The sequence below is a fragment of the Pseudomonas sp. 5P_5.1_Bac1 genome, from assembly GCF_025466015.1.
In the GTDB taxonomy this organism is placed as follows: Bacteria; Pseudomonadota; Gammaproteobacteria; order Pseudomonadales; family Pseudomonadaceae; genus Aquipseudomonas.
On the sequence record NZ_JANLNX010000091.1, the window covers coordinates 224772 to 340114 of the forward strand.

Below are 115343 nucleotides of genomic sequence, written 5' to 3' on the forward strand. Positions count from 1 at the left end.
GCGGTTGCACGTGGTACAGGCTGGAGAAGTCCACCAGCGCTTCGTCGGTGAGGATCAACTGGTACAGGGCGACATCGGCGGTCACCGGCAGACCGCGGGCCTGGGCCTGGGCGATCAGTTGGGCGCCGCGGGCGCTGGTCAGTTGGCTGAAGTGCGCGCGCACGCCGGTCTGTTCCACCAGCAGCAGGTCGCGGGCGAGGGCCACGGTCTCGGCGGTTTCCGGGATGCCCGGCAGGCCGAGGAAGCTGGCCATCGCGCCTTCGTGCGCCAGGCCGCCGTGGGCCAGGTCGCGGTCCTGGGAGTGGAAGATCACGGTCAGGTCGAAGGTGGCCGCGTATTCCAGCGCCCGGCACAGGGTGCGGGTGTTGCGGAAACTTTCCAGGCCATTGCCGAAGGCGACGCAACCGGTGTCGCGCAGGGCCACCAGTTCGGCCAGTTGCTCGCCTTCCAGACCCTTGCTCAGGGCGCCGATCGGGAACACCTTGGCATGGCCGGCTTCGCGGGCGCGGTCGAGGATCAGCTCGGCGACCGCCGAGGTGTCCAGCACCGGTTTGGTGCGCGGCGGGCAGCACAGGCTGGTGACGCCACCGGCAGCGGCGGCGCGGGTTTCGCTGGCGATGGTGCCCTTGCGGCTGTAGCCGGGCTCGCGCAGCGAGACGCTGAGGTCGACCAGGCCAGGCGCGGCGACCAGGCCCTTGGCGTCGAGGCAGCGGGCAGCGCTGAAGCCGGCGGGGGCGGCACCGATGGCAACGACCTTGCCGCCATCGATGTGCAGGTCGGTGACCTGGTCCAGGCCGCTGTTGGGGTCGATGACCCGGGCGCCGAGGATTCTGAGGGTCACTGGGCGTTCTCCTGCTCGAATTGACGTTGGGCGTTCTGCCCGCTCATGGCCATGGACAGCACCGCCATGCGGACGGCGATGCCGTAGGTAACCTGGTTGAGGATCACCGAATGGGCGCCGTCGGCCACCGCCGACTCGATTTCCACGCCGCGGTTGATCGGGCCGGGGTGCATGACGATGGCGTCCGGCTTGGCGCCGGCCAGGCGCGCGGTGGTCAGGCCGAACAGGCGGTAGAACTCGCCTTCGCTGGGCAGCAGGCCGCCGGCCATGCGCTCACGCTGCAGGCGCAGCATGATCACCACGTCGACGTCCTTCAGGCCTTCTTCGAGGTTGGTGTAGACCTTCACGCCGTACTGCTCGATACCGATCGGCAGCAGGGTTTTCGGGCCGATCACGCGGATGTCCGGGCAACCGAGGGTCTTCAGCGCGAGCATGTTCGAGCGCGCCACCCGCGAGTGCAGGATGTCGCCGACGATGGCCACCGACAGGTTTTCGAAGCCACCCTTGTGCCGACGAATGGTCAGCATGTCGAGCATGCCCTGGGTCGGGTGGGCGTGGCGGCCGTCACCGCCGTTGATGATCGCCACTTCCGGGCAGACGTGCTCGGCGATGAAGTGCGCCGCGCCGGAGTCGCCGTGGCGGACCACGAACATGTCGGCGGCCATCGCTTCGAGGTTGCGCAGGGTGTCAAAGAGGGTTTCGCCCTTGCTGGTCGAGGAGGTCGACACGTTCAGGGTGATCACGTCCGCCGACAACCGCTGAGCGGCCAGTTCGAAGGTGGTACGGGTGCGGGTGGAGTTCTCGAAGAACACGTTGCAGACGGTCTTGCCGCGCAGCAACGGGACTTTTTTCACCGCCCGGGCGCCGACTTCGAGGAACGAGTCGGCGGTGTCGAGGATTTCGGTGAGCAGCTCGCGGGGCAGGCCGTCGAGCGAGAGGAAGTGGCGTAGCTGGCCCTGGTCATTGAGCTGCAGCGGGCGCTTGGCGTCGAGTGGCGTCATCGCGGGGGACTCTTAAAGGGCGGAAGCGGAGGCGAGGTCCTGGCGCTCGAGGACGAGCGGCGCGGGGCCGAGCAATTTTACCCGTTCATGGGCGGCCAGCGACAGGGTGGCGCCGACCACGTTCGGCCGGATCGGCAGTTCGCCGGCGTCCAGGTCGAGCAGGCAGACCAGGGTCACGCTGGCCGGGCGGCCATAGTCGAACAGTTCATTGAGGGCGGCGCGGATGGTCCGGCCGCTCATCAGCACGTCGTCCACCAGCACCAGGTGCTGGCCTTCGATCTCGAACGGCAGCTCGGACGGGCGCACCTGCGGGTGCAGGCCGTTCTGGCTGAAGTCGTCGCGGTAGAACGAAACATCGAGGGTGCCGAGGGCGGCGTCGCTGCCCAGTTCGTCCAGTAGCGCCTTGGCGACCCAGACACCGCCGGTACGGATACCGATGTAGCGGGGTTCGGCGATGTTGCGGCGGCTCAGATGGGCGCGAAGGTCAACGGCCATCTGCCGGATCAGTTCGGCGGGATTGGGTAGGCTCATGCGTGCTCCTCAAATGGCCGGGGCAGAGGGCTGGCCCGGCTTGATACGTTACGACTGCGCGGGATTGGCCTCCAGCCAGCCCTGCAGCAGCAGGGCGGCGGCGATGGCATCGACCGGGTTGTCGCGATAACTGCCGCGCTGGCCACCACGGGCCATGCGCTCGCCCTTGGCCTCGAAGGTGGTCAGGCGTTCGTCGTGGGTGTGTACCGGCAGGTTGAAGCGGCCGTTCAGGCGGCGGGCGAACTTTTCGGCGCGCGCGCTCATTTCGCTGGGCGTGCCGTCCATGTTCAGCGGCAGGCCGACCACCAGGGCGTCGGGTTGCCATTCCTTGATCAGTTTTTCGATCTGGCTCCAGTCCGGCACGCCGTTCTGCGCCTTCAGCGTGCACAGCTCGCGGGCCTGGCCGGTGATCATCTGGCCGACGGCGACGCCGATCTGCTTGCTGCCGTAGTCGAAACCCAGCAGCAGACGAAGTTCGGCCATCAGGCGTGCCCCGCCTGGCTGGTGAGCAGGTGCAGGTTGATGCCGAGCTGCGCGGCGGCGGCGTCGAGGCGCAGCTCGCAGGCGATGCCAAAGAGGATTTCGGGGTCGAACGGGCAATTCAGCCAGGCGTTGTCGGCCAGTTCCGCTTCCAGTTGCCCGGCTTCCCAGCCGGCGTAGCCGAGGGTGATCAGGCTCTGGCGCGGGCCGCTGCCGTCGGCTATGGCAAACAGCACGTCTTGCGAGGTGGACAGCGACAGGCCATCGAGTTCGATGGTGGCCTGGTAGGACTTCTCACTGGTGTGCAGCACGAAACCGCGGTCGGTCTGGACCGGGCCGCCGATGTAGATCGGCACGTTCGCGCTGGCGGGCGATGGCTCGACCTCCGGCTGCAACTGCTCGAGGATATCGGCCAGGGTCAGCTCCTGCGGACGGTTGATCACCAGGCCCATGGCACCGTTGGCGTTGTGCTCGACGATGTAGGTCAGGGTCTGCGCGAAATTCGGGTCCGCCATGTGCGGCATGGCGATCAGGAACTGGTGCTTGAGGTAAGTCGGGCTGAGGTTTTTCATAGCTATGTAGTGTGGCGGCGAGGCGCCGGACTGACAAGCCGCGCCACGGCCTTAATTGCTCGACAGGCGGTCGCCACGGGCGAAGCGCCAGGTGCGGATGATTTCCAGCCGGTCGATGTCGTTCAGGTCGCCGGTGAACGGCGCAAAAGGCGCGGCCAGGCGGACGATGCGCTGTGCCGCCTGGTCCAGCAGCGGCTGGCCGGACGACTCCAGCACCAGCACCTCGTAGAGCGAGCCGTCGCGGTTGATCGACACCATCAGCCGCAGGCTGCCGTAGATCTGCTGGCGGCGGGCTTCGTCGGGGTAATTCAGGTTGCCGATGCGCTCGACCTTCTTGCGCCACTCGTCCTTGTACCAGGCGCCCTTGTCGCGCATGGTCGAGGCGGCGCTGATGCGGTGGATACGCGGGCGCTTGGCATAGAGCTGTTGTTCATTGGCCAGTTCAGCTTCGAGGCTGGCGATCTGGTCGGATAGCTGCGAGCTGTCGAAGTCCGGGGTGGTGGCCTTGGGCGCCTGCTGGGGCTTGGCTTCCTTGGGGGTGTTCTGGACTTTCTGCGGCTTCGGCGCGACGGTGGTGACCACGGCCTTGGCCGGCGGCGGCGGGACATCTTCCTGGCGCGATACCGGCGGCGGGGTGACCTTGTTCACCTTGCTGTCCTGGAACGGCGCCACCTCGGTGGTCTTCGGCACCTCGGCCTTGTCCAGCGTGCCGGCGCCCTGCTGGTTTTCCTGGGCGAGGAAATCAGCTTTTTTCGGCGCCACTTCGCTCTTGAAGGTCGCCAGGGTGATTTCCATGGTCCGGCGGATTTCTTCGGGCTTGGCGAAGGTGAAACTCACCCCGAGGATCAGCGCCAGGTGCAGCAGGGCGGCCACGAACAGGGTAAAACCCAGGCGGTCCGCCGCGCGAACGCGGGGCGGGGCAAAGTCGGCGGGGAGTTCGGCGGGAAGCGTCATCGATAGTCCAGCAGCCGGGATGAACCGGCGGAGCAGGGTGCCCAGGTCGTGAAAGACCGGCATGATAACCCACTCCGTACGGTTTCCCCTTGTCGTCGGTCAGCGTGCCTTGAGCTTGCGATCGATGGCGTCCATCAGTTGCGCGCCGATCTTGGTGCCATAGGCGTTGTCGATTTCGCGAATGCAGGTCGGGCTGGTGACGTTGATTTCAGTGAGGTGCTCGCCGATCACATCGAGGCCAACGAACAGCAGGCCTTTTTCGCGCAGGGTCGGGCCGACCTGGGCGGCGATCCAGCGGTCGCGCTCGGTCAGTTCGCGGGCTTCGCCGCGGCCGCCGGCGGCCAGGTTGCCGCGGGTTTCGCCGCTGGCCGGGATGCGCGCCAGGCAGTACGGCACCGGCTCGCCGTCGATCATCAGGATGCGTTTGTCGCCGTCCTTGATCGCCGGCAGGTAGGCCTGGCCCATGATCTGCTGGGTGCCGTGCAGGGTCAGGGTTTCAAGAATGACCGAGAGGTTCGGGTCGCCGGCGCGGTGGCGGAAGATCGAGGCGCCGCCCATGCCGTCCAGCGGCTTGAGGATGACGTCGCCATGCAGGGCCGCGAATTCGCGCAGGATGTCCGGGCGGCGGCTGACCACGGTTGGCGGCGTGCAGTGCGGGAACAGCGTAGCGAACAGCTTTTCGTTGCAGTCGCGCAGGCTTTGCGGACGGTTGACCACCAGGACGCCGGCGGCTTCGGCCTGCTCCAGCAGGTAGGTGCTGTAGACGAACTCCATGTCAAACGGCGGATCCTTGCGCATCAGGATCACGTCGAGGTCGCTCAGCGGTGCGTCTTGCTCGGCGTCCAGTTCGAACCAGCGGGCCGGGTCGGCGAAGACCTTCAGCGGGCGCATCCGGCCGCGGGCCACGCCCTGGTTCTGGTAGAGATCCTGCTGTTCCATATAGAACAGGCTCCAGCCGCGTTCCTGGGCAGCGAGCAGCATGGCCAGCGAGCTGTCCTTCTTGTAGGAGATGGACGCGATGGGGTCCATGACAATGCCGAGGCGAACGCTCATCGGGGAATTTCCTCTCGGCGGCGCGGGGCCGCGGTAGCTCGAATGAAAAGTGGCGTCAGGGTGGCGCTCGCAAGGCTGGCGGTCAAGGGAAAAACGCGGCCAGGCCGGGCCCTGCCCCGGCTCGATGGAATGCACCCCATGAGTGTGCTAAAAATGCGTGGCAGGTGGCCGGCATGGCGCTACTTATCAGGTAACGGTAGAGCGAATATGGTTCAGCCCGACACGGCATTGAAGGTGATGGTGATCGACGACTCCAAGACGATTCGTCGCACCGCGGAAATGCTGCTCAGTGAAGCAGGGTGTGAGGTCATCACGGCAATCGACGGTTTCGATGCCCTGGCCAAGATCGTCGACCACCGTCCCGGCATCATCTTCGTCGATGTGCTGATGCCGCGCCTGGACGGCTACCAGACCTGCGCGCTGGTCAAGCACAACAGCGCGTTCAAGGATATTCCGGTGATCATGCTGTCGTCCCGCGACGGCCTGTTCGACAAGGCCCGGGGCCGGATCGTCGGCTCGGATCAGTTCCTCACCAAACCGTTCAGCAAGGAAGAACTGCTGGAAGCGATCCGCGCCCACGTGCCCGGTTTCGCCGCAGAAGAACAACACGCACCCTGACGCCACGGCCAAGGTCGCTGGCGTCTTTTCCTTTCATGGGGAACAGCATGGCCCGAATTCTGATCGTCGATGACTCGCCGACTGAAATGTACAAACTCACCGAAATGCTCGAAAAAAACGGGCACACGGTGCTCAAGGCGGAAAATGGCGCCAATGGCGTTGCCCTGGCGGTCCAGGAAAAGCCCGACGCGGTGCTGATGGACATCGTCATGCCCGGCGTGAACGGTTTTCAGGCCACCCGGCAACTGAGCAAGAACCCGGAAACCTCACACATTCCCATCATCATCGTCACCACCAAGGACCAGGAAACCGACAAGGTCTGGGGCAAGCGCCAGGGCGCCAGTGATTATCTGGTCAAGCCGGTGGATGAAGATGCCCTGATCAAGGTGCTCGACGGCGTTCTCAAGGGTTGAGCCGCGGGGCCATGGGCGAATCGCTGACGGCGTTCGAGCTGCTGCTGGACATCGACCGGCGCTGCCGCCTGCTGGCTGCCGACCTGCCGTTGCAGGAAACCCGCCTGCAATCCTGGAGCGGGATTGGTTTTCGTCTTGGCGGGCATTGTTTCGTTGCGCCGATGGGCGAGGTCGCCGAAGTGCTGCAGGCGCCTCGCCTGAGCCGCATTCCCGGGGTCAAGCCATGGGTCGCCGGGGTGACCAACCTGCGCGGACGCTTGCTGCCGGTGACTGACCTCTGCGGTTTTCTTGGCCTGGAGCCCGCGGTGACGCGCAAGCAGCGCCGGGTGCTGGTGCTGGATCATGAAGAGCTGTTCACTGGCCTGCTGGTCGACGAAGTGCTCGGCCTGCAGCATTTCGCCCTCAACAGCCTGGAGTTGTCGCCACCTTCGCCGCTGCTGACCGGCGCCGCGCCGTTCGTCCAGGGGCATTTCCAGCGTGAGCACTGCTGGGGAATTTTCAGCCCGTTCGCCCTGGCCCAGGCGCCCGGTTTTCTCGATGTCGCGCTGTAAAGGAATGCCAGACCCGTGACCCAATTCAGACCCGCCAGCGCAGTCAAAGGCTCTCGCAGCAGCGCACAGATCGCCGCACTGTTCGTCGTGCTGATCCTGTCGATCATCCTGCTGTTCGCCAACTTCGCCTACCTCAACACCCAGGCCAACCACGACAAGCAGTACATCGGTCACGCCGGCGAACTGCGGGTGCTGTCCCAGCGCATCGCCAAGAACGCCACCGAGGCTGCGGCCGGCAAGACCGTGGCCTTCCGCCTGCTGAGCGAGGCGCGCAATGACTTCGAACAGCGCTGGGGCTACCTGAAGAAGGGCGATTCGAGCACCGGCCTGCCGTCGGCGCCGCCGGCGGTGCGCGCCGAGATGGACGCGGTGCAGCGCGACTGGGAAAACCTGCGCAAATACACCGATACCATTCTTGCCAGCGAACAGACGGTGTTGTCGCTGCATCAGGTCGCCGCGACCCTGGCCGAAACCGTGCCGCAGTTGCAGGTCGAGTACGAGAAGGTCGTGGAAATCCTCTTGCAGAGTGGCGCGCCGGCCAATCAGGTGGCGGTGGCCCAGCGTCAGGCGCTGCTGGCCGAGCGCATCCTGGGTTCGGTCAACACCGTACTGGCCGGCGACGAAACCTCGGTGCAGGCCGCCGATGCCTTTGGCCGCGACGCCAACCGCTTCGGCCAGGTGCTTGAAGGCATGCTCGGCGGCAACTCGACCATCCAGATCACCCGTGTCGAAGACCCCGACGCCCGCGCCCGCCTTGGTGAAATCGCCGAGCTGTTCCAGTTTGTCGCGGGCTCGGTGGACGAAATCCTCGAAACCTCGCCAGAACTGTTCCGCGTGCGGGAAGCCGCCGGCAATATCTTCAGTCTCTCGCAGACCCTGCTGGACGAAGCTTCGCGCCTGGCCAGCGGTTTCGAAAACCTCGCTGGCGGGCGCACCCTGGATACCGTTGGCGGCTACGTGCTGGGCTTGCTGGCGCTGGCCTCGATCATCCTGATCGGCTCGGTGATGGTCCGCGAGACCAACCGCCAGTTGACCGAAACCGCCGAGAAGAACGAACGCAACCAGCAGGCGATCATGCGCCTGCTGGACGAAATCGAAGACCTCGCCGATGGCGACCTGACCGTCACCGCCTCTGTCACCGAGGACTTCACCGGCGCCATTGCCGACTCGATCAACTATTCCATCGACCAGCTTCGCGACCTGGTGGCGACCATCAACCTCAGCGCCGAAGAAGTCGCCAGCGCCGTGGAGGACACCCAGACCACCGCGCACCAGCTCGCCAAGGCCTCCGAACACCAGGCGCAGCAGATCGCCGATGCGTCGATGGCGGTGGGCGACATGGCCGAGTCCATCGACCGGGTGTCCGGGCATGCGTACGAGTCGGCCAAGGTGGCCGAGCGCTCGGTCGCCATCGCCAACAAGGGCAACGAGGTGGTGCACAACACCATCCACGGCATGGACAACATTCGCGAGCAGATCCAGGACACGGCCAAGCGGATCAAGCGCCTTGGCGAGTCTTCCCAGGAAATCGGCGACATCGTCAACCTGATCGACGACATTGCCGACCAGACCAACATCCTCGCCCTCAACGCGGCGATCCAGGCGTCCATGGCCGGTGAGGCCGGGCGCGGGTTTGCCGTGGTGGCCGACGAAGTGCAGCGGCTGGCCGAGCGGTCATCGTCGGCGACCCGGCAGATCGAGGCGCTGGTGCGGGCGATCCAGGTCGATACCAACGAAGCGGTCATCTCCATGGAGCAGACTACCGCCGAGGTGGTGCGCGGCGCGCGCCTGGCACAGGATGCCGGCGTGGCCCTGGCCGAGATCGAAGGCGTGTCGCAGACCCTCGCCGAGCTGATCCACAGCATTTCCGACGCGGCGCAGTTGCAGACCTCCTCGGCCGGACAGATCTCCCACACCATGGCGATCATCCAGCAGATCACCTCGCAGACCTCGTCCGGCTCGACCGCCACCGCCGAAAGCATCGGCAACCTGGCGCGGATGGCCAGTGAAATGCGTCGCTCGGTTTCGGGCTTCACCCTGCCACCGGCACCGGAGTCGCGCTGATCCCGGCGCGTGGGCATTAATGGCTACTGGAGTGGGTATGGCTGACCGGCAAGATTTCGTCGCCCTGGCGTGGACCAAGGGGGCGATTGACGAGAGCCTCGGGCAGGCGCGGCAGGCGCTGGACCATTTCGCCGGCAATTCGGGTGAAGCGCAGGAACTGAGCGGCTTCATCGACAGCCTGCATCAGGTGCACGGCTGCCTGGTGATGCTCGAGCTCAAGGGCGCGGCGCTGCTCGCCGAAGAAATGGAACTGCTGGCCCGGGCCTTGGCCGAAGGCCGTGTGCCCGCCCGTGGCGAAGCGCAGGGCATGCTGTTTCGTGCGCTGAGCCAGTTGCCGTTGTACCTGGACCGCCTGCGCGGCGCCCGCCGCGATTTGCCGTTGCTGGCGCTACCGCTGCTCAATCAGTTGCGCGCGGCTCGGGGTGCCGAGGCCGTTGGCGAGGGCGCCCTGGGCGTGATCCCCGCGCCGGCGGCCGGCGACAGCCTGGAACTGTCGCTCGATGCCCTGCAAGGCCAGTTGCCGACGATGCCCGACCGCGATGCGCTGCGTTCGGTGGTGGCGGCGGTGCGCGAAGACCTGATCCGCATCAAGGAGCGCCTTGACCAGTTCGTTCGCGGCGACCGCGAGCAGCTTTCGGAACTCGACGCCCTGCTCGCGCCGCTGCGGCAGATGGCCGACACCTTGGCGGTGCTGGGCTTCGGCCAGCCGCGCCGGGTGATTCTCGATCAGGTTGCCGTTTTGCAAGGCGTGGTTCAGGGCCAACGGGCGCTGGAAGACGCGCTGCTGATGGACGTGGCCGGCGCGCTGCAGTACGCCGAAGCGACGTTGGGCGGCATGGTCGGCTCCCTCGAATCCTTGAATCAGACGCCGCCGCCCGGCACCGACCTCACGGAAATCCGCCAACTGGTGCTGGATGAAGCACACGGCGTGCTGTTGCAGGCCCGCGATCTGATTGCCGATTGCCTTGAAGCCGGTTGGGAGCGCCAGCGCCTGCAGCCGCTTCCCGACCTGCTGGTGCAGATTCGTGGCGCCCTGGCGATGCTGATGCTGCCGCGACCCGCTGCGCTGGTGCAGCGCTGCACCGATTACCTCCAGGCCCACGTGCTGCAGGCCGAATCGTTGCCCGGCAGTGTGGAACTGGACCATCTGGCCGATGTGATCGCCAGCCTCGAATGCTACCTGCAAGCCATGAGCATCGACCTGCAAGCCGAGGTCGATCCGCTGCTGGAGCGCGCCGGCAACGCCCTGGCTGCGCTGGGCTTCGCGGCGCCGACGGCGCCGGTGGCGGAACCCCTCGCGGTGGTTGCCGCACCGTTGCCGGTGGATGACGAACTGCGCGAAGTCTTCCTCGAAGAAGCCGAGGAAGTGCTGCAACAACTGGACGAGCATTGGCAGCAATGGCGCGGCGAGGGCCATCCCCGCGAAGCGCTGGTGGAACTGCGCCGCGGCTTCCACACGCTCAAGGGCAGCGGGCGCATGGTGCGCGCGCAGGTCCTGGCGGAGCTGGCCTGGGGCACCGAGCACCTGCTCAACCGCATGCTCGAAGGCCGCGTCGGCAGCAGTGACGAGGTGCTCAAGGCGATCGAACAGGTGCTCACCTTGATGCCGCCGCTGGTGGCCGAGTTCGGCAGCGGCGAGGAACACGCTCACGCGCGGGTCGAGCACCTGGCCGGCCATCTTCATGCGTTGGCGATGAATGACCCGGTGACGGGCGGCGAGAAGTCGGACGCCCTCGACCCGCAACTGCTGGAGATTTTCCGCAACGAGGCGCAGGCCCACCTGGCCAGCCTCGACGCGTTTCTTGAAGGCGCCGAATTGCACCTGCCGGCGCCGGTCAGCGACGATCTGCAGCGCGCTTTGCACACCCTGAAGGGCAGCGCAGCGATGGCCGGGGTGACCCCGATCGCCGAACTGGCCACCGCGCTGGACTTGCTGGCGCGGGAGTTCAAGGCCCATCAACTGGGCTTCGACCTCGATGAAATCTACTTGCTGCAAATGGCCGAGCCGCTGATGCGCCGCGGTCTGGAGCAACTGGGCAGCACGCCGCTGGCGCCGATCAAGGGCGCTGACATTCTGATCGAACAGGTCGATCAGGTGGTCAGCGCACGACTGCAGGCGCTGCTTGATTCGCCGAGCGATCAGTTGCGGATCAAGCGCGATCCGCAACTGATCGCCAGCTTCCTCAACCAGGGCATGGATATCCTGCTGGACGCGGAGTCGTTGTTGCAGCGCTGGCAAGAGCACCCCGGCGAGCGCCACGAACTCAGCTCGCTGCTCGATGAACTGACCACCCTCGGCCAGAGCGCTCATCTGGCCAACCTGTGGCAGGTCGATGAGCTTTGCGAAGCGCTGCTGGATCTTTACGGTGCGGTGGAAGAGAGCAGCCTGGCGGCCGATGCGCGCTTCTTCGAGGAGGCGCAGCACGCTCATGAAGCGCTGATCGACATGCTCGACCAGATCGCCGCAGGCCAGGAGGTGGAGCCTTGCCCGGAGCGACTGCATGCGCTGCGCGCGCTGTTGGAAGAAGGGCTCGATCCCGGCGCCATGGGCCTGGTGCGCAGCCACGGCGATGGACCGGCGAGCATCGCCGAACTGGGCAGCGTCACCCGCGAACTGACCAGTCAGGCGGATGACAGCGAGCTGGTGGAGCTTTTCCTCGAAGAAGCCATCGACGTCCTCGACAGCGCCGACCAGGCGCTGGCGCGCTGGCTGCAAGACCCGGAAAACGCCTCGGCGCTCTCCTCGTTGCAGCGCGACCTGCAAACCCTCAAGGGCGGCGCGCAGATGGCCGGCATCGGCGCGCTGGATGTGCTCGCCCATGAACTGGAATTGCTTTACGAAGGGCTGGTCGACCGACGCTACAGCCCTTCACCGTCGTTGAGCGGTTTATTGCGCGGCAGCCACGCGCTGTTGGCGCGGATGCTGGCGCAAATCAGCCAGGGCCAGCCGCTGGAGTCGGTGGTGGAAACCCTCGCCGGGCTGCGCGAGTTCCGCCACAACGCGGTGCCCCAGGCCGGCGTCGCCAAACCCGGCGCTCAGGTGGCGCAGGAAGGCGACAAGGAACTGCTGGAAGTCTTCCTCGAAGAAGGTGTGGATATCGTTGAAAGCGCTGCCGCAGCGCTGACCCGCTGGCAGGCCGACCCGCGCAACAGCGTCGAAGTGGAAAACCTCCTGCGCGACCTGCACACCCTCAAGGGCGGCGCGCGGATGGTGGAAATCGCGCCCATCGGCGACCTCGCCCACGAACTCGAATTCCTCTACGAACACCTTGCCGCCGGCCAGCTCCAGCCCAGTCCGGCGCTGTTCAGCCTGTTGCAGAACTGCCACGACCGGCTGGCGCACATGCTCGACGCGGTGCGCCTGCAACAGCCGCTGCACGCGGCCACCGCGCTGATCGACTACATCCGCAACTTCAGCAGCGCGGCCCTGAGCGACAGCGCCGCTGCCGCGCCGGGCAACGATGCGACGCCGGCCGAAGCACCGGCCCCGGCGCCAGAGCGCGCGGCGCTGGATGTGGTCAAGGTCAACGCCGAGCTGCTCGACGACCTTGGCAACCTGGCCGCCGAAACCTCCATCGCCCGTGGCCGCCTGGAACAGCAGGTCAACGATGCGCAGGTGGCCCTGAATGAAATGGAAACCACCCTGGAGCGCATGCGCGATCAGTTGCGCCGGCTCGACACCGAAACCCAGGGCGGCATCCTCAGCCGTCTGCAGGCCGAAGGCGATGCGCTGGGCTACGACGACTTCGACCCGCTGGAAATGGACCGCCATTCGCAGTTGCAGCAGTTGTCCCGGGCGCTGTCGGAGTCGGCCTCCGACCTACTCGATCTGAAAGAAACCCTGACCGTGCGCAACCAGACGGCGCAGGGCCTGTTGCAGCAGCAGGCGCGGGTCAACAGCGAGTTGCAGGAAGGTTTGATGCGCACGCGCATGGTGCCGTTCGAGCGGCTGGTGCCGCGTTTGCAACGGGTGGTGCGCCAGGTTGCCAGCGAGCTGGGCAAGCAGGTCGAACTGGTGGTGGGCAACGCCGAGGGCGAAATGGACCGCAGCGTGCTGGAGCGCATGGTCGCGCCGTTGGAGCACATGCTGCGCAACGCCGTCGACCACGGCCTGGAAGGCCGCGAAGCGCGGCTGGCGGCGGGCAAGCCGGAGTTGGGGATGATCGCCCTGAACCTGCTGCACGAAGGCGCCGACATCGTTATCGAAATGTTTGACGACGGCGCCGGGGTGCCGCTGGAAGCGGTGCGCACCAAGGCCATCAAGCGTGGCCTGCTGGCGCCGGACAGCGAACTCAGCGATCACGAAGTGATGCAGTTCATCCTGCAGCCTGGTTTTTCCACCGCTGAGAAAATCACCCAGATTTCCGGGCGCGGGCTGGGCATGGACGTGGTCCATGAAGAGGTCAAGCAGCTTGGCGGCTCGATGGTTATCAGCTCGGTGCCCGGCAAGGGCGCGCGTTTCCTGATTCGCCTGCCGTTCACCGTCTCGGTCAACCGCGCGCTGATGGTGCATTGCGGCGAGGAACAGTACGCGCTGCCGCTCAATGCCATCGATGGCGTGGTGCGGGTGCCGCCGGCGGAGCTGGAGGCCTGCTACCAACTCGACCCGCCGCGCTACGAATACGCCGGGCATCGCTACGAATTGCGCTACCTCGGTGAATTGCTGCAAGGCGAGCGACAGCCGCGTCTGTTGGGCCAGAGCCTGCCGTTGCCGGTGCTGCTGGTGCAGGCCCATGACCAGCAGTTCGCGGTGCAGGTGGACAGCCTCTCGGCCAGCCGCGAAATCGTGGTCAAGAGCCTCGGCCCGCAGTTCGCCGCGGTGCAGGGCCTGGCCGGAGCGACGCTGCTGGGCGATGGTCGGGTGGTGTTGATCCTCGATCTGCTGGAACAGTTGCGCGCCTTGCACCTGCGCTTGTCGCGGCAGGCCGACACCACCACGCGCCACGCCAATGTGGCGCTGCTCGGTGGTCCGGCGCGGCCGCTGTTAGTGCTGGTGGTGGACGATTCGGTGACGGTGCGCAAGGTCACCGGACGCCTGCTTGAGCGGCACGGCATGAACGTGCTGACCGCCAAGGACGGTGTCGACGCCATGGCCGTGCTGCAGGAGCACCGGCCCGACGTGCTGCTGCTGGATATCGAAATGCCGCGGATGGACGGCTTCGAAGTGGCGACCCAGGTCCGCCAGGACCCGAAACTGAAGAACCTGCCGATCATCATGATCACCTCGCGGACCGGCCAGAAGCACCGCGACCGGGCCATGGCGATTGGCGTCAACGACTACCTGGGCAAGCCGTACCAGGAATCGGTGCTATTGCAGAGCATCGCCCGCTGGAGCCATTCCCATGCTTGAACAAGGAGCCCGCAACGGCCGTCGCAGCAGCCTGACCGGGCTGTTGTTGCCGTTGAGCGACCGTTGCCTGGTGCTGCCCAACGTGGCGGTGGCTGAACTGATCGGCTACCAGGCCTGTACCCCGGCGCCCGATGAGCCGGCCTGGCTGCTGGGCTGGATCGACTGGCGCAGCCAGCGCTTGCCGTTGCTGAGTTTCGAGGCCGCCTGCGGTGGCCAGACCCAGGTCGGCGAGCGCGCGCGGATTGTCGTGCTCAATGCCTTGGGCGGTGCCCAGCGCAGCTTCTTCGCCTTGCTGGTGCAGGGCATTCCACGGTCCTGCAAGCTCGACAGCCAGCTCAACTACGTCGACGTGCCGCTCAGCGAACTGGAGCTGGCGGCGGTGCAGGTGGGCGAGCAGGTCGCCCGGGTACCGGACCTGGTCGGGCTGGAACGGCTACTGCCGCCTCTTTAGAAATCACCCCAGAGTTGCTGCGCCACCGCCAGCGCCACCACCGGCGCGGTTTCGGTGCGCAGCACCCGTGGGCCGAGGCGTGCGGCGTGGAAGCCGGCGGCCTTGGCCTGATCGACTTCCGCCTCGGACAAACCGCCTTCCGGGCCGATCAGAAACGCCAGGCTGTCCGGCCGGGCATGGCTGACCAGCGGCTCGGCCACCGGGTGCAGGACCAGCTTGAGTTGCTCGTCGCTACTGGCCAGCCATTCGGCCAGGGTGAGCGGCGGGTTGATCTGCGGCACGCTGGAGCGCCCGCACTGTTCACAGGCGCTGATCGCCACCTGGCGCCAGTGGGCCAGGCGCTTGTCGGCGCGCTCGTCTTTCAGGCGCACTTCGCAGCGTTCGCTGACGATCGGCGTGATCACATTGACGCCCAGTTCGGTGGCTTTCTGTATCGCCCAGTCCATCCGCTCGCCACGGGACAGGCCCTGGCCGAGGTGGATGTGCAGCGAGGATTCGGCCTGGCCGGGGAGGGCTTCGGTGAGGCTGACGCGCACGGTTTTCTTGCCGACTTCGAGCAGTTGGCCGAGGTATTCCTGGCCGCTGCCGTCGAACAGTTGCACGGCATCGCCGACGGCCATGCGCAGCACGCGGCCGATGTAGTGGGCCTGGGTTTCAGGTAGATCGTGTTCGCCGAGGCTGAGCGGGGCGTCGATGAAAAAGCGGGAGAGTCTCATGGTCGGGCTCGGTTACAGAATTGAGGTGTCAGGGCCTTCGCGAGCAAGCTCGCTCCTACAAACGATCGGCAAACTGTAGGAGCGAGCTTGCTCGCGATGAGGCCCTCACGGGCGAAAAACGATCAGGATCAACCCGGATCGCGGAAATCAGGATGGAAATTGGCCGGCACCGCCACGCTCACACTGTCCCGCGTCGCCAGGTCGATCCCTTCACTGGCCACTTGCGCCAGGAAGTCGATCTGCTCCGGGGTGATCACATACGGCGGCAGGAAATACACCACGCTACCCAGCGGACGCAGCAGCGCGCCGCGGGTCAGGGCGTGTTCGAAGACTTTCAGGCCGCGGCGCTCCTGCCACGGATAGGCGGTCTTGCTGGCCTTGTCCTGGACCATCTCGATCGCCAGGGCCATGCCGGTCTGGCGTACTTCGGCCACATGCGGGTGGTCCACCAGATGGGCGGTGGCACTGGCCATGCGCTGGGAAAGGGCCTTGTTGGCTTCGATCACGTTGTCCTGTTCGAAGATGTCCAGGGTCGCCAACGCCGCGGCGCAGGCCAGCGGGTTGCCGGTGTAGCTGTGGGAATGCAGGAAAGCGCGCAGGGTCGAGTAGTCGTCGTAGAACGCGCCGTAGACCTCATCGGTGGTCAGGCACGCGGCCAGCGGCAGGTAACCGCCGGTCAGGGCCTTGGACAGGCAGAGGAAGTCCGGGCGGATGCCGGCCTGCTCGCAGGCGAACATGGTACCGGTGCGGCCGAAGCCGACGGCGATTTCGTCGTGGATCAGGTGCACTTCATAGCGATCGCAGGCCTCGCGCAGCAGCTTGAGGTACACCGGGTGGTACATGCGCATGCCGCCGGCGCCCTGGATCAGCGGTTCGACGATCACTGCGGCGATGCTGTCGTGGTGCTCGGCCAGGGTCTGCTCCATGGCGGCGAACATCGTGCGCGAGTGGTCTTCCCAGCTCACGCCCTCGGGGCGCAGGTAGCAGTCGGGGCTTGGCACCTTGAAGGTGTCGAGCAGCAGCGCCTTGTAGGTTTCGGTGAACAGCGGCACGTCGCCCACGGACATCGCGGCGATGGTTTCGCCGTGGTAGCTGTTGCTCAGGGTGACGAAGCGTTTCTTCTCCGAGCGACCCTTGTTCAGCCAGTAGTGGAAGCTCATTTTCAGCGCCACTTCGATGCAGGACGAACCGTTATCGGCGTAGAAGCACCGGGTCAGCCCTTCCGGGGTGAGCTTGACCAGGCGCTCGGACAGCTCGATCACCGGCTGGTGGCTGAAGCCTGCGAGGATCACGTGCTCCAGTTGGTCGACCTGATCCTTGATGCGCTGGTTGATGCGCGGGTTGGCGTGGCCGAACACGTTGACCCACCAGGAGCTGACCGCGTCCAGGTAGCGCTTGCCTTCGAAGTCTTCGAGCCACACCCCTTCGCCGCGCTTGATGGGGATCAGCGGCAGTTGCTCGTGGTCTTTCATCTGGGTGCAGGGGTGCCAGAGGACCTTGAGGTCACGCTGCATCCACTGTTGATTAAGGCCCATTGGCATTCTCCTGGCGGCACGGGTTGCGGACATCCGCGCAAGCCTATGCAAAGCGCCCGGCCACCACAACCCGTGGCGACCAATCGGCCGGACCCTTGCTGGCGGGCATGGTCGGGGTGACGTATCCTGCACGGCATCTGCCCGGGGCGTTCTTCCCCACCTTTTTCTGCCTTTGATCCGGAGTTCGACACATGTCTGCTGGTTGGCTGCGCGGCTGCGCGCTGGTGTTTATTGGGCTGTTCAGCGCGGGGGCGATGGCGGCGGCGAAGACCCCTACGGCCATCGTGGTCGGCGGCGGACTGGCGGGCCTGACCGCGGCGTACGAACTGCAGAACAAGGGCTGGCAGGTCACCTTGCTGGAAGCCAAGTCCAGCATTGGCGGGCGTTCGGGCCTGGCCACCAGCGAATGGATCGCCAACAGCAAGGTCCAGCCGGTGCTCAATGAGTACCTGGACAGCTTCAAGCTCACCACCTTGCCCGCCCCGGAATTCGTGCGGACTCCGGGCTACCTGATCGACGGCGAGTATTTCAGCGCCGCCGACCTGACCACCAAGCAACCGGCCACCGCCGAGGCGCTCAAGCGCTACGAGAAGACCGTCGATGACCTCGCCGCGTCCATCAGCGACCCGGAAAACCCGGCGGCCAACAGCACCCTGTTCGCCCTCGACCAGATCAACGTTTCCACCTGGCTGGACAAGCTGCAACTGCCGGCCACCGCGCGGCAACTGGTCAACCAGCAGATTCGTACCCGTTATGACGAGCCGTCGCGCCTGTCGCTGCTCTACTTCGCCCAGCAGAACCGCGTCTATCGCGGCGTCAGCGACCGCGACCTGCGCGCCGCCCGCCTCCCAGGCGGCAGCCCGGTGCTGGCCCAAGCTTTCGTCAAACAGTTGAAAACCATCAAGACCAGCTCGCCGGTGACCGCCATCAGCCAGGACAAGGACGGCGTGACCGTCAAGGTCGGCGGTGTCGGCTACCAGGCCGATTACCTGGTGCTGGCCGTGCCGCTGCGTGCCCTGTCGAAGATCCAGATGACCCCGGGCCTGGACAGCCTGCACCTGGCCGCGCTCAAAGGTACCAACTACGGCTGGCGTGACCAGTTGCTGCTGAAGTTCAAGACCCCGGTCTGGGAAAGCCGCGCACGCATGTCCGGCGAGATTTTCAGCAACACCGGCCTCGGTATGCTGTGGATCGAACCGGCGCTGAAAGGCGGCGCCAACGTGGTGATCAACCTTTCCGGTGACAACGCCCGCCTGCTGCAGGCGTTCGGCGACAAGCAGATGGTCGATCAGGTGCTGATCCGCCTGCATGCGTTCTATCCACAGGCGCGTGGCGCCTTCACCGGTTATGAAGTGCGCCGCTACAGCACCGACGTCGGTACTGGCGGTTCGTACCTGGCCTATGGTCCGGGGCAGATCAGCAAATACTGGCGCCTGTGGGAGCGTCCGGTGCAACGCGTCGCCTTTGCCGGCGAACACACCGATTCGCTGTATCCGGGCACCCTGGAAGGCGCACTACGTAGCGGCCAGCGTGCCGCTACCCAGGTGCGTGATCTGGCGGCGGGCAAGTCGTTCGATCCGGTCAAATCGGTTGCCGCCACTGCCGCGGCGGGAACGGCTGCCGCAGCGGTCGCCGCGAAGAAAGAGAAAGATGGCGGCGGCGGCTTCTTCTCGCGCCTGTTCGGTGGCGGTGATGACAAGCCTGCTGCGGCCCCTGAAACCGCCAAGGCGGTCGAACCGGCAGCCGCACCGGCTCCGGCAGCAGCGCCTGCGCCTGCCGCGCCGGCAGCCGTTGCACCCGTTGCACCCGTTGCCAAGGAAGAGCCGGCCAAGGCCGCACCGGTGAAAGCCGCGCCAGCCAAGGCCGCTCCGGCCGCCCATGCGCCGGCGAAGAAGGCCGAGGTCAAGGCGGCGCCAGTGAAGAAACCCGCGCCAACTCCTGCGAAAAAGACCGAAGCCAAAAAGGAGCCGGCGAAGAAGCCGGCCTCCAATACCCAGGCCAAGGCGGGCTGACAAGCCTTTATCCGTGGGAGCGCCCGCTCCCACGGCTCACATCAGCTACAGTCCTTCCCCTGGCGTTAATGTTTCCTTAACGCCCCTGTTGCAGACTAAGTATCGATTTTTCCGATAGTTCAAAGCGAAATTTTCCGCTTTCATTCGATAGATATCCGGTTAGTCTTGGTAGCAATTCTTACGGGGAACCAGGCAAATGCAGCTTCGCAATTCATCTTCTCGTTACGGTCTGATCAGCATTGTCCTGCACTGGGGTGTTGCCCTGGCGGTGTTCGGTCTGTTCGGGCTGGGCCTTTGGATGGTCGGGCTGGATTACTACAGCTCCTGGCGCCATACCGCGCCTGAACTGCATAAAGGCATCGGCCTGACTGTGCTGGCGCTGATGCTGCTGCGGGTGCTGTGGCGCTTTGTCAGCCCGCCGCCTCCTGCCCCGGCCACCCACGACGCTTTCACCCGTTTCGCCGCCAAAGCTGGCCACATGCTGCTCTACGTTGGCCTGTTCGGCGTGTTGATTGCCGGTTACCTGATCTCCACCGCTGAAGGCGCGGGGATCCCGGTATTCGGCTTGTTCGAAGTTCCGGCGCTCGTTTCCGGCCTGCCTGATCAGGCCGATATCGCCGGTGCGATCCACTTCTATCTGGCCTGGGGTCTGGTGATTTTCGCCGGCCTGCACGGGCTGGCTGCTCTAAAACACCACTTTATCGACCGTGACGCGACCCTGGTGCGCATGCTGGGCCGCAAGGCTTGATGTTCAACCTCCACTCCAAAGGAATAGAAAGTATGTTGAAGAAGACTTTTGCCGCTCTGGCGCTCGGTACCGCTCTGCTCTCGGCTGGTCAGGCCATGGCCGCCGATTACAAGATCGACAAGGAAGGCCAGCACGCATTCGTCAACTGGAAGATCAGCCACCTGGGCTACAGCTTCATCCTCGGCACCTTCAAGGACTTCGACGGTTCCTTCTCCTGGGATGCCGCCAAGCCTGAAGCGAGCAAGATCGCTGTCGACCTGAAAACCGCCAGCGTCTGGTCCAACCACGCTGAACGTGACAAGCACATCGCCAGCAAGGACTTCCTGGACGTCAGCAAATTCCCGGAAGCCAAGTTCGTCTCTACCGCAGTCAAATCGACCGGCGAGAAAACCGCTGACGTGACCGGCGACCTGACCCTGCACGGCGTGACCAAGCCAGTCGTGTTCAAGGCAGTGTTCAACGGCGAAGGCAAGGATCCATGGGGCGGCGAGCGTGCAGGTTTCAACGCTACCACCACCCTGAACCTGAACGACTTCGGCATCAAAGGCCCAGGCCCGTCTTCTCAGACCCTGGACCTGGACATCTCCGTTGAAGGCGTGAAGCAGAAGTAATTTCCGCTGCGCCAACAAAAACGCCGCCCCTTGGGGCGGCGTTTTCATTTACGGCGTTGACTCAGCGATTGCGGGTCAGCAGCGCCGGTTTCTCACCACGAGGACGGCTCGGCAGTTGCTCGAGCTGTTCGATCGACGGGAAACGGTCGACCTTCGATTCCTTGTGCATGATCTTCGGCTGCTGTTGCGGCTGCTCTTCACGTGGGCTGCGTACGGCCGGTTCCTGGCGATCTTCGCGGGCCGGGCGACGGTTGCGGTTGTTGCTGCCTTCGCGACGTGGCTGGCCATCACGGGCACCACCACCGGTGCGCGGACCACCACCACGTTTCTCGCCGCCAGCCGCTTTGTCGCCGCGTGGAGCGGCGCCATTGCTGCGGGGTGCATTGGCGCGTGGCTGGCCGCTACCTGCGGTGCCGGCGCTGGCGGGTGCGCCCGGACGACGGTTACGGCCCTGGCCGCCTTTGCCTTGGTAAGGGCTGACGTAGTCGGCGCGGTTACCGAAGTTGTCGACGTCGTCATCCAGGAAGACTTCCGGATCACGGTTTCCCGAGTTGGCTGTCGACGGTGCAGCAGCCTTGGCAGTCTGGGGCTGGCGTGGCTTCTGATCGCGTGGCTTGCGCTCTTGACGACCGCCAGCGGCTTTCTCGGCAGGCTTGTCACCGGCCGGTTTGTCCTTTTCCTTGCCTTTATCCTTGCCCTTGTCCTTGCGGCCCCCGGCATTGCTGCCGTCGGCGCGCTGACCACGGCGCTGGTTGTTCTGCGGGCGTGGCTCGCGGGTTTCCGGCTTCTCGGCCTCGACGGCGGAGAAATCGAAGCCCAGCAGGTCGCCATCCGGGATGCGCTGACGCGTGACGCGTTCGATGCTCTTGAGCAGCTTCTCTTCATCAGGCGCGACCAGCGAGATCGCTTCGCCGGAGCGTCCGGCACGGCCGGTACGGCCGATACGGTGAACGTAGTCTTCCTCGACGTTGGGCAGCTCGAAGTTGACCACGTGAGGCAACTGGTCGATGTCCAGGCCGCGGGCGGCGATGTCGGTTGCGACCAGGATCCGCACGGTGCCGGCCTTGAAGTCGGCCAGGGCTTTGGTGCGGGCGTTCTGGCTCTTGTTGCCGTGGATCGCGGCGGCGGTCAGGCCGTGCTTTTCCAGGTACTCGGCCAGGCGGTTGGCGCCGTGCTTGGTACGGGTGAACACCAGGACCTGTTCCCAGGCGCCAGCGGTGATCAGGTGAGCGAGCAGGGCGCGCTTGTGGCTGGACGGCAGGCGGTAGACGCGTTGTTCGATACGCTCGACGGTGGTGTTCGGCGGCGTGACCTCGATGCGCTCGGGGTTGTGCAGCAGCTTGTCGGCGAGGTCGGTGATGTCTTTGGAGAAGGTCGCCGAGAACAGCAGGTTCTGGCGCTTGGCCGGCAGGCGGGCAAGGACTTTCTTCACATCGTGGATGAAGCCCATGTCGAGCATGCGGTCGGCTTCGTCCAGCACCAGCGTTTCAACGTGGCTGAGGTCGACGCTGCCTTGGCCGGCGAGGTCGAGCAGGCGACCCGGGCAGGCCACCAGCACGTCAACACCGCGGGACATGGCCTGGACCTGCGGGTTCATGCCAACGCCGCCGAAGATGCAGGCGCTGACGAATTTCAGGTCACGGGCGTAGGTCTTGAAGCTGTCGTGGACCTGGGCGGCCAGTTCGCGGGTCGGGGTCAGGACCAGTACGCGCGGCTGGCGCGGGCCATGACGCTGGGACTTGTCCGGGTGACCACCGGGAAACAGACGCTCGAGGATCGGCAAGGCGAAACCGCCGGTTTTACCAGTACCTGTCTGCGCCGCAACCATCAGGTCGCGACCTTGCAACGCGGCGGGAATGGCCCGCTGTTGCACCGGAGTAGGCTGGGTGTAGCCCGCAGCCTCAATAGCGCGGACTAGAGCCTCGGAGAGACCGAGGGAAGCAAAGGACATGAGAAATCCTGTTCTATTGGGGGCTGGGCCCTATGGGATGATCTTGCCTGGCGCGAGGGGCATCGAGGGATGCTGTCGCGTCCGGTCCTGCAGGGTCTTCAATGCGCATCCGGGAGCGGTGAGCGGGCTTTGGGCCTCGCTGTTTTACCGGTCGGGATGCCTTTTGTAAGGCCGAGCGTCCGGGCGTAAGCCTGGCGGGAAGGCCGGAGTATAACAGAGCAATCAGGGAGTGCTGCGTTCCTGCTGCTCAACGGTTTTTGTAATGCCCGCCGTGACATGGCCGTAGCGCGCATGCAGCTCGGCGTAGGCGGGCTCCTGCTTGAAGCGCCGAAGCTCCGCGGCGAAGCGCTGGGCCAGCAGGTCCATGCCGGCGTTGCGGCGTACCGCGAGGTACTGGCGCTGGCGGTCGATGACCAGCGGCAACTCGCTGACGTGCTGTTCCAGGCCCAGTTGGGCAAGCACATGGCGCCCGACGCGGCGGTCGGTGATCACCAGGTCGATGCGTCCGCGTTGCAGCTTGCCGAAGTTGGCTTCCTGGGTCGGTGCGGCTTCGCGGCGAAACAGCGGCGATTCCAGAAACGCCTTGCCGTAGTCATAGCCGGCGGAGGTGCCGACGGTGAGGTCGCGCAGGTCGTCGAGGCTGTTGACCGCATGCGGCCGGTCGTTGGCCTGGAACAGCACGAATTCGACTTCCGACAGCGGTTCGTTGGGGTAGAACAGCTGGCTACTGCGTTGCGCGTTCTGAAAAATATCCAGCACGCCGTCGGCCAGACCCTGGTCGACCATCAGCATGCAGCGCCGCCACGGCATGAATTGCCAGTCCACCTCGACACCCAGGCGCTTGAACACTTCGGCGGTGACTTCGTAGTCGATGCCCTTGGGCTGGCCGTTTTCCTCGTAGGCATAGGGCGCCCACGGATCCGTGACGATACGCAGCCGCTCGGCATGGGCCAGCAGGCTCATGCAGCTCAGTAGCAGGACGGTCAGCAGGCGGGCGAGATAGGGCATGGTGGCTGTATACGGGATGCATCGCGCGAAAGCGAGTGCAGAAAGCCTGGAGTGGCGATGGCGCCGGAATTTACGGACACCATCGCCGGATCGATCAACGCGGCAGCTTGAGATTGTTCCAGATCGCCAGGCTCGGTTCGGCCTGGTTCAGCGTGTAGAAGTGCAGACCCGGTGCGCCGCCTTGCAGCAGTTGTTCGCACATGCGGCTGATGACTTCTTCACCGAACGACTGGATGCTCTTGGCGTCGTCGCCGTAGGCTTCCAGTTGCTTGCGGATCCAGCGTGGCAGCTCGGCGCCGCAGGCGTCGGAGAACCGGGCCAGCTTGCTGTAATTGGTGATCGGCATGATCCCTGGTACGACCGGGATCTTCACGCCCAGTTTTTCCACGCGCTCGACGAAGTAGAAGTAGCTGTCGGCGTTGAAGAAATACTGGGTGATGGCGCTGTCGGCGCCGGCGTTGGCTTTGCGCACGAAGTTGATCAGATCGTCTTCGAAGCTGCGTGCCTGCGGATGCATCTCCGGGTAGGCGGCCACTTCGATGTGGAAATGATCACCGCTTTCCTGGCGGATGAACTCGACCAGGTCGTTGGCGTAGCGCAGTTCACCGCTGGCCATGCCCATGCCCGAAGGCAGGTCGCCGCGCAGGGCGACGATGCGCTTGATGCCGGCGTCCTTGTACTGGACGAGCAGGTTGCGCAGCTCTTCCTTGCTGTCACCGACACAGGACAGGTGCGGTGCGGCCGGGACCTTCACTTCGTTTTCCAGTTGCAGCACGGTATTCAGGGTGCGGTCGCGTGTCGATCCGCCGGCCCCGTAGGTGCAGGAAAAGAAATCCGGGTTGTAGCTGGCCAGCGTGCGAGCGGTGGCGAGCAGTTTTTCATGTCCAGCGTCGGTCTTGGTCGGGAAGAACTCGAAGCTGTAACGGCGTTCCTGAGTCATTTGAATTTCCTTCAGCCGCAAGCCTCAAGCTGCGAGCTGCAGTGTCAGGCAAGAGCGGCGCAAGGCCGTCGTTGCCTGAAACGTGCAGCTCGTAGCTTGTAGCTGCTGTTAGTAGCGGTAGGCGTGTGGCTTGAATGGACCTTCAACGGACACGCCGATGTACTCGGCCTGTTTCGGGGTCAGTTGGGTGATCACGCCGCCGAAGCCGCGAACCATTTCCAGGGCCACTTCTTCGTCGAGTTTCTTCGGCAGGACTTCAACCGTCAGGCGCTCGGCTTTCTGAGCAGCGTTCAGGTCGGCGAACTTCTGGTCGAACAGGAAGATCTGTGCCAGGACCTGGTTGGCGAACGAGCCGTCCATGATCCGGCTTGGGTGACCAGTGGCGTTGCCCAGGTTCACCAGACGGCCTTCGGCCAGCAGGATCAGGTAGTCATCGTTCTGCGGATCGAAGTCGCCATTGCCGGTACGGTGGATCTTGTGGACCTGCGGCTTGACCTCTTCCCATGCCCAGTTCTTGCGCATGAAAGCGGTGTCGATTTCGTTGTCGAAGTGACCGATGTTGCAGACCACGGCGCGCTTCTTCAGGGCTTTGAGCATGTTGGCGTCGCAGACGTTGACGTTACCGGTGGTGGTGACGATCAGGTCGATCTTGCCCAGCAGGGCCGCGTCGATGCTGGCTTCGGTGCCGTCGTTGATGCCGTCGATGAACGGCGAAACCAGTTCGAAACCGTCCATGCAGGCTTGCATGGCGCAGATCGGGTCGACTTCGGTGACCTTGACGATCATGCCTTCCTGACGCAGCGACTGGGCCGAGCCCTTGCCCACGTCACCGTAGCCGATCACCAGGGCTTGCTTGCCCGACAGCAGGTGGTCGGTGCCGCGCTTGATGGCATCGTTCAGGCTGTGACGGCAGCCGTACTTGTTGTCGTTCTTGCTCTTGGTGACCGAGTCGTTGACGTTGATTGCCGGGATTTTCAGCTCGCCCTTGGCCAGCATGTCCAGCAGGCGGTGTACGCCGGTGGTAGTTTCTTCGGTGACGCCGTGGATCTTGTCCAGCATCGCCGGGTATTTCTTGTGCAGGATTTCGGTCAGGTCGCCGCCGTCGTCGAGGATCATGTTGGCGTCCCATGGCTGACCGTCCTTGAGGATGGTCTGCTCGATGCACCACTCGTATTCCTGCTCGGTTTCACCTTTCCAGGCGAACACCGGGATACCGGCGGCGGCGATGGCGGCAGCGGCCTGGTCCTGGGTCGAGAAGATGTTGCAGGACGACCAGCGCACTTCGGCACCCAGGGCAACCAGGGTTTCGATCAGCACGGCGGTCTGGATGGTCATGTGGATGCAGCCGAGGATTTTCGCGCCCTTGAGTGGCTGCTCTTCCTGGTACTTGCGGCGCAGGCCCATCAGCGCAGGCATTTCCGACTCGGCGATGATGGTTTCGCGACGGCCCCAGGCGGCCAGGGAGATGTCGGCGACTTTGAAATCGTTAAAACCTGCAGGCGTGTTTACAGCGCTCATGAAGAGCCTCCATTCGTAGTGTGCGAATGGGCGCCGTTGTGCGTTAAGGGTCCGCGATACAGCGTGCGGACAACGCCCCGACCGAGCCTGACAGGGTCAACCTGCTGCAGCGCCCCTCGGTCGGGTGGCGGGAGCGACGGTCGCGGGGGACCATCGCCGAAAAACGCGGGGATTATAGCCGGGCTTTCGCGCGCGCCCAAGGGCCAAAGCGTCGCGTGCGACCGACGACTGGCGGATGGTCGTATGCCGGCGATGGTTTGCGTTCAAAGAATGGGGCTACCATGTAGTGGCAGGGCCTCGGTGGCCCTGCTTCACATGCCAGGCCGGTAGGAGCACGCATGAATTTTCACACCCGCAAATGGGTAAAACCCGAAGACCTCAACCCCAATGGCACCTTGTTCGGCGGCAGCTTGCTGCGCTGGATCGACGAAGAGGCGGCGATCTACGCGATCGTCCAGCTGGGCAACCAGCGCGTGGTGACCAAGTACATCTCCGAAATCAACTTCGTCAGCGCCTCGCGCCAGGGTGACATCATCGAACTGGGCATCACCGCCACCGAGTTCGGGCGCACCTCGATCACCCTCAAGTGCGAAGTCCGCAACAAGATCACCCGCAAGGCGGTGCTTACCGTCGAGCGCATGGTGTTCGTCAACCTGGGCGATGACGGCTTGCCGGCAGCGCATGGACGGACCGAGATCAAGTACATCGAGGACCAGTTCCCGGACAGCGCCGTTGAGTGATTGACTCTTGGGCATCGCGACGGTTCGGCGCCCCGACGAGCTCGCTTCTACAGAATGCGCAATCAACTGTAGGAGCGAGCTTGCTCGCGATGGCCTGCCAAGCAGGCCTGGACGTCAGGTCGCCGGGTGTTCGCTGACGCCCCGCACCACCCGCCCGACCGTCAACCCCTGCACCAGGATCGACGACAGCACCACGATGTAGGTGATCGACAGCAGCAGGTCACGCTCATCGCCCATTGGCAGCGACAGTGCCAGGGCCACCGACACCCCGCCACGCAAACCACCCCAGGTCAGTACCCGCACGGTGCCTTTCGGCACGCTGCGCCAGCGCCGCAGCAGGACAATGGCCGGGGCCACGGTCAGCAGGCGTGACAGCAGCACCGCCACCGCCAGCACGCTGCCGGCCGCCAGGTGCATCCAGTTGAAGGGCAGCAGCAACAGTTCCAGGCCGATCAGGGCGAACAGCAGGGCGTTGAGCATGTCGTCGATCAGTTCCCAGAAACCGTCCATGTAGCGCCGGGTCATGTCGTTCATGGCCAGGTTGCGGCCCATGTTGCCGATGATCAGACCGGCCACCACCATGGCGATCGGCGCCGAGACGTGTAGCTCGTAGCACATCGCCGAGCCGCCGATGACCAGCGCCAGGGTCAGCATCACCTCGACCTGGTACTGCTCGATGCTCTTGATCATGCGGTAGGTGAAGTAGCCGATGATGCCGCCGAAGACCACGCCGCCAATCGCTTCACGAACGAACAGCATCGCGGTTTCCGAGACGCTCGGGGTTTCGCCGAGCTGGACGATGCCCAACAGCACGGTAAACACCACGACCGCGGTGCCGTCGTTGAACAGCGATTCACCAACGATGGTGGTTTTCAGCGGTTTCGAGGCATTGGCGGTACGCAGCGCGCCGAGCACGGCAATCGGGTCGGTGGGCGAGATCAGGGCGCCGAACAGCAGGCAGTAGATCAGGCTGACGTTCCAGCCGAACAAGGCGAACACCCAGTGCGCGAGAAAGCCGATCACGGTTGTGGCGATCAGTACGCCGAGGGTTGCCAGCAGGCCGATCGGCCAGCGGTAGCTTCGCAGGTCGGCCAGGTTGACGTGCAAGGCGCCGGCGAACAGCAGGAACGACAGCATCCAGTGCATCAACAGGTCGTTGAAGTCGATCTGGTTCATCAGGCCTTCGACGCGTTCTTCCAGACCCGGGTAACCGACCAGGCTCAGGGCCTGGAGCATCAGGGAGAACAGCAGGGCGGTGACCATGACGCCGATGGCGGGCGGCAGGCCGATAAAGCGGTAATTCACATAAGTGAGGAGGGTGGTAAGGCAGATAAACGCGGCAACTAACTCAAGCATCCTAGGTCCTGTATTGGCTTCCAAGTCGGTGCCCGAACGAGGCGGGCAAAGACTTTGATAGCCTTTTGACCGTTTCGGGACACAGTTTTTTTCAATGTCGCCATTGACAGCGCGCTGGCTGTTTTGTTGCCGCTGGTTGAAACTTCGCCGTCCGGTTACGGACCCTGTCCGCAGATGGCGAAGGAATCGAGACGTGGTAGCAACTTCACTGGTGCTGGTCGCGGCACTGCTGCATGCAACCTGGAATACCCTGATCAAATTCAGCGGCGAGCGCCTTCTGGTGATCGCCAGCATGGATACCGTAGCCCTAGTGTTTGCGCTGGTGATGGTCGGTTTCGTCCAGTTGCCACCGGCGGACATCTGGCCGTGGTTGCTGGCGTCGGCGGGGTTCGAGCTGGTTTACCGGATCCTGCTGATCAAGGCGTATCGAGTGGGTGACCTCGGCCTGGTCTATCCGTTGATGCGCGGCTTGTCGCCGTTGGTGGTGCTGGCGCTGACGCTGGTGTTCGCCGGCGAAGACCTGAGCAGCCAGCAGATCATCGGCATCCTGCTGATCCCGTGTGGCATGGCCTGCCTGCTCTGGCGCGGGGGCGGCGGCGATCGCCTGCCGTGGTCGATGCTGCCGGTGGTGGCGTTGATCGGCCTGTGCATCGGCTGCTACACCTGGCTCGACGGCCAGGCGATCCGGCGCTGGTCGCAACCGCTGGATTATCTGGTGTGGCTGACGCTGGCCTGCTCCCTGCCATTTCCGCTGCTGGCGAGCGTGTCGCGGCGCGCGCCGTTCGTGCTGTTCTGGCGCACCCAGTGGAAGCTCGGCCTGGCGGTGGGTGTCTGCGTATTGCTCAGCTACGCTCTGGTGCTCTGGGCGATGCACCTCGGGTCGGTGGCCGAAGCGGCGGCGCTGCGCGAGGTCAGTGTGATCCTGGTGGTGCTGCTGGGCATGCGCTACCTCAAAGAACCTTTCGGTGGGCCCAGGCTCTTAGCGTGTGCGCTGGTGCTGATCGGCATGCTGGTGATGAAGCTCTGAGCCGGCGCGAACTTCGATTTTGACAAGGACTGAACCATGACTGTCGCCTTCTGGTGTGTATTGATCGCCCTGTGCCTGCCGTACCTGTGTACGAGCGTCGCCAAGTTCGGCAGCGGGCGTTTCAACCTGCGCCACAACCATGATCCACGGGCCTTCCTCGACAACCTCGAAGGCTGGCCGCGCCGTGCGCACGCGGCGCAGATGAACAGCTTCGAGATCCTGCCGGCGTTCATCGCGGCGGTGCTGATCGCCGACGTTGTCGGCAATGCCGAGCAGGTGACCCAGGATGTGCTGGCGGTGCTGTTCATCACCAGCCGCCTGCTTTACATCATCTGCTACCTGGCGGACTGGGCGGCGCTGCGGTCGGTGGTGTGGTTTGTCGGGGTGGGGCTGATCATCAGTTTCTTTGTGGTTTCAGCCTGATTGGCGGTGTTCTTTTGGGCGCGAGCTTGTCGGGGCGCAGAACCGTCGCGAAGGAGCGCATAGCGCTCCCATTTCTGCGGCCGCTGCGCGCCCGTTCGCGAGCAAGCTCGATTCCACAGAACCTGTGAGCCTGCTTACTTGGCCTCGGTCTGCGGCACCGCCGGCAAGGCCATCCCCTTCGGCCACAGCAACCAGATCTGCCCCTGCTGCTTCATGTCCCCCGCCAGCTTGCCGGCCGCTTCGCCCGTTCCCCAGAACAGGTCCGCGCGCACTTCACCGGCGATTGCGCCGCCCGTGTCCTGCGCCGCCACCGGACGTACCACCGGGCTGCCGTCGGGACGGGTGGTGGACAGCCAGAGCAGGCTGCCCAGCGGGATCACCTTGCGGTCAATCGCCACGCTATAGCCTGCGGTCAGCGGTACGTTAAGCGAACCGCGCGGGCCTTCATTGCTGTCCGGACGGGTGCTGAAGAACACGTAGCTGGGGTTGCTCGCCAGCAATTCCGGCACCCGCGTCGGGTTGGCCTGGGCCCAGGCGTGGATGGCGCCCATGGTCACGTCTTCTTTGTTCAATTGACCCTGCTCAACCAGCCAGCGGCCCACCGGACGATAAGGATGGCCGTTCTGGTCGGCGTAGCCCAGACGCAGTTGCCGGCCGTTATCGAGCTGGACGCGGCCCGAGCCCTGGATCTGCAGGAACTGCAGGTCCATCGGGTCGGTCAGCCAGGCCACCACCGGCGCGTTGACGCCCTGGCGCTGGATCACTTCGGCAGTGTCGTAGGGCTTGAGGGTGCGGCCTTCGAGGCGGCCCCGCAGGCGCTTGCCCTTGAGTTCGGGATAGACGCTGTCCAGCGCCACCACGATCAGGTCGTCGGGGATGCCGTATACCGGCACGTTGGCGCGCTCGGTGCGGGTTTCGCTGCCGGGATAGACCGGCTCGTAGTAGCCGGTGATCAGGCCGCTGGCGTTGTTTTCCGCCGAGCGCAGGCTGTAGACCTCCAACTGATTACCGAGGAAGTCGCGGATCTGCCGGGCATCCGCCGGGACGTTGGCCGCTGCGGCGCAGGTCGGGCCCCAGGCCGGGTCGTTCTTGAGGCGCTGGCAGGCGCTGCGCCAGGCTTCGAAGCCGGCCACCAGATCGGCTTCGGCGACGCTCGGCAGGTCTTGCCAGGTGGCGTGGGTGTAGGTGGCGACCGGGTGCGGTTTGGATTTTTCCGGGGCGCCGCCGTTGCAGCCGGCGAGCAGGGCGAACAGGGAGAGGGTCCAGCCGAGGCGGCGCAGGGGAATATTCATGCGGGTATTTCCTTTGCGGGTCGTGCGGGGCGCGAGGGCCTCTGCACAACCCGTAGTTTTCTTGGGGGTATTGGTCTTTGCCGGTGAGGCGAGGATACTGGCCGCCTTTTTTACCGTGAGCCGTTGATGACCATGATGCTCAAGCGTTGTTCCGTTGTACTCCTGGCCTGCCTGACCCTGACCGCCTGTGGCGGGGTCGATCCGAATTCGCCGCTGGGCCAGCGCAAGGCCATCTTCAAGCAGATGCTCAAGACCAGCGAAGACATGGGCGGCATGCTGCGCGGGCGGGTGAACTTCGACGGACAGAAATTCGCCGATGGCGCGGTCAAGCTCGACGGGCTGTCCCGTGAGCCGTGGAAACATTTTCCGCAGGTCAAGGAAACGGATGATACCAGCGCCCGGGCGGATGTCTGGGAGAAGCAGGCGCGGTTCGAGGAACTGGCGCGGCAACTCGAGGCGACGACGGCCGAGCTTGTGACCGTCACCCGGGTTCAGCCGTTGCAGGCCGCGCAGTTGCAGGCGCCGATGGACAAGGTCGAGGCGGCTTGCAAGGCGTGTCATACCGAGTTCAGGAATCACTGAGAAACAGTGATCGCGACGGTTCGGCGGGTGCCGAACCGTCGCGATGTCTGAAAACCCGCCTTACTTCTCCAGTTCCTGCAGCGCGTTCTGCAGTTCCTTATTGGCTTCGGCCAGTTTGTCCTTGCGCTTGTTGATTTTCTCCGAGTCGCCTTTCTTCATGGCCTTGTCCAGGTCTTTCGTGCGCTGGGAGACTTCGTGGCGGGCGTCGAGAACTTTCTTTTCGCGCTCTTTGCGCAGGCCGGCGTCGGTGCAGTTGGCCTTCACTTCGCTCAGGGCCTTTTCCAGCCCGGCTTGCTGCTCGGCGTTGCCGTGGCTGCGGGCCTGTTCGATCTGGACGCTGATGGCCTGCTGCTTGGCGGCGCATCCGGTCAGGCCCGGCTGTTCTTCGGCGGCCAGCACAGGGGCCGCGAGTACAGCGCAGAGGGTGAACAGGGCAAGCGGGGAAATCGATTTCATAAAAGCTCCGTCGTCGGGCAAGCAGAACCCGTGATGCTGCCCTGATCCACGGGATTTAGAAACCCTCGATTGCATGTTCGGCCAGACGAACGGCGAGCTTCCTGACCTGCGGATCGTTGAAGAACGCCACTAGTTGCCCCGCGCGCAGCGGCCCGATACCCGGCTCCTGTTGCCATTGCGCGGCGCTGCGTGAGGCCAGTACCGCCCAGGAATCGCCCAGGTTAGTTTGTTTCGGCGCCGGCACCCCCAGCGCCCTGGCCCAGCGGTTGAATGGCTGGGCGCGTGCCTGGCCAAAGGCGGTATGCAACTGCTGGCTGCTGCGTTCGGCGATGCCGTTGATGCTCAGCAGGTCGTCCGGCTGCAGGTCGAGCCAGTCGGCAAGGCTGTTCAGCCGACCGGCGTCGAGCAGTTTGTTCCAGGTGCCGGGGCCGACGCCTGGCATGTTCAGCCCCCGTTTGCCCGCCAGCCAGGTCAGGCGTTCGAGAAACTGCTCGCGGCAGCCGATGTCTGGCTGCCAGCAACTGAGCGGGTGGTAGGTATCCAGCGCAGGCGGTGTCACGTTGTTGTGCCGGGGGCCGCGCTCGGTGACCGCTTCGATCCGCGGGATGGTCAGCCCGGCGAGGCTGAGGGTGATCTGGTCGCCGGGCTGGATATCCAGTTGCTGCCAGCGTTGCAGCGAACCGGCGCTGACCTGGCGCACCAGGCGGTCGTCGAGGCGCACCGGTTCGAGCTGGATGACCGGGGTGATGCGGCCGGTTCGGCCAACCCGGAAGTGCACGTCCCGCACATCGGCGACGGCCTGGGCGAACGGGTATTTCCACGCCGCGCTCCAGTGCGACGCCCGCGGCTGCCAGCGTTCCGCCGGCGGTTGCCGAGCCTGATGCAGCACCACTCCGTCGCTGGCGAATGGCAGGGGCGAGCGATACCAGTGCTGGCGCCAGCGCACGGCGTCTTCGAGGCGGTTGACCGGCTGGCTGTAGGTTTCGCTGTTGCGCAGGCCAAGGGCGGTGAGCCGGGCGAGGCGTTCACGGGGATCTTGCGGGCCATCGGGCCAGGCCCAGATGAACAGGCCCAGGTTGCGCCCGTCTTCGGCGCTGACCTGATGCCGAGCCAGCAGGCCGGCGACCCGGCTGCGGGCGTTGAGGCTGCCGGCGCTGGCCTGGACATGGCCGTCCAGGCGCCAGAACAGCTCGCCTTGCAGGGTCAGGTCGCTGGCTTCGTCGAGGTTGCGCAGGGCAGGGTCGAGGACGGGGATATGCCGGCTCCAGTCATGACCGGTGCTGCCATCGCCGCGGCTGATCAGTTGCACCAGTGTGCCGCCCTGATAGATCAGCGTCGCCGCCACGCCATCGACCTTGGGCTGGACCCACACGTCTTGCCGGCCTTTGAGCCAGGCCGCGACGGCGTTCTCGTCCGCCAGCTTGTCGAGGCCGGTGTGCGCCACCGGATGGCGGATCGGGCCGGCCGCGCTGGCCAGCGGGTTGGCGGTGTTGATATCGGTGCCGGGGAAACAGCCTTGCAGACGGTGCAGGCGTGCGCGGTGCTGGTCGTACAGTTCGTCGCTGACCAGCGAGACACCGAGGCGGTGGTAGTGGTCGTCCCAGATGGCCAGGCGGTCCCGTAGTTCAGTGAGCTGGCGGGTCGCAACGCTGCCGGTCCAGTCGGGACAGGCCTGGGCGAAGGCCGGGACGGAAAGGAAAAACAACAGCAGGGCGGTGATCAACGGCATGACGAGCGTCCTTGCTCGGCGGAATGGAAATCACAGCCTAGGAATAGAGTGCCCAAGGTGTTTGGCCCGGTGTGTCAGGCCATGTTTCTACGCCGCGAAACTGCTTGAAAGCGGCGCGGCGATGCAACGCTCGGACACAAAAAAGCCCCGGCCAGTAACCCGACCGGGGCTCTTTCAACGCTGGGGGATTACAGGCCGGCGGCGGCGCGCAGGGCGTCAACGCGGTCAGTCAGTTCCCAGGTGAAGGTGGTGAAGGTGTCGTCGCCGACAGTCTTCTGCTGCGGGGTACGGCCGAAGTGACCGTAGGCAGCGGTTTCCTGATACATCGGGTGCAGCAGGTCGAGCATGGTGGTGATTGCGTACGGACGCAGGTCGAAGCACTCGCGCACCAGGTTGATGATCTTGTCGTCGGAGATCTTGCCGGTGCCGAAGGTGTTCAGCGAGATCGAGGTCGGCTGGGCCACGCCGATGGCGTAGGAGACCTGGATTTCGCAACGCTCGGCCAGGCCGGCGGCCACGATGTTCTTGGCGACGTAACGACCGGCGTACGCGGCGGAACGGTCAACCTTGGATGGATCCTTGCCGGAGAACGCGCCGCCGCCGTGACGGGCCATGCCGCCGTAGCTGTCGACGATGATCTTGCGGCCGGTCAGACCGCAGTCGCCTACCGGGCCACCGATGATGAACTGGCCGGTCGGGTTGATGTGGAACTGGGTGTCCTTGTGCAGCAGTTCGGCAGGCAGGGTTTGCTTGACGATCAGCTCCATCACGGCTTCTTTCAGGTCTTTCTGCGAAACCTCGGGGTTGTGCTGGGTGGACAGCACGACCGCGTCGATACCGACAACCTTGCCGCCTTCATAGCGGCAGGTGACCTGGGATTTGGCATCCGGACGCAGCCACGGCAGCAGGCCGGACTTGCGCGCTTCGGCCTGGCGCTCGACCAGACGGTGCGAGAAGCAGATCGGTGCTGGCATCAGCACGTCGGTTTCGTTGCTGGCGTAGCCGAACATCAGGCCCTGGTCGCCGGCGCCCTGGTCTTCCGGCCTGCTGCGGTCAACGCCCTGGGCGATGTCCACGGACTGCTTGCCGATGATGTTCATGACGGCGCAGGTCGCGCCATCGAAGCCGACGTCGGAGCTGTTGTAGCCGATGTCGACGATGACTTTACGCACGATGTCTTCGAGGTCGACCCAGGCCGAAGTGGTCACTTCGCCAGCGATGATCGCCACGCCGGTTTTCACCAGGGTTTCGCACGCCACGCGGGCGAATTTGTCTTGCGCGATGATGGCGTCCAGCACCGCGTCCGAAATCTGGTCGGCGATTTTGTCCGGATGCCCTTCAGATACGGACTCGGAGGTGAAAAGGGAGTATTCGCTCATCTCGACGGGTTCCTAAATTTACCGGTGGTGAGTGTTGCCAGTCGGCCGCTGAAAATGGCGGACCTGGATCTGGAAACCATTACGTAAGCCCACATAGAGGCTGTCTCCGGGAGCCAGTCCCGCAGCGCACGCCCAACGAAGCAGGTCGTCCTGTTCAAAGCCCAGCCAGAGATCGCCGCAGGCTTCGCGGGCCCAACTCTGGTCGTGGCTGCATAACTCTGTAACCAACAGGCTGCCGCCTGGTTTGACGCGTTCGGCCAGTTGTTCCAGGGCCGCGGCCGGATCGCTGAAGTGGTGCAGGACCATGTTCAGCACGACGCAATCGGCCTGGACCTCGGTGGTATTGAGGGCATCGGCCAGTTGCAGGTTTACGTTAGCCAGCCGTTCGCGCTGGCAGACCTGGCGGGCCAGGTCGAGCATGGTCGGGCTGTTGTCCAGTGCGGTGACCTGGGCGAAGCGCCGGGCCAGCTCGGGAAGAAACTCGCCGTCGCCGGGGCCGACTTCCAGGGCGCTCGCGCCGGGCTCGAAGCTGAGCTTGTCGAGCAGCGTCAGCAGGCTTTCGCGGTACTGCGCCAGGCCTGCGATCAGGTCTTGCTGGGCACGGAATTTCTCTTCCACGCGCAGGAAGAAGTCCTGGCTGGTGGCCGCGCGCCGTTGCTGGACCTGGCCGATACGCGCCTGCATGTCTTCCGCCAGCGGCAGCCCGTCGACTTCTTCGAGCAGGGCGGCGTGCAGCTTGCCGCCCAGGCTCAGGCCGTCGGGCAGGGCGCGGCGATAGAAGATCGCGTTGCCTTCGCGGCGGGTCGCCACCAGTTCGGCCTGGGCCAGCACCTTGAGGTGGTGGCTCATGCCGGACTGGCCAATGGCGAAGATCTGCGCCAGTTCCAGCACGCCGAACGAATCGCTGGCCAGCACGCGCAACACGTTCAGGCGCAGCGGGTCGCCGCCCGACTTGCACAGGGCAGCCAGGCGGTCGCTTTGCCGAGAATCCGGAACGGGTACGCGAATATTCATGGGGCGGCAGTCTAGTCAGGCCAAACCCGCGTCGCAAGACCAATATCAAAAAGTTTTGATATTGGTCGATGGGCGGAGCTAAAACTGTCGGCGGGGCAGGCTTTTTCGGCTGTTTCGTTGGTCTGGCCACGGAATCACCGCGCAAACGCAGGAAAATCGTTCCAGTTCGACCATCCGTCATTGCCCCCGGGCATGCGCCTGGGCGAAAATGGCCGCCTTTTTTCCGTTCGTTCTTTATTCAAGCCCCAGGAGACAAGCGATGCCCAGCCGTCGTGAGCGTGCCAACGCCATTCGTGCCCTCAGCATGGATGCCGTGCAAAAAGCCAACAGCGGCCATCCCGGTGCCCCCATGGGCATGGCGGATATCGCCGAGGTTCTTTGGCGTGACTTTTTGAAGCACAACCCGAGCAACCCGAATTTCGCTGACCGTGACCGCTTCGTGCTGTCCAACGGTCACGGCTCGATGCTGATCTATTCGCTGCTGCACCTGACCGGCTACGACCTGTCCATCGATGACTTGAAGAGCTTCCGCCAACTGCACAGCCGCACCCCGGGCCACCCGGAGTTCGGCTACACCCCTGGCGTCGAGACCACCACCGGTCCGTTGGGCCAGGGCCTGGCCAACGCCGTGGGCTTCGCCCTCGCCGAGAAAGTGCTGGGCGCCCAGTTCAACCGTGCTGGCCATAACGTCGTCGATCACAACACCTATGTGTTCCTCGGCGATGGCTGCATGATGGAAGGCATTTCCCACGAAGTCGCTTCCCTGGCCGGTACCTTGGGCCTGGGCAAGCTGGTCGCCTTCTACGACGACAACGGCATCTCCATCGACGGTGAAGTCGAAGGCTGGTTCACCGACGACACGCCGAAGCGTTTCGAGTCCTACAACTGGCAGGTAATCCGCAACGTCAACGGCCACGATGCCGACGAAATCAAGACCGCCATCGAGACCGCCCGCAAGAGCGAGCAGCCGACCCTGATCTGCTGCAAGACCATCATCGGTTTCGGTTCGCCGAACAAGCAGGGCAAGGAAGATTGCCACGGTGCCCCACTGGGCAACGACGAAATCGCCCTGGCCCGCAAGGAACTGAACTGGAACTACGGTCCGTTCGAAGTGCCTGCCGAGATTTATGCCGAGTGGAACGCCAAGGAAGCCGGTGCCGCCGCCGAAGCCGAGTGGAACAAGCGCTTCGACGCTTACGCCGCCGCCTTCCCTGAGTTGGCCAGCGAACTGAAGCGTCGTCTGAACGGCGACCTACCGGCCGACTTCGCAGAGAAATCCGCCGCCTACATCGCCGAAGTTGCCGCCAAAGGCGAAACCATCGCCAGCCGCAAGGCCAGCCAGAACACCCTGAACGCTTTCGGCCCGCTGCTGCCGGAACTGCTCGGCGGCTCGGCCGACCTGGCCGGTTCCAACCTGACCCTGTGGAAAGGTTGCAAGGGCGTCAGCCATGAAGATGCCAACGGCAACTACATGTACTACGGCGTGCGCGAATTCGGCATGACCGCAATCATGAACGGCGTCGCCCTGCACGGCGGCCTGGTGCCTTACGGCGCGACCTTCCTGATGTTCATGGAATACGCCCGTAACGCGGTGCGCATGTCCGCCCTGATGAAGCAGCGCGTGATCCACGTCTACACCCACGACTCCATCGGTCTGGGCGAAGACGGCCCGACTCACCAGCCGATCGAGCAACTGAGCAGCCTGCGCAGCACGCCGAACCTGGACACCTGGCGCCCGGCTGACGCCGTCGAATCGGCGGTGTCCTGGAAGCACGCCCTGGAGCGCAAGGACGGTCCTTCGGCGCTGATCTTCTCGCGCCAGAACCTGCAGCATCAGGACCGCGACGCCCAGCAGATCGCCGATATCGCCCGTGGCGGTTACGTGCTCAAGGACTGCGCCGGCGAGCCTGAGCTGATCCTGATCGCCACCGGTTCCGAAGTGGGCCTGGCCGTTCAGGCGTACGACAAGCTGACCGAACAGGGCCGCAAGGTCCGCGTCGTGTCGATGCCGAGCACCAGCGTGTTCGACGCCCAGGACGCTGGCTACAAGCAGTCGGTACTGCCGCTGGAAGTCGGTGCGCGCATCGCCATCGAAGCTGCCCACGCGGACTTCTGGTACAAGTACGTCGGCCTGGAAGGTCGCATCATCGGCATGACCACTTACGGTGAATCGGCTCCGGCCAGCGCACTGTTCGAAGAGTTCGGCTTCACCCTGGAAAACATCCTGGGTACTGCCGAAGAGCTGCTGGAAGACTGATGTAAGGATCTGCGGATCGATGACAAGCCCGCCCCCGCATTTGCAGGGGCGGGCTTGTCACCGAATGCGACAACGCAAAAAACCGCCGATTGCCGATAACGATCTGTTCCGTGAGCCCCCAATGTCTCAACCGCGTCCCTATAAAGTTGCACTCAACGGTTACGGCCGTATCGGTCGTTGCGTCCTGCGCGCACTCGTCGAACGGGGCGCGAAGGCGGGCTTCGAGATCGTTGCGCTGAATGACCTGGCCGACCAGGCCAGCCTGGAATACCTGACACGCTTCGACTCCACCCACGGGCGTTTCCCCGGCGAGGTGAAGGTCGACGGCGACTGTCTGCATATCAATGGCGACTGCGTGAAAGTACTGCGCAGTGCCACACCCGAGGGCATCGACTGGGCGGCGCTGGACGTCGACCTGGTACTGGAATGCTCCGGGGCCTACAACACCCGCGCCGATGGCCAGCGCTTCCTTGATGCGGGCGCACCGCGGGTGCTGTTTTCCCAGCCGATGGCCAGCGAGCAGGACGTCGATGCCACCGTGGTCTACGGCATCAACCAGGACTGCCTGACCGGCGACGAGTTGCTGGTGTCCAACGCCTCCTGCACCACCAACTGCGGCGTGCCGCTGCTGCGGGTGCTGGATCAGGCGTTCGGCATCGACTACGTGTCGATCACCACCATCCACTCGGCGATGAACGACCAGCCCGTCATCGACGCCTATCACCACGAAGACCTGCGCCGCACCCGTTCGGCGTTCCAGTCGGTGATTCCGGTGTCCACCGGCCTGGCCCGGGGTATCGAGCGACTGCTCCCGGAACTTGTCGGGAGAATTCAGGCCAAAGCCGTGCGTGTACCGACGGTGAACGTGTCGTGCCTGGACATCACCCTGCAGACCACCCGCGACACCACGGCCGCCGAGGTCAACCAGGTGCTGCGGGACGCGGCCCTGAGCGGACCGCTGCAGGGGCTGCTGGCGTATACCGAGCTGCCCCACGCCAGTTGTGATTTCAACCATGACCCGCATTCGGCCATCGTCGATGCCAGCCAGACCCGTGTTTCCGGCCCTCGCCTGGTGAACCTGCTGGCCTGGTTCGACAACGAATGGGGGTTCGCCAACCGTATGCTCGACGTCGCCGATCATTTTCTGCGCGTCGTGGACCACACCACCCGCACCACTCGCAAACAGCCCTGAAGGACTGCATTCATGACCGTTTTGAAGATGACCGACCTCGATCTGCAAGGTAAGCGCGTACTGATCCGCGAAGACCTCAACGTCCCTGTGAAGGACGGTGTGGTTGCCAGCGATGCGCGCATCCTTGCTTCGCTGCCGACCATCAAGCTGGCCCTGGAGAAGGGCGCGGCGGTGATGGTCTGCTCGCACCTGGGTCGTCCGACCGAAGGCGAGTTCTCGGCCGAGAACAGCCTCAAGCCGGTTGCCGACTACCTGAGCAAGGCCCTGGGCCGCGACGTTCCGCTCGTCGCCGACTACCTGGACGGTGTCGAGGTGAAGGCCGGTGACATCGTGCTGTTCGAGAACGTGCGCTTCAACAAGGGCGAGAAAAAGAACGCCGACGAGCTGGCGCAGAAGTACGCCGCGCTGTGCGACGTGTTCGTCATGGATGCTTTCGGCACCGCTCACCGTGCTGAAGGTTCGACGCATGGTGTCGCCAAGTTCGCCAAGGTCGCCGCTGCCGGCCCGCTGCTGGCCGCCGAGCTGGACGCTTTGGGCAAGGCCCTGAAAGCGCCGGCCAAGCCGATGGCCGCCATCGTTGCCGGCTCCAAGGTGTCCACCAAGCTGGACGTGCTGAACAGCCTGAGCCAGATCTGCGACCTGCTGATCGTCGGTGGCGGCATCGCCAACACCTTCCTCGCCGCGGCCGGTCACAAGGTCGGCAAATCGCTGTACGAGCCTGATCTGGTCGAGACCGCCAAGGCCATCGCCGCCAAGGTCAACGTGCCGCTGCCAGTCGACGTGGTGGTTGCCAAGGCCTTCGCCGAAGACGCCGAAGCCACCGTCAAATCGGTTGCCGACGTTGCTGACGACGACATGATCCTGGACATCGGTCCGAAAACCGCCGAGCAATTCGCCGAGCTGCTGAAGTCGTCGAAAACCGTGCTGTGGAACGGCCCGGTCGGCGTGTTCGAGTTCGACCAGTTCGGTAACGGCACCAAGACCCTGGCCAAAGCGATCGCGCAAAGCAGCGCCTTCTCCATCGCCGGTGGTGGCGACACCCTGGCGGCCATCGACAAATATGGCGTCGCGGCTGATATCTCCTACATTTCTACCGGTGGCGGTGCGTTCCTCGAATTCGTCGAGGGCAAGGTCCTGCCGGCGGTCGAGGTTCTGGAACAGCGGGCCAAGGCCTGAGTCGCCCGGTGCCTGGCAAAGGGAGCGAACGGATGATCAAGCGCTTGTCCTTGATGGTCATGAGCGTCGTGCTGAGCGCCTGCTCCAGCACGCCTGACTCCGCTCCCGATCGGCCCGCCGCGGAAAAGGGTGGCTGCTACCAGTCCGAATGGCAGGCGGAGACCGCGCCGGTCATCAATAAACGGCTCGGTCCCGATGGCCTGGAAAAATACGACGACGAACATCAGCGCCGGGCCAAGGGATGCCCTTGATCGGCTCGCGACAACCTGTCGCCAGGTTTGTGGTCTGCTGGAGGAAGTGGATGAAAGGTGTTCTGGCCTTGACGGCCCTGGCAACACTCGCAGGATGCGCCAGCTTCACGCCCGCACCAGCGGCGGCCCCGGCCGACAACTGGACCCGCTGGGTCTGCGACAGCAAGGCCGAAGTGCTCTGGCGTGCGGCAGGCGCCGGCAATCAGGAGATGGACGTACGCCTTGGCGGCGGCGATCAGGTCTACCGGCTCAAACCCGAGCCGTCCGGATCCGGAGCGCTGTACAGCGATGGCGTGCTGGCCTTGCACACCAAGGGCGATGAGGGCCTGGTGTACTGGGTTGCGACCAACGATTTGATAGGGCGGGGCTGCAAGGCACCGTGACTGGCCGGGCCGGCTGATACTGGCCCACACAACTTGAACAGCAACCGCCGCTGCGGCAGGTTTGCACGAAAAACGACGCTTGTCGGGAGAGAGATACACAATGGCACTCATTAGCATGCGCCAGATGCTGGACCACGCCGCCGAGTTCGGTTACGGCGTTCCAGCTTTCAACGTCAACAACCTGGAACAGATGCGCGCCATCATGGAAGCCGCTGACAAGACCGACTCTCCGGTGATTGTCCAGGCCTCGGCCGGTGCCCGCAAATACGCCGGCGCGCCGTTCCTGCGCCACCTGATCCTGGCGGCGATCGAAGAATTCCCGCACATCCCGGTGTGCATGCACCAGGACCACGGCACCAGTCCTGACGTCTGCCAGCGCTCGATCCAGCTGGGCTTCAGCTCGGTGATGATGGACGGCTCGCTGAAAGCCGACGGCAAGACCCCGTCCGACTACGAATACAACGTCCGCGTCACCCAGCAGACCGTGGCATTCGCCCACGCCTGCGGCGTTTCCGTGGAAGGTGAGCTGGGTTGCCTGGGCAGCCTGGAAACCGGTCAGGCCGGTGAAGAAGATGGCGTCGGCGCCGAAGGCATCCTGGATCACAGCCAGATGCTGACCGATCCGGAAGAAGCCGCTGACTTCGTCAAGAAAACCCAGGTCGATGCCCTGGCCATCGCCATCGGCACCAGCCACGGCGCCTACAAGTTCACCAAGCCGCCTACCGGCGACATCCTGGCGATCGACCGCATCAAGGAAATCCACAAGCGCATCCCTAACACTCACCTGGTGATGCACGGTTCGTCCTCGGTTCCACAGGACTGGCTGGCGATCATCAACGAGTTCGGTGGTGACATCAAAGAAACCTACGGCGTGCCGGTCGAAGAAATCGTCGAAGGCATCAAGTACGGCGTGCGCAAGGTAAACATCGACACCGACCTGCGTCTGGCCTCCACCGGCGCGATCCGTCGCTTCCTGGCGCAGAACCCGGCCGAGTTCGACCCGCGCAAATACTTCGCCAAGACTGTCGAAGCCATGCGCGACATCTGCATCGATCGCTACGAAGCCTTCGGCACCGCGGGCAACGCCTCGAAGATCAAGCCGATCTCCCTGGACGATATGTTCCTGCGTTACGCCAAAGGCGAGCTGGCCGCGAAGGTCAACTGATACGCGCGCAAAGCAAAAAAACCCGCAGCGATGCGGGTTTTTTTATGCCTGTTGATCACCCAGGAAGACCGTTAGTCGGCGAACTATCGTTAAAACACCTGTTGGCCAGTTGCCAGCTTTAGATTTGGAAAACTCGGGTCTAGAGTCAAACGCGCAGATTTCATCCGAAAGATGACGTAGTTGCCAAAGAGAAGCAGCATGGAATGCGCTCAAATTCCGACACACGAGGGTGGCTCGGTTTTACTGGTCGTTGATGACTATCCGGAAAACCTGATCAGCATGCGTGCCTTGCTGGCCCGTCAGGACTGGCAAGTCTTGACGGCCAGTTCGGGTATCGAAGCCCTGAGTACATTGCTTGAACATGAAGTCGACCTGGTTCTGCTGGATGTGCAGATGCCGGGCATGGACGGTTTTGAAGTGGCCCGGCTGATGCGCGGCAGCCAGCGAACTCGGCTGACACCGATCATTTTCCTGACCGCCAACGAACAAACCCAGGCCGCGGTGCTCAAGGGCTACGCCAGCGGTGCCGTGGATTACCTGTTCAAACCCTTCGATCCGCAAATCCTCAAACCCAAGGTGCAGGCCCTGCTCGACCAGCAGCGCAACCGTCGCGCCTTGCAACGGCTGACCCGCGACCTGGAAGCGGCCCGCGCCTTCAATGCTTCGGTGCTGGAGAACGCTGCCGAAGGCATCCTGGTGGTGGCCGAAGACGGCACCATTCGTTTCGCCAATCCGGCCATTTCACGATTGCTGCTCGCGTCGGTCGACCAGTTGCAGGGCGCCGACCTGCTGGACTTCGTGCTGTCGCCAACCGCGGCGCAATGGCGCGAGTCGGCCTTTTATCAGGCGTATCTGGAGCGGGACATCTTTCGTTTGCACGATGCTGTGCTACGCACCCGCAATGGCCAGGCGCTGCCGGTGGCGTTGTCCTGTGCCGCCTTGCCCGGCGAGCAGCGCGCGATGGTGGTGACGGTGCTGGACATGTCGGTGGTGCGCAGCCTGCACCAGCAACTGGAGCATCAGGCGGTCACCGATCCGCTCACCGGCTTGCTCAACCGCCGCGGTTTCTATCAGGCCGCGGAAAGTGCGCTGGTGCGCAGCGAACATTCGGACAAGCACCATGCCTTGATGTACCTGGACCTCGACGGCTTCAAGCGGGTCAACGATTCCCTCGGGCACGAAATCGGCGACCAGGTGTTGCACTGGGTCGCTGAGCAACTGAAGGATTGCCTGGGTGGCCACGGCATCCTGGCGCGGATGGGCGGCGATGAGTTCACGGCCTTGCTCGACGACCTCGACTACCCCGAACAGGCGGCGCGTTTAGCCGAGAAGTGCATCGAGCGCATGTCGATCCGCCAGCAGATCGACGGCCTGGAAGTGGTGCTCGGGGTCAGTATCGGTATTGCTATCTACCCCGACTGCGGTGCCAACCTCGACGGGTTGTTGCGCGCTGCCGATACGGCGATGTACGCGGCCAAGCAGGCCGGGCGCCAGCAGTATCGTTATTACGACGAGGACCTCAACGGCCGCGCCCGTTCGCGGCTGATGCTCGAAGACAGCGTTCGCGCGGCGGTGGATAACCAGGATTTCACCCTGGTGTTCCAGCCGCAGGTGGCGTTCTCCGACGGTCGCCTGCGCGGCTTCGAGGCGCTGTTGCGCTGGCGGCATCCGAGCGTCGGCGATGTGCCGCCGGGGCTGTTCCTGCCGTTGCTGGAAGAAGCGCGGTTGATCAACCGCCTGGCCAGTTGGATCTACTGCCAGGGCGCCGAGCAGCGGCGGGCCTGGTGCGGGCATTTTGCCGACGACCTGACCCTCGGCATCAGCCTCAGCCGGGTGCAGTTCGGCATGCCCAACCTGATCGAAGAGCTGTCGCAGGTGATCGCCGATGCCGGCCTGGCACCGAGCCAACTGGAAGTGGAAATCGCCGAAACATCGCTGACCGACAACCTGGACACGGCGTTGCGCCAGTTGCGCAAGTTGCGCGAGTTGGGCGTGCGCGTGGCGCTGGACGACTTTGGCGCCGGCGACTGCTCGCTGCGCCTGTTGCGCGATCTGCCGATCGATACCCTCAAGCTCGACCGCCACCTGGTGGCGCGCCTGCCCGATTCCGCCGCCGACGCGGCGCTGGTGCGTTGCGTCATCGAACTCTGCGAGCAGTACTGCATCAGCGTGATCGCCGAAGGCGTGGAGACCCCGGCGCAGGCGCAATGGTTGCGCGAGCACGGCTGCGAGTACGTTCAGGGCTTCCTTGTGGCGCGGCCGATTACCGCGGCGGAAGCCGGTCGCTTCCCGGCCTTTTTTGACTGGCAAGGGCAGTAGTTGGGTACACTGCGGCCTTTCCCCTTTCACCCGCAGCAGCCATGAACACCCTCAAGTACCTGCAAGCCTACCCGCCCGCCCTGCAAGATCAGGTGCGTCAGTTGATTGCCCGTGGCCAGTTGGGCGACTACCTGCAAAGGCGCTATCCGGCCCGGCATGACGTGCAGAGTGACAAGGCGCTGTACAGCTACGCGCAGAACCTCAAGCAGGAACACCTGCGCAACGCGCCAAACCTCGACAAAGTGCTGTTCGACAACCGCCTCGACCTGACCCACCGTGCGCTCGGCCTGCACACGGCGGTTTCGCGGGTGCAGGGTGGCAAGCTCAAGGCGAAGAAAGAGATCCGCATCGCTTCGCTGTTCAAGGAGGCGGCGCCGGAGTTCCTGCGCATGATCGTGGTGCACGAACTGGCGCACTTCAAGGAGGCCGAGCACAACAAGGCTTTCTACAAACTCTGTGAATACATGCAGCCGGGCTACCATCAACTGGAGTTCGACCTGCGCGTTTACCTGACCTGGCGCGAGTTGCCGGGCGATCAGTGAGTCAAAGGACCCTTTGCATGGACGTAAGCAAGACCAAGAGCAGTTTCTACCGTCGCCTGTACGTTGCCTGGCTGATCGACAGCCAGACCGCCAGCAGCGTCCCGGCGCTGATGGCCGCCACCGGCATGCCCCGCCGCACCGCGCAGGACACCATCGCTGCGCTGGCTGATCTGGATATCGTTTGTGAGTTCGAGCAGGAAGCGGGGGCGCGCAACCATGCCGGGCATTACCGGATTCATGATTGGGGTGCGATCGACAAAGGGTGGATCATTCAGAATCTGCGGGGGATTCGGGACGTGTTGGGGTATCCCTGACCTATCGCCCCCAATCCCCGTAGAGAACCAAAAATTTCAGGCCCGCCGCATCCCGATATGCGGAATGCCGTCCTCCAGGTATTCCTCGCCCGCCACCTCGAAGCCATGCTTGCGGTAATAGTCCTGCAGATGCGCCTGGGCCGAGAGGTATACCGGCACGTCCGGCCAGTTCTCTTCGGCATGCTTGAGGCCCTGCACCATCAGTTCGTGGCCCAGCCCCTGGCCGCGGCCCACCTCGGCGATGAGCACCCGGCCGATCACCACGTCGCCACCCTGGGATGTCGGATCGAGCAAGCGCAGATAAGCCACCAGCTGATTGTCCTGCCAGGCCATCAAGTGGCAGGTGTCGCCGCTCAGGTCCTGGCCATCGAGGTCCTGGTAGGCGCATTTCTGCTCGACCACGAACACTTCGTTGCGCAACTGCATCACGGCGTAGAGCTGTTCTTTGCCAAGGTCGGCGTGATGTTTGCAAATCCACTCGATGGGCATGACGGTTCTCTCTGGTTGGATGCGCCGATGATAACCAGCCTCGACGGCGCTGACATTTTTTGTCGTAAGCCAAAGTGTCCGCAAAACCGGCAGGAATAGAGGCACATAGCTATCATTTGCTGCTGCCACCCGGACGGTCGTTTGTGTAATCTGGCCGTCGCAACCTGGATTTGTTGGCACTGAAACGCTCAAGCGGTCAAACCACAACGCGGAAGCTCCGCTATAGGATTTGAGCATGCGACCCTTGCTCCGAGTCTTGTGTTTGCTTGGAATGTTGTCAGTTACCCCGGCGCATGCCGAAAAACTCCGTCTGGTTGCCGATGCCTGGCCACCTTTCACCGATGCCAGCATGGCGCAGGGCGGTCTAGCCACCGCTTTGGTCAAGACGGCGCTCGAACGCGCGGGTTTTGCCAGTGACTTCGAGCAGGTGCCCTGGGCGCGGGCGTTGATGGGCATTGGCGATGGTCGCTACGACGTGCTGGTCAATGCCTGGTACAACGAATCCCGCACCCGCATCGGGCAATTCTCCGACGGCTACCTGAACAACCGGATCCGCCTGCTCAAGCGCAAGGCCGACGCCATCCAGTTCGAACGCCTGTCCGACATTTATCCCCATTCGATCGCGGTGGTCCGCGATTACGCCTATTCCGCCGAGTTCGATGCCGACCGGCGCTTGCAGAAAGTCCCGGTGCGCAGCTTTCCGGTGGCGATCGGCATGCTCGCCGCAGGCAGGGTCAGCCTGGCCGTGGAGGACGAGTACGTCGCCAACTGGTTTCTAATGCGCGCGCGCGACACGGTGCGCGATCAGTTGGAGTTTTTCGGCGAGCCGGTCAGCGAGAACAGCCTGCACATCCTGGTCAGCCTGAAAAACCCTCAGCACCAGCAGATCGTCAGCGGCTTCGACCGGGCGATCAGCGCGATGAAAGCCGACGGCAGTTACGCACGGATCCTCAAGGAGCACGCCTTCACTCAGGCGTCCCCTTGATCAGGTGCGCGGCGAGGGTGCGCAGCGGGCCGAGGTGACGGGCGATCAGCGCCAGTTGGGTCTGCACGGTCCGCAGGTTCTCGTCCATTTCCTCGGGCATCTGCTCCAGCTCGGTGGCCAGGGCTTCCTCGCTGTCGCTGTGGATTGCCACCGGGGTCTTGCTGGTCAGGCCGCTGGCGATTTCGTCGAGGCTCTCGGCCAGTTTCGCTCCGGCGCTATCGAGCAACTGTTCGCGGGCTTCGGCGGGCAGCGTGCTGTCGCGGTGCGCGCCGAGGGCCGAGAGGTAGCTCAGCAAGGTGTGGGACAGCACCAGGAAGCGGAAGCCGACGTCCGCTTCCTTACGGAAATGCCCGGGCTCCATGAGCATGTTGGCCAGGGTGGTAGACAGTGCCGCGTCGGCGTTGTGGGCGTTGCGTCGGGCCAGGCGGTAGGCGAGGTCGTCGCGCTTGCCTTCGGCGTACTGGCGCATGATCTGGCGCAGGTAAGTGCTGTTACAGGTCAGGGTGTTGGCCAGCACTTTGTTCAACCGTCGTCCCTGCCAGTCCGGCAGGAACAGGAACACCGCGAGAATGGCAATCAGGCTGCCCACCAGGGTATCGAACAGGCGTGGCAGGAACAGGCCATAACCGTCGCCGATCTGGTTGAAGCAGAACAGCACCATCAGGGTGATCGCCGCCGTGGCGAGGGTGTAGCGGGTGGTGCGGTTGACGAAGAACACCACCCCGGCGGCCACCGCGAACAGCGATTGGATGACGGCGTTGGGGAACAGGTCGAACAGTGCCCAGCCGACCGTCAGGCCGATGGCGGTGCCGATGATCCGCTGCACCAGTTTGCGCCGTGTGGCGCCATAGTTGGGCTGGCAGACGAACAGCGTGGTGAGGATGATCCAGTAACCCTGGGTCGGGTGGATCAGGTGCACCATGCCGTAGCCGATCGACAGCGCCAGCGGCAGGCGCAGTGCGTGGCGGAAGATCAGCGAGGTTGGCGTCAGTTGCTGGCGCAGGCGGTTCCACACGTCCGCCAGGTTGCGCGGCGAGCGGTCGAGCAGGCTCGGGTCGCTGTTGTCGGCCAGGCTGTCCGGGTTGCTGGCGTCGCTGAGCAGGCGGTCGAGGGTTGCCAGGTTCGCCGCCAGCGCCCGCAACGAACGCAGCAGGCCGCGCCAGGCCGGGTTGCTCTGGATGCGCAGGTGTTCCAGCGAGGCGTGCAGGTCTTCAAGCGCCTCGGCGAAACCGATGTCGTAGACGAACGGCTGGCGCAACTGGATCGACGCCGACAGCCGCTCGCAGGCCTTGCCTTGCTGGCGCAGCAGGCGCTGGCAGCGGAACAGCACGTCACTGTGGAAGAACGCCTCGGTCAGCGCGTTGTACGGGTAGTGCGAGGAACTGGCGCGTTCGTGGATGTCCTGGGCGAGAAAATACAGCTTCAGGTAGCGGCTGACCTTCGAACTGGGCCGGCCATTGCCGACGCGGTGTAGGATGATTTCCTTGGCGCTGTTCAGCGCCGCCACCACCTTGCCGTTCTGTTGCGCCAGTTCCAGGCGCCGGGCTTCGACGTCGAGGCCGCGGATTGGCTCGAACAGGGTGGCCTTGAGCTTGAGGTAGATGCCCAATTCGCGGAACAGCCGCGCCAGGCTCTGTTGCACCGGTTGGTTGGAGAACAGCGCTTGCCAGAGCACCGAGAGCAGTCCGTACCAGCCCGCGCCGGCCACCAGCAGCAGCGGCTCATGCCAGAAATCGGCGACCTCGCCACCGCGCTGGTCGACGCCGATCATCGTGTAGACCGAGAGAATCAGCGTGGCCTGGGCGATCGCCCCGTAGCGTTCGCCGAGGGCGCCGAGCATGGTCAGGCCGAACGCCGCCAAGGCCATGGCGCAGACGAATAGCCACGGATAGGGGAACAGCAATTCCACCGCCAGCGCGGCGATGGTGAAGCACACCAGGGTGACGGCCAGGGCGTTGAGACGGCCCTGCCAACTGTCGTCGGTCTCGGCCAGGGCGCTGGCGATGATGCCGAGGAACAGCGGGATCAGCAGGTTCATCTGATCCTGATACCAGCACAGCGCCATGCTGCCGGTGAGGGCGATCAATACCCGGATGCTGTAGCTGAATTTGTCCAGGGCCCACAGACGACGCAACGAATGGCTGAACGAAGACGATGACATGATGAACGGCGGGCCTGCTGGGCGAGATCGGAAGTGAGCGGGTCACCGCGACGCAAAGCCGTCGCGGTGGTCACGTACCAGCAAAATGTGTTCCGTGATGGGGCTGATTCTAGCCGGAACTTCAGACGAACTGCGCGGCGGCGTAAGCGCAGGCCCAAGCCCACTGGAAATTGAAGCCGCCAAGGTGGCCGCTGACGTCCAGTACTTCGCCAATGAAGTACAGCCCCGGGCTCTTCAACGACTCCATGGTCTTGGACGACACCTCGCGGGTATCGACGCCGCCGAGGGTCACTTCGGCGGTGCGGTAGCCCTCGGTCCCGGCCGGCACCAACTGCCAGTTCCCGAGTTTTTCCGCGACCTGCGCCAGCTCGGCCGGGGTGTACTGCTTCATCGGTTTGGAGGCGAACCAGTGGTCGGCCAGCAGGTTGGCCATCTTCTTGGTGAAGATCTCACCGAGCAGGGTTTTCAGCTCGCTGTTGGGCCGCTCGGCCTGTTGCTGTTGCAGCCAGGACAGGGCGTCGTGGTCCGGCAGCAGGTTGATTTCGACGGTGTCGCCGGCTTCCCAGAACGAGGAAATCTGCAGGATCGCCGGGCCACTGAGGCCGCGGTGAGTGAACAGCAGGTTTTCCCTGAAGCTTGTGCCGTTGCAACTGGCGATGCAGTCCACCGACGTGCCGGACAGCTCGGTGCACAGCGCCTTGAGCTGGTCGGTGATGGTGAACGGCACCAGCCCGGCGCGGGTTGGCAGCACGTTGTGACCGAACTGGCGGGCCACCTGATAGCCGAAACCGGTGGCGCCGAGGGTCGGGATCGACAGGCCGCCGGTGGCGATCACCAGCGACTGGCACTGGAACGGGCCGGCGCTGGTTTGCAGCAGGTAGCCGGCTTCCAGTTTCTCGATGTGTTCGATGCGGGTGTCCATGCGCAGGGTGGCGCCGGCGTTGTCGCACTCGTCGAGGAGCATCTGCAGGATGTCGCTGGACTTGTTGTCGCAGAAAAGCTGGCCGAGTTTTTTCTCGTGATAGGGCACGCCGTGCTTGGCGACCATCTCGATGAAGTCCCACTGGGTGTAGCGGGCCAGGGCCGACTTGCAGAAGTGCGGGTTCTGCGAGAGGAAGTTGGCCGGCTCGGTGTACATATTGGTGAAGTTGCAGCGGCCGCCGCCGGACATGAGGATCTTCTTGCCCGGTTTGTTGGCGTGGTCCAGCAGCACGACCCGGCGGCCGCGCAAGGCGGCGGTGCGGGCGCACATCAGGCCGGCGGCGCCGGCGCCGATGATGATGACATCGGTGGAGTGCATGGGTGTTCTCTGGAAATCGCGAGCAAGCTCGCTCCTACAGGGATCGTGCAAGCCACGCCGTGGTAGGCGCGAGCTTGCTCGCGATCAGGTCCTGGGTGGTTTAGATGATCCGGACCTTGAGCGACCGACCCTTGATCTTGCCGCTGTTCAGCCGCTGCAGCGCCTGCTTGGCCACGCCGCGCTCCACCGCCACATAGGCCTGGAAGTCGAAGATGGCGATCTTGCCGACCTGCTTGCCCGGAACCCCGGCATCGCCGGTCAGTGCACCGAGGATGTCGCCCGGACGCAGTTTGTCCTTGCGCCCGGCGGAGATGCACAGGGTGCTCATCACCGGCACCAGCGGTTCGCCGGCCTTGGCCTTGAGGCTGTCGAGCTGTTCCCAGCGCAGCGGGGCTTTTTGCAGCACTTCGATGGCCTTGGCGCGATGGCCTTCGGCAGGCGCGACCAGGCTGACCGCCAGGCCCTTCTCGCCAGCACGGCCGGTACGGCCGACGCGGTGCACGTGGATCTCGGCATCACGGGCCAGTTCGACGTTGATCACCATGTCCAGCGCATCGATGTCCAGGCCGCGGGCCGCCACATCAGTGGCTACCAGCACCGAGAGGCTGCGGTTGGCGAACACGGTCAGGACCTGATCGCGGTCGCGCTGTTCCAGGTCGCCGTGCAGGGCTTCGGCGGAGATGCCTTTGGATTGCAGGTGATCGACCACTTCCTGGCACTGCTGCTTGGTGAAGCAGAACGCCACGCACGATTCCGGCCGGAAGTGCCCCAGCACACGGGTGACCGCGTTCATGCGGTCTTCGGGATCGACTTCATAGAAATGCTGCTCGATCTGGCTGTCGGCGTGCAGCGTGTCGACCTTGACCTGCTGCGGGTTGCGCATGAAGGCGGCGGACAGTTGCTTGATGCCACTCGGGTAGGTGGCGGAGAACAGCAGGGTCTGCCGGCGCTCGGGGGTCTGCCCGATGATCTGGGCGATGGCGTCGTAGAAGCCCATGTCGAGCATGCGGTCGGCTTCGTCCAGCACCAGGGTGTTGAGCCCGTCCAGCACCAGGGTGCCTTTGCTCAGGTGCTGCTGCACCCGGCCCGGCGTGCCGACGATGATGTGCGCGCCATGTTCCAGCGAAGCAATCTGCGGGCCGAGGGAGACGCCACCGCACAGGGTGAGGATCTTGATGTTGTCTTCGGAGCGGGCCAGGCGGCGCAGCTCCTTGGCAACCTGGTCGGCCAGCTCGCGGGTCGGGCACAGCACCAGCGCCTGACAGCCGAAATAGCGCGGGTTGATCGGGTTCAGCAGGCCGATGCCGAAGGCGGCGGTCTTGCCACTGCCGGTCTTGGCCTGGGCAATCAGGTCCATGCCTTTGAGGATGACCGGCAGGCTCTGGGCCTGGATCGGAGTCATCTCGGCATAGCCGAGGGCGTCCAGGTTGGCCAGCATGGCGTTGGACAGCGGCAAGGTGGCGAAGGCGGTGGCAATGGTGGTCACGAGGCGGGCCTGCAAAACAAAATGTCGCGCAGTGTACCAGCCTCGTGGCCATTCGCCCTAAGGCTCGATCCCGGCTTCCTGACGAGGCGCACGCCGTCCATCCGTCTTCGCCAGTTGCAGGAAGATCGCCGCGGCGAGCATCGCCATCAGGCCGATGGTGACGAAGGTGAGCTGGAATGCGCCCAGCGTGGTTTCCACGCCTTCGGCGCTGCCGGCGGCGGTGAAGCCGCCGAGCAGGGCGCCGGCGCAGGCCACACCCAGGCTCAGCGACAGTTGCGCGACCACCGACAGCAGGCTGTTGCCGCTGCTGGCGCTGGCGTCGTCGAGGTCGATCAGGGTCACGGTGTTCATCGCGGTGAACTGCATGGAGTTGATCGCCCCGAGCACGCCGAGCTGCACCAGCAGCAGGGCATGGGGCGTCTGTTCGTTCACCAGGCCCAGGCTCGCCAGCATCAGCCCGAGCAACAGGGTGTTGGCGGTGAGAATGGTGCGGTAGCCGAAGCGCTCGATCAGTGGCCGGGCGATGGACTTGGCCAGCATCGCTGCCGCCGCCAGCGGGATCATGCTCATCCCCGCTTCGGCCGGCGAGTAGCCCAGCGCCACTTGCAGCAGCAGCGGCACGAGGAACGGCAGCGCGCCGCTGCCCAGGCGGGCGAACAGGTTGCCGAGAATGCCCACCGAGAACGTCCGGGTGCGGAACAGGCTGGGCGAGAACAGCGGATTGTCAACGCTGCCGGCGCGCAGCCAGTAGGCGGCGAGGCAGGCCATGCCGGCGAACAGCAGCAACATCACCCGCAGGTGCGGCAGGTGCAGCTCGCCCAGGCCTTCCATGGCGATGGTGATCAGCACCATTGCCGCGCCGAACAGGATGAAACCGACGCCGTCGAAGCGGGTGCGTTCCGAGCCGCGCAGGTCCGGGATGTACTTCCACACCGCGTAGCAGCCGATCACACCCACCGGCAGGTTGAGCAGGAAGATCCAGTGCCAGCTGAAAATCTCCACCAGCCAGCCGCCCACGGTCGGGCCGAGCAACGGGCCGAGCATGCCGGGGATGGTGATGAAACTCATGATCCGCACCAGTTCCGAACGCGGGTAGGCGCGCAACACCACCAGCCGCCCGACCGGCAGCATCAAGGCGCCGCCGAGGCCCTGGATGACCCGGGCGCCCACCAGCATGCCGAGGCTGCTGGAAAGGGCGCAGAGCAGCGAGCCGATGCTGAACAGCAGGATCGCGCCGAAGAAAATGTGCTTGGTGCCGAAGCGGTCGGCGAGCCAGCCGGAGGCGGGAATCAGCAGGGCCACGGTGAGCATGTAGGCGATGATCACCGACTGCATGCGCAGCGGGTTTTCCGCCAGGTCACGGGCCATTGCCGGCAGGGCGGTGTTGAGGATGGTGCCGTCGAGTGACTGCATGAAGAAAGCGATCGCCACCACCCAGGGAATCCAGCGGGCGGTGACGGGGTCGAGCGGGGTGCGTTCGGGCATGGGTAATCCTTAGCCGGCCTTGGGGGCCGCTAAAGCGGCCCCAACAATCACAACGTCAACGTCAGCCGTTTGACCAGCGCCCCCGGCAGATGATTCGACCCGGTCTGCCGCTGGCCATAGGTGCTGGTGGACAGCATCAGCTCACGCTCCTGGGTCAGGGCTTCCAGTTGCGTACCCAGCAAACTGTAGACGCTGTCGTCAAAGCGCATGGTGCTGACCGGCGCGTGGATCTGCCCGTCTTCGACCCAGAAACAGGCGAAGCGGGTCAGGCCGGTCATTCGCGCCGCCGGCAGGTCGGAGTAGTTCAAGTACCACAGGTTGCTGATGTACAGCCCGGTGCCCAGTTGCGCGAGCACATCGGCCTCGGCCAGCTCGCCGCCGGCCATGCTCAGGGCGCTCGGGGATTCCCACGGCTCGGCACCATTGGCCTGGCGCTGGAACTCGGCGGCGCTGCGCGCGTTGGTCAGTTGTTCAAGGGCCCGGCCCTGGTCGATCAGGCGCAGGTCGCTGCGCGGGTAGCCTTCCTCGGAAAACGCCGGGCTGAGCGAGCCGCTGACCTGTTCCGCCAGGTTCACCAGTGGGCTGAGGCTGGCCTCGCCGCTGTACAGCCGTTGCAGCGGGCTGTGCTTGTTGGCGATCGACTGTGCGGAAAAACCGCCCCAGCCGAGCATGCCGACGATTTCTTCGAGGGCGGCGGGGGCGAGGTAGGCGCGGTACTGGCCGGGCGCCAGGGTTTTCAACGGGCGGCCGAGGTAGTCGAGTTGCTCGCGGGCCTGGGCCAGGCGCCGGGCGAACAGTTCGTCGTCCCACACTTGCCCGGCGTAGTTGGCTTTGACCGCCTGGCCGTTGGCGTGGAACAGGCTCCAGTCGAAGTTGAAACTGTTGGCCTGGTGCCAGCCGAACGCGCCGGACGAACTGGCGAAACCGCGACAGATCGGCCCGGCGGCATAGATGCCGACGAGGTCGAGGTCACCGGCACCGGCTTCAATCTGCTTCAGCACGCTGGCGCTGTCGGGCAGCGGCTGTTCCTGTTGGTCGTGACTTTCCCAGGCGCTGTCGTTGAGCAGCAGGTACGGGTCGGGCGGGATCAGCGGCAGTGTCTGGCGTAACTGGGCCAGGGCCTCGCCGAGGCGTTGGCGGTCGATGTCGGCGTCGCCGCTGAGGGTCAGGTTCAGTTCGGCCTGGCGGCCGTCGGCGATCAATTTCAGGCTGGCGCTGGACTGGTGCACGTCACCGGCCTGACGCACCCGCGCGTGGTTGAAGCGGATGAACTGCGAATGCTCGCCGGCATAGCTCAGGGTGAACTGCTCCGGCGCATTGACGTTGTCGTGTAGCCAAGCGACCAGCGCCTGGAAATTCTGCAGGAAGCTGGCGGCCATCAGGCGTCTCCTCCGAATACATCGATCTGGCTGAACACGCAGGCCGGCGAGGCGTGACCGACGCGCACCACCTGGTTCGGCTCGCCTTTGCCGCAGTTCGGCGTGCCTAGAACCTGGAAGGTGCTGGCGTCGCCGACGGCACTCAGGTTGCGCCAGAAGCCCGAGGAAATACCGCGGTAATTGGGGTTCTTCACCACGCCCTTCAGCTCGCCGTTTTCGATCAGTTGGCCCCACTCGCAGCCGAACTGGAACTTGTTGCGTGCGTCGTCGATGGACCAGGAGCGGTTGGTGCGCATCAGGATGCCGCGCTCGATGCCGCCGATCAGTTGCGCCAGGGATTGGTCCCCCGGCTCGATATTGAGGTTGGCCATGCGGTCGATGGGCGCGCGGTTCCAGCCGCAGGCGCGGCTGTTGGCGACGCCTTCGAGGCCCGAGCGGAACTGCGACAGCGCACCGCCGAGCGGGCGCAGCAGCAGGCCATCGCGGATCAGGAATTGCTTGAGCGCCGGGGTGCCGTCGTCGTCATGACCGTAGCTGGCCAGTTCTTCGCGGATGTCCGGGTCGAAGGTCACGTTGAGCAGTTTCGAGCCGTATTGCAGGTGGCCGAAGTCGCTGGCTTTGACGAAGCTGGTGCCGGCGTAGTTGCGCTCATCGCCGAGGATGCGGTCCATCTCCAGCGGGTGGCCGATGGATTCGTGGATCTGCAGCATCATCTGGTCGGGCATCAGCAGCAGGTCGCGCACGCCGCTGGGGGTGTTGGGCGCCAGCAGCAGTTGCAGCGCCTCGTCGGCGACCCGAGCGCCGGCGCCCACCAGGCCGCAACGCTGGATCACGTCCAGGCCGCCTTGCTGGCCGAAGTTCTCGCGGCCGAGGGTGCGGGTCTGGCTGTCGCCGTCGCCGAACGCGGTGACGCTGAGGCCGGGAAAGATGAAGCGCTGGGCCTGGCGCAGCTCGGCGCCGGCACTGTTGAGGTAAATCTGCTCGACGGTGGTCAGGCCGAGGCTGACCTGCCAGTTGGCGAGTCGCTCATCCGCCGGCACCGCCGCCGATTCCTGGTTGAGCAGGTCATAGCAATCGCCGAGCGATGGGAAGGCCTGGTCAAGGTTGGGCGAGCAATAGTCGGCGCGGGCGGTGGCGATGGATTGATCGCGCAGGTCCAGCAGCGCGTGGGCGGCGGTCTGCCGGGCCAAGGCTTCGGCCCGGTCGAGGGCCTGTTGCAGGCCGGCCTGGGACAGGTCGGCGGTGGCGGCGTAGGCTTCGACGCCGCTGACGCGGACGGTGAGCATGGCGCCTTCATCGCGGCCCAGGCTTGGCGGCTCGGCGATGTTTTTGCGCACTGACAGGTGTTGTTGGGACTGCTGCACGTAGCGCAGGGAGAAAAACTCGCCGCCGCAGCGCAGGCTTGCGAAGCGCTGGCGCAGCGGCGCGGTGAAATCGAACATGCGCGGAACTCCGGGTGCCGGTGGTTCCCCCTCAGAACCACTCGTCTTGCATGCTCAGGCAGGTGTCATCGCGGGCCTCGAGCAATGCGAGGTCATTATGGCAGGGCGGTACTTCCCAGGTGAGGAAAAACCTCGCCGCCTGCAATTTGCCTTGATAGAAGTCGCGGTCCGCCGGGTTGCCCACGGCCAGCCCCTGTTCGGCGCGAATGGCCTGTTCCAGCCAGCGCCAGCCGACCACGCAGTGACCGAACGCCTTGAGGTACAGCGCCGAGTTGGCCAGGGCGCTGTTGACCTTGCCGCTCGCCAGGTCGCCGAGCAGGCCGAGGGTGACGCCCTGCAGGCGGGTCAGCAGTTGTTCCAGCGGTTGGCGCAGATTGTCCAGGCCTGGGTGTTGATGAGCGCGTTCACAGGTTCCGGCAATCAGCCGCACCAGTTGCTTGAGCCCGGCGCCGCCGTTCTGCGCCAGCTTGCGCCCGAGCAGGTCGAGGGACTGGATGCCATGGGTGCCTTCGTGAATCGGGTTCAGGCGGTTGTCGCGGTAGTACTGCTCCACCGGGTATTCGCGGGTGTAGCCGTGGCCGCCGAGAATCTGGATCGCCAGCTCGTTGGCCTTGAGGCAGAACTCCGATGGCCAGGATTTGACGATGGGCGTGAGCAGGTCCAGCAGTTCCTGTGCCTGCTGGCGCGCTTCGGGGCTGTCGGCGGTGTGGCTGTCGTCGAACAGCCGCGCGGCGTACAGGCCCAGGTCGAAGGCACCCTCCACGTAGGCTTTCTGCGCCAGCAACATGCGCTTCACATCGCTGTGGGCAATGATCGGCACGGCGGCGGTGGACGGATCCTTGTTGTCCGGCAGTCGGCCTTGCGGACGCTGGCGGGCATAGTCGAGGGAGTACAGGTAGCCGGCGTAGCCCAGCATCACCGCGCCCATGCCGACGCCGATCCGCGCCTCGTTCATCATCTGGAACATGCACGCCAGGCCCTGATGCGGCTTGCCCACCAGATAACCGACACAGTTGCCGTTATCGCCGAAGTTCAATGCGGTGGACGTGGTGCCGCGCCAGCCCATCTTGTGGAACAGCCCGGCGAGGGTCACATCGTTGCGCCCCCCGAGGCTGCCATCCGGATTGACCAGGAACTTGGGAACGATAAACAGCGAAATGCCCTTCACCCCGGCGGGCGCGTCCGGCAGCTTGGCCAGGACCATATGCACGATGTTTTCCGACAGCGGGTGATCGCCGCCGGAGATAAAGATCTTGTTGCCGCGCAGCCGGTAGCTGCCATCGCCGGCGGGCTCCGCGCGGGTGCGGATATCGGCCAGGGACGAGCCAGCGTGCGGCTCGGTCAGCGCCATGGTGCCGAAGAAGCGACCGTCGATCATCGGCTGCAGGAACAGGCGCTTTTGCTCCTCGGTGCCGAAACTCTCGATCAGGTTCGCCGCACCCATGGTCAGGAACGGGTATGCCGTGGTCCCGGCGTTGGCCGCCTGAAAGTGGGCGAAACAGGCTTGCGAGAGCAGGGTCGGCAGTTGCATGCCGCCCGCTTCGAAATCGCGATTGGCGTTAAGGAAGCCGGCCTCGAGGAAGGCATCCACCGCCGGTTTCACCTCGGGAATCAGCACCGCCTCGCCGTTCTCGTAGCGCGGCTCGTTCTCGTCGCCCTTGCGGTTGTGCGGCGCGAAATACTTCTCAGCGATGCTGCGCGCAGTGGAAAGCGCCGCATCGAACGTCTCGCGACTGTGCTCGGCGAAGCGCTCGCGGCGGGTCAGGGATTCGGCATCGAGCACTTCATAGAGTTCGAAGGCGAGGTTGCGGGCGCTGAGCAGGGTTTCGGTCATGGCGGCCATTCCTTGTTCGGGGATGGGGCGAGTCTAGGCAGGTGGGGGGAGGGTGCACAGGGAAATAGGTGTGGGTGATGGTGGAGTAGAAGAGAGGCTACAGACGCTTGGGCTGAAAGCTTCTTTGGGTAGGAAATGTCTGCATCCGAAGAGGGGCCCGGACTGCATACTTTTTGGGGGCCTCAGTATCTGAGGCGCTGAACATTATTTTCTCGGCGTCTTTGGCTTTCCTCGTTGCACACCTGTAGGGCCCGTTCAGCTTTGTAGTCCCGCTCCTATCCGTTGTCGGAATCATCGCGCTTCTAGTCGAGAGCGAGCCGGCATCCTGGAATCGTGCATACGCGGTTTCATGGGCCGTCTCCAGTACGGCGGTCCTGCGCATGTCCACAAGCAACTTTTCCCCTTCTCAACCGGCACAGCCTGCGTTTTTCGTGGTTGCGGTGCCAAAGTTGATCGTCATGACGCTTTTCACGCTCGGGCTTTATTGGTTGTTCTGGTCGTTGCGCAACTGGGACCTTTACCGAAATTCCAGTGATCGCAGGGTCATGTTTCTGCCCCGTGTTTTGCTTCCGGAGTTGTTCCTTTATTCACTGTTGCACCGGGTAGATCGACGGATTCGTGCGTCGGGGCGTAGCTATCGGTGGTCACCATGGTGGCTGACTTTTGGAGTGCTGCTAATGGGCATATCCAGTCTTTGCCTGTGGATGGCGATACTGCCACTCCCTGAACTTGCGTCTGCTGTGTTGGTGACAGTGGTGCTGTTTCATGTGTTTCAGTGCAGGGTTCAGCGGGCAATCAACTTTTGCGAGGGCGATCCGGAAGGGGCGGGAAATGCGCAACTAACGGTGATCAACTGGCTTTGGATATTGATCGTTAGTTCAGGGTGGCTGGTACTGGGTGGGTTGCCTGGTGAGGACGGCGGACTTTTCGAGGAAGAAGCCGCGTAGTCACGTTCTCGAGTGCGATCTTCGAGGGGAGTCAAACTCGCGCTCCACTAGGGCCGGCAACGGTTGGATGATGCTCGGTGTTACTCTTTGGATGTTTATTTTCATGGCGTTTGCAATGAGTTTATCGATCGCTTACGGGTAGCGGCACTGGCTCCAGTTGATCGTCCAAAACAAAACAGGGCGGGTTTCGCGTCACTCTCGATAGAGTCCGCAAAACCCGCCCCGCTTCGTTTCCTTCGGGCTATCAGCCGATAGTCATCAAGCTGGCGTTACCACCCGCCGCAGCGGTGTTCACGCTCAGCGCGCGCTCGATCACCAGGCGCTCCAGGGCGACGGCGGTTTCACCCGACGACAGGCCGTGAACCCCGACGATCGCACCGGCACGCTTGGCCACCTGCTCGCAGACGCCGCGCAGTTGGTCCGAGTCGCCGTGATGCAGGACGGCGTCGAACGCCACTTCATCCTTGTTCCAGTCCGCTACCAGCTTGATGCGGGCCTGGACTTCCTTCGGCAGGCGGGCGCGCAGGGACTTGCCCGGCTCGCCATCGACCACTACCGCCGAGCTGCCCACGGCCAATACCGCGGCCAACTGGATCAGCAGGTCGGCTTCGCTGTCGGCCAGGCATAGCACATGCTCGCGCGGCAGGATGGTGTAGCTGTTGCGTTCGCCGGTCGGGCCGGCCAGCAGGCGCGTGATACCACTCTGGGACTGACGGGCGAACTGTTCGCAGAGTTGCACCACATCGTTTTGCTGGCTGCTCGCGGCCCAGGCCTTGAAGGCCTCCAGCGGCTTGAGCAGGCTTTCGCGCAGACGGCTGTCCGGCGGGGTGCCGGCATCGCCGCGTTGGAACGACTGTTCGATGGCATCGGCCGGGCGGGTCGACAGCAGGCGGTACAGGTACAGCGGGCCACCGGCTTTCGGGCCGGTGCCGGACAGGCCTTCGCCGCCGAACGGCTGAACGCCGACCACGGCACCGACGATGTTGCGGTTGACGTAGACGTTACCGGCGTTGACGTTGTCGATCACCTTGGCGATGGTCTCGTCGATGCGGGTGTGCACGCCGAGGGTCAGGCCGTAGCCGGAGGCGTTGATCTGTTCGATCAACTGGTCGAGGTTCTTGCGGTTGTAGCGCACCACGTGGAGGACCGGACCGAAGATCTCGCGTTGCAGCTCGTCGAGGCTGTCCAGCTCGATCAGGGTCGGCATGACGAAGGTGCCACGCTTGGTTTCCGTGCCATCGGCGATGGCCACCTGGTACACCGAGCGACCTTTGTCGCGCAGGGCCTGGATGTGCTTCTCGATGCCGGCCTTGGCTTCGGCGTCGATCACCGGGCCAATGTCCACGGACAGGCGCTCCGGGTTGCCCAGGCGGCTTTCGGCCATGGCACCCTTGAGCATTTCGATGACGCGGTCGGCGGAATCTTCCTGCAGGCACAGTACGCGCAGGGCCGAGCAACGCTGGCCGGCGCTGTCGAAGGCCGAGGACACCACGTCGATCACGACCTGCTCGGTCAGTGCCGAGGAGTCGACGATCATGGCGTTCTGGCCGCCGGTTTCGGCGATCAGCGGGATCGGACGGCCCTGGTTATCCAGGCGGCCGGCGACATTGCGTTGCAACAGGCGGGCAACTTCGGTGGAGCCGGTGAACATCACGCCTTTGACGCGCTCGTCACCGACCAGGCGGGCACCGACGGTTTCACCGCGGCCCGGCAGCAGTTGCACCACGCCTTCCGGAATACCGGCTTCGAGCAGCAGGCGCACGGCCTGGGCCGCGATCAGCGGGGTTTGCTCGGCCGGCTTGGCCAGTACCGGGTTGCCGGCGGCGAGGGCGGCAGCCACTTGGCCGCTGAAGATTGCCAGCGGGAAGTTCCACGGGCTGATGCAGACCACCGGGCCCAGCGGGCGGTGGGCGTCGTTGCTGAAATCGTTGCGTGCCTGCACCGCGTAGTAGCGCAGGAAATCCACGGCTTCGCGCACTTCGGCGATGGCGTTGGCGTAGGTCTTGCCCGCTTCGCGGACCAGCAGGCCCATCAGCGGCTGGATCTCGGCTTCCATCAGGTCGGCGGCGCGCTCGAGGATCGCAGCACGCTCGGCCGGCGGGGTCGCCTGCCAGATCGGCCCGGCATTGAGGGCGCACTGGATGGCATTGTCGACGTCGCCGACAGTGGCTTCCTGAACATGCCCGACCACGTCACGGTGGTCGGCCGGGTTGAGGACTGCGACGGCAGCTTCTTCACTGGCGGCGCAGCCGAGCATCGGCGCGGCTTTCCAGGCGTTGTGGGCACTGGCCAGCAGGGCGCAGGACAGCGAGGCCAGACGGTGTTCGTTGGCCATGTCGATGCCGCTGGAGTTGGCCCGCTCGCTGCCGTACAAATCGCGCGGCAGTGGAATGCGCGGGTGCGGCAGGCCGACGCTGCCTTCCTGGGTGGCGCTGCGTTCGATGGTGGCGACCGGGTCGGCGACCAGTTCCTGGATCGAGATCGACTGGTCGGCGATACGGTTGACGAACGAGGTGTTGGCACCGTTTTCCAGCAGGCGGCGAACCAGATAAGCCAGCAGGGTTTCGTGGGTGCCGACCGGTGCGTACACGCGGCACGGACGGTTCAGCTTGCCATCGGCGACTTTGCCTACGACTTGTTCATACAGCGGTTCGCCCATGCCGTGCAGGCACTGGAATTCGTACTGGCCCGGGTAATAGTTCTGGCCGGCGATATGGTAGATGGCCGACAGGGTATGGGCGTTGTGGGTAGCGAACTGCGGGTAGATGACTTCCGGCACCGACAGCAGCTTGCGTGCACAGGCAATGTAGGAAACGTCGGTGTACACCTTGCGGGTGTAGACCGGATAGCCTTCCAGGCCGTCGACCTGGGCGCGCTTGATCTCGCTGTCCCAGTAGGCGCCCTTCACCAGGCGGATCATCAGGCGATGGCGGCTGCGGCGGGCCAGGTCGATGACGTAGTCGATCACGTATGGGCAGCGCTTCTGGTACGCCTGGATGACGAAACCGATGCCGTTCCAGCCACTCAGTTGCGGCTCGAAGCACAGGCGTTCGAGCAGGTCCAGCGACAGCTCCAGGCGGTCGGCTTCCTCGGCGTCGATGTTCAGGCCGATATCGTATTGCTTGGCCAGCAGGGTCAGCGACAGCAGGCGCGGGTACAGCTCATCCATCACGCGCTCGTATTGGGCGCGGCTGTAGCGTGGGTGCAGGGCGGACAGCTTGATGGAGATGCCCGGGCCTTCATAGATGCCGCGGCCGTGGGAGGCTTTGCCGATGGAGTGGATGGCCTGCTCGTAGGACGCCAGGTACTTCTGCGCGTCGTGTTCGGTCAGTGCGGCTTCGCCGAGCATGTCGTAGGAATAGCGGAAGCCCTTGGCTTCGAACTTGCTGGCGTTGGCCAGGGCTTCGGCGATGGTTTCGCCGGTGACGAACTGCTCGCCCATCAGGCGCATGGCCATGTCGACGCCCTTGCGGATCATCGGTTCGCCGCTCTTGCCGATGATGCGGCTGAGGGACGAGGTGAGGCCGGATTCGTTGTGGGTCGAGACCAGCTTGCCGGTCAGCAACAGGCCCCAGGTGGCGGCGTTGACGAACAGCGACGGGCTGTTGCCCAGGTGCGGCTGCCAGTTGCCGGTGCTGATCTTGTCGCGGATCAGCGCGTCGCGGGTACCTTTGTCGGGGATGCGCAACAGGGCTTCGGCCAGGCACATCAGTGCCACGCCTTCCTGCGACGACAGGGAAAATTCCTGCAGCAGGCCCTGAACGATACCGGCACGGCCGCCGGCGCTCTTCTGGTTACGCAGTTTTTCCGCGATGCCAGCGGCCAGCTTGTTGGTGGCTTCGGCCATCGGCACCGGCAGGCGGGCCTGCTCCAGCAGCATCGGTACCACTTCCTGCTCGGGGCGGCGGTAGGCGGAGGTGATCGAGGCGCGCAGAACGGACTGCGGCAGGATGCTTTCGGCGAATTCGAGGAAGCACTGATGGACATGATCGGGCTGCACGTCGCCCGCGTCGTCGGCAAGCGTGCCCGGCTGACCGTTGAGCTCGGTCAGAGTGGCGCCACCCTCCAGCTTCTCCAGGTAATTGAAGATCGCTTGCTTGATCAACCAATGCGGCGTGCGGTCGATGGACTGCGCAGCTGCTTTGAGTCGCTCACGGGTCGGGTCGTCGAGTTTGACCCCAAGGGTGGTCGTCGCCATTTCTTATCCTCGTTATTGCCACTGGGCCGTGGCTAAGCTGGCGCCAAGATTATCCGTGCCGCTTTCCGGGTGCAACCTAGTGCAACCCAAAAACTTCATGAAAGAAGTGCAACTCGTCTGGCGGGTAAAACCACACGACAAAAAAGGCTTTATAGGGTGCGTTTTCTTCTGAGATCGGCTGTTCTTGCGCCAAAAAGGAGCAAAAACACGTTGTAGTGTGATTTTTCCGACGAGGTGCAACTGGTTGCGTGAAAACGGTTGCACCTCGTTTGCGTTGTTGCATAGCATTCGCGGCCTGGGTGCAACCTCGTCAGGGGCTGTCACTACATAAAAACAAACGCCAGGGCGCAATACATGACTAGCAATCCCATCACGATTACGTTCGTGATCTACATCGCGGCAATGGTGCTGATCGGCTTCATGGCCTATCGCTCCACCAAAAACCTTTCCGACTACATTCTCGGCGGCCGCAGCCTCGGCAGCGTGGTGACCGCGCTTTCGGCTGGCGCTTCGGACATGAGCGGCTGGCTGCTGATGGGCCTGCCGGGCGCCATCTATATGTCGGGCCTGTCGGAAGCCTGGATCGCCATCGGCCTGACCGTCGGTGCCTACCTCAACTGGCTGTTCGTCGCCGGTCGCCTGCGGGTACAGACCGAGCACAACGGCGACGCGCTGACCCTGCCGGACTACTTCGCCAGCCGTTTCGAAGACCATAGCGGCCTGCTGCGGATCATCTCCGCCGTGGTCATCCTGGTGTTCTTCACCATCTATTGCGCATCCGGCATCGTCGCCGGTGCCCGCCTGTTCGAAAGCACCTTCGGCATGTCCTACGAGACCGCGCTGTGGGCCGGTGCTGCCGCGACCATCGCCTACACCTTCGTCGGTGGTTTCCTGGCGGTGAGCTGGACCGACACCGTGCAGGCTTCGCTGATGATCTTCGCGTTGATCCTGACGCCGATCTTCGTGCTGCTCGCCACCGGCGGCGTCGATACCACCTTCCTTGCCATCGAAGCGCAGAACCCTGCCAACTTCGACATGTTCCGCGACGCCAGCTTCATCGGCATCATCTCGCTGATGGGTTGGGGCCTGGGCTACTTCGGCCAGCCGCACATCCTGGCGCGTTTCATGGCGGCTGACTCGGTGAAGTCGATCGCCAAAGCCCGTCGTATCTCCATGACCTGGATGATCCTGTGCCTGGCCGGCACCTGCGCCGTGGGCTTCTTCGGTATCGCCTACTTCGCGGCGCATCCGGAAGTGGCAGCCCCCGTTACCGAGAACCGCGAGCGTGTGTTCATCGAGCTGGCCAAGCTCCTGTTCAACCCGTGGATCGCCGGTGTTCTGCTGTCCGCCATCCTGGCGGCGGTCATGAGCACTCTGAGCTGCCAGTTGCTGGTGTGCTCGAGCGCCCTGACCGAAGACTTCTACAAGACCTTCCTGCGCAAGAATGCCTCGCAGGTTGAGCTGGTATGGGTCGGTCGTCTGATGGTGCTGGCGGTTGCGCTGATCGCCATCGCCCTGGCCGCTGATCCGGACAACCGCGTCCTGGGCCTGGTTGCCTACGCCTGGGCCGGCTTCGGTGCCGCCTTCGGTCCGGTGGTGCTGCTCTCGGTGCTGTGGAAAGGCATGACCCGCAATGGTGCGCTGGCCGGTATCGTGGTCGGTGCGTTGACCGTGATCCTGTGGAAGAACTACAGCGGTACCAGCCTGTACGAAATCATCCCAGGCTTCCTGTTTGCCACCCTCGCCATCGTGCTGGTGAGCAAGGTGGGCCGTGCTTCGAAGAGCATGGTTTTGCGGTTCGAGAAAGCCGACGCGGACTACCACGCCAACAAGTAACCTGCGCTGACATCGTTGCTTGAGACGGCCCGCATCTCTCCCGAGGTGCGGGCCGTTGTCGTTTCGGCGGGCGCAACCTGACGGCGCCGGCCCGACAAGGTAAACTTCCCGGCCCTCCCAGGAGTTGCCATGAACTATCGTCACGCCTTCCACGCCGGCAACCACGCCGACGTCTTCAAGCACATCGTGCTGACCCGTCTGATTGCCCTGATGTCGCGCAAGGAGCAGCCTTTCGCCTATCTCGACACCCACGCCGGCCTTGGCCTGTATGACCTGCAGGGTGACCAGGCAACCCGCACCGGCGAGTGGGTCGAAGGCATCGGCCGACTCTGGGGGCGCGACGACCTGCCGGCCATCACCGAGGATTACCTGCGCATCGTGCGCAAGCTCAATCCCGACGGCGAACTGCGCTACTACCCGGGCTCGCCCGAGCTGGCGCGGCGCATGGCGCGGCAGCAGGACCGGGTGTTGCTCAACGAGAAACATCCCGAAGACGGCGCCCTGCTCAAGGACAACATGAAGAAGGACCCGCGTGTTGCCGTGCACCTGGGCGAAGGCTGGCATGTGCCGCGGGCATTGCTGCCGGTGCAGGAAAAGCGTGCGGTGATGCTGATCGACCCGCCGTTCGAGAAGCCTGACGAGCTGAAACGCTGCACCAACGCGATGAAAGAGACGATCGGCCGCATGCGGCAGACCGTCGCGGCGATCTGGTACCCGATCAAGGATCAGCGCCAGTTGGTGCGTTACTACCAGGACCTGACCAGCACCGGTGCGCCAAAGCTGCTGCGTGTCGAGCTGTACGTGCACCCGCAGGACACCCCGCAAAGCCTGAACGGCTCGGGCCTGGCTATCGCCAACCCGCCGTGGGGGCTGGAAGAGGAGTTGCGTGAGTTGCTGCCATGGCTGGCGCAGTGCCTGGGGCAGACAGGCGGAAGTTGGCGGATGGATTGGTTGATCGCCGAGTGATTCCGGCCTCTCGCGGGGTCCAGAGCGGGCCCTGCAGCAACCCTCCTATTGCCCCCTCGCTTTGCGTTATAATCCCGCCCTTTCGCCGCCGCCAGCCCGATGAGGCCGCAGCGCATTTTTACCGAATAAAGAGGCTAGACCCTTGGCATTGACGATTCTTGGCCTGTCCGGCGCCCTTAGCCATGATCCTTCCGCGGCCCTGTACATCGACGGCAAGCTGATTGCCGCCGCTGAAGAAGAGCGCTTCGTGCGCGACAAACATGCAAAGAACCGCATGCCCTACGAATCGGCGAAGTTCTGTCTGGAGCAGGCTGGCATCAAGCCGTCCGACGTCGATGTGGTCGCGATCCCGTTCGCGCCCATCAGCCTGTTCGGCAAGGCTCGCTGGCACTATGCCAAACGCTACTGGTATGCCCCGGACCGCGCCCTCGACGCGATCCTGATGGGCAACCGTCGCTACAAGCGCTACCGCAAGAAGATCGTCTGGTGCCTGGAGCAACTGGGCTTCGATCCGAAGAAGATCAAGATCGAGCCGGTCGAGCACCATCTGGCGCACGCCTCCAGTGCCTACCATTGCTCGGGCTTCAAGGAAAAGACCGCGATCCTCGGTATCGACGGCAAGGGCGAGTACGCCACCACCTTCTTCGGCTATGGCGAGAACGGCAAGATCCACAAGATCAAGGAGTTCTTCGATCCGGATTCGCTGGGTGGCCTGTACGGCGCGATCACCGAGTTCCTCGGTTTCGAAATGCTCGACGGCGAGTTCAAGGTCATGGGCATGGCGCCGTACGGCGATGCCAGCAAATATGACTTCTCGCGCCTGGCCAGCTTCGAAAATGGCGAATTGGTGATCAACACCGAGTACGCCAACGTTATCGGCCTGCGTCGCTATAAAGAGAAGGGCAAGGGCTTCTACTTCACGCCGAAGCTGATCGAGTGGCTGGGTCCGAAGCGCGAAGGCGACATCGCCGACGAGCCGTACATCCACTACGCCGCCAGCATGCAGGCGCTGTTCGAGAAGCTGGCGCTGCAGATGATCGACCACTACCTGGGCGACGTCCTCAAGGAAACCGGCAAGCTTGCCTTCGCCGGCGGCTGTGCGCTGAACGTCAAGCTGAACCAGAAAATCATCGCCCGCCCGGACCTCAAAGAGCTGTTCGTCCAGCCGGCGTCCGGCGATGCCGGCACCGCAGTTGGCGCCGCAGCCTATGTTTCCCACGCCCGTGGCGTGCCGGTGGAGAAGATGGAACACGTCTATCTCGGCCCAGCGTACTCCAACGAAGATGTCATCGCCGCCTGCGCCCGTCACCCAAGTGCACCGAAATGGCGCAAGATCGACGACATGCCGGAGCGCATCGCCCAGATCATGGTCGATGGCAACCCGGTGGCCTGGTTCCAGGGCCGCATGGAGTTCGGCCCGCGTGCCCTTGGTGGTCGTTCGATCATCGGCTGCCCGAGCGTGCCGGGTGTGGCCAACCGGATCAACGAACAGATCAAGTTCCGCGAGCGCTGGAGGCCTTTCTGCCCGTCCATGCTCGACACCGTCGGCCCGCAGATGATCAAGGTCGATCACCCGGCGCCGTTCATGACCTTCACCTTCGAAGTCTCGGAAGAGTGGAAAACCCGCGTGCCGGAAGTCGTCCATGAAGACGGTACTTCCCGTGCCCAGGTGCTCAAGCGCGAGTACAACCCGCGTTACTACGACATGATGAAAGCGCTGGAAACACTGACGGGTAACGGCGTATCGCTGAACACCTCGCTCAACCGCCGTGGCGAGCCGATGATCTGCTCGCCGACCGACGCGTTGAACATGTTCTTCGGCTCCGACCTGCAGTACCTGATCATGGAAGACATCCTGGTCGTGAAGGACGGCGCGAAAGCCTATGACACGCTCGACTGACAAGCGTGTCCTGCAGTTCTGCCATGGCTACGACGGGCCCTTTCTCGATTGCGCCCGTCAGTACGCCAGCCTGTTCGCCGGCAGTGGCTACAAGGTCACTACGGTATTTCTCACTGGCAAGGCCGACGCCCAGGTGGCATCGGGCTGCGCCAGTGACGAAGTGTTGTTTCTCGAATTCAGCTCCAGTGCCATTCGTGGCCTGAAGCTGGGTGCGATTCGTGCGTTGCGGCGCATTGCCGCCGCGCGCGACTTCAGCTTCTGCATCGCCCATCGCTTCAAGCCTATCTATATCACCCTGCTGGCCACGCGCCTGCCGGTCATTGGCGTGCATCACGCCTTCGATGACTACAAGCGGGGTAGCCGAAAGCTGTTCGCCAATCTGTTCAGCAAGCGCCTGAGCCTGTTGGGTGTTTCCGACTCGGTGCGTGACGATATGCGTCGCTGCCTGCCGAAATGGCCGGCCGAGCGGATCCAGACCTTATACAACCGTATTGATATCGAGGCCCTGCAGGGGGCGCTGGTGCCGGCCGCCGAGGCCCGTGTCGCGCTGAAGCTGGACCCGCAAGCCTGGATCGTCGGCAACGTCGGCCGGCTTCACCCTGACAAGGACCAGGTGACCTTGTTGCGCGGTTTTGCCCAGGCCCTGCCGAGTCTGCCGGCGGGGGCGCGACTGGCGATCCTCGGCAAGGGACGCTTGGAAAGTTCGCTCAAGGCGCTGGCCGCCGAGCTGGGCATTGCTGCCCAGGTAGACTTCCTCGGTCAGGTGCCTGATGCCAGGCGCTACTTCACCGCCTTCGACACGTTCGCCCTGAGCTCGGACCACGAGCCGTTCGGCATGGTCCTGCTGGAAGCCATGGTGGCAGGTGCGCCGGTGGCAGCGACGGCGTGTGGCGGTGCTGTCGAAGTGGTGGAAGGTATCGGTGTGCTGTTCCCGCTCGGGGATGCCGCGGCGCTGGCCCAGGCGCTGCAAGTGCTCGCGCAGATGACTGACGAGCAACGCCAGGAGTGCCAGGCGCGCATGCTTGAACGGTTGCGCGAGCGATTCTCCGACGAGGCGGTACGCGAGGTGTTCTGGCGCCTGCCTCATGTCGTCGCGCTGACTGCGGAGGCTTGATGCTCAATCGACTTCAAGGCTGGCGTGAGCGCGGCTGGAGCGTTGTTGACGCTCAGACTTATGAACAGGCCTGGGCGCTCTTTGGCGGCAGCGTCGCGACACACCCGCTGGTGGTCGCACAGCTCGCCGAAATGTCCGAAATCCCGGTGCGTTACCTGGCCTGGCAGCAGTCCGGCGAGACCAAGGCCGCGATTCCGGTCTGGGGGCGTCACCTGGCTTTGTCCAAGGACGTGCTTAAACGCCACGGCAAAAAAGGTCTCTTCGATCTCGGCAACGCCGAAATCATCTTGCCGGCCGCAGCCGATGCCCAGGCGCCGCTTCGGCATGCCGGGCGCTACCTGTCGGAACTGAATCAGGGGCGTTTCAGCACGCTCAAGCCTCAGGCCGAATCGCTGGCCATGGCGCGGCAGCCGGAAGACCTGTCAAAAAAATTCCGTTACAACCAACGCCGCGAACTGCGCCTGCTGGAAGAGGCGGGTGGTGTGGTGCGGCCGATCCAGGATTTCGACAGCGCTGAAATCGCCGCGATGTACTGCGACCTGTTCCTGCGTCGCTGGACCTTCCCGGCCACCGGTGCCGAGCGCATGGCGGAAGTCATCGAGCGGCTGCGGTCGCTGTTGATCGGTTCGGTGGTGTTTCTCAATGATGCGCCGATTGCCATTCAGCTGGTGTACAGGGTTGAAGCGCCAGAATGGATCAGCGTGGAATACGTCAACGGCGGTGTTGACCCACAGACCCGCGAATTCAGTCCGGGCAGCGTACTCAGCTTCCTCAATACCCAGAGTGCCTGGGAGGATGCCCGTGCACGCAACAAGCCGTTGCGTTTCTCCTTTGGCCGTTCTGATCGCGAGTACAAGGACCGATGGTGCAACCCCGTGCCGGTGTTCCAGGTGTGAACCGCAAACAGCAGTTGCTCAAACGGCACCGCCGCAACAAGCGAATGGGCCTGTTGCTCGGTCTGCTATTGCTGGTCGTGGTTGGCGTGCTGGTGGCCTGGTGGTTGCCGCTGCTGCTGGCGGTGGTCGCCTGGGTGGCGCATGAGGCGTGGTTTGCCGATCACCTGTTTTACTCTCCGGCCAGCGATTACGACTACCGTATCGACGCCGACGAGCGCCATGCATTGACTCTGAATCAGGGGCGTCTGAGCTTGCCATCGGGCTGTCAGTTGCAGGCGGGCGACACGCTGGTGCTCAAGGTGAGTTTGCGGGCTGGCTTTCTGGGGCGCTTTCTTGATCCTGCGGTGAAGATTCGCGGCGACGAAGAGGACTGCCAGGCGTTCGAGCGCGGTGTAGCCGGTGTCCGCTACCTGAACCTGACGGGTCAGCATCTTGCCCTGAACGAGGGCCGGCTCTGGCTGGGCGGGCAGCATTGCCGGCTGGATGACCAGACCGAGCTGTTTGTCTGCCGCCATCCCGACTACCTGGCCGGGCCGTTGCTGGTCATTGCGCCGCATGCCGACGATGCCGAGCTGGCAGCCTTCGCCACCTACGGTGAGGCACGGGAAAGCTGGATCGTCACCCTGACCGCCGGCGAGATCGAAACCGAACACTACCGTGCCATGGGCCTCGACCCGGTTGCCGCCGCTCGCCTCAAAGGCCAGCTTCGCGCTTGGGACAGCATCAGCGTGCCGCTGTGGGCGGGGGTGCCGCAGGAGCGCTGCGTGCAACTCGGCTACTTCTGCCTGCAACTGCCCGCGATGAAGGCCGAGCCGGAAAAAGCCGTTGGCTCCCGTGAAGCGGATCTGCTGGATACCCGCCTGTTTCGGCGTTTCAACAACCTGTCACTGACCAGCGACGCAGATGGCACGCCCTCCTGGCGCAACCTGATCCAGGATCTGTGCGAACTGATCGAGCGGATTCGCCCGTTGACCATCGTGCTGCCCGAGCCACTCCTCGATCCTCATCCCGACCACATCTGCGCCCGTGACGCGCTGATCGAAGCGTTGACGCGGACCGACTGGCAGCCACGCTGGCTGTTGCATTACGCCAATCATCTTCACGACAACGATCGCTGGCCGATGGGCAATGCCGGTAGCGGCGTGGCGCTGCCACCGCATTTTGACGGTGAGGCGCCGATGAGGCCCTGGACCCATGCCGTGACTTCGCAACAGCAGTGGCAAAAGGCTATGTCGTTGGGCATGATGCACGACCTTCAACCCAGCCCCCCGTTCAAGCGGCGCCTGCGGCGACTGTTCCAGCATTGTCTGGCCGCCCGGAGATGGCCGGCCTTTGGCGAAAACGAGTTCTTCCGCAAGGCAGTACGCCGGCATGAACTCTTCTGGGTCAAAGCCACGGCCGACAAGAGAGAACAACGGTGAAAGTCCTTTTCCTGGTTCAGAAAGATCAGCGCGCGATTCTCGATCGTCTCTACGACGGCATCGCGGCTGAGTGCGAATGCGATACCCGCTGGCTTACCGATGCCGAGCAGGACAACTTGCGCAAGTACTTCCGGGAGCATGTGAAGGTCGAGGACTACGATCGGATTCTGTTCTTCCTGCGTTTCAAGAAGGAAATTCGGCAGGTCAACTTCATCCGTACCTTGCCTAACCTGGTGATTCTGGAGCACGACGCCTACCAGAATTACATCCCATGCAAGTACACCGGCAAGTTCAGCGAGTATTACCGAAATCTGCCGTGGGCGAGGGTTATCACGTCCGGGGCAGTGGTGACTCGCCGCCTGTGTGATGAAGGCTTCGACGCGGTGTTCATTCCCAAGGGCTACGATCAGGCCCTGTTGAGCAATGAACAGCGTGAGCGTGATATCGAACTGGCTTTTGTCGGTAGCCTGCGCAGCGTGGCCTATTCCGGGCGCAAGGCGATGCTCGAGTCGATCGCGGCAGTCGAAAACCTGCTCATCACCCGTACCAAGTCGGGTGAGGAATATAGGGAAACCCTGAGCCGAATCCGTTTCTTCGTCAGTGCCGATGTCGGTATGGGCGAGTACATGATCAAGAACTTCGAGGCCATGGCGTGCGGTTGCGTGCTGTTCGCCTTCGACCAGGGCGAGGAAGAAAACCGCGCGCTTGGTTTCGTCGATCTGCACAACATTGTGCTGTACCGGGATCTCGAAGAGTTTCGCGAGAAGTTGCGGTACATGCGCGAGCAGCCCGAACTGGCCCTGACAATATCGCGCAACGGCCAGTTGCTGGCCGAGCAGCGCTTCACATTCCATGCGTTGGGCAAGGCCATCGTCGATGCCATGCGTCCCCCGTTGCGCCCGCATGTGGCGCCGGGCTGGTGGAACAAATTGCGCAACGTCGTCGGCCTGTAAGGCCGTTCAATCGTTTTTACCGAGGAAGAATGACAATGGTCTTCAGCGAGAGCAGTGAGATCACCTTGATGGTGACCAGCTGTGGTCGGTTCGACCTGTTGAAGCGTACGCTCGAAACTTTCGACCGCTTCAACACGGCTCCCATTCGCGAGGTGTTCATCACCGAAGACTCGGGTGACGAAGCCGTGCGCGATTGCATCCCGGCCGGTTGGCGGGAGCACACCACGTTCATCGTCAACAAACCCAAGCTGGGCCAGATGCGCTCGATCGACGCCGCTTACGCGCAGATCAAGACGTTCTGGGTGTTCCATTGCGAGGACGACTGGGACTTCTACCGTCCGTGCTTCATCGAGGACTCGCAAGTTCTGCTGGAAGCTGACCCGCAAGCCCTGCAGGTGTGGCTGCGCAGTTTCAACCACGACCTTCAGGTGCACAGCCCGTACGTCTTTCTCAATGAGCGGCAAGTGGTACAGGGCATCCCGTTCTATCAGTTGGGCTCGGAAAAGGCCGACTGGCAGGGGTTTTCGTTCAACCCGGGGCTGCGTCGCCTGGCGGATTACCAGCAGCATGCCCCCTATGCTGCGCACTCTGGCGAAAAGAGCCTTTCCCGCTTGTACGCAGCGGAAAACCGCTATGCATTGATTCTGGAAAATGATGCGGTGTTGCACACCGGATTTGGAGAGCATGTCGAATTGCCGCAAGAGCGCGTCAACAAACTTCGACGTAAACGCAGGGATCGCATCAAGCTCATAGGCAGCGTTGCCGTTGGGGTGGTGATAGGTTTTCTGATTAACGCTGTTTTGTGAGGTCAAGTGTGGGAAGCAGGACAAGTCGAAGCTACTTCGCTGTAGCCACGATCATATTTCTTTTGAGCTACATCCTGATGGCGTCGTCGAAATGGACGAATAACATCTTTTACGCCCTCATTGCATTGCCGGGTCTGGTGTTCCTGATCAAGGAGCGCGGAGCCGGTCTGGTACAGCAGCCGTTGGCCTGGGCCTGGCTGGTTTTCCTGTTGTGGTTTCTGGTTCCTGCAGCTATTGCGGGGGATGGCCAGTTCTACAAACACATCCTGTATGTGGGGCTGTTCGTCTTCATCATCGGGGCATTGGTCGAACCTGGTTTCTTCCGGCATCCGGCGTTTGTGCGGTGCATGTTCTGGATTCTCTGTGCTTACATCTACGGTTTTGCAGTTTATGCCTATCTGAGTGGGCTCCATGCGTTCGGCGAGCGCGTTAATCTGCTGCCCTCCCGCCTGGAGAACGTCATTTACGCGAGCATCTGGTTGCTATGCGCGCTGGCCCTGGCGTTCCCGCTGTGGTTGAAGGAGCGTCGCTGGGTCGAAGCTATCAGTGCAGTGGTACTGAGCCTCTTAGCCGTCGCCTTCATCTTGCAGACGCGTACGGCGCTCGTTGGTGCGGCCTTTCTGCTGGGGCTCTGGGCGGCTTATGGCATCTGGCGATTCCCGAGGTATGGGCTGACAGGGCTGCTGATTGGTGCTGCGGTGGCAGGGCTTGTGTTCTGGGTCATCAGTAATCAGGCCTGGTTCCATGCAATGATGGAGCGTGGTGATTCCTTCCGAATCGAGTTGTTCCAGGTGATGGTTGGTGAGTGGCACAATTGCGGTTGGTTGCTGGGCTGCGGGGTCGAGTTCAAGACCGACAAGCTGCTTGGCGGCTTTATGCCTATCCAGCATCCACACAACATCTTTGTGGCACTGGGGCTGTATACCGGTGGTGTATCGCTAGTTTTGTTCGTCGTGGTGATGGCGGCCACGCTTTGGCAAGCCTGGCGCCTGCGCGATGCGTGGGGGCTATTTCTGGTTGCTGCGCTGGTGATGCTGAACTTCGATGGCAGCAAGCTCATCGGCAACCCCGACGAGCTTTGGCCGTTGGTGCTGTTGCCGGCAGCCGTGGTGCTGGGACGGGTTGTACAGACACCAAAGCGTTGGTTGATCTGATACATCTGGCGACCACCTTCGGGTGGTCGCTTCGTTTCAGGCCTTCGCCAGGGCGCTGGCGAGATCGGCGACCTTGCAGGTGGTCTGCGCCGACAGGTAAGCGCTGGCGAACACATCGCTGCCGTTGCCCAGCAACCAGGCGCGATCCTCCTTGTAACGCAGCATGTGCTTGAAGTTGCGCAGCCGTTGGGTCTTGCGCAGCGGGCGTCGATAGGTCTGCATGTCGGCGATGTCGATCAGGCCGAGTTCGCCCTCGGGCGTCAGCACCACGTTGCCCAGGTGCGCGGAGCGGAAGTAGATGCCTTTCTCGTGCAGCCGGGCGATGAAGATCCCCAATTGACGTCGCAGGTTGTCGCCGCTGTCGGGGTCATCCAGCAACTGGCGCAGGGTCTTGCCCGGCAGCGGGTCGTAGTGCACCGCGTCGCGAGCAATGTCGGCGATGCGATAGACCTCGCGCACGCGAGGGCAAGGGATGGCGCGTTCGGCCAGGGTCTTGCAGTTGTCGGCAAAACGGCGCGCGTAGGGGTACCAGGCAGCCGAACTGATCAGGCGCTTGCGGCGGAACAGCTTCAACATCGAACCGTCACGCAGGCGTAATACCTTGTCTCCGGTGCCGTCGGCCTCCAGAACGTGCGCACCTTCGCGCAGGGCAAGGTAGCGGGCATGGTCGAGCGCTTGCATCGAAACTCCGGTGTAAAGGCCAGCCGGCTATATTACCTCAGCAGGAAGTGGCAAAAAGTGCTTGTGATACAATCCCGCCTCTTTTTCACATGACGGATTCTCATGACCGCCCCCGAATCGTCTGCCCCTTCGAGTATGAAGATCTACTTGCGTCTGCTGAGCTATGTGAAGCCTTATGTCGGCGTTTTCCTGCTCAGTATCGTCGGGTTCGTTATCTTCGCCTCGACCCAGCCCATGCTGGCCGGCATCCTCAAGTATTTCGTCGATGGATTGAGCAACCCCGAAGCGGTGCTGTTCCCCACCGTGCCGTATCTGAAGGACCTGCAGCTGCTCCAGGCCGTGCCCCTGCTGATCGTACTGATCGCGGCGTGGCAGGGTCTTGGTTCATTCCTGGGTAACTACTTTCTGGCCAAGGTCTCCCTGGGCCTGGTGCACGACCTGCGGGTCGAATTGTTCAACAAGCTGCTGGTCCTGCCCAACCGCTACTTCGACAACAACAACTCCGGTCACCTGATTTCGCGTATCACCTTCAACGTGACCATGGTCACCGGCGCTGCGACCGACGCCATCAAGGTGGTGATCCGTGAAGGCCTGACCGTAGTGTTCCTGTTCATCTACCTGCTGTGGATGAACTGGCAACTGACCCTGGTGATGCTGGCGATCCTGCCGCTGATTGCCGTCATGGTGAGCAGCGCGAGCAAGAAATTCCGCAAGCAGAGCAAGAAGATCCAGGTGGCCATGGGCGACGTGACCCACGTCGCGTCGGAAACCATCCAGGGCTATCGCGTAGTGCGCAGCTTCGGCGGCGAGCAGTACGAGCAGGAGCGCTTTGCCAAGGCCAGCCAGAGCAACACCGACAAGCAACTGCGCATGACCAAGACCGGCGCGGTCTACACGCCGATGCTGCAACTGGTGATCTACACCGCCATGGCGGTGCTGATGTTCCTGGTGCTGTTCCTGCGCGGTGATGCCACCGCGGGCGACCTCGTAGCCTATATCACCGCTGCGGGCCTGCTGCCCAAGCCGATCCGTCAGCTTTCGGAGGTCAGTTCGACCATCCAGAAAGGTGTGGCCGGTGCCGAGAGCATTTTCGAACAACTGGACGTCGAGCCTGAAGTCGATAGCGGCACTGTCGAGCGTAATCGCGTCAGCGGCCGGCTGGAAGTGCGCAATCTGACCTTCTCCTATCCGGGCACCGAGCGCCTGGTGCTCAGCGACATCAACTTCAGCGCCGAGCCGGGGCAGATGATTGCTCTGGTCGGACGTTCGGGCAGCGGCAAATCGACGCTGGCCGGGTTGATCCCGCGGTTCTACCAGCACGAGCATGGCGAGATCCTGCTCGATGGCGTCGAGGTCGAGGACTACCGGCTGCGTAACCTGCGCAAGCACATCGCCCAGGTGACCCAGCATGTGACCCTGTTCAACGACACCGTCGCCAACAACATCGCCTATGGCGATCTGGCCGGCGCGCCCCGCGAGCAGATCGAGGCCGCCGCCGCCGATGCCTACGCCAAGGAGTTCATCGAGCAACTGCCGCAGGGCTTCGACACCCAGGTCGGCGAGAACGGCGTGCTGCTGTCCGGTGGCCAACGCCAGCGACTCGCAATCGCCCGCGCCTTGTTGAAGAACGCTCCGCTGCTGATCCTCGACGAAGCCACCTCGGCGCTGGATACCGAATCCGAGCGGCATATCCAGGCAGCCCTGGATCAGGTGATGAAGGGCCGCACCACCCTGGTGATCGCCCACCGCCTGTCGACCATCGAAAAGGCCGACCTGATCCTGGTCATGGATCAGGGCCGGATCGTCGAGCGCGGCACGCACCAGCAGTTGCTCGCCGAGAACGGCTACTACGCCCGCCTGCATGCCATGGGGCTGGATGAGCCAAGCAAGGCTGACATCACCTGAAACACCTTCGCCAGGGCGTCTTGCGCCCTGGCCCGCACGGCGCGGCGCTGGCTGTAATCTGGCTGGCGCGAAGCCTGTGCTAATATCCCGCCCCTGTTCATTTTGTCTGATGGGTTCTCCATGAAGTTGTCCATGCCGCGTTTCGATCAAGCCCCGGTACTGGTGGTCGGCGATGTCATGCTCGACCGCTACTGGCATGGCGGTACCTCCAGAATCTCGCCTGAAGCGCCGGTGCCGGTGGTCAAGGTCGAGCAGATCGAGGACCGTCCGGGCGGTGCGGCCAACGTTGCGTTGAACATTGCCGCGCTCGGCGCGCCGGCTGCGCTGGTCGGGGTCACCGGCCAGGACGAGGCAGCCGACAGCCTGGCCAACAGCCTGCAAGCAGCGGGCGTGCGCTCGGTGTTCCAGCGCATCGCCCACCAGCCGACCATCGTCAAGCTGCGGGTCATGAGCCGTCACCAGCAACTGCTGCGTATCGATTTCGAAGAGCCCTTTGCAACCGACCCGCTCTCCCTCGGCGCGGAAGTCGACGCCTTGCTGGAAGGGGTGAAAGTGCTGGTCCTGTCCGACTACGGCAAGGGCGCACTGAAGAATCACCAGAGCCTGATCCAGGCCGCTCGCGAGCGCGGCATTCCGGTGCTGGCCGACCCTAAGGGCAAGGATTTTTCCATCTACCGCGGCGCCAGCCTGATCACCCCGAACCTCAGTGAATTCGAAACCATCGTCGGCCGCTGCGCCGACGAGGCCGAACTGGTGGCCAAGGGCGGCGAGCTGATGCGCGACCTGGAACTGGGCGCCTTGCTGGTGACCCGTGGCGAGCACGGCATGACCCTGCTGCGCCCGGAGCACCCGGCCCTGCACCTGCCAGCCCGCGCCCGTGAAGTGTTCGATGTGACCGGTGCCGGCGACACGGTGATTTCCACCCTGGCCGCCGCCATCGCCGCCGGTGAGGACCTGCCCCACGCGGTCGGTCTGGCCAATCTTGCTGCCGGTATCGTGGTCGGCAAGCTGGGTACCGCTGCGATCAGTGCCCCGGAACTGCGCCGGGCGATCCAGCGCGAAGAAGGCTCCGAGCGCGGTGTGCTGAGCCTCGATCAGTTGCTGCTGGCCATCGATGATGCGCGGGCGCACAACGAGAAGATCGTCTTCACCAACGGCTGCTTCGACATTCTGCATGCCGGTCACGTGACCTACCTGGAACAAGCACGCGCCCAAGGCGATCGTCTGATCGTCGCGGTCAACGACGACGCTTCGGTGAGTCGCCTGAAAGGGCCGGGCCGTCCGATCAACAGCGTCGACCGGCGCATGGCCGTGCTGGCCGGTCTGGGTGCGGTGGACTGGGTCATCAGTTTTGCTGAAGGCACCCCGGAAAACCTGCTGAGCCAGGTCAAGCCGGATGTGCTGGTCAAGGGCGGTGACTACGGCATCGATCAGGTGGTCGGCGCCGATATCGTCAAGGCTTATGGCGGGACGGTGAAGGTGTTGGGGCTGGTGGAAAACAGCTCGACCACGGCGATTGTCGAGAAGATCCGCAAGAACTGATTCAAGAAAAAGACGGGTCCCGTTTGCGATGAAACGTCGCGAACGGGGCCCGAATCATTTGCCCAGGCTACCCCGGGCAATCTGCAGCAGCTTGCCAGTCAACCGCTGCAACCCGCTGGCCGGCTTCGTCGGGGCCAGGCCTTGCTGCCTGAGCCAATCCTTCCAGCGAATTCTTTCGTCCCGCACCACCCAACCGTCCTGCCGGGCGAAGCTCTCGGCCAGGTAAAGACCGCGCGTGCTTGCCGGCAGCAGGCGGTCTTTTTTCAGGTGGTACAGCTCGGGCAGCGGCTGGCCGTCTTCGAGGGGCATCAGGTAGAGATCGGGACGACTGCGGTTGAGCCGGGCGACCAGTTGATCACCTTCAAGACGCTCATCGACATGGAACAGGCTCAGCGACTTGGCTTCCTTCGGCACCTGCAGGCGCAGGTCGTAGATCAGTTGCAGCGACGCGGTTGGCAGGTGCACGTAGGCGCGCGGGCGCTCGATCAATTGCAGGTTGCCGCAACGCACCGGTCGCGCCGCGCCGGAGTGCGGGGTGAGGACGAAGGGCAACGCCTCGCGGTAGTGCAGCGCTTCGGCATACGGGGCCGGTAGCCAGGTCTCATTGAAGCGACCGCCGAGCCAGCCTTCCGGGGTTTCCAGCAGGCATTCCTCGGCGACTTCCTGCACTGCCGTGTGCAACGGCAGATTGAGTTCCTGGGCGGGGACGTAACCGGAGATCAGCTTGAGCACCACGTCGCCGCGGTCCTGACGACGCTGGCGGACCAGCACCCAGTAATCGCGGTTCTGCCAGTGCAGGGTCAGGCGGACAGAAACCCCGAGGTTGGCCAGTTCGACGGCGAAGCGCTCGCTGTCGGGGACCTGGATGGCTTTGCGCCGTTGCAAGGTCTGGGCGAAGTTCAATGGCCGGCCGATGCTCTGGTAGCTCAGGCCGTCGGGGCCGGCTTCAACGTGCAAGGGAAGGGTCTTGAAGTTGCTCGGATTCTTGCGGATCAGCGTTCGCGGCATGTCGGCTCCTTCTTGCGTTGGGGTCGGCCGCGGCGGCGGCTCAGCGGGTTCAGCGCTTGCGTAGCACCTGGGAAACGGTGGCCACGTTGTGGGCCAGGTGCACCGGATTGATGGTGCCGACAATAGCACTGGTCACGCCGGGATGGCCAAACAGCAACTCGAAGCTGGCACGCACCGGATCGACGCCCGGGCTCAGGCAGACGTGACCGCTGGCCAGGGCCTTCTTCACCAGAATGGCCTTGTTGTGGCGGGCGGCGTAATCGAGCACCGGACGCTCGGCCTGTTCGTTGAGATTGTAGGTGACCATGGCGCAGTCGCCCTGTTCCAGGGCTTTCAGGCCGCCCGCGGCGGTCTTGCCGGAAAAGCCGAAGCCGCGAATCTTGCCTTCCTGCTTGAGCAGGGCGAGAGTCTGGTAGACCTCCTCGGTGTCGAGGATATGCAGGTCGTCACCATTGGAGTGCACCAGGACCAAATCAATACATTCTGTTTCCAGGCGCTTCAGGCTGCGCTCCACCGAGGCGCGGGTGTGCGCGGCACTGAAGTCGAAGCGCGACTGGCCGTCGTCGAACTCTTCGCCGACCTTGCTGACGATCACCCACTCATCGCGCTGGCCGCGCAGCAGCGGGCCGAGGCGTTCTTCGCTGCGGCCATAGGCCGGCGCGGTGTCGATCAGGTTGATGCCCAGTTCGCGGGCCTGGGCCAGCAACTGACGGGCTTCGTGATCGTCCGGGATGGTGAAGCCGTTGGGGTATTTGACGCCTTGGTCGCGGCCGAGTTTGACGGTGCCCAGGCCCAGCGGCGAAACCGACAGGCCGGTGCTGCCCAAGGGGCGATGAAGGTCGTGCAGGGTGGGCAAGGTCATGGCAGCAGTTGCTCCCATATCGGTTGCGCCAGCGGTGGTTTGGGCAGGTCGGGCAGGGCAGGGAGATTGCCGGGCTTGATGCCGTCGCGCTCCAGCGCGTGGAGGACGCGATCGGCGAAATCCGGTGCCAGCGCGAGCTTGGTCGGCCAGCCCACCAGCAGCCGCTGTTGGTCGGCGATGAAGGCGTTGTCCGGACGGACCAGCCCGGATTGAGCAGGCTCGGCGCGGTCGACCCGCAAGGTGGCCCAACGCACCTGGCTCAGATCGACCCATGGCAGCAGGTTGGCGACTTCCTTCTTCGCCGCGGCAATCTGCGCGTCGGGTTCGCGGGCCACGCCATCGGCTTCGGCCAGGTCGCCGCCGAGGTACCAGACCCACTGGCCGTCGGCGGCCGGGTGAGTGGTCACGGTGATGCGCGGTTTCGGTCCGCCTCCCAGGCAGTGGGCATAAAGCGGCTTGAGACTCGGGCCCTTGGCCAGGACCATATGCAGCGGCCGGCGTTGCATCGCAGGCTGGCTCAGGCCGAGATCGGCCAGCAGGTCAGCGGTGCCGGCGCCGGCACTGAGGATCACGCGTTGAGCGCGAATTTCGCGATCATCGACCCGCAGGCCGACCAGCTCGTCACCGTCGCGCAGGGCTTCGATCCGCTCGCCGGCCAGCAGGCTGTCGCCGGCAAGCTCGGCCAGACGTTCAAGCAGGCTTGGTACATCGACCACCAGTTCGGCCAGCCGATAGACCTTGCCCTTGAAAGCGCGGTCCTGCAGGGCTGGCGGCAATTGCTCGCCCTTGACCTGATCGACCCGGCCGCGCACGGCCTTGCTGGCGAAGAAACTGGTGAGGTTGCCGGCGAGGGTGCCGGGTGACCACAGGTAGTGGGCCTCGGACAGCAGGCGAACGCCGGACAGGTCCAGCTCGCCGTTGCCGGCCAGCGCCTCGCGCCAGCGCCGCGGCATGTCGGCGATGGCTTCGGAGGCGCCGGTGAGGGCGCCGTGCAGCGCGTACTTGGCGCCGCCGTGGATGATGCCCTGAGACTTGAGGGTTTGCCCGCCGCCAACGCTGGCCCGTTCCACCAATACCGTCGAATAGCCCAGTTGCCGCAGCCGGGCATTGAGCCAGAGACCCGCGACCCCTGCGCCGACGATCAGGACGTCGGTGGAAATTACCGATGGCATGCACTTACCTCACAAGCTTGGACAGGTGGGCAAGTATACAGCCTGTTACGCGGGTGACCCCTTCTGGTGTCAATGTCCGGTGGTTTTCGAGAACAGCTGGATCACCACCACGCCGCCGACAATCATCGCCATGCCGAAGATGGCCGGCATGTCGAGCTTCTGGCCGTAGATCACCAGCGCGGCGATGCTGATCAGCACGATGCCTAGGCCCGACCAGATCGCGTAGGCGATGCCCACCGGAATGCTGCGCACCACCAGGGTCAGCATCCAGAACGCCACCGCGTAGCCACCGACCATCAACGCCAGTGGCAGTGGGGTGCTGAGGCCCTTGACCGCTTTCATCGAGGCGGTGGCGATGACTTCGGCGCAGATGGCGATAGCGAGGTAGGCGTAGGCATTCATGGTGGTTGCTCCTGGGTTCTGGTCGAGCATTCTAGGGATTGGCCAGATGCGGTAAAGTCATTTCCTATCGGGTTTGGAGATAGGTCGCATGATTCATCCGCAGTGGAATCTGGAGCAGGTGCGTCTGTTCGTCGAAGTGGCGGAGCAGCGTTCGTTTTCGGCGGTGGCCCGGGCCGAGCGGCGGGCGCAATCGGCGGTCAGCAGCGCCATCGCACTGCTGGAGGATGATCTGGGGCTGACCCTGTTCGAGCGTAGCAGCGGTCGCCAGCCGCAACTGACCGAGGCCGGCGAGGCGTTGCTTGAGGATGCTCGCGAGCTGTTGCGCCAGTGCGAGCGTCTTGAAGGCAGGGCCTCGGCGCTATTGCGCGGGCAGGAGCCATGCTTGCGGCTGGCCCATGACGAGGCGATGCCGTATTCGCCGGTGGTCGAGAGCCTGGATGAGTTGTCGCAGCGCTTCCCGTTGCTGGAAGTTCAGTTGGCCAGTAGCGCTCAAGGCGATGTCGCTCGCCAACTGGTCGAGCGGCGCGCCGACCTCGGCCTGATGTTCCATCACCAGCGTGTGCCGGATGCGCTGGAGCGTCGGGCACTGGGCAGTATCGAGATGGTCACGGTGTGCACGGTCGGGCATCCGCTGACGAAGCTGGAGCGGGTCACGTGTGAGCATCTGTCGCGCCACCGGCAGTTGCTGGTCAACCCGCGAGACAGCGGTTACGCCGGCGGCGAACCGGCCAGCCCGCAGGTGTGGCGGGCGGACAGTTTCTATGTCATGGCCGAACTGCTGATGCGCGGGCTGGGTTGGGCCTGGTTGCCGCGACATGTGGCGCAGTACCCGATGTATCAGCAGCACATGATCGAGCTGGACTGTGAATGGCATCCGCCGGCGTTGGTGGTGGAACTGGCGTGGCGTCGGGATGAGCCGCTGGGGCCGGCGGCGCAGTGGCTGGCGGAGCGGTTTGCGGAGCATCTGCGAGCGATGGGGTGAGGGGTCTTCGCGAGCAAGCTCGCTCCTACAATACAAACAGTGGGCTGCGGCGGCGCTTGCTCGCGATGGGCTGCACGGCGCCTCCAAAACCATCAGCACTCCTTGTAAACTTCCGCGCCATGAACAGAACCCTCTATACCTTGCTATTCCACATAGGCCTGCCGCTCGTCGCGCTGCGCCTGTTCCTGCGCGGGCGCAAGGCGCCGGCGTATCGCCAGCGCATCGCTGAGCGCTTCGCCTTCGGCCTGCCGCCGTTGCAGCCGGGCGGCATTTGGGTGCATGCGGTCTCAGTCGGTGAGAGCATCGCGGCGGCGCCGATGATCCGGGCGCTGTTGGAGCGTTATCCACAGTTGCCGATCACCGTGACCTGCATGACCCCGACCGGCTCGGAGCGGATCAAGGCCATGTTCGCCGGCGAGCCGCGCATCCAGCACTGCTACCTGCCGTATGACCTGCCCTGGGCGGCAGCGCGGTTCCTCGACCGGGCCAAGCCACGGCTGGCGGTGATCATGGAAACCGAGCTGTGGCCCAACCATATTCACCAGTGCGCCAAGCGCGGGATTCCGGTGGCGCTGGCCAACGCCCGCTTGTCCGAGCGCTCGGCCCGAGGCTACGCGCGGTTCGCCGGGCTGACCCGGCCGATGCTGGCGGAAATGAGCCTGTTCGCGGTGCAGACCGAAACCGAGGCCGAGCGCTTCCGCCAGTTGGGCGCGCGGCCTGAATGCGTGCAGGTGACCGGCTCGATCAAGTTCGACCTGAAGATCGATGAGCAACTGCTGCCTCGCGCACAAGCGCTGCGCGAACAGTGGGGCGCTGGTCAGCGGCCGGTGTGGATCGCCGCCAGCACCCACGATGGTGAGGACGCGCTGATGCTCGATGCCCACCGGCAACTGCTGGAAGTGCATGCCGATGCGCTGCTGATCCTGGTGCCGCGGCATCCGGAGCGTTTCGACGCGGTCTATGGGTTGTGCAGCGAGCAATTCGCCACGGTGCGCCGCTCTTCCGGTGCGTCGGTGGATGGTCAGACCCGTGTGTTGCTGGGTGACACCATGGGCGAGTTGCTGTTTCTCTATGCCCTGGCGGATATCGCTTTCGTCGGCGGCAGCCTGGTTCCGACTGGCGGGCATAACCCGCTGGAGCCGGCGGCGCTGGCGTTGCCAGTGATCATGGGGCCGCACGTGTTCAACTTCCTTGAGATAAGCGCGATGCTGCGCGAGGCGGGTGCCTTGCAGGACGTGGACGATGCCGAGGGTCTGGCGGCGGCGGTGCGGCGGCTGGTGGAGTTGCCGCAGGATGCGCGGAAGATGGGCGAGGCGGGCGTGGCGGTGATGCGGGCCAATCAGGGGGCGTTGCAGCGCTTGCTGGACGGGCTGGGGGCGCTGATCAGATAAATCGATTCAACCTGATCGCTGCGGTTCGGTGCCCCGAACCGCAGCGATGAGTGCCTTACGGCCGAGCCTCGAAATTGGCCTTGGCCGCTGCCGCCAGATCCGGTGGCAGGAAGTCCTTGTCCGGGTTGTAGTCCGGCTTCAGCCAGCGTCCCAGGTCTTGCAGGTCCTGCGGGCTCAACGTCCCCGCCGCCTGCCGCAGCCGCAGGTTGTCGAGGATGTAGTCGTAGCGGGTGTTGTTGTAGTCGCGCACCGAAGTGTAAAGCTGGCGCTGTGCGTCGAGCACGTCGACGATATTGCGCGTACCGACCTGATAACCGATTTCCGTAGCTTCCAGCGCGCTCTGGTTCGAGATGATCGACTGTTTGCGTGCTTGCACCTGCTCAACGTCGGTGTTGACCGCGCGGTGCAGGTTGCGGGTGTTTTCCACCACCTGGCGGCGCAGGCTTTCGCGCTGCTGCTCGGTCTGGCTCAGGCGCTGGTAAGCCTCGCGCACTTGCGAGCTGGTCAGGCCGCCGCTGTACAGCGGGATATTCAGTTGCAGGCCGATGGTGGTCTGCTCGACATCGCCACGGTACGACTGGCCGCCCAGGCTCGCGTTCGGGTTGGTGAAGCCGAGGCTGTCGTTGTCACCCTTCTGGTAGCGGGCCACCGCGTCGACGGTCGGCGCATGGCCGGCCTTGCGCTGGCGCAGGGTCTCTTCAGCGGCGCTGACGGCGTGGTTGGTGGCTTGCAGATTGAGGTTCTGCTGGGTGGCGGTGTCGACCCAGGCCTTGGCGTCGTTTGGCACCGGCACTTGCACCGGCAGGGTGTGGACGACGCCCTGCAGCGCGTTGTATTCGCGGTTGGTCAGCGTCACCAGGGCCTCGAAGGCGTCCTGCACGCGGCGCTCGGCAATCAGCCGGTTGGCCCGGGCGGTGTCGTAGCTGGCCTGGGATTGCAGCACGTCGGTCTTGTCCGAGAGGCCGACGTCGAAGCGCTCGTTGGACTGGTCGAGCTGGCGCTTGAATGCGGCTTCCTCGGCTTTGGTCGAGGCCAGGTTGTCCTGGGCGCGCAGCACCGCGAAGTAGTTCTCGGCGCTTTGCAGGATCAGGTTCTGCTCGGTGGCAGACAGCTCCAGCGCGGCCTGCTCGTTCACCGCTTCGGCGGCTTGCAACTGGAACCAGCGGTCGGCGCGGAAGATCGGCTGGGACAAGGTCGCCTGCCAGGAATTGCCGCTGCGGTTGGCGGTCACCGACGGTTGGTCGATGTGCGTGCGGCTGTTCATCATCTCGGCGCCAGCGGAGAGGTTCGGCAGCAGCCCGGCGCGCGCCTGGGGCACGACTTCACGGCGGGCGCCGTAGTCGGCGCGGGCGGCGGCGAGGTCGGCGTTATTGTTCACGGCTTCCTGGTAGACACTGACCAGGTCGGTCCTGGCCGACAGGGGTGCGTCTGCTGCCCAGGCCAATCCGTTGGAAGCAAAAGACACGGCAAGCGCCAGTGAAAGTTTGCGCAGCATAGGGCGGTCCTTGAACGAAGAGGGTAATTCAGCCCTGCGAGTGTAGTTGCGTGGACACTTTGCAACAATCTGACATTTGCGCCATTTATCGTGCCTGTGCTTGGAGGGTTGGCGTTTGCCGCGACTCCAGTCTAGACTGGCCGGGTTCTTGTCGGGGTGCCTTGCGTTGAGGCTGAGATCGGATAATTCCGGATCCCGTTGAACCTGATCAGGTTAGCGCCTGCGTAGGGAACAAGATTGCTCGCTTTCCCGCGAGCCCTCTTGTGCCGGGTCCGGGAAATGTCGAGTCAGCCTCCGTGGCAACAGACACCCCCGTATTCAGCACAGCACCGCCTCCGGTGCGTCCGTGCCTTCATCAGGTTCACTCCGACATCCAACCCGTCTGGAGAGCCTGTGATGACCAAACAAGAAAAATATCCCGCCAACCTGAGCGAGTCCGCGCAGGTCGATCAGCAGTCCGTACAACCCTTCACCCGTTCGCGCAAAATCTATGTCGAGGGCTCGCGCCCGGACATCCGCGTGCCGATGCGCGAAATCAGCCTGGATGACACCCCCACTGACTTTGGCGGCGAAGCCAACGCCCCGGTGCTGGTCTATGACACCTCCGGCCCGTACACCGACCCGAACGTCGTCATCGACGTGCGCAAGGGCCTGGGCGACGTGCGTTCGGCCTGGATCGACGACCGCGGCGACACCGAGCGGCTCGAAGGCCTGTCCTCCAACTTCGGCCAGCAGCGCCTGAACGACGTCGAACTGACCAAACTGCGCTTCGCCCACGTGCGCAACCCGCGCCGCGCCAAGGCCGGGGCCAACGTCAGCCAGATGCACTACGCGCGCAAAGGCATCATCACCGCCGAGATGGAATACGTCGCCCTGCGCGAAAACATGAAACTCCAGGAAGCCCGCGCCGCCGGTCTGCTCAAGCAGCAGCACGCCGGCCACAGCTTCGGCGCCAGCATCCCGAAAGAAATCACCGCCGAGTTCGTCCGCGAAGAGATCGCCCGCGGTCGCGCGATCATTCCGGCCAACATCAACCACGTGGAGCTGGAGCCGATGATCATCGGCCGCAACTTCCTGGTGAAGATCAACGGCAACATCGGCAACAGCGCCCTCGGTTCGTCCATCGAAGAAGAAGTGGCCAAGCTGACCTGGGGCATCCGCTGGGGTTCGGACACCGTGATGGACCTGTCCACCGGCAAGCACATTCACGAAACCCGCGAGTGGATCATTCGCAACTCGCCGGTGCCAATCGGCACCGTGCCGATCTACCAGGCGCTGGAAAAGGTCAACGGCGTGGCCGAGGACCTGACCTGGGAGTTGTTCCGCGACACCCTGATCGAACAGGCCGAGCAGGGCGTCGACTACTTCACCATCCACGCCGGCGTGCTGCTGCGCTATGTGCCGCTGACCGCCAAGCGGGTCACCGGCATCGTCAGCCGTGGCGGCTCGATCATGGCCAAGTGGTGCCTGGCGCACCACAAAGAGAACTTCCTCTACACCCATTTCGACGAAATCTGCGAAATCATGAAGGCCTACGACGTCAGCTTCTCGCTGGGCGACGGCCTGCGTCCGGGCTCCATTGCCGATGCCAACGACGAAGCGCAGTTCGGCGAGCTGGAAACCCTCGGCGAGCTGACCAAGATCGCCTGGAAACACGACGTCCAGTGCATGATCGAAGGCCCTGGCCACGTGCCGATGCAGTTGATCAAGGAGAACATGGACAAGCAGCTCGAGTGCTGCGACGAGGCGCCGTTCTACACCCTCGGCCCGCTGACCACCGACATTGCGCCGGGCTATGACCACATCACCTCGGGCATCGGTGCGGCGATGATCGGCTGGTTCGGTTGCGCCATGCTTTGCTACGTCACGCCCAAGGAGCACCTGGGCCTGCCGAACAAGGATGACGTGAAGACCGGGATCATCACCTACAAGATCGCTGCCCACGCCGCCGACCTGGCGAAAGGTCACCCGGGCGCGCAGATCCGCGACAACGCCCTGAGCAAGGCGCGCTTCGAGTTCCGCTGGGAAGACCAGTTCAACCTCGGCCTGGACCCGGACACCGCGCGCTCGTTCCACGACGAAACCCTGCCGAAGGACTCGGCCAAGGTGGCGCACTTCTGCTCCATGTGCGGACCGAAGTTCTGCTCGATGAAGATCACCCAGGAAGTACGTGAGTACGCCGCCAACCAGCGTATCGAAGCGGTGGACGTGGCGGTCGAGGACGGCATGCGCGAGCAGGCTGAGCGGTTCCGCCAGGAAGGCAGTCAGTTGTACAAGAAAGTCTGAGGAAAACCGGGGCCGCGCGAGCGGCCCCAATCGCTGGCAAGCCAGCGCCCACAGGTGCTGTGGGCGCTGGCTTGCCAGCGATGAATCCCTCGAATCAAACAATAAAACCTGCCGAGACCACTGTCGTGTCCACACCCAGCCACTACTCCCCCGACGCCCCCGTCCCCACCCACCAGCGCACCTTCGGCGCGCGTGACCTGTTCTCCCTGTGGTTCTCCCTCGGCATCGGCCTGATGGTGCTACAGACCGGTGCCTTGCTCGCGCCGGGCCTGGGCCTGGCCGGGTCGATCCTGGCGATCGGTCTGGGGACGCTGGTCGGGGTGCTGTTGCTGGCCGCCGTCGGGGTGATCGGCAGCGACACCGGCCTGTCGGCCATGGCTGCTCTGCGCCTGAGCCTGGGACGGCATGGCGCGGCATTGCCGGCGGTGCTGAACCTGCTGCAACTGATCGGCTGGGGCTCGTTCGAAATCATCGTCATGCGCGACGCCGCCAGTCTGCTCGGCGCCCAGTCGTTCGGCGAGAACAGCCTGTGGAACAGTCCACTGCTCTGGACCTTGTTCTTCGGCGGTCTGGCCACCTTGCTGGCGGTGAGCGGCCCGCTGACCTTCGTGCGGCGGGTGCTGCGCAAATGGGGGATCTGGCTGTTGCTCGGTGCCTGCCTGTGGTTGACCTGGAACCTGTTCGCCAAGGCCGATCTGGCGGACCTCTGGGCGCGCGCCGGTGACGGTTCGATGTCGTTGGCGGTGGGCTTCGATATCGCCATTGCCATGCCGCTGTCGTGGCTGCCGCTGATCGCCGACTATTCGCGCTTCGGCATGCGCGCCACCCGCGTCTTTGGCGGCACCGCGCTGGGCTTTTTCATCGGCAACTTCTGGCTGATGAGCCTGGGCGTGGCCTACACCCTGGCCTTCGCCCCGAGCGGCGAGGTCAACGCGCTGCTGCTGGCCCTGGCGGGCGCCGGGCTGGGTATTCCGCTGCTGCTGATTCTGCTGGATGAATCGGAAAATGCCTTCGCCGACATTCACTCGGCGGCGGTATCAAGCGGCCTGCTGTTGCGCCTGAAAGTGGAACACCTGGCCCTGGCGATCGGGGTGCTGTGCACCCTGATCGCCTGCTTCGCGCCGTTGGCGCAGTACCAGAACTTCCTGCTGCTGATCGGCTCGGTGTTCGCGCCGCTGTTCGGTGTGGTGCTGATGGATCACTTCGTCCTGCGCCGCCGGCGCCTGCCGCTGCACGTCAAGTCGCTGCACGGCGGCGCGCTGGTGGCGTGGGCTGGCGGGGTTGTGACCTACCATGCGCTGGCCAACTACGCGCCGGACGTCGGTGCAACCCTGCCGGCGCTACTGCTGGCGGGGCTGCTTTACGGCGTGCTGGGCTTCAACCGCGGCCGGGAAACAGCTCTGGCTTGATCACCCCGTTCAGGCGCGGGTAGGGGATCTTCAGTTCGACGTGGCCCATCACGTAAGGCGCGATGGCGTACACGTCGTACTTGAGCACCACGGCACCGTAGGTGAGGGCGATGTGTGGCGTCTGGCGGAACGGCCAGGTCTTCACGAACTCGGCATCCTGGTCGAGTTTGCTGCTGATCAGCCAGCCACGGTGCGCTTCCTCGGCGGTCTTCCAGAATGTCGCTTCCTGACCCGGCACCAGCATGTCCTGCAGGGTCAGGACCTTTTCCTGCTGGCGCGACCAGTTGATGAACGCGCGGCCCGGCGCGCCGTGGGCGCCGCCAGTGTCCAGATAACTGGACAGTTCGATGATCACCAGTCCGTCATGCTGCTCACGTACCTTGGCTTGCAGGTAAGTGCTGTGGCGGCTTTCGGCCGAGCGCAGGAAGGCATCTTCGTAGGCTTTGAGTGAACTCGGCACGGCAGCGCCGTCGCCGTCGCGGGTCAGTTGCAGCAGGCCGCGTTCGATGATCGGATCGAGCTGCGGCTCACCCGGGAAATGCAGGGTGTCGATGTTCACCAGTGGGCAATCGCTGGCGCTGCAACCGGGCTTGATGTGCTCCCAGGCGTCGCGCTTGACCTCCAGCGGCTTGCGCATGTTGGGCTGGAAAAAGCTCTGGCACGCCCCCAGGGTAAGGGCCAGGACAGCCACGGTGGTCAGTTTGACAAGTGTCATGATGATCCTTGTAGAACAACGGTGATCGGGCTTGGACCGTAGGCACTGCCTTCGGTTCGCCACTAAGCTTGAATAGACCGGCGGTGCCTATCCTCGCAGCCTCCGGGTTGACTTTAAAGAGGGTGAAAGCCGAGGGTACGCGGGGTAGGATGGCGCGAAGTAGCACGTGGGGTATTGGGGATTTTCATGACAGACAAAACGAACACCGTTCCGACCGCCGTTGAGATCGTCCGGCGCGAGAACTGTTTCCAGGGCTTCTACCGGCTGGACCGGCTGCACCTGCGGCATGAACTGTTCGCCGGCGGTATGGGACGCGAGATCAGCCGCGAGCTGTTCGTCCGTCACGACGCTGTGTGCGTTCTGCCCTACGACCCGCAACGCGACGAAGTGGTGCTGATCGAGCAGTTCCGTGTGGGCGCTCTGGACAAGGTTGAAAACCCCTGGCTGGTGGAGCTGGTCGCCGGTCTGATCGACAAGGACGAGCAGCCGGAAGAAGTTGCGCACCGCGAAGCGCAGGAGGAAGCTGGGCTCGTGTTCAGCGCGCTGTGGCCGATGACCCGCTACTTCCCGTCACCTGGCGGCAGCGACGAACTGGTGCATCTGTATCTGGGGCGTTGCAGCAGCGAGGGGGCTGGCGGGCTGCATGGCCTGGAAGAAGAGGGCGAAGACATTCGCGTGCGGGTCTGGGCATTCGAGGATGCCTTGCAGGCCGTGCGTGATGGGCAGATTGCCAATGCGGCGACGATTATTGCCTTGCAATGGCTGGCCTTGAACCGTGATGAAGTCAGGGGGCTGTGGTCGTGAACCTTGCACGCGAGCGTTATCGGGTCGATCTGGTTGGCTTGCAGGCTGCCTGCGAGGCCAATTACGCCCGCCTGATGCGCCTGCTGCCAGACATGCGCAACGCCACCAGTTCCCGTCGCATCGGCATGACCCAGGGCGACCAGATGCTGGGCGTGCTGACCCTGGAAGTGGTGCTGGCCTGCCCTTACACCACCACCTTGCGGGTTCGCCAGGAACACAGCCTGCCGTGGCTGCCGGTGCCGCAACTGGAAGTGCAGGTCTACCACGACGCGCGCATGGCCGAAGTGATCAGCGCCGAGCACGCGCGGCGTTTTCGCAGCGTCTATCCCTATCCCAACGAATCGATGCACCAGCCGGACGAGAAGGCCCAGCTCAACCTGTTTCTGGGCGAATGGCTGACGCACTGCCTTGCTTGTGGGCATGAGCTGGCGATCGTTCGCTGAATTGCGTACGAAATCTCTATACAGCCGTTTAGCGCCAAACTCTTAATCCTGACGTATGCCTCGCCTGCGTTTCATCACGCCTTTGTGATCGAACGCAGGAGAGAGGCATGCAAATCGCAGTGATTGGAGCGGGTTGGAGTGGTTGTCACGTTGCGCTGGAGTTGGCCGGGCGGGGGCATCGGGTCCTGCTGATCGAGCGTGAGCCGGACATTTTCAACGGGGTGTCCGGAAGCTTCGGCATCCGCCTGCATAAAGGGCCGCATTACCCGCGCTCGCGCTCGACGCGCGAAGTCTGCGCGGCGACGCTGGAGCGCTTCTGCGCCCACTACCCGGAACTGGTAGTGGGGCATGAGTACGCGGTGTATGCCCATGGCACGCTGGACGCAATCGGGCACCCCTCGAAAGTGTCGAACGAGGTATTCGCCGAGGTCTGTCACGAATCGCCGGAATGCCGTCAGATCGATCCTTCGGCGTGGGGCTACACCAACCTCGAAGCAGCCTACGACCTGGACGAGCCAAGCGCCGTGCTCGGCGGGCGTCTGCGCGACTACTTTCGTGCGCGGCTAGCTGCGGCGGGCATCGAGGTCCGCTGCAACAGCCAGGTCCTGGAAGCGGCCGAGTCGGCCGGACAGTTCAGGTTGCTGCTGGACGGTGGTGAGGTGGTGCAGGTCGATCGGGTGATCAACGCCACCGGGTATCAGTCACTGGTCCCGCAAATCGAGGCGGCGGCGCCCGAGACGGGGCTCGAAGTGGTTTATCAGGTCTGCCTTGGCTTGCAGTACGAAGACAGCCGGCCCGGGCTGAAGCCGATCTCGTTCATTGTCATGGACGGCTGGTTTCCGTGCCTGATGCCGCAAATAGACAGCCATGCCCAACAGTCCTGCAACTACGTGCTGACGCATGGCTGCTACACGATCCTGGGCTCTTATGCGACGCCCGCGCAGGCCGAGGCGCTGCTGGCGTCGCTGGATGACGCTTTCGTCGAGTCGCGGGTGCGCCCGCTCAGCGAGCAACAGATGTGCCGCTTCTGGTCGGGGTTCCTGCCGCGTTTCCGCTATACCGGCTGGAAGGGCGTAGTGCTGGCAAAGCTCAAGACGCGTTCGGAATTTCGCAGTTCGGTGGTGTTCGAGCAGGCGGGCATCATTCATGTGTTCCCGGGAAAAATCACCAATGTGCTGCAGGCGGGGGATGAAGTGCTGGCATTGCTTGAGGGCGAGGTTTGCGTGGAGCGGGATGGCCTGTGCTATGTGAAGGACGGGGTGCTGGACACCGCCCGGCACGAGATTCACAGCAGACCGCTGGTCGGTGAGGCGAACACTGCCGGGTTGCAGACCCATGAAATGTTGAGATCAACCGAACATGTGTGATCGGCCCCGCATTCCGGGGCTTGGCCCGGCCAATTGGCTGGCCGCATAATCTGGCCTTTCTTCCGAGGACTACGTCTTGCCGAGCACGAACCCCGAGGCGGCGCCGATTCTGTTGGTGCAGCTTTCCGACAGTCATCTGTTTGCCGATGCCGACGGCTCGCTATTGGGCATGAATACCCACGAGAGCCTGCAACGGGTGATCGAGCGGGTTCTGGTCGAGCAGGAGCGGGTGGACCTGGTGCTGGCGACGGGCGACCTTTCCCAGGATGGAACCGAAGCGTCCTACGAGCAATTCCGCCGTATGACCGCCGTCATCGATGCGCCGGCCCGCTGGCTGGCGGGCAATCACGACGAGCCGCTACCGATGGAGCGCGTCGCGGCCGGGACCGACGTGCTCGATCCGGTGACCGATATCGGCAATTGGCGGGTGTTGATGCTCAACTCGGCGATTCCCGGCTCCGTGCCGGGTTTTCTCGACGACAGCCAGTTGAGCCTGCTGAAACAGGCCCTGGAAAGTGCCGATGGACGGCATTGCCTGATCTGCTTCCATCATCAGCCGGTGTCCATCGGTTGCGCGTGGATGGCGCCGATCGGCCTGCGCAACCCCGAGGCGCTGTTTCAGGTGCTGAAACCTTATCCACAGGCCCGCGCGCTGCTCTGGGGCCATATCCATCAGGAGTGGGACCAACAAGTGGACGGTCTGCGGCTGCTGGCGTCGCCATCGACCTGCGTCCAGTTCGAGCCCGGCAGCGACGACTTCAAGGTCGACGAGCGCGCCCCCGGTTACCGCTGGCTGGCGTTGCACGACGACGGGCGGATCGAGACGGGCGTCTCGCGGCTGAAGGATTTCGCCTACACCGTGGACTACGGCAATGGTTACTGACGCATCAGGCAAACTCTAAAGCTGAATCATTTCCCGGTTAACAGGCTAAACTGCGCGTTTTTCTGCCCGGTCAATCCGGGCGATTCACCTGAGACTGGGGGCGGAATGTCGGGCTCGATCCTTTACATCCACGGTTTGAACAGCGCGCCGAGCTCCATGAAGGCCAGCCAGTTGCAGGCCGTCATGACACAATTGGGCCTTGCCGGGCAGTTGCGCGTTCCGGCCCTGCATCACCATCCGCGCCAGGCCATTGCGCAACTCGAAGCTCACATTGCCGAACTGGGCCAGCCCTTGCTGGTCGGCAGTTCCCTCGGCGGCTACTATGCCACCCATCTGGCCGAGCGCCACGGGCTGAAAGCACTGCTGATCAACCCGGCGGTCAACCCGCATCGGTTGTTCGACGGCTACCTGGGCACCCAGACCAACCACTACACCGGTGAAACCTGGGAGCTGACCCACGACCACGTGCAGGCCCTGGCCGAGCTGGAAGTGGCGCCGCCTGTCGACCCGGCGCGTTACCAGGTCTGGTTGCAGACCGGTGACGAAACCCTCGATTACCGCCACGCCGAACGCTTCTACCGGGCCTGTGCCCTGCGTATCGAAGCCGGCGGCGATCACAGTTTCCAGGGCTTCGCCTTGCACCTGCCGGCACTGCTGAGTTTTGCCGGCATTGATCCGCAGGCGTATCAAAGCCTCGATTTTTCTGTATTTTGATTGCTTATTTTCATCTACGAATGACGACGAGAACCCATGGCCAATCCCAGCGCTAGCGCCTATAACGCAGACGCCATCGAAGTCCTCTCGGGCCTTGACCCGGTACGCAAGCGTCCGGGCATGTACACCGACACCAGCCGCCCCAACCACCTGGCCCAGGAAGTCATCGACAACAGCGTCGACGAAGCCCTGGCCGGGCATGCCCGTTCGGTGCAGGTGATCCTGCATGCCGACCATTCCCTGGAAGTCTGCGACGACGGTCGCGGCATGCCGGTGGACATCCATCCCGAGGAGGGTGTGTCCGGGGTCGAGCTGATCCTCACCAAGCTGCACGCCGGCGGCAAGTTCTCCAACAAGAACTACCAGTTCTCCGGTGGTCTGCACGGCGTGGGTATCTCGGTGGTCAACGCCCTGTCCAACCAGGTCCGCGTGCGGGTCAAGCGTGACGGCAACGAATACCAGATGACTTTCGCCGACGGCTTCAAGGCCAGCGACCTGGAAGTCATCGGCACGGTCGGCAAGCGCAACACCGGCACCAGCGTGTATTTCTCGCCGGACCCGAAATACTTCGACTCCCCTAAATTCTCCATCAGCCGCCTGAAACATGTGCTCAAGGCCAAGGCCGTGCTGTGCCCCGGGCTGCTGGTCAGCTTCGAGGACAAAGGCACCGGCGAGAAGGTCGAGTGGCATTACGAGGATGGCCTGCGTTCTTACCTGGTCGATTCCGTCAGCGACTTCCTGCGCCTGCCCGACGAGCCGTTCTGCGGCAGCCTGGCCGGTAACAAGGAAGCCGTGGACTGGGCGCTGTTGTGGCTGCCCGAAGGCGGCGACAGCGTCCAGGAAAGCTACGTCAACCTGATCCCCACCGCCCAGGGCGGCACCCATGTGAACGGCCTGCGCCAGGGCTTGCTCGATGCCATGCGCGAGTTCTGCGAGTTCCGCAACCTGCTGCCGCGCGGCGTCAAGCTGGCGCCGGAAGACGTCTGGGAGCGCATCAGTTTCGTGCTCTCGATGAAAATGCAGGAACCGCAGTTCTCCGGTCAGACCAAGGAACGCCTGTCCTCCCGCGAGGCGGCGGCGTTCGTCTCCGGCGTGGTCAAGGATGCCTTCAGCCTGTGGCTCAACGAGCATCCCGAGCTGGGCATGCAACTGGCCGAACTGGCGATCAACAATGCCGGCCGTCGCCTCAAGGCGAGCAAGAAGGTCGAGCGCAAGCGTGTCACCCAGGGTCCGGCGCTGCCGGGCAAGCTGGCCGACTGCGCGGGCCAGGACCCGATGCGCGCAGAGCTGTTCCTGGTCGAGGGTGATTCCGCCGGTGGCTCGGCCAAGCAGGCGCGGGACAAGGAATTCCAGGCGATCCTGCCGCTGCGCGGCAAGATCCTCAACACCTGGGAAGTCGATGGCGGTGAAGTCCTCGCCAGCCAGGAAGTGCACAACATCGCGGTGGCCATCGGTGTCGACCCGGGTGCCGCCGACCTGAGCCAATTGCGCTACGGCAAGATCTGCATCCTCGCCGACGCCGACTCCGACGGCCTGCACATTGCCACCTTGCTCTGCGCCCTGTTCGTCCAGCATTTCCGCCCGCTGGTGGAAGCCGGCCACGTCTATGTGGCGATGCCGCCGCTGTACCGCATCGACCTGGGCAAGGAAATCTACTACGCCCTCGACGAAGCCGAACGTGACGGCATCCTCGACCGCCTGGTGGCCGAGAAGAAACGTGGCAAGCCGCAGGTCACCCGATTCAAGGGTCTGGGCGAAATGAACCCGCCGCAGCTGCGCGAAACCACCATGGACCCGAACACCCGGCGCCTGGTCCAGTTGACCCTGGACGACCTCGAGCACACCCGCGAAATCATGGACATGCTGCTGGCCAAGAAGCGCGCGGGCGACCGCAAGACCTGGCTGGAGAGCAACGGCAACCTGGCCGAGGTCATGGCTTGATCCGTCTGCTGCTGGCGACCTTGCTGTCGCTGGTCGCGCTGCCTTCGCTGGCCGAGCCCTGGCCGGAGTTGAAGATGCTCTCCGAGCATCCGGTCGAAGGCATGCGCGGCGGCAATCTGTCGGGGCTGGCGATGTGCAGCGGCGCGCTGTGGACCATCTCCGACCGCGACGACGATCTGCTCTACAAGCTCGATACCAGCGCCCAGGTCTGGCAGGCCACCGGCCTGCAACTGGCCGTGCCGCCGGTGCCGGACTCCGGTTTTCCGCTGGGCCTGCGCTCGCGGCAATGGGCCGCCTCGCTGGTGCGCGGCGGTGACCTCGATTTCGAGGGCCTGAGTTGCGACGCGGCGGGTAACCACTACATCATCAGCGAAGCCCACGCCGCAGTGCTGCAAGTACCGCAGGACGGCCCGCCGACCTGGCTGCGAATCGATCCGAGCATGATTCGCCAGGCCCGCGCCAGCGGCATGCTGCTGCACTTCAACGCCCTGTTCGAAGGGCTGGCGGTGAGCCCGGCGGGTGACCGTCTGTGGCTGGCGGCCGAACGCGAGCGCCGCGGCCTGCTGCTGATCAATCGCAAGCAGACCACCTGGACCTGCGGCGACTCCTGCGTGTTGCTCAGCGAAGCCGGCACCGAGATGCAGCCGGAGCAGTTTCCCAAGGCGCGTGAAGTCTCGCGGGACTTTTCTGACCTGGCGTTGTTTGAGGGCAAGCTGTTCACCCTCGAGCGCAATGCCTATCGCATCTGTCGTCGTGACGCACAGAGCGGTGTGGTAGAGCGTTGCTGGTCGTTCGCCGCTGATGCGCTGGTCGATTCGCGGCGCTACACCCAGCCTTACGGGCTGGCCGAGGCGCTGGTGATCGACGCCGAAGGCGCCTGGATCGGCCTGGACAACAACGGCGGCACGCGTGCGGACGGCGAAGACCGTCCGGTGGTCTGGCGGTTCGCCGCGCCGAAAGGCGGCTGGAGCGCGAAGAAATGAGCCAGTCGCCGGGGCAGCGCATCGGACGCGTGTTCATGGTGTTGGCCTGGGCCGCCGGGTTGTTCCTTGCCACGCGCTTTTTCGGCGCCTGGGAAGAGAAGCAGGTGAACCCCAACAGCCAGATCACCTCGCAGCATGGTGAGGGTTACGTCGAGGTGCGCCTGGCCGGCAATGGCCAGGGCCACTTCGTCGCTGACGGCCTGATCAACGGTCAGGCTGTTCATTTTTTGCTCGATACCGGGGCCACCGATGTGGCGATCCCGGAGCCCCTGGCCCGCGGTTTCGGCCTGGAGCGCGGCGCCCCGGTGACCGTCAGTACCGCCAATGGCCGGACCGAGGGCTACCGGACCCGTCTGGACAGCCTGCAATTGGGCGATATCCTCCTGCGCGACGTTCGCGCCCTGGTGGTTCCGGGGCTCGATGGCGAACAGGTGCTGTTGGGCATGAGTGCCCTGAAACAACTTGAATTCACCCAGCGCGGCGGCACCTTGCTGCTGCGCCAGACCTTGAAATGATGAGGCCCGCATGAGCGACTCCCTTGATCTCAGCCTCGACGGCGTAGAGCGCCGGTCACTGGCTGACTTCACCGAACAGGCCTACCTCAACTATTCCATGTACGTGATCATGGACCGGGCGCTGCCGCACATCGGCGACGGCCTGAAGCCGGTCCAGCGGCGTATCGTCTACGCCATGAGCGAACTGGGCCTGGATGCTGATTCCAAGCACAAGAAATCGGCGCGTACCGTCGGTGACGTACTCGGTAAATTCCACCCCCACGGCGATTCGGCCTGCTACGAAGCCATGGTGCTGATGGCCCAGCCGTTCAGCTACCGCTACACCCTGGTCGACGGCCAGGGCAACTGGGGTGCGCCGGACGATCCGAAATCCTTCGCGGCCATGCGCTACACCGAAGCGCGACTGTCGCGTTATTCCGAAGTGCTGCTCAGCGAGCTGGGGCAGGGCACTGCGGACTGGGTGCCGAACTTCGACGGCACCCTCGACGAACCTGCCGTTTTGCCGGCACGTTTGCCGAATATCCTCCTCAACGGCACCACCGGCATCGCCGTCGGTATGGCCACCGACGTACCGCCGCACAACCTGCGGGAAGTCGCCTCGGCGTGCGTGCGCCTGCTCGATGAGCCAAAGGCCACCGTCGAGCAGCTCTGCGAACATATCCAGGGGCCGGACTATCCGACCGAAGCGGAAATCATCACCCCGCGCGCCGACCTGCTGAAAATCTACGAAACCGGTCGCGGCTCGGTCCGCATGCGCGCGGTGTACCGCATCGAAGACGGCGACATCATCGTCACCGCGCTGCCGCATCAGGTTTCCGGTGCCAAGGTGCTGGAGCAGATTGCCGCGCAGATGCAGGCGAAAAAGCTGCCGATGGTCGCCGACCTGCGCGATGAGTCCGACCACGAGAACCCGTGCCGGATCGTCATCATTCCGCGCTCCAACCGGGTCGAGCTGGACGAGCTGATGCAACACCTGTTCGCCACCACCGAGCTGGAGTCCAGCTACCGCGTCAACGTCAACATCATCGGCCTGGATGGCCGCCCGCAGTTGAAGAACCTGCGCGCGCTGCTGGTGGAATGGCTGGAATTCCGCATCAACACGGTACGCCGCCGGCTGCAATTCCGCCTGGACAAGGTCGAGCGTCGCCTGCACCTGCTGGATGGCTTGCTGGTTGCGTTCCTGAACCTGGACGAAGTGATCCACATCATTCGTACCGAAGACCATCCCAAGCAGGCGTTGATTGCCCGCTTCGAGCTGACCGAGATCCAGGCCGAATACATCCTCGAAACCCGCCTGCGCCAACTGGCGCGGCTGGAAGAGATGAAGATCCGCGGCGAGCAGGACGAACTGCTCAAGGAACAGGCCAAGCTGCAAGCCCTGCTCGGCAGCGACGCCAAGCTGCGCAAGCTGGTGCGCACCGAACTGATCAAGGACGCCGAAACCTACGGCGACGACCGCCGCTCGCCGATCATCGCCCGGGCGGAAGCCAAGGCGCTGTCGGAAAACGAGCTGATGCCGACCGAACCGGTAACTGTGGTCCTGTCCGAAAAGGGCTGGGTACGTTGCGCCAAGGGCCACGACATCGACGCTACCGGCCTTTCCTACAAGGCTGGCGACGGCTTCAAGGTGGCGGCGGCGGGGCGCTCGAACCAGTTCGCGGTGTTTGTCGACTCCACCGGCCGCAGTTACTCGGTGGCAGCCCACACCCTGCCGTCGGCGCGGGGCCAGGGCGAACCGCTGACCGGTCGTCTGACACCGCCGCCAGGCGCTTCCTTCGAATGCGTGCTGCTGCCGGATGACGACGCGCTGTACGTGATCGCCTCCGACGCCGGTTACGGCTTCGTGGTCAAGGGCGAGGACCTGCAGGCCAAGAACAAGGCCGGCAAGGCGCTGCTCAGTCTGCCTAACGGTGCCAAGGTGCTTGCACCTCGTCCGGTGGCGGACCGCGAGCAGAACTGGCTGGCAGCGGTGACGACCGAGGGTCGCCTGCTGGTGTTCAAGATCAGTGACCTGCCGCAGTTGGCCAAAGGCAAGGGTAACAAGATCATCGGAATTCCCGGTGACCGGGTGGCCAGCCGTGAGGAATACGTCACGGATATGGCCGTTCTGGCTGACGGCGCGACCCTTGTATTGCAAGCCGGCAAGCGTACGCTATCGCTCAAGGGTGAAGACTTGGAGCATTACAAAGGCGAGCGTGGACGTCGCGGTAACAAACTGCCGCGCGGCTTCCAGCGGGTCGATGCGTTGTTGGTCGACAATCCGGAGTAAGCGTTCCAGACGCCTGGAACGGGGTTTTTCCCACACGTTCCGGGCGTAAACACTGGAGTTAGAGCTTGATTTCGCGGATGATAGGCGCCCTGTGGTGCCAGCGTGGCTGGGTGCCCGAATGAATTCATGAGTATCACTGCGGTGCCGTGTGGTGGCCGCCTGGATGGGATGATGACTTTTCTGCGCCTTCCATTTGTTCTCTTGCTCACGGGCGTACTGGGCCTGGCGGGGTGCAGCATGCACCAGCCGGTCGCCTTGTATCAGCTTGACAGTGGCGAGCCAGGACAACCGAAGCAAAGTGCTGGTATGGCGGTAGTGCTGGGTCCGGTATCGGTCGCCGACTACCTGCAGCGTGAGACGCTGCTGCAGCGGCAAAACGATGGCAGCCTCACCGCGGCGACGGACGGTCGTTGGGCGGGCAGTCTTTCCGCTGATATCGATCAACTGCTGGTTCGCCAGCTGGCATGGCGTCTGGACAGCCAGCGCGTGATCCTGGCTCCGGCCAGCACGGGCTTCAGTCCTGATGTGCAGGTGCTGCTGTCGATCACCCGCCTGGACTCGGGCGCGAATCAACCGGCGATCCTCGATGCGCAATGGCGTCTGCTGGACCGTCGTGGTCAGGTTCGCGACAACCGCATCATTCACCTTGAACAGCCGCATGCCGGCAGTTCCTCGGCGCAGGTGCAGGCCCAGGGCCAGTTGCTGCAGCGTCTGGCCGAGCAGTTGAGCACGGCGTTGAAACCGTTGGCCAACCAGCCGGCAATCGTTGAAGAGGCGCCGCCGAAGAAGCAAGCCGCTCCGGTACAGGTTCGCAAGGAGCCGGAAAAGCCAAAGATTCCGATGGCTTCGCCGATCCGCACGGACATGGAAGTGTTCCGCTTCTGAGTTCATCAGACATGAAAAAGCCCGCAGCGATGCGGGCTTTTTTATTGGGCTGAAGCCTGCGGGAGTTGGCCGGACGGCGCTCCCACAAGTCTGGACTTCAGTTCTTCACCTGCCGCTCATGCATCCGCGCCAACTGGCGTTCCAGCATCGACGGATACGGCTCCATCAAGCGCTCCACGCAGCAGGCACCCTCGGGGCTGGCGATCGGGCGGATGCGGGCGCGTTGGCGGATCAGGGTGTCTTCGCCGATCTTGCGCTCCACCAGCAGCAGGTTGCGGCTGTGTTGCGACAGGGCCAGGGCGTCCTGGGCCTTTTCGGTCAGCAGCAGGTCGATCTGGCTCAGGCCTTCGAGGTCGTCACCCACCACCAGGCCCAGTTGCAACTGCAGGGTGATGCCGCTGTCGGCCACTTCAACCTGCAGCGCATGGCCCAAGGCGCGTAGCAGCTCGCCGCAGCAAATCGCGTTGGTCAGGTAATCCTCACCGCTGTCCTGGCTATGGAACAGCAACAGGGTGCTGCCATCGTTGAGGTGCTGGACTTCGCTTTCATAAAGCGAGGCGGCTTGCTCAAGGCAGTCGCGATAACGCTCCAGCAGTTCCGTCAGGCGAGTCCGTGGCAGGCGGCGCAGTTGTTCCTGTGAGCCCAATTGCACGGCAAGGACGGCGCTGGCCTGTGGCTGGCGCGGTGCCGCGGGCACAACAGGAGCGGCAACAGGTGCTGAATCGTCACGCAGGTCGGCGAAGGCGTCGTCATCTTCGTCGTCTTCCGTGGCACGCAGCGCCGGGCGGCTCACCGCAGGGGTTTCGTCGAAGCTCGGATCGCGCAGGTTGCGGACCTGGAAGGCAGGCTCGGCGTCTTCCTCGAAATCGTCTTCGATTTCGGGTTCCGGCTCGGGCTCTGGCGCCTTCGGCGGCGGCGCGAAGCGGGCGTGGAGCTGGCGGGCGAGATCGCCGATTTCGTCCTGGCGTTCGGTGGCCGGGGTGTATTCGTCCAGATCGCGCAGCCAGACCCGCAGTTGCAGCAGCGGCGTCGATACATAGCGCCCAAGACGCAGGCTCATGGTCAGCGCCAGCGCCAGCAGGATGCCGGCGAGGATGCCCATGCTCTGCATGCTGATGGTCATCGGCTGCTGGAACTGGCTCATGTCCAGGCTGATGCGCAACTGGCCCGCGGTCACGTCCTGGAAGGTGATCTTGGTCTGGTACAGACCTTCGGCTTCACCCAGCAGGCTGTTTTTCGGGCGCTGGCCGGCTTCGGCGAGGATCCGGTTATCGACGCTGTAGATCGCCGCATGGGCGACCAGCGGGTTTTTCACCAGATTCCCGAGCAGCACGTTGAGGCTGAGGATGTCGTTGGACACCAGCAGTTCGGTCGCCGAGGTTGCGGTCTGAGTGGTCAGGCTCTGCCCGAGGGCATCGGCCTGTTCATGCATGGCTTCCTTGAACTGCAAACCCATCACGCAGGCGTAGATCACCAGCGCCAGGGCAACCAGGAAAATGTTGTGACAGGCAATGCGCAATGCCAGGGGCACGCGACGCTGACGCAGGGCACGAAAGATCAGCAGGAAGAAGTTGTCGGTTTTGACGGGCGTGGGCCGGTTCACTGAGCGCGGCTCTTTATGACGGAGAAATTGCTGCGCAGTATAGCGACCGCCCTTGACCCGGCAAAGTATCGCTGCGCCCGATGGTCTGCAAAACGCGGTAGAATGCGCACTTTTTCAACGACTCGGAGCCCGTCTTGCGCGAAATCGTCTTGATCAACATCACCGGTGAGGACCGTCCGGGTCTGACCGCGGCCATTACCGGCGTCCTGGCGCGCGGCGGTGTGAACATTCTCGATATTGGCCAGGCGGTGATCCATGACACACTGTCCTTCGGCATTCTGGTTGAAATTCCCGACACCGAGCAGGGCTCTTCGGTGCTCAAGGACCTGCTGTTCACCGGCTACGAGCTGAACCAGCAAGTGCGTTTCACCCCGGTTTCGGAAGCCGACTACCGCAATTGGGTCGACGGTCAGGGCAAGCCGCGCCATATCGTCACCCTGCTGACCCGCAAGGTCACCGCCGAGCAACTGCAGCGCGTCAGCTCCATCACTGCCAAATACGGCCTGAACATCGATCACATCGATCGTTTGTCCGGGCGTGTGGCGCTGGACACTCCGGTGGACCAGGGCAAGGGCTGCATCGAGTTCTCCGTGCGCGGCGAGCCGGCTGATCCGCAGGCCCTGCGTGCCGAGTTCCTCAGCGTCGCCCAGGAACTGAACGTCGACATTGCCTTCCAGCAGGATTCGCTGTTCCGCCGCAATCGCCGCCTGGCGGTGTTCGACATGGATTCGACGCTGATCGAAGCCGAGGTGATCGATGAGTTGGCCAAGGCTGCCGGCGTTGGTGAACAGGTTTCGGAAATCACCGAGCGCGCCATGCGCGGCGAGTTGGATTTCCGCGCCAGCTTCAAGGAGCGTCTGGCGCTGCTCAAGGGCCTGGACGTCAATGTGCTGGACGAAATTGGCGCCTCGCTGCGCCTGACCGAAGGTGCTGAAACCCTGTTCGCCGAACTCAAGCGCCTGGGCTACAAGACCGCCATCCTCTCCGGCGGCTTCACCTACTTCGCCAAGCAACTGCAAGCCAAGCTGGGCATCGACTACGTGTTCGCCAACGAACTGGAAGTGGTCGACGGCAAGGTTACCGGCGTGGCTGTCGAGCCGATTGTCGACGCGCAGCGCAAGGCCGACCTGCTCGGCGAGCTGGCGCGCAAGGAAGGTTTGCAGATGGAGCAGACCATCGCCGTTGGCGACGGTGCCAACGACCTGCCGATGCTGGGCATTGCCGGCCTCGGCGTGGCGTTCCGCGCCAAGCCGCTGGTGCGTCAATCGGCCAAGCAGGCCATCTCCACCTTGGGCCTCGACGGCGTGCTGTATCTGCTGGGGATGCGTGATCGCGAAGGAAATGCCTGATGGCGCGAGCGGTCTGACCGTTCGTCATCTGGAATAAGGCGTCAGACTGATGACCGCCCCCATTGCGGGGGCGGTTTTGCGTTCAGGCTCAGCCTTGGGCGGCAGGCAGCGCCAGCGCTTGACCCATGCTTACGGCGGAACCGGCGCCGAGGCTTTCAGCCCATTTCACCTGATCCGGCCCGAACAGCACGACAGCGGTCGAACCCAGCTTGAAACGTCCCAGCTCGGCACCTTTTTCCAGGTGGATCGGCGCGCGGGAGGCTTCGTCATAACGGAAGGTCTTCAGTTCACGCTTCGGCGGCGTGACCAGACCGGCCCATACCGTCTCGATCGAGGCGACGATCATTGCACCCACCAACACCACGGCCATTGGTCCGCGTTCGGTATCGAACAGGCAGACCACGCGCTCGTTGCGCGCGAACAGCTCGGGGACGTTTTCGGCGGTGGTCTGGTTCACCGAGAACAGACGGCCAGGAACGTAGATCATTTCGCGCAGGGTGCCGGCCAGCGGCATGTGCACGCGGTGGTAGTCCTTCGGCGACAGGTAGATGGTGGCGAACTCGCCGCCCATGAACGGCGCGGCATTGGCCGGGTCGCCACCGAGCAGTTCCAGCGCGCTGAAGCTGTGGCCCTTGGCCTGGAAGATGCGACCGTGCTCGATCGGGCCGAGCTGGCTGACTGCACCGTCGGCGGGGCAGAGGATCGCACCCGGGGTTTCGTCCAGCGGGCGGGCGCCCGGCTTGAGGGCGCGGGTGAAGAAGTCGTTGAAGTGCTGGTAGGCGGTCAGGTCTTCGACCAGGGCCTGGGACATGTCGACCTGATAGCGCTTGGCGAACCACGCGGTGAAGGCATTCTTGAACCAGCGCACACGGCATTCGGCGACGCAGCCGGCCAGACGCGAGAGCAGGTGATGCGGCAGCAGGTACTGGCTGATGATGAACAAACGGGATTTCATTGAGTTTCCTTAAACTTCGACGGGCGTGTCCGGATGGTTGCCCCATTCGCCCCAGGATCCGGCATACGCCTTGACCCGTGGGTAGCCCAGGTGCTTGGCCACCAGGTAGGTGAAGCCCGAGCGGTGGTGAGTCTGGCAGTGGGTGACCACTTCCTTGTCCTTGCTGATACCGAGCTGTTCGAGGATCTGCGGCATGTCCTTGCGGATGCGCAGGGCATCGTTCAGGTCCATCCCGGCAGTCCACTCGAAGTTCACTGCGCCGGGAATGTGCCCGCCCTTGGCGGCCAGGACTTTCTCGCCGCGGTACTCGGCAGGGCTGCGCGCGTCCCAGATCGCCAGGTCGGCGGCGCCGAGCCGGCTTTGCAGGTATTCGCGGGTCGCGGTGGGCTCTTCGTGCAGCACCAGGCTGACCGGGCCACCGGCGCTGGCCGGAACCTCGGTGCTCAGGTTATTGGCCGGCCAGGCCTGCACGCCACCGTTGAGGTAGTGGTAGTGCTTGTGGCCAATCACATCGAGCAGCCAGATGAAGCGACCGGCCCAGCCGCCGCCTTCGTCGTCGTAGACGACGTAGGTGGCATCGGCGCGATGGCCCAGTTCACCGAAGAGTTTTTCCAGCTCGGCTTTCGCCGGCGCCAGGCCCGGTGCCGGTGGCTGGCCCAGTTGCGTGCGCTTGGGATCGACGAAACGAGCCCCTGGAACATGGCCGCTGCCGTAGCGATTGACGCTGGTCAGATCGACCAGGATCAGCTCTGGCGAGTCGAGGCGGGCCTGCAGGTCAGCCGGTTCGATCACCAGTGGCAAGCCGGAAAAGTCAGTCATCCAGAGTCTCCAGTTCGGAACAGAGGGAGGCGATTGTAGCGCATGGGTCAGGCGCTGCGGTTGCTGAAGGTGGTGAGGGCGCGCTCGATGCATTGGGCGGTCTTGCCGAACGCCTGCACGCTGATTTCCGAGAATGGACCACCGCCCTGGTCGGCCATCAGCACCATCACCACCCGGCCATTGTTCGACAGCGAACGCAGCAGCAGATGCTCGCCGCGGAACAGGGCGCGCAGGGGCGCGGGCAGCAGGGCAGCGAACTGCGCGTGGTTTTCGGGCGTCAGGCGCAGTTGCGCAGACTGGCTGAGCAGGCGTTGCAGCAGCTTGCTGTGGGCCACCTGCACGGTCAGGCTGGCGGCCTGCTCGGGCAGCCCGGCCAGTTGGTGCACGCGCAGGTAGCTTTGGGTCTTGTCGCTCATCAGCAACAGGACCCGCGTCATGCCGCAGGCCTGCAAGGCTTCGCGGGCATAGCGGGTCAGGTGGATGGCGTTGGAGAACGGGCTGGGTTCGGCGAGCAGGTCGGCGCAGAACTTGCGCCAGTTGCCCAGGGCCTCGGTATCGGGAGCCTCCGCCGGCAGCATGCCGCGGGGAATGTAGTGCGCGTCCCACGGCCAGATCAGCATCTGCGCCGGGTGGAACGCGCCTTCAATGGCGTGATTGCGCGCGCTCTTCGCGGCCTGTTGGTGTGCCTGTTGTTGCACGTCGTCCAGCGGCACCTGCAAGTACAGGCTGATCAGTTGCTGCCAGCGCAGGCAGTGCGGGCTGTTCCACGCATGTTGGGACGACAGCGCCAGGCCGTTGGCCAGCAACACCGTGTTGGCCGGCTGGTTCAGCCAGCGGCGCAACGAAGGGTCGGCGTCCAGGCGTTGTTGCTGGCGCAGCGGGCTCTTGTGATCGCGGGCGATGTGCATGACCTTGACCAGCAGCCGGCGTTCTTCCTGCAACAGGTGATAGCCCTGGGTGACCCAGGTCGGCAGGCGCCAGAATTCGGCGAGGGCCTGACACAGGCTGAGCAGGCGCACGCCGAACAGTTCGCGTTCGACCCGGGGCGCGGGCTCGCCACGGTGCACGACGCGCAGTTCCCATTCTTCCAGCAACTTCGGATGGGTCAGGGCCAGCGGCCACAGCGGCGAGAGAAACAGCAGGCTGCCCCAGTGGATGTCCTGCCACAGCCGCGCCAGGCGACTGGCGAACAAGCCGCTGGCCTGCTGGCTGGCGTGTTGGCTGACCATCTGCAACTGGCGCAGGGCCAGGGGAATCTGCTCGACGGGCGCGGTTTCCAGGCGATCCAGCAACGCTTCGGCGCGGGCCAGGCCGAGCCGGTTGAGCGCAACCTCAAGGTTTTCCGCAGGCTCGGCGATGCTGGCGTGGGTATGCCGGTTGGCTTCACGCATCACGCTCAGCACCAGCGCCGGACTGTCCTGCATCAGCTCGGCAATGTCGCGCAACGAGCGGCGACTGTCGGCGATCGCGGCTTTTACGCGATCGTGGCTGTGGCAGGGTACGGGCAACTTGGCGCCGTCCAGTAGTTTGATCCAGGCATCGATAGTCTTCGGATTCTGAGTTGGCACGATGGTTTCACTAGGCTTGCTGGAAGGTGGCCGAACTGGCTTTTCGCCTTGACTGGCTATAGTCTGGCGCAGAACTGCCGATAAGTAGAAGAAGAGTTTTACTAACTTCCGCCCCGACCCTGACCCCGACAGTAAGTGCTTTCTATCTATGGCTAAAATTATCGGCATCATCGTCGTATTCGCGAGCGTGCTAGGCGGATATGTGCTCTCCCACGGGAAGATCGCGGCCCTGATCCAGCCTTTCGAGGTGCTGATCATCGGCGGCGCGGCCTTTGGCGCATTCCTGCAGGCCAACCCCGGCTACATGACCATGCACGTCATCAAGAAGTCGCTGAGCATGTTTGGCAGCCGCTTTTCGCACACCTTCTATATAGAAGTGCTGGGTCTGGTCTACGAAATCCTCAACAAGAGCCGCCGCGAAGGCATGATGGCGATCGAGGGCGACATCGAAGATGCCGCCTCCAGTCCGATCTTCGCCAAATACCCCGCGGTGCTGAAAGACGAACGCATGACCGCGTTTGTCTGTGACTACCTGCGCATCATGTCCACCGGCAACATGGCTCCCCACGAGCTGGAAGGCCTGTTCGACATGGAACTGCTGAGCATGAAGGAAGAGCTGGAGCACCCGTCCCATGCGGTGACCGGCATCGCCGACGGCATGCCCGGTTTCGGTATTGTCGCGGCGGTACTGGGTATCGTGGTGACCATGGCGTCGCTGGGTGAGGGTGACCAGGCGGCCATCGGTATGCACGTAGGTGCGGCACTGGTGGGTACCTTCTTCGGTATTCTCGCGGCGTACGGCTTCTTCGGCCCGCTGGCCACCTCGCTGGCCCACGATGCCAAGGAAGAGTTGAACGTCTACGAGGCGATCAAGGCCTCCTTGGTCGCTTCGGCTTCCGGCATGCCGCCTTCGCTGGCGGTCGAGTTCGGTCGCAAGGTGCTCTATCCGAAGCACCGTCCGAGCTTCGCCGAGCTGGAACAAGCAGTCCGCGGTCGCTGATCCATGGAAAATAATCAGCCGATTATCATCAAGCGCGTAAAGCGCTTTGGCGGGGGCCACCACGGTGGCGCGTGGAAGATCGCCTTCGCCGACTTCGCGACGGCGATGATGGCGTTCTTCCTCGTGCTCTGGCTGTTGTCCACGGCCACGCCGGAACAGAAGATCGCCATCGCCGGTTACTTCAAGGACCCGATCGGCTTCTCCGAAAGCGGCACGCCTTACATCATCGACCTGGGTGGTTCGCCGCAACTGGCGCCGGAAAAGACCATCAACCCTGAAGAGAAGGCCGAGCCGACGCCTGACAGCAGCATCATCAATCAGGATCAGGTCGAGAACCTGGCCGAGCAGGTCGAGCGCGAACGCCTCGAACTGGTACTGCAGGAGTTGCAGAACAAGGTCGAGCAGAGCCCTGAACTGCAGAAGTTCAAGGACCAGATCCTCTTCGAAATTACCCAGGACGGCCTGCGTATCCAGATCGTGGATGCCGAGAACCGGCCAATGTTCGACCTGGGCAGTGCGCGGTTGAAGCCTTATTTCGAAGACATCCTGCTGGCCATGGCCGACACCATCAAGACGGTGCCGAACAAGGTCAGCATCAGTGGTCACACCGATGCCAAGCCGTATGCAGGCAGCGGTGAGTACGGCAACTGGGAGCTTTCGGCCAACCGTGCCAACGCTGCCCGTCGTGCGCTGGTCGCGGGTGGCTATCCCGATACCCAGGTTGCACGGGTGGTGGGGTACGCTTCGTCGTCGCTGTTCGACCGTGAGAAGCCGCTAAACCCGGTCAACCGCCGTATCGACATCGTGGTCCTGACCAAGCGTGCCCAGCGTGCGATCGAAGGCGAGCAGCAAGCGCCGGAGACGCCGGAAAATGGCGCGCCGCAAGGAACTCAGCAGAACCCGGCTGCACCGGGTGAGCCGCAGGCCGAGCCGATGCAGCCGCTGGAGCTGCGCGACAAGCTGAACATCTTTGAAGACGGCGTGTTGAAGATGGACGAGCCCGGCAAGAAGCAGTAAGCCGCAGGCGAAAAAACGCCCGCCTGGAGTGATCCAGGCGGGCGTTTTTGTTTTCAGAAGCCGCGGCGCAGGCGGGCTTTCAGGTCGGTGTGGAAGAACTCGGCGTTGTTCCGGTTGGCCTGCGCGGCATCCTTGCTGATGGCGCGGCGAAAAGTCTGTTCGTCATGGTAGGCGCTGACGAACAGATCGATATGTTCGCGCCGGCTCAGGGTGGGCCAGCGTTCGAGGTACGCGGGCAGGGTGCCTTCGCACTGGTAGAAGGCCAGCCTGCGGTTCAACTGGGTCGCGCTGCCGAGGCCGAACGGTATCCACCAATCTTCGGCGCCGCCCTGGCCAAGTACGGTGATCATGTGGGTGCAGGCGTTGATGTTGTTGTTGAGCAGGCTGCAGATATCGTCGGTGGTCTGTCGGGCCTCCGGGTCCAGCAGTTCGAGGCAGGTATTGATGCCTTCGAGCTTGAGCCGTTCGTTGATCACGAACGCATCGAGGCGATCAGGGTGGCGGTAACTGATGAAAACAGGCATCACTGGCGTCCTTTCAGGTGAAAGCGCGACGATCAGTGAATTCCGTTGGCCCGGCAATAGACGGCCAGAAACAAAGAAGCATCCTACATCTGTGTATGAACATCCCTACAGATGTGGACTACATCGGGTGTTCCCGTTCCCGGCAACACCCAAAGGGTCAGTAGGTGTCTTGCGGCAAGCTGGCGATGATCGAGCGGTAGCTGTTCATCCGTTGTTGCTGGACGCTTCCGTCCTCCAGGGCCTTGAGCAGTGCACAACCAGGCTCGCGGTCATGCTTGCAGTCGCGGAAGCGGCAATTGCCGAGCAGCGTGCTGAACTCGATGAAACCGGCTTCGACATCCGCGCGACTGACGTGGACCAGGCCGAACTCGCGAATACCCGGGGAGTCGATCAGCTCGCCGCCGCCAGGGAAGTGATACAGGCGGGCGGTGGTGGTGGTGTGCTGGCCCTGGCCGGACCATTCCGAAAGCTCGCCAACGCGGGACTGCACATTCGGCAGCAGGCTGTTGACCAACGAAGACTTGCCGACCCCGGACTGGCCGACGAACACGCTGATGTGGCCGTCGAGTATGGTCTGCAACTGTTCCATGCCATTGCCGTGATGTGCGGACACCTCCAGCAGCGGGTAGCCGAGCTGCCGGTACACCGCCAGCAGGGCGTTGAGCGCCGGGGCGTTCTGCTCGTCGATCAGGTCGGCCTTGTTCAGCAGCAGCAGCGGCCGGATACCGGCATGCTCGGCGGCCACGAGGTAGCGATCGATGAGGTTGGCGTGAGGCTCGGGGGCCGGGGCGAAGACGATGACGATCAGGTCGACGTTGGCCGCCACCGGCTTGAGCTGCCCACGGCTGTCGGGGCGGCACAGTTCGGTGCTGCGCGGCAGTTGCGCGACGATCACACCGATACCCTGGTTGCCCGCGCGCCACACCACGCGGTCGCCGGTCACCAGCGCGGGCAGGTTGGCCCGCAGGTGGCAACGGAATACCTGGCCGGCTTCGTCGCCTTGCTCGGCCTCGACCTCCACTTGCACACCGAAATGCGCGATCACCAGGCCGGTCTGTTCGGGGCCGAGGTCGCCGCCTTCGAGCACCTCCAGGGCGCGCCCCTCACGTTTGGCGGCGCGGGCGGCACGCTCTTCCTGGATCTTTTCGATGCGCCAGTTTTGGCGGCGGTTGAGCTGGCGTTTGGCCATGAAGGTCTCGTCGTTTAAAGCGGGGATGTTGAAACGGCGTCGAGTTTAGCACGCTCCACTAGGCTAAACTGCGCACCTACCGAGGAGCAGAGCTATGCAGAACCCACAGAATCTGATCTGGATCGATCTGGAAATGACCGGTCTGGACCCCGACAGCGACGTCATCATCGAGATGGCGACCATTGTCACCGACAGCGATCTCAATACCCTGGCCGAAGGTCCGGTGATCGCTATCCACCACAGCGACGAAGTCCTGGCGCGGATGGACGATTGGAACACCCGTACTCACGGTGCCTCCGGCCTGACCCAGCGCGTGCGCGAAAGCCGCATCGACATGGCCGAGGCCGAGGCGCAGACCATCGCCTTCCTGGAGCAGTGGGTGCCCAAGGGCAAGTCGCCGATCTGCGGCAACAGCATTTGCCAGGATCGTCGTTTCCTCTACCGCCACATGCGCGGGCTGGAAAACTACTTCCACTACCGCAACCTCGACGTTTCGACCCTCAAGGAACTGGCCGGTCGCTGGGCGCCGGACGTTCGCGACGGTTTTAAGAAGGGCAGCACTCACCTGGCGCTGGACGACATCCGCGAGTCGATCGCCGAGCTGCGCCACTACCGCGAGCACTTCATCAAGTTCTAAGCCCTGTCGGGGTGCCACGAATCGCTCTGGCGCCCCCTTTTGGTGCTTGAGGCAACTGGTTAGACTGCGCGTCCCTCTGCCTGGACCTGCACCATGTTGTTGATGCTCTATCTGATTGCGATCACCGCTGAAGCCATGACCGGTGCCTTGTCCGCCGGCCGTCGCGGCATGGACTGGTTCGGCGTGGTGCTGATCGCCTGTGTCACGGCGCTGGGCGGCGGTTCAGTGCGTGATGTGCTGCTGGGCCACTACCCGCTGACCTGGGTCAAACACCCGGAATACCTGGTGCTGACCAGTGTGGCGGCGTTGATCACCATCTTCATCGCCCCGCTGATGCGGCATTTGCGCTCGCTGTTCCTGGTGCTCGACGCCATCGGCCTGGTGGCGTTCACCCTGATCGGCTGCATGACCGCGCTGGAGCTGGGCCACAGCATGCTGGTCGCCTCCATCAGCGGGATGATCACTGGCGTGTTCGGCGGCATCCTGCGCGATATTCTCTGCAACGACATTCCGCTGATCTTCCGCCGCGAACTGTATGCCAGCGTGTCCTTCGCCGCAGCCTGGTGCTACCTGGGTTGCGTGCACCTGCAACTGCCGGCCGAACAATCGATCCTGATCACCCTGTTTGGCGGCTTCCTGCTCCGCCTGCTGGCGATTCGTTTCCACTGGGAAATGCCCAAGTTTCACTACAACGACGACCATTGATTGGCCGACGCTGCGTCAGGCGGGGCACGCCTGGCGTTCGGCGTGCTGCTTCAGTGCCCACTCGACGTGCTCGCGGACCAGCTCGGACGGGTAGTCGCGGCGGGCATTGAGGGCTTCCAGCACGGGAATGGTCGACGGTGCATTGCCCAGCCCCACTGCCAGGTTGCGCAGCCAGCGCTCGTAGCCGGCACGGCGTAGTGGCGATCCCTCGGTGCTGGCGAGAAAGCGCTCTTCATCCCAGAGAAACAGCTCGGCCAGCTCGGCGTTGTCCAGGCCATGGCGCGGCTGGAAATCACCTTCCGCCGTCGGGCGGGCAAAGCGGTTCCAGGGGCAGACGATCTGGCAATCATCGCAACCGAACACCCGGTTGCCGATCATCGAGCGCAGTTCTTCGGGGATCGCGCTCTTCAGCTCGATGGTCAGGTACGAAATGCAGCGCCGCGCATCCAGCACGTAAGGGCCGACGAAGGCCTTGGTCGGGCAGATATCCAGGCAGGCGCTGCAGCGGCCGCAATGTTCGGTGGCTTGGGCCTCGTCCACCGGGAGCGCGAGGTCGACGAACAGTTCGCTGAGGAAGAAATAGCTGCCGGCCTTGCGGTTGAGCAGCAGGGTGTTCTTGCCGATCCAGCCCAGGCCGGCTTGCTGGGCGATGGCTTTTTCCAGCACGGGGGCGCTGTCGACGAAGGCGCGGAAGCCGAACGGGCCGATTTCCTTCTGGATGCGCTCGGCCAGGTGCTGCACGCGCTTGCGCACCAGCTTGTGGTAGTCGCGGCCCAGGGCGTAGCGCGAGATATAGGCTTTTTCCGGCTGGGCCAGCTGCTGCGCCATCTGTGTGTCGCCGGGCAGGTAGTCCATGCGCAGAGAAACCACCCGCAGGGTGCCCGGCACCAGTTCGTCCGGGTGCGAGCGCTTGCTGCCGTGGGCGCCCATGTATTCCATCTCGCCGTGATAGCCGGCGGCCAGCCAACGTTCCAGGTGCTGTTCGTGCTCAGCCAGTTCCACACCGGCGATGCCGACGTGGGCAAAGCCGAGTTCACGGCCCCAGTCCTTGATGGACTGGGTGAGGGCGGGGAGATCTATGGAGGAGGCAGACATGCGAAATAGGGCAACGAGGACACAGGTGCGTATAATTCTGCCAGACATCGGAGCCGAACGACGCATGCCTCAGACCAAACACCCTGCAAACGAGCCAGTTGTGCTCTCCCGCGACACCGTGGCGGGCCTGCCCGCGCGCGCTGCGACCGCCCATAAAGGACAGTTCGGCCATGTGCTGGTGATCGGCGGTGATCGTGGCACTGGGGGCGCGGTTTTGCTCAGTGCAGAGGCGGCATTGCGCTGCGGTGCCGGGCTGGTGTCGCTGGCCAGCCGCGTCGAGCATCTGCCGGCGGCCCTGGCGCGGTTGCCTGAAGTCATGAGCATGGGCGTGAGTTCGGCCAATCAGTTGATGGCGCCGATCGAACGGGCGTCGGTTCTGGTGGTCGGACCTGGGCTGGGGCAAGCGGCGTGGGGCCGGAGCCTGCTGTCGGCGGTGGCCAGTTCGGGTCTGCGGCAAGTTTGGGATGCCGATGCATTGAACCTGCTGGCCGTGGCGCCGATGGCGTTGCCAGCGGGCAGCATCATTACGCCGCACCCTGGCGAGGCCGCGCGGCTGTTGGGGATTTCCACCGAGGCAGTACAGGCCGACCGCCCGGGTGCGGCGCGCAAGCTGGCGCGAAAATACGCCGCCGTTTGCGTGCTTAAGGGCTCAGGCAGCCTGGTCGCTGACCCGCACGGGCGGCTTGCCCTGTGCAAGCGCGGCCATCCGGCCATGGCCGGTGCAGGTCTGGGCGATGTGCTCAGCGGTGTGCTGGGCGCCTTGCTCGCCCAGGACATGCCGGCCTGGGATGCGGCCTGTCTTGCCGTCTGGCTGCATGCCTGCGCGGGAGAACGCCTGGGTAGCCAGGGGCGGGGGCTGGCGGCACATGATCTGGTGCCGTCTATTCGAGAGTTGTTGGAGGAGCATTCAGCGTGTCAGGCGTAACCCTGTTTTTGGCCGACGAGCAGGCCATGGTCGACTTCGGCGCTCGTATCGCCCAAGTGACCCACGGCAACGGCGTGATTTTTCTCGAAGGTGACCTCGGCGCGGGCAAGACGACCCTGTCGCGGGGCATCATTCGCGGGCTCGGGCACACCGGAGCTGTGAAAAGTCCTACATTTACGGTGGTAGAACCGTACGAGATTGGTGAGATCCGCGCCTTCCACTTCGACCTTTACCGTCTGGTCGACCCGGAGGAGCTGGAATTCATGGGGATCCGCGACTATTTCGAAGGCGATGCGCTGTGCCTGTTCGAGTGGCCGGACAAAGGTGCCGGCATTTTGCCAAAGCCGGACCTGACCATTACCATAAGCCCCCAGGCGGGCGGTCGTTCGTTGAACCTGGCGCCGCAAGGTGCTCGCGGTGAAGCCTGGTGTGCCGCTTTGGCCTTGGAATTCAAATAGAAATGGGGAAAGGTATGCGCTTTCGCGCACTGGTTGCCGTCGTAGGACTGCTGCTTACGGCAGTGACCGTTGACGCTTTCGCGGTCACACAGGTCAAGAGCGTGCGTCTGTGGCGGGCGCCGGATAACACGCGGCTGGTCTTCGATCTGTCTGGCCCGGTGCAGCACAGCGTCTTCACCCTGACCGCGCCTGATCGGCTGGTCATCGACATCAACGGCGCCACCCTGGCCGCGCCACTCTCGGTTTCCACCTCCAACACGCCAATCACCAGCGTGCGCTCGGCGCAGCGTACGCCTACCGACCTGCGCGTCGTGATTGACCTGAGCAAGACCGTCACCCCGAAAAGCTTCACCCTGGCGCCCAACGCCCAGTACGGCAACCGCCTGGTGGTCGACCTGTACGACCAGGAAGCCGACGCTGCGGCCCAACCGCCGACGCCGGCCGCTACCACCGCGACCACTCCGGTGGTGCCGGTGACGCCTACGCAACCCGCGATCACGCTGCCGCCGGTGCCTAACGGCAAGCGCGACATCGTCATTGCCATCGACGCCGGTCACGGCGGTGAAGACCCGGGTGCC

General features: G+C 63.9%; 99 protein-coding genes and 2 riboswitches (2 of these 101 cut by a window edge). Of the genes, 57 read left to right on the plus strand and 42 right to left on the minus strand.

Features of this window, described 5'->3' with window-relative positions; all coding sequences use genetic code 11:
* The 7 genes from NTD82_RS19440 to gshB all read right to left on the minus strand — a co-directional run.
* Window positions 1–841, minus strand: the 5' portion of a protein-coding gene (locus NTD82_RS19440; RefSeq protein WP_262129859.1) for a dihydroorotase. The gene continues 431 nt to the left of window position 1, outside the view; 841 of the gene's 1272 nt are visible here — the first part of the coding sequence; it begins with the start codon at window positions 839–841; the stop codon falls past the left edge of the window.
* Window positions 838–1842 (minus strand): aspartate carbamoyltransferase catalytic subunit, encoded by a 1005-nt coding sequence (locus tag NTD82_RS19445; protein WP_095155855.1) that lies wholly within the window; start codon window positions 1840–1842, stop codon window positions 838–840. The genes NTD82_RS19440 and NTD82_RS19445 overlap by 4 nt, the downstream gene beginning before the upstream one ends.
* 12 nt (window positions 1843–1854) lie before the next feature.
* A complete protein-coding gene (pyrR, locus tag NTD82_RS19450) occupies window positions 1855–2373 on the minus strand; it encodes a bifunctional pyr operon transcriptional regulator/uracil phosphoribosyltransferase PyrR (protein ID WP_095155856.1) in 519 nt (172 codons plus the stop codon).
* A gap of 48 nt (window positions 2374–2421) precedes the next feature.
* Window positions 2422–2856: a Holliday junction resolvase RuvX gene (gene ruvX / locus NTD82_RS19455; RefSeq protein ID WP_095155857.1), complete on the minus strand. Its 435-nt coding sequence runs from the start codon at window positions 2854–2856 to the stop codon at window positions 2422–2424.
* A complete protein-coding gene (locus NTD82_RS19460) occupies window positions 2856–3425 on the minus strand; it encodes a YqgE/AlgH family protein (RefSeq protein WP_095155858.1) in 570 nt (189 codons plus the stop codon). The genes ruvX and NTD82_RS19460 overlap by 1 nt, the downstream gene beginning before the upstream one ends.
* Before the next feature lie 51 nt (window positions 3426–3476).
* Window positions 3477–4379 (minus strand): energy transducer TonB, encoded by a 903-nt coding sequence (locus NTD82_RS19465; RefSeq protein ID WP_095156109.1) that lies wholly within the window; start codon window positions 4377–4379, stop codon window positions 3477–3479.
* A gap of 99 nt (window positions 4380–4478) precedes the next feature.
* Entirely contained in the window at window positions 4479–5432 is a 954-nt protein-coding gene (gene gshB, locus NTD82_RS19470; protein ID WP_095155859.1) for a glutathione synthase, read from the minus strand.
* A gap of 207 nt (window positions 5433–5639) precedes the next feature.
* Here gshB and pilG point away from each other — a divergent pair, with 207 nt between their 5' ends.
* From pilG to NTD82_RS19500, 6 genes are read left to right on the plus strand one after another with little or no spacing between them, the layout of a single operon-like run.
* Window positions 5640–6050: a twitching motility response regulator PilG gene (gene pilG, locus NTD82_RS19475; RefSeq protein WP_095155860.1), complete on the plus strand. Its 411-nt coding sequence runs from the start codon at window positions 5640–5642 to the stop codon at window positions 6048–6050.
* A gap of 47 nt (window positions 6051–6097) precedes the next feature.
* The gene (gene pilH / locus NTD82_RS19480; protein WP_095156110.1) at window positions 6098–6463 is read left to right on the plus strand and encodes a twitching motility response regulator PilH; all 366 of its coding nucleotides are present in this window, start codon (window positions 6098–6100) and stop codon (window positions 6461–6463) included.
* Between the two features lie 11 nt (window positions 6464–6474).
* Window positions 6475–7014 (plus strand): chemotaxis protein CheW, encoded by a 540-nt coding sequence (locus NTD82_RS19485; RefSeq protein WP_095155861.1) that lies wholly within the window; start codon window positions 6475–6477, stop codon window positions 7012–7014.
* 15 nt (window positions 7015–7029) lie between these two features.
* Complete coding sequence (locus NTD82_RS19490; RefSeq protein WP_095155862.1) at window positions 7030–9078, plus strand: methyl-accepting chemotaxis protein; 2049 nt, start codon at window positions 7030–7032, stop codon at window positions 9076–9078.
* Window positions 9079–9115: 37 nt separating this feature from the next.
* The gene (locus NTD82_RS19495; RefSeq protein WP_262129860.1) at window positions 9116–14428 is read left to right on the plus strand and encodes an Hpt domain-containing protein; all 5313 of its coding nucleotides are present in this window, start codon (window positions 9116–9118) and stop codon (window positions 14426–14428) included.
* Window positions 14421–14879, plus strand: coding sequence for a chemotaxis protein CheW (locus NTD82_RS19500; RefSeq protein WP_262129861.1), 459 nt, complete (start codon window positions 14421–14423; stop codon window positions 14877–14879). Before NTD82_RS19495 ends, NTD82_RS19500 begins: the two co-directional genes overlap by 8 nt.
* On the opposite strand, the gene NTD82_RS19505 is transcribed toward NTD82_RS19500, so the two are convergent.
* Together NTD82_RS19505 and NTD82_RS19510 are read right to left on the minus strand one after the other, a co-directional pair.
* Entirely contained in the window at window positions 14876–15595 is a 720-nt protein-coding gene (locus NTD82_RS19505) for a 16S rRNA (uracil(1498)-N(3))-methyltransferase (RefSeq protein ID WP_110972898.1), read from the minus strand. The two genes, NTD82_RS19500 and NTD82_RS19505, sit on opposite strands and share 4 nt — an antisense overlap.
* Window positions 15596–15723: 128 nt before the next feature.
* Window positions 15724–17130, minus strand: coding sequence for an adenosylmethionine--8-amino-7-oxononanoate transaminase (locus NTD82_RS19510; protein ID WP_262129862.1), 1407 nt, complete (start codon window positions 17128–17130; stop codon window positions 15724–15726).
* A gap of 191 nt (window positions 17131–17321) precedes the next feature.
* Here NTD82_RS19510 and NTD82_RS19515 point away from each other — a divergent pair, with 191 nt between their 5' ends.
* The 3 genes from NTD82_RS19515 to NTD82_RS19525 all read left to right on the plus strand — a co-directional run bounded on the left by NTD82_RS19515 (window position 17322) and on the right by NTD82_RS19525 (window position 20501).
* Complete coding sequence (locus NTD82_RS19515) at window positions 17322–19142, plus strand: flavin monoamine oxidase family protein (protein ID WP_262129863.1); 1821 nt, start codon at window positions 17322–17324, stop codon at window positions 19140–19142.
* 196 nt (window positions 19143–19338) lie between these two features.
* Entirely contained in the window at window positions 19339–19890 is a 552-nt protein-coding gene (locus NTD82_RS19520; RefSeq protein WP_175653882.1) for a cytochrome b, read from the plus strand.
* Between the two features lie 32 nt (window positions 19891–19922).
* A complete protein-coding gene (locus NTD82_RS19525) occupies window positions 19923–20501 on the plus strand; it encodes a YceI family protein (protein ID WP_262129865.1) in 579 nt (192 codons plus the stop codon).
* 61 nt (window positions 20502–20562) lie between these two features.
* On the opposite strand, the gene NTD82_RS19530 is transcribed toward NTD82_RS19525, so the two are convergent.
* The 4 genes from NTD82_RS19530 to ahcY all read right to left on the minus strand — a co-directional run bounded on the left by NTD82_RS19530 (window position 20563) and on the right by ahcY (window position 25918).
* The gene (locus tag NTD82_RS19530) at window positions 20563–22452 is read right to left on the minus strand and encodes a DEAD/DEAH box helicase (protein WP_095155870.1); all 1890 of its coding nucleotides are present in this window, start codon (window positions 22450–22452) and stop codon (window positions 20563–20565) included.
* A gap of 222 nt (window positions 22453–22674) precedes the next feature.
* A complete protein-coding gene (locus NTD82_RS19535) occupies window positions 22675–23460 on the minus strand; it encodes a substrate-binding periplasmic protein (protein ID WP_262129866.1) in 786 nt (261 codons plus the stop codon).
* A 94-nt stretch (window positions 23461–23554) separates the two neighbouring features.
* A complete protein-coding gene (metF, locus tag NTD82_RS19540) occupies window positions 23555–24400 on the minus strand; it encodes a methylenetetrahydrofolate reductase [NAD(P)H] (protein WP_095155872.1) in 846 nt (281 codons plus the stop codon).
* A gap of 108 nt (window positions 24401–24508) precedes the next feature.
* A complete protein-coding gene (ahcY, locus tag NTD82_RS19545) occupies window positions 24509–25918 on the minus strand; it encodes an adenosylhomocysteinase (protein ID WP_095155873.1) in 1410 nt (469 codons plus the stop codon).
* Window positions 25919–25939: 21 nt separating this feature from the next.
* A riboswitch (S-adenosyl-L-homocysteine riboswitch) is annotated at window positions 25940–26042 on the minus strand.
* Window positions 26043–26256: 214 nt separating this feature from the next.
* Here ahcY and NTD82_RS19550 point away from each other — a divergent pair.
* Complete coding sequence (locus NTD82_RS19550; protein ID WP_095155874.1) at window positions 26257–26658, plus strand: acyl-CoA thioesterase; 402 nt, start codon at window positions 26257–26259, stop codon at window positions 26656–26658.
* Window positions 26659–26772: 114 nt separating this feature from the next.
* On the opposite strand, the gene NTD82_RS19555 is transcribed toward NTD82_RS19550, so the two are convergent.
* Window positions 26773–28014: a cation:proton antiporter gene (locus NTD82_RS19555; protein ID WP_095155875.1), complete on the minus strand. Its 1242-nt coding sequence runs from the start codon at window positions 28012–28014 to the stop codon at window positions 26773–26775.
* Window positions 28015–28207: 193 nt separating this feature from the next.
* Here NTD82_RS19555 and NTD82_RS19560 point away from each other — a divergent pair, with 193 nt between their 5' ends.
* Complete coding sequence (locus tag NTD82_RS19560; RefSeq protein ID WP_262129867.1) at window positions 28208–29041, plus strand: DMT family transporter; 834 nt, start codon at window positions 28208–28210, stop codon at window positions 29039–29041.
* A gap of 36 nt (window positions 29042–29077) precedes the next feature.
* On the plus strand, window positions 29078–29464 hold the full coding sequence (locus NTD82_RS19565; protein ID WP_262129868.1) for an MAPEG family protein: 387 nt from the start codon (window positions 29078–29080) through the stop codon (window positions 29462–29464).
* 134 nt (window positions 29465–29598) lie between these two features.
* Here the strand turns inward: NTD82_RS19565 and NTD82_RS19570 are convergent, their stop codons facing one another.
* Window positions 29599–30756: a murein transglycosylase A gene (locus NTD82_RS19570; protein ID WP_262129869.1), complete on the minus strand. Its 1158-nt coding sequence runs from the start codon at window positions 30754–30756 to the stop codon at window positions 29599–29601.
* Between the two features lie 132 nt (window positions 30757–30888).
* Between NTD82_RS19570 and NTD82_RS19575 the strand changes: the two genes are divergently transcribed.
* Entirely contained in the window at window positions 30889–31338 is a 450-nt protein-coding gene (locus NTD82_RS19575) for a c-type cytochrome (RefSeq protein ID WP_262129946.1), read from the plus strand.
* 60 nt (window positions 31339–31398) lie between these two features.
* Here the strand turns inward: NTD82_RS19575 and NTD82_RS19580 are convergent, their stop codons facing one another.
* The 4 genes from NTD82_RS19580 to NTD82_RS19595 form a co-directional block, all read right to left on the minus strand.
* Window positions 31399–31794, minus strand: coding sequence for a DUF1090 domain-containing protein (locus NTD82_RS19580; RefSeq protein WP_095155879.1), 396 nt, complete (start codon window positions 31792–31794; stop codon window positions 31399–31401).
* A 55-nt stretch (window positions 31795–31849) separates the two neighbouring features.
* Window positions 31850–33523, minus strand: coding sequence for an NAD-dependent DNA ligase LigB (gene ligB, locus NTD82_RS19585; RefSeq protein ID WP_262129870.1), 1674 nt, complete (start codon window positions 33521–33523; stop codon window positions 31850–31852).
* A gap of 188 nt (window positions 33524–33711) precedes the next feature.
* Window positions 33712–34902 (minus strand): methionine adenosyltransferase, encoded by a 1191-nt coding sequence (gene metK, locus NTD82_RS19590; protein WP_095155881.1) that lies wholly within the window; start codon window positions 34900–34902, stop codon window positions 33712–33714.
* Between the two features lie 18 nt (window positions 34903–34920).
* On the minus strand, window positions 34921–35916 hold the full coding sequence (locus NTD82_RS19595; protein WP_095155882.1) for an ArsR/SmtB family transcription factor: 996 nt from the start codon (window positions 35914–35916) through the stop codon (window positions 34921–34923).
* Window positions 35917–36175: 259 nt separating this feature from the next.
* Between NTD82_RS19595 and tkt the strand changes: the two genes are divergently transcribed.
* The 9 genes from tkt (at window position 36176) to NTD82_RS19640 (ending at window position 45515) form a co-directional block, all read left to right on the plus strand.
* Complete coding sequence (gene tkt / locus NTD82_RS19600) at window positions 36176–38173, plus strand: transketolase (RefSeq protein WP_110973376.1); 1998 nt, start codon at window positions 36176–36178, stop codon at window positions 38171–38173.
* Window positions 38174–38294: 121 nt separating this feature from the next.
* A complete protein-coding gene (gene epd, locus NTD82_RS19605) occupies window positions 38295–39365 on the plus strand; it encodes an erythrose-4-phosphate dehydrogenase (protein ID WP_095155884.1) in 1071 nt (356 codons plus the stop codon).
* 12 nt (window positions 39366–39377) lie between these two features.
* On the plus strand, window positions 39378–40541 hold the full coding sequence (locus NTD82_RS19610) for a phosphoglycerate kinase (protein WP_095155885.1): 1164 nt from the start codon (window positions 39378–39380) through the stop codon (window positions 40539–40541).
* Window positions 40542–40573: 32 nt separating this feature from the next.
* A complete protein-coding gene (locus NTD82_RS19615; RefSeq protein WP_095155886.1) occupies window positions 40574–40792 on the plus strand; it encodes a hypothetical protein in 219 nt (72 codons plus the stop codon).
* 50 nt (window positions 40793–40842) lie between these two features.
* Window positions 40843–41175 (plus strand): MliC family protein, encoded by a 333-nt coding sequence (locus tag NTD82_RS19620; RefSeq protein ID WP_095155887.1) that lies wholly within the window; start codon window positions 40843–40845, stop codon window positions 41173–41175.
* A gap of 100 nt (window positions 41176–41275) precedes the next feature.
* A complete protein-coding gene (gene fba / locus NTD82_RS19625) occupies window positions 41276–42340 on the plus strand; it encodes a class II fructose-bisphosphate aldolase (RefSeq protein ID WP_095155888.1) in 1065 nt (354 codons plus the stop codon).
* 198 nt (window positions 42341–42538) lie between these two features.
* A complete protein-coding gene (locus NTD82_RS19630) occupies window positions 42539–44659 on the plus strand; it encodes a putative bifunctional diguanylate cyclase/phosphodiesterase (protein WP_262129871.1) in 2121 nt (706 codons plus the stop codon).
* Window positions 44660–44700: 41 nt separating this feature from the next.
* Complete coding sequence (locus tag NTD82_RS19635) at window positions 44701–45201, plus strand: YgjP-like metallopeptidase domain-containing protein (RefSeq protein WP_262129872.1); 501 nt, start codon at window positions 44701–44703, stop codon at window positions 45199–45201.
* A 17-nt stretch (window positions 45202–45218) separates the two neighbouring features.
* Complete coding sequence (locus NTD82_RS19640; RefSeq protein ID WP_262129873.1) at window positions 45219–45515, plus strand: winged helix-turn-helix domain-containing protein; 297 nt, start codon at window positions 45219–45221, stop codon at window positions 45513–45515.
* 36 nt (window positions 45516–45551) lie between these two features.
* Here the strand turns inward: NTD82_RS19640 and NTD82_RS19645 are convergent, their stop codons facing one another.
* Window positions 45552–46004 (minus strand): GNAT family N-acetyltransferase, encoded by a 453-nt coding sequence (locus NTD82_RS19645; protein ID WP_262129874.1) that lies wholly within the window; start codon window positions 46002–46004, stop codon window positions 45552–45554.
* Between the two features lie 235 nt (window positions 46005–46239).
* Here NTD82_RS19645 and NTD82_RS19650 point away from each other — a divergent pair, with 235 nt between their 5' ends.
* The gene (locus NTD82_RS19650) at window positions 46240–46989 is read left to right on the plus strand and encodes a substrate-binding periplasmic protein (RefSeq protein WP_095155893.1); all 750 of its coding nucleotides are present in this window, start codon (window positions 46240–46242) and stop codon (window positions 46987–46989) included.
* On the opposite strand, the gene yccS is transcribed toward NTD82_RS19650, so the two are convergent.
* The 7 genes from yccS to NTD82_RS19685 form a co-directional block, all read right to left on the minus strand.
* Window positions 46970–49150: a YccS family putative transporter gene (yccS, locus tag NTD82_RS19655; protein WP_262129875.1), complete on the minus strand. Its 2181-nt coding sequence runs from the start codon at window positions 49148–49150 to the stop codon at window positions 46970–46972. The genes NTD82_RS19650 and yccS overlap by 20 nt on opposite strands.
* 121 nt (window positions 49151–49271) lie before the next feature.
* The gene (locus NTD82_RS19660) at window positions 49272–50450 is read right to left on the minus strand and encodes an NAD(P)/FAD-dependent oxidoreductase (protein ID WP_262129876.1); all 1179 of its coding nucleotides are present in this window, start codon (window positions 50448–50450) and stop codon (window positions 49272–49274) included.
* 100 nt (window positions 50451–50550) lie between these two features.
* Complete coding sequence (gene dbpA, locus NTD82_RS19665) at window positions 50551–51888, minus strand: ATP-dependent RNA helicase DbpA (RefSeq protein ID WP_256587745.1); 1338 nt, start codon at window positions 51886–51888, stop codon at window positions 50551–50553.
* Window positions 51889–51993: 105 nt separating this feature from the next.
* Entirely contained in the window at window positions 51994–53421 is a 1428-nt protein-coding gene (gene mdtD / locus NTD82_RS19670) for a multidrug transporter subunit MdtD (protein WP_095155896.1), read from the minus strand.
* 47 nt (window positions 53422–53468) lie between these two features.
* Complete coding sequence (locus NTD82_RS19675) at window positions 53469–54800, minus strand: TldD/PmbA family protein (RefSeq protein WP_262129878.1); 1332 nt, start codon at window positions 54798–54800, stop codon at window positions 53469–53471.
* Window positions 54800–56242, minus strand: a complete 1443-nt coding sequence (locus NTD82_RS19680) for a TldD/PmbA family protein (RefSeq protein WP_095155898.1) — start codon at window positions 56240–56242, stop codon at window positions 54800–54802. Before NTD82_RS19680 ends, NTD82_RS19675 begins: the two co-directional genes overlap by 1 nt.
* A gap of 31 nt (window positions 56243–56273) precedes the next feature.
* Complete coding sequence (locus NTD82_RS19685) at window positions 56274–58076, minus strand: acyl-CoA dehydrogenase (RefSeq protein ID WP_262129880.1); 1803 nt, start codon at window positions 58074–58076, stop codon at window positions 56274–56276.
* Between the two features lie 380 nt (window positions 58077–58456).
* Between NTD82_RS19685 and NTD82_RS19690 the strand changes: the two genes are divergently transcribed.
* Complete coding sequence (locus NTD82_RS19690; protein ID WP_262129881.1) at window positions 58457–59023, plus strand: hypothetical protein; 567 nt, start codon at window positions 58457–58459, stop codon at window positions 59021–59023.
* Between the two features lie 244 nt (window positions 59024–59267).
* Here the strand turns inward: NTD82_RS19690 and putA are convergent, their stop codons facing one another.
* Window positions 59268–63221: a trifunctional transcriptional regulator/proline dehydrogenase/L-glutamate gamma-semialdehyde dehydrogenase gene (putA, locus tag NTD82_RS19695; RefSeq protein WP_262129882.1), complete on the minus strand. Its 3954-nt coding sequence runs from the start codon at window positions 63219–63221 to the stop codon at window positions 59268–59270.
* Window positions 63222–63575: 354 nt separating this feature from the next.
* Here putA and putP point away from each other — a divergent pair, with 354 nt between their 5' ends.
* The 9 genes from putP (at window position 63576) to NTD82_RS19740 (ending at window position 74267) form a co-directional block, all read left to right on the plus strand.
* On the plus strand, window positions 63576–65057 hold the full coding sequence (putP, locus tag NTD82_RS19700; protein WP_262129883.1) for a sodium/proline symporter PutP: 1482 nt from the start codon (window positions 63576–63578) through the stop codon (window positions 65055–65057).
* A 129-nt stretch (window positions 65058–65186) separates the two neighbouring features.
* Window positions 65187–66023, plus strand: a complete 837-nt coding sequence (locus tag NTD82_RS19705; protein WP_095155903.1) for a 23S rRNA (adenine(2030)-N(6))-methyltransferase RlmJ — start codon at window positions 65187–65189, stop codon at window positions 66021–66023.
* Between the two features lie 142 nt (window positions 66024–66165).
* The gene (locus NTD82_RS19710) at window positions 66166–67923 is read left to right on the plus strand and encodes a carbamoyltransferase (protein WP_095155904.1); all 1758 of its coding nucleotides are present in this window, start codon (window positions 66166–66168) and stop codon (window positions 67921–67923) included.
* Complete coding sequence (locus NTD82_RS19715; RefSeq protein ID WP_262129885.1) at window positions 67907–69037, plus strand: glycosyltransferase; 1131 nt, start codon at window positions 67907–67909, stop codon at window positions 69035–69037. The genes NTD82_RS19710 and NTD82_RS19715 overlap by 17 nt, the downstream gene beginning before the upstream one ends.
* Window positions 69037–69933, plus strand: a complete 897-nt coding sequence (locus NTD82_RS19720; RefSeq protein ID WP_262129887.1) for an antimicrobial resistance protein Mig-14 — start codon at window positions 69037–69039, stop codon at window positions 69931–69933. The genes NTD82_RS19715 and NTD82_RS19720 overlap by 1 nt, the downstream gene beginning before the upstream one ends.
* Window positions 69900–71354 (plus strand): PIG-L deacetylase family protein, encoded by a 1455-nt coding sequence (locus NTD82_RS19725; RefSeq protein WP_262129888.1) that lies wholly within the window; start codon window positions 69900–69902, stop codon window positions 71352–71354. Before NTD82_RS19720 ends, NTD82_RS19725 begins: the two co-directional genes overlap by 34 nt.
* Complete coding sequence (locus tag NTD82_RS19730) at window positions 71351–72307, plus strand: glycosyltransferase (protein WP_262129890.1); 957 nt, start codon at window positions 71351–71353, stop codon at window positions 72305–72307. Before NTD82_RS19725 ends, NTD82_RS19730 begins: the two co-directional genes overlap by 4 nt.
* Before the next feature lie 35 nt (window positions 72308–72342).
* Entirely contained in the window at window positions 72343–73113 is a 771-nt protein-coding gene (locus tag NTD82_RS19735; RefSeq protein WP_177454415.1) for a glycosyltransferase family 2 protein, read from the plus strand.
* A gap of 77 nt (window positions 73114–73190) precedes the next feature.
* On the plus strand, window positions 73191–74267 hold the full coding sequence (locus tag NTD82_RS19740) for an O-antigen ligase family protein (protein ID WP_262129947.1): 1077 nt from the start codon (window positions 73191–73193) through the stop codon (window positions 74265–74267).
* A gap of 36 nt (window positions 74268–74303) precedes the next feature.
* Here NTD82_RS19740 and NTD82_RS19745 read toward each other — a convergent pair whose 3' ends face one another.
* Window positions 74304–74948 (minus strand): toluene tolerance protein, encoded by a 645-nt coding sequence (locus tag NTD82_RS19745; RefSeq protein WP_262129892.1) that lies wholly within the window; start codon window positions 74946–74948, stop codon window positions 74304–74306.
* Between the two features lie 102 nt (window positions 74949–75050).
* Between NTD82_RS19745 and msbA the strand changes: the two genes are divergently transcribed.
* Together msbA and hldE are read left to right on the plus strand one after the other, a co-directional pair.
* On the plus strand, window positions 75051–76853 hold the full coding sequence (gene msbA, locus NTD82_RS19750) for a lipid A export permease/ATP-binding protein MsbA (protein WP_262129893.1): 1803 nt from the start codon (window positions 75051–75053) through the stop codon (window positions 76851–76853).
* A 120-nt stretch (window positions 76854–76973) separates the two neighbouring features.
* Entirely contained in the window at window positions 76974–78395 is a 1422-nt protein-coding gene (hldE, locus tag NTD82_RS19755; RefSeq protein WP_095155912.1) for a bifunctional D-glycero-beta-D-manno-heptose-7-phosphate kinase/D-glycero-beta-D-manno-heptose 1-phosphate adenylyltransferase HldE, read from the plus strand.
* Window positions 78396–78449: 54 nt separating this feature from the next.
* On the opposite strand, the gene NTD82_RS19760 is transcribed toward hldE, so the two are convergent.
* From NTD82_RS19760 to NTD82_RS19775, 4 genes are all read right to left on the minus strand, one after another.
* Window positions 78450–79403 carry a metal ABC transporter ATPase gene (locus NTD82_RS19760; RefSeq protein WP_095155913.1) on the minus strand — a complete coding sequence of 318 codons (954 nt, stop codon included), beginning with the start codon at window positions 79401–79403 and terminating at the stop codon, window positions 78450–78452.
* 49 nt (window positions 79404–79452) lie between these two features.
* Window positions 79453–80265: an aldo/keto reductase gene (locus NTD82_RS19765; protein WP_262129894.1), complete on the minus strand. Its 813-nt coding sequence runs from the start codon at window positions 80263–80265 to the stop codon at window positions 79453–79455.
* On the minus strand, window positions 80262–81437 hold the full coding sequence (locus NTD82_RS19770) for an NAD(P)/FAD-dependent oxidoreductase (RefSeq protein WP_095155915.1): 1176 nt from the start codon (window positions 81435–81437) through the stop codon (window positions 80262–80264). Before NTD82_RS19770 ends, NTD82_RS19765 begins: the two co-directional genes overlap by 4 nt.
* A gap of 69 nt (window positions 81438–81506) precedes the next feature.
* On the minus strand, window positions 81507–81839 hold the full coding sequence (locus NTD82_RS19775; RefSeq protein ID WP_095155916.1) for a DMT family transporter: 333 nt from the start codon (window positions 81837–81839) through the stop codon (window positions 81507–81509).
* A 91-nt stretch (window positions 81840–81930) separates the two neighbouring features.
* Between NTD82_RS19775 and NTD82_RS19780 the strand changes: the two genes are divergently transcribed.
* Complete coding sequence (locus NTD82_RS19780) at window positions 81931–82821, plus strand: LysR family transcriptional regulator (protein ID WP_262129948.1); 891 nt, start codon at window positions 81931–81933, stop codon at window positions 82819–82821.
* A gap of 119 nt (window positions 82822–82940) precedes the next feature.
* Complete coding sequence (gene waaA, locus NTD82_RS19785; protein WP_262129895.1) at window positions 82941–84212, plus strand: lipid IV(A) 3-deoxy-D-manno-octulosonic acid transferase; 1272 nt, start codon at window positions 82941–82943, stop codon at window positions 84210–84212.
* Between the two features lie 55 nt (window positions 84213–84267).
* On the opposite strand, the gene NTD82_RS19790 is transcribed toward waaA, so the two are convergent.
* Window positions 84268–85707: a TolC family outer membrane protein gene (locus tag NTD82_RS19790; RefSeq protein ID WP_095155918.1), complete on the minus strand. Its 1440-nt coding sequence runs from the start codon at window positions 85705–85707 to the stop codon at window positions 84268–84270.
* Between the two features lie 142 nt (window positions 85708–85849).
* A riboswitch (TPP riboswitch) is annotated at window positions 85850–85955 on the plus strand.
* Between the two features lie 148 nt (window positions 85956–86103).
* Here NTD82_RS19790 and thiC point away from each other — a divergent pair.
* Window positions 86104–87993 (plus strand): phosphomethylpyrimidine synthase ThiC, encoded by a 1890-nt coding sequence (thiC, locus tag NTD82_RS19795; protein WP_095155919.1) that lies wholly within the window; start codon window positions 86104–86106, stop codon window positions 87991–87993.
* A gap of 80 nt (window positions 87994–88073) precedes the next feature.
* Window positions 88074–89402: a putative hydroxymethylpyrimidine transporter CytX gene (gene cytX / locus NTD82_RS19800; RefSeq protein ID WP_262129897.1), complete on the plus strand. Its 1329-nt coding sequence runs from the start codon at window positions 88074–88076 to the stop codon at window positions 89400–89402.
* On the opposite strand, the gene NTD82_RS19805 is transcribed toward cytX, so the two are convergent.
* Window positions 89371–90117 (minus strand): RsiV family protein, encoded by a 747-nt coding sequence (locus NTD82_RS19805; protein WP_095155921.1) that lies wholly within the window; start codon window positions 90115–90117, stop codon window positions 89371–89373. The genes cytX and NTD82_RS19805 overlap by 32 nt on opposite strands.
* 186 nt (window positions 90118–90303) lie before the next feature.
* Here NTD82_RS19805 and NTD82_RS19810 point away from each other — a divergent pair, with 186 nt between their 5' ends.
* The 10 genes from NTD82_RS19810 to NTD82_RS19855 all read left to right on the plus strand — a co-directional run bounded on the left by NTD82_RS19810 (window position 90304) and on the right by NTD82_RS19855 (window position 100921).
* The gene (locus NTD82_RS19810) at window positions 90304–90921 is read left to right on the plus strand and encodes an NUDIX domain-containing protein (protein WP_095155922.1); all 618 of its coding nucleotides are present in this window, start codon (window positions 90304–90306) and stop codon (window positions 90919–90921) included.
* Entirely contained in the window at window positions 90912–91364 is a 453-nt protein-coding gene (locus NTD82_RS19815; protein ID WP_095155923.1) for a DUF1249 domain-containing protein, read from the plus strand. The genes NTD82_RS19810 and NTD82_RS19815 overlap by 10 nt, the downstream gene beginning before the upstream one ends.
* A gap of 107 nt (window positions 91365–91471) precedes the next feature.
* Window positions 91472–92731, plus strand: coding sequence for an FAD-dependent oxidoreductase (locus tag NTD82_RS19820; protein ID WP_262129899.1), 1260 nt, complete (start codon window positions 91472–91474; stop codon window positions 92729–92731).
* Between the two features lie 76 nt (window positions 92732–92807).
* Window positions 92808–93614, plus strand: coding sequence for a 3',5'-cyclic-AMP phosphodiesterase (gene cpdA / locus NTD82_RS19825; protein WP_095155925.1), 807 nt, complete (start codon window positions 92808–92810; stop codon window positions 93612–93614).
* 105 nt (window positions 93615–93719) lie between these two features.
* A complete protein-coding gene (locus NTD82_RS19830) occupies window positions 93720–94328 on the plus strand; it encodes a YqiA/YcfP family alpha/beta fold hydrolase (RefSeq protein WP_095155926.1) in 609 nt (202 codons plus the stop codon).
* Window positions 94329–94364: 36 nt separating this feature from the next.
* A complete protein-coding gene (parE, locus tag NTD82_RS19835; RefSeq protein WP_095155927.1) occupies window positions 94365–96269 on the plus strand; it encodes a DNA topoisomerase IV subunit B in 1905 nt (634 codons plus the stop codon).
* Window positions 96266–97252, plus strand: a complete 987-nt coding sequence (locus NTD82_RS19840; protein ID WP_095155928.1) for an esterase-like activity of phytase family protein — start codon at window positions 96266–96268, stop codon at window positions 97250–97252. Before parE ends, NTD82_RS19840 begins: the two co-directional genes overlap by 4 nt.
* Window positions 97249–97767: a TIGR02281 family clan AA aspartic protease gene (locus NTD82_RS19845; RefSeq protein ID WP_095155929.1), complete on the plus strand. Its 519-nt coding sequence runs from the start codon at window positions 97249–97251 to the stop codon at window positions 97765–97767. Before NTD82_RS19840 ends, NTD82_RS19845 begins: the two co-directional genes overlap by 4 nt.
* A gap of 10 nt (window positions 97768–97777) precedes the next feature.
* A complete protein-coding gene (parC, locus tag NTD82_RS19850; RefSeq protein WP_095155930.1) occupies window positions 97778–100036 on the plus strand; it encodes a DNA topoisomerase IV subunit A in 2259 nt (752 codons plus the stop codon).
* Window positions 100037–100207: 171 nt separating this feature from the next.
* A complete protein-coding gene (locus NTD82_RS19855) occupies window positions 100208–100921 on the plus strand; it encodes a membrane integrity-associated transporter subunit PqiC (protein ID WP_095156117.1) in 714 nt (237 codons plus the stop codon).
* A 97-nt stretch (window positions 100922–101018) separates the two neighbouring features.
* Here NTD82_RS19855 and NTD82_RS19860 read toward each other — a convergent pair whose 3' ends face one another.
* The gene (locus NTD82_RS19860; RefSeq protein ID WP_262129902.1) at window positions 101019–102524 is read right to left on the minus strand and encodes a histidine kinase; all 1506 of its coding nucleotides are present in this window, start codon (window positions 102522–102524) and stop codon (window positions 101019–101021) included.
* A gap of 134 nt (window positions 102525–102658) precedes the next feature.
* Between NTD82_RS19860 and serB the strand changes: the two genes are divergently transcribed.
* On the plus strand, window positions 102659–103873 hold the full coding sequence (gene serB / locus NTD82_RS19865) for a phosphoserine phosphatase SerB (RefSeq protein WP_095155932.1): 1215 nt from the start codon (window positions 102659–102661) through the stop codon (window positions 103871–103873).
* 88 nt (window positions 103874–103961) lie between these two features.
* Here the strand turns inward: serB and asd are convergent, their stop codons facing one another.
* The 3 genes from asd to NTD82_RS19880 are packed head-to-tail and all read right to left on the minus strand — an operon-like array spanning window position 103962 to window position 107215.
* Window positions 103962–104828: an archaetidylserine decarboxylase gene (asd, locus tag NTD82_RS19870; protein WP_262129903.1), complete on the minus strand. Its 867-nt coding sequence runs from the start codon at window positions 104826–104828 to the stop codon at window positions 103962–103964.
* Window positions 104829–104837: 9 nt separating this feature from the next.
* Window positions 104838–105647, minus strand: a complete 810-nt coding sequence (locus tag NTD82_RS19875) for a rhodanese-like domain-containing protein (RefSeq protein ID WP_095155935.1) — start codon at window positions 105645–105647, stop codon at window positions 104838–104840.
* A gap of 47 nt (window positions 105648–105694) precedes the next feature.
* Window positions 105695–107215: an HDOD domain-containing protein gene (locus tag NTD82_RS19880; protein ID WP_256587740.1), complete on the minus strand. Its 1521-nt coding sequence runs from the start codon at window positions 107213–107215 to the stop codon at window positions 105695–105697.
* Window positions 107216–107363: 148 nt separating this feature from the next.
* Between NTD82_RS19880 and motA the strand changes: the two genes are divergently transcribed.
* Both motA and motB read left to right on the plus strand, forming a co-directional pair.
* Window positions 107364–108215, plus strand: a complete 852-nt coding sequence (gene motA, locus NTD82_RS19885; RefSeq protein WP_095155937.1) for a flagellar motor stator protein MotA — start codon at window positions 107364–107366, stop codon at window positions 108213–108215.
* Between the two features lie 3 nt (window positions 108216–108218).
* Window positions 108219–109232, plus strand: a complete 1014-nt coding sequence (gene motB / locus NTD82_RS19890; protein ID WP_095155938.1) for a flagellar motor protein MotB — start codon at window positions 108219–108221, stop codon at window positions 109230–109232.
* Between the two features lie 53 nt (window positions 109233–109285).
* Here motB and NTD82_RS19895 read toward each other — a convergent pair whose 3' ends face one another.
* Complete coding sequence (locus tag NTD82_RS19895) at window positions 109286–109756, minus strand: toll/interleukin-1 receptor domain-containing protein (RefSeq protein ID WP_095155939.1); 471 nt, start codon at window positions 109754–109756, stop codon at window positions 109286–109288.
* Window positions 109757–109913: 157 nt separating this feature from the next.
* Window positions 109914–110945 carry a small ribosomal subunit biogenesis GTPase RsgA gene (gene rsgA / locus NTD82_RS19900; RefSeq protein ID WP_095155940.1) on the minus strand — a complete coding sequence of 344 codons (1032 nt, stop codon included), beginning with the start codon at window positions 110943–110945 and terminating at the stop codon, window positions 109914–109916.
* A 94-nt stretch (window positions 110946–111039) separates the two neighbouring features.
* Here rsgA and orn point away from each other — a divergent pair, with 94 nt between their 5' ends.
* On the plus strand, window positions 111040–111582 hold the full coding sequence (gene orn, locus NTD82_RS19905) for an oligoribonuclease (protein ID WP_095155941.1): 543 nt from the start codon (window positions 111040–111042) through the stop codon (window positions 111580–111582).
* A gap of 93 nt (window positions 111583–111675) precedes the next feature.
* A complete protein-coding gene (locus NTD82_RS19910; protein WP_095155942.1) occupies window positions 111676–112287 on the plus strand; it encodes a trimeric intracellular cation channel family protein in 612 nt (203 codons plus the stop codon).
* A 15-nt stretch (window positions 112288–112302) separates the two neighbouring features.
* Here the strand turns inward: NTD82_RS19910 and queG are convergent, their stop codons facing one another.
* On the minus strand, window positions 112303–113382 hold the full coding sequence (queG, locus tag NTD82_RS19915; protein ID WP_262129904.1) for a tRNA epoxyqueuosine(34) reductase QueG: 1080 nt from the start codon (window positions 113380–113382) through the stop codon (window positions 112303–112305).
* A 64-nt stretch (window positions 113383–113446) separates the two neighbouring features.
* Between queG and NTD82_RS19920 the strand changes: the two genes are divergently transcribed.
* The 3 genes in view from NTD82_RS19920 to NTD82_RS19930 are tightly spaced (at most 2 nt apart) and all read left to right on the plus strand, a layout consistent with a single transcriptional unit that may run on beyond the window.
* Entirely contained in the window at window positions 113447–114307 is an 861-nt protein-coding gene (locus tag NTD82_RS19920; RefSeq protein ID WP_095155944.1) for an NAD(P)H-hydrate dehydratase, read from the plus strand.
* Entirely contained in the window at window positions 114295–114765 is a 471-nt protein-coding gene (gene tsaE, locus NTD82_RS19925; RefSeq protein ID WP_095155945.1) for a tRNA (adenosine(37)-N6)-threonylcarbamoyltransferase complex ATPase subunit type 1 TsaE, read from the plus strand. The genes NTD82_RS19920 and tsaE overlap by 13 nt, the downstream gene beginning before the upstream one ends.
* Before the next feature lie 2 nt (window positions 114766–114767).
* Window positions 114768–115343, plus strand: partial view of an N-acetylmuramoyl-L-alanine amidase gene (locus NTD82_RS19930; RefSeq protein WP_218241266.1) — the 5' end (the start) only. 855 nt of this gene lie beyond the right edge of the window; only the first 576 of its 1431 coding nucleotides appear in the window; the start codon lies at window positions 114768–114770; the stop codon falls past the right edge of the window.

Coding starts and splice junctions, on each gene's coding strand:
- NTD82_RS19445 (WP_095155855.1), bottom strand. CDS start 1,842: ATGACGCCACTCGACGCCAAGCGCCCGCTGCAGCTCAATGACCAGGGC.
- pyrR (WP_095155856.1), bottom strand. CDS start 2,373: ATGAGCCTACCCAATCCCGCCGAACTGATCCGGCAGATGGCCGTTGAC.
- ruvX (WP_095155857.1), bottom strand. CDS start 2,856: ATGGCCGAACTTCGTCTGCTGCTGGGTTTCGACTACGGCAGCAAGCAG.
- NTD82_RS19460 (WP_095155858.1), bottom strand. CDS start 3,425: ATGAAAAACCTCAGCCCGACTTACCTCAAGCACCAGTTCCTGATCGCC.
- NTD82_RS19465 (WP_095156109.1), bottom strand. CDS start 4,379: ATGACGCTTCCCGCCGAACTCCCCGCCGACTTTGCCCCGCCCCGCGTT.
- gshB (WP_095155859.1), bottom strand. CDS start 5,432: ATGAGCGTTCGCCTCGGCATTGTCATGGACCCCATCGCGTCCATCTCC.
- pilG (WP_095155860.1), top strand. CDS start 5,640: ATGGTTCAGCCCGACACGGCATTGAAGGTGATGGTGATCGACGACTCC.
- pilH (WP_095156110.1), top strand. CDS start 6,098: ATGGCCCGAATTCTGATCGTCGATGACTCGCCGACTGAAATGTACAAA.
- NTD82_RS19485 (WP_095155861.1), top strand. CDS start 6,475: ATGGGCGAATCGCTGACGGCGTTCGAGCTGCTGCTGGACATCGACCGG.
- NTD82_RS19495 (WP_262129860.1), top strand. CDS start 9,116: ATGGCTGACCGGCAAGATTTCGTCGCCCTGGCGTGGACCAAGGGGGCG.
- NTD82_RS19500 (WP_262129861.1), top strand. CDS start 14,421: ATGCTTGAACAAGGAGCCCGCAACGGCCGTCGCAGCAGCCTGACCGGG.
- NTD82_RS19505 (WP_110972898.1), bottom strand. CDS start 15,595: ATGAGACTCTCCCGCTTTTTCATCGACGCCCCGCTCAGCCTCGGCGAA.
- NTD82_RS19510 (WP_262129862.1), bottom strand. CDS start 17,130: ATGGGCCTTAATCAACAGTGGATGCAGCGTGACCTCAAGGTCCTCTGG.
- NTD82_RS19515 (WP_262129863.1), top strand. CDS start 17,322: ATGTCTGCTGGTTGGCTGCGCGGCTGCGCGCTGGTGTTTATTGGGCTG.
- NTD82_RS19520 (WP_175653882.1), top strand. CDS start 19,339: ATGCAGCTTCGCAATTCATCTTCTCGTTACGGTCTGATCAGCATTGTC.
- NTD82_RS19525 (WP_262129865.1), top strand. CDS start 19,923: ATGTTGAAGAAGACTTTTGCCGCTCTGGCGCTCGGTACCGCTCTGCTC.
- NTD82_RS19530 (WP_095155870.1), bottom strand. CDS start 22,452: ATGTCCTTTGCTTCCCTCGGTCTCTCCGAGGCTCTAGTCCGCGCTATT.
- NTD82_RS19535 (WP_262129866.1), bottom strand. CDS start 23,460: ATGCCCTATCTCGCCCGCCTGCTGACCGTCCTGCTACTGAGCTGCATG.
- metF (WP_095155872.1), bottom strand. CDS start 24,400: ATGACTCAGGAACGCCGTTACAGCTTCGAGTTCTTCCCGACCAAGACC.
- ahcY (WP_095155873.1), bottom strand. CDS start 25,918: ATGAGCGCTGTAAACACGCCTGCAGGTTTTAACGATTTCAAAGTCGCC.
- NTD82_RS19550 (WP_095155874.1), top strand. CDS start 26,257: ATGAATTTTCACACCCGCAAATGGGTAAAACCCGAAGACCTCAACCCC.
- NTD82_RS19555 (WP_095155875.1), bottom strand. CDS start 28,014: ATGCTTGAGTTAGTTGCCGCGTTTATCTGCCTTACCACCCTCCTCACT.
- NTD82_RS19565 (WP_262129868.1), top strand. CDS start 29,078: ATGACTGTCGCCTTCTGGTGTGTATTGATCGCCCTGTGCCTGCCGTAC.
- NTD82_RS19570 (WP_262129869.1), bottom strand. CDS start 30,756: ATGAATATTCCCCTGCGCCGCCTCGGCTGGACCCTCTCCCTGTTCGCC.
- NTD82_RS19575 (WP_262129946.1), top strand. CDS start 30,889: ATGATGCTCAAGCGTTGTTCCGTTGTACTCCTGGCCTGCCTGACCCTG.
- NTD82_RS19580 (WP_095155879.1), bottom strand. CDS start 31,794: ATGAAATCGATTTCCCCGCTTGCCCTGTTCACCCTCTGCGCTGTACTC.
- ligB (WP_262129870.1), bottom strand. CDS start 33,523: ATGCCGTTGATCACCGCCCTGCTGTTGTTTTTCCTTTCCGTCCCGGCC.
- metK (WP_095155881.1), bottom strand. CDS start 34,902: ATGAGCGAATACTCCCTTTTCACCTCCGAGTCCGTATCTGAAGGGCAT.
- NTD82_RS19595 (WP_095155882.1), bottom strand. CDS start 35,916: ATGAATATTCGCGTACCCGTTCCGGATTCTCGGCAAAGCGACCGCCTG.
- tkt (WP_110973376.1), top strand. CDS start 36,176: ATGCCCAGCCGTCGTGAGCGTGCCAACGCCATTCGTGCCCTCAGCATG.
- epd (WP_095155884.1), top strand. CDS start 38,295: ATGTCTCAACCGCGTCCCTATAAAGTTGCACTCAACGGTTACGGCCGT.
- NTD82_RS19610 (WP_095155885.1), top strand. CDS start 39,378: ATGACCGTTTTGAAGATGACCGACCTCGATCTGCAAGGTAAGCGCGTA.
- NTD82_RS19615 (WP_095155886.1), top strand. CDS start 40,574: ATGATCAAGCGCTTGTCCTTGATGGTCATGAGCGTCGTGCTGAGCGCC.
- NTD82_RS19620 (WP_095155887.1), top strand. CDS start 40,843: ATGAAAGGTGTTCTGGCCTTGACGGCCCTGGCAACACTCGCAGGATGC.
- fba (WP_095155888.1), top strand. CDS start 41,276: ATGGCACTCATTAGCATGCGCCAGATGCTGGACCACGCCGCCGAGTTC.
- NTD82_RS19630 (WP_262129871.1), top strand. CDS start 42,539: ATGGAATGCGCTCAAATTCCGACACACGAGGGTGGCTCGGTTTTACTG.
- NTD82_RS19635 (WP_262129872.1), top strand. CDS start 44,701: ATGAACACCCTCAAGTACCTGCAAGCCTACCCGCCCGCCCTGCAAGAT.
- NTD82_RS19640 (WP_262129873.1), top strand. CDS start 45,219: ATGGACGTAAGCAAGACCAAGAGCAGTTTCTACCGTCGCCTGTACGTT.
- NTD82_RS19645 (WP_262129874.1), bottom strand. CDS start 46,004: ATGCCCATCGAGTGGATTTGCAAACATCACGCCGACCTTGGCAAAGAA.
- NTD82_RS19650 (WP_095155893.1), top strand. CDS start 46,240: ATGCGACCCTTGCTCCGAGTCTTGTGTTTGCTTGGAATGTTGTCAGTT.
- yccS (WP_262129875.1), bottom strand. CDS start 49,150: ATGTCATCGTCTTCGTTCAGCCATTCGTTGCGTCGTCTGTGGGCCCTG.
- NTD82_RS19660 (WP_262129876.1), bottom strand. CDS start 50,450: ATGCACTCCACCGATGTCATCATCATCGGCGCCGGCGCCGCCGGCCTG.
- dbpA (WP_256587745.1), bottom strand. CDS start 51,888: ATGCTGGCCAACCTGGACGCCCTCGGCTATGCCGAGATGACTCCGATC.
- mdtD (WP_095155896.1), bottom strand. CDS start 53,421: ATGCCCGAACGCACCCCGCTCGACCCCGTCACCGCCCGCTGGATTCCC.
- NTD82_RS19675 (WP_262129878.1), bottom strand. CDS start 54,800: ATGGCCGCCAGCTTCCTGCAGAATTTCCAGGCGCTGGTCGCTTGGCTA.
- NTD82_RS19680 (WP_095155898.1), bottom strand. CDS start 56,242: ATGTTCGATTTCACCGCGCCGCTGCGCCAGCGCTTCGCAAGCCTGCGC.
- NTD82_RS19685 (WP_262129880.1), bottom strand. CDS start 58,076: ATGACCGAAACCCTGCTCAGCGCCCGCAACCTCGCCTTCGAACTCTAT.
- NTD82_RS19690 (WP_262129881.1), top strand. CDS start 58,457: ATGTCCACAAGCAACTTTTCCCCTTCTCAACCGGCACAGCCTGCGTTT.
- putA (WP_262129882.1), bottom strand. CDS start 63,221: ATGGCGACGACCACCCTTGGGGTCAAACTCGACGACCCGACCCGTGAG.
- putP (WP_262129883.1), top strand. CDS start 63,576: ATGACTAGCAATCCCATCACGATTACGTTCGTGATCTACATCGCGGCA.
- NTD82_RS19705 (WP_095155903.1), top strand. CDS start 65,187: ATGAACTATCGTCACGCCTTCCACGCCGGCAACCACGCCGACGTCTTC.
- NTD82_RS19715 (WP_262129885.1), top strand. CDS start 67,907: ATGACACGCTCGACTGACAAGCGTGTCCTGCAGTTCTGCCATGGCTAC.
- NTD82_RS19720 (WP_262129887.1), top strand. CDS start 69,037: ATGCTCAATCGACTTCAAGGCTGGCGTGAGCGCGGCTGGAGCGTTGTT.
- NTD82_RS19725 (WP_262129888.1), top strand. CDS start 69,900: ATGGTGCAACCCCGTGCCGGTGTTCCAGGTGTGAACCGCAAACAGCAG.
- NTD82_RS19735 (WP_177454415.1), top strand. CDS start 72,343: ATGGTCTTCAGCGAGAGCAGTGAGATCACCTTGATGGTGACCAGCTGT.
- NTD82_RS19740 (WP_262129947.1), top strand. CDS start 73,191: ATGGCGTCGTCGAAATGGACGAATAACATCTTTTACGCCCTCATTGCA.
- NTD82_RS19745 (WP_262129892.1), bottom strand. CDS start 74,948: ATGCAAGCGCTCGACCATGCCCGCTACCTTGCCCTGCGCGAAGGTGCG.
- msbA (WP_262129893.1), top strand. CDS start 75,051: ATGACCGCCCCCGAATCGTCTGCCCCTTCGAGTATGAAGATCTACTTG.
- hldE (WP_095155912.1), top strand. CDS start 76,974: ATGAAGTTGTCCATGCCGCGTTTCGATCAAGCCCCGGTACTGGTGGTC.
- NTD82_RS19760 (WP_095155913.1), bottom strand. CDS start 79,403: ATGCCGCGAACGCTGATCCGCAAGAATCCGAGCAACTTCAAGACCCTT.
- NTD82_RS19765 (WP_262129894.1), bottom strand. CDS start 80,265: ATGACCTTGCCCACCCTGCACGACCTTCATCGCCCCTTGGGCAGCACC.
- NTD82_RS19770 (WP_095155915.1), bottom strand. CDS start 81,437: ATGCCATCGGTAATTTCCACCGACGTCCTGATCGTCGGCGCAGGGGTC.
- NTD82_RS19775 (WP_095155916.1), bottom strand. CDS start 81,839: ATGAATGCCTACGCCTACCTCGCTATCGCCATCTGCGCCGAAGTCATC.
- waaA (WP_262129895.1), top strand. CDS start 82,941: ATGAACAGAACCCTCTATACCTTGCTATTCCACATAGGCCTGCCGCTC.
- NTD82_RS19790 (WP_095155918.1), bottom strand. CDS start 85,707: ATGCTGCGCAAACTTTCACTGGCGCTTGCCGTGTCTTTTGCTTCCAAC.
- thiC (WP_095155919.1), top strand. CDS start 86,104: ATGACCAAACAAGAAAAATATCCCGCCAACCTGAGCGAGTCCGCGCAG.
- cytX (WP_262129897.1), top strand. CDS start 88,074: ATGAATCCCTCGAATCAAACAATAAAACCTGCCGAGACCACTGTCGTG.
- NTD82_RS19805 (WP_095155921.1), bottom strand. CDS start 90,117: ATGACACTTGTCAAACTGACCACCGTGGCTGTCCTGGCCCTTACCCTG.
- NTD82_RS19810 (WP_095155922.1), top strand. CDS start 90,304: ATGACAGACAAAACGAACACCGTTCCGACCGCCGTTGAGATCGTCCGG.
- NTD82_RS19820 (WP_262129899.1), top strand. CDS start 91,472: ATGCAAATCGCAGTGATTGGAGCGGGTTGGAGTGGTTGTCACGTTGCG.
- NTD82_RS19830 (WP_095155926.1), top strand. CDS start 93,720: ATGTCGGGCTCGATCCTTTACATCCACGGTTTGAACAGCGCGCCGAGC.
- parE (WP_095155927.1), top strand. CDS start 94,365: ATGGCCAATCCCAGCGCTAGCGCCTATAACGCAGACGCCATCGAAGTC.
- NTD82_RS19845 (WP_095155929.1), top strand. CDS start 97,249: ATGAGCCAGTCGCCGGGGCAGCGCATCGGACGCGTGTTCATGGTGTTG.
- parC (WP_095155930.1), top strand. CDS start 97,778: ATGAGCGACTCCCTTGATCTCAGCCTCGACGGCGTAGAGCGCCGGTCA.
- NTD82_RS19855 (WP_095156117.1), top strand. CDS start 100,208: ATGACTTTTCTGCGCCTTCCATTTGTTCTCTTGCTCACGGGCGTACTG.
- asd (WP_262129903.1), bottom strand. CDS start 104,828: ATGAAATCCCGTTTGTTCATCATCAGCCAGTACCTGCTGCCGCATCAC.
- NTD82_RS19875 (WP_095155935.1), bottom strand. CDS start 105,647: ATGACTGACTTTTCCGGCTTGCCACTGGTGATCGAACCGGCTGACCTG.
- motA (WP_095155937.1), top strand. CDS start 107,364: ATGGCTAAAATTATCGGCATCATCGTCGTATTCGCGAGCGTGCTAGGC.
- motB (WP_095155938.1), top strand. CDS start 108,219: ATGGAAAATAATCAGCCGATTATCATCAAGCGCGTAAAGCGCTTTGGC.
- NTD82_RS19895 (WP_095155939.1), bottom strand. CDS start 109,756: ATGCCTGTTTTCATCAGTTACCGCCACCCTGATCGCCTCGATGCGTTC.
- rsgA (WP_095155940.1), bottom strand. CDS start 110,945: ATGGCCAAACGCCAGCTCAACCGCCGCCAAAACTGGCGCATCGAAAAG.
- orn (WP_095155941.1), top strand. CDS start 111,040: ATGCAGAACCCACAGAATCTGATCTGGATCGATCTGGAAATGACCGGT.
- NTD82_RS19910 (WP_095155942.1), top strand. CDS start 111,676: ATGTTGTTGATGCTCTATCTGATTGCGATCACCGCTGAAGCCATGACC.
- queG (WP_262129904.1), bottom strand. CDS start 113,382: ATGTCTGCCTCCTCCATAGATCTCCCCGCCCTCACCCAGTCCATCAAG.
- NTD82_RS19920 (WP_095155944.1), top strand. CDS start 113,447: ATGCCTCAGACCAAACACCCTGCAAACGAGCCAGTTGTGCTCTCCCGC.